A 96711-nucleotide genomic window follows, 5' to 3' on the forward strand; every position below is an offset into this window, starting at 1 on the left:
ATGAGCTGGGCAACACCGCGCCCCGCCACCATCAGGATCAGCGTGGCGATGATGGGCTGCATGCCCACCTTGGCCACGAGCACACCGTTCCACAGGCCACACAGCAGCGCCACGCCGAGGGCGGCGGCAATGGCTACAGGCATCGGGAAGCGGCTGGTGTGGGTGGCCACGCCGTCGGTCATCACCAGCGCGCCGCCGATCATCCAGGCCGCGATGGCCGCCGTGATGGCCACGGTGGCCCCCACCGAGATGTCGATGCCGCGGGTGGCGATCACGAGCGTCATGCCGAGCGACACCAGCACCAGCGGCGCTGCGCGGTTGAGGATGTCGATCAGGCTGCCGTAGAGGTGGCCGTCGCGCACCTCCAGGCGCAGGAAACTCGAATTGAAGCTGGCGTTGAGGATCAGCAGCAACAGCAGCGTGACGATGGGCCAGGCGAGGCGGTGTTTGAAGAGGGTGTTCATGCGTCTGCCGCAATCAGGTGATAGACCGCCTGCTCGCTGCTGCCAGCGGGCAACTCGCCCACCTTGCGGCGGTCGCGCAGCACGGCGATGCGGTGCGACACGCGCACCACTTCGCTCATCTCCGACGAAATGAAGAGCACTGACATGCCCCCCTCGGCCAGGCGCAAGATTTCGTCCATGATTTCCTGCTTGGCCCCCACGTCGATGCCGCGTGTGGGCTCGTCAAGTATCAACAGGCGCGGCTCGGTGGCCAGCCAGCGTGCGAGCATGGCCTTTTGCTGGTTGCCGCCCGAAAGCAGGCCGATGGGGGTGTCGATGCTGGCCGTCTTGATGCCCAGCGCCTTGACGAAACGCTCGGCCAGAGCGGCCTGCTGGTCGCGCGACAGGAAACGCGCCAACCCATGCCGTGCCTGCAGCGCCAGCGCAATGTTCTCGCGCACCGACAGCTCGGCCACGATGCCATCGGTCTTGCGCTCTTCGGGGCACAGGCCCAGGCCGTGGTGCACGGCATCGACCGGCGACTTCAGGGTGACGGTCTTGCCATCGATCTGCAGCTCGCCCTGGTCGGCACTCGCCAGGCCGAAGAGCAAGCGCGCCAGCTCGGTGCGGCCCGAGCCCAGCAAGCCGCCCAGGCCCACCACTTCGCCGGCATACAGGCTCAGGTCTAGTGGCTGCACCTGTCCACGCTGGCCCAGGCCCTTGGCCTGCAGCAGGGGCTGCACATCAGCAGCCCGGGCCGGCGCCGCAGCGGCGCTGCCCTGGCGCTCCAGCTCGCGGCCAATCATGGCGGCGATGAGCATCGCGGGGCTCAGTGACTTGGCCAGGTACTCGCCCACCAACTCGCCATTTCGCAGCACGGTGATGCGGTCAGAGATGGCGTACACCTGCTCCAGGAAGTGCGTGACGAAGAGAATGGCCATGCCCTCTTCTCGCAGCCGCCTGAGCACCTCGAACAAGCGTGCCACCTCGTCTTCATCAAGGCTGGAGGTGGGCTCGTCGAGGATCAGCACCTTGGCCTGCACGCTCAAGGCGCGTGCGATGGCCACCATCTGCTGCACCGCCACGGCGTAGCTGTCGAGGCGGCGTGTCACGTCGATGCGCAGGTTGAGTTTGGCCAACCACTCTTCGGTCTGCACATTCATTTGTGCCCAGTCGATGCGCCATGCACCCGCCGCGCCCTTGCGCGGGTAGCGGCCGGCAAAGATGTTCTCGGCCACCGTGAGGTTGGGGCAGAGGTTCACCTCCTGGTACACGGTGCTGATACCCAGGGCCTGCGCGTCTTGCGGCGAAGCGGGCGCGACGGCCTCGCCGGCAAGGCTCATTTCGCCGGCATCGGCCGGGTAGACACCGGTCAGCACCTTGATCAGGGTCGACTTTCCCGCGCCGTTCTGCCCCATCAGCGCATGCACTTCACCCGGGAAGAGACGCAGGCCCACATCGCTCAGTGCGGCCACGCCCGAGAAGCGCTTGGACACGCCCGAGAGCTGCAGCACAGGTCGTGGGGAGCCGGGGTGGGTGCACTGGCGGTAAATCATGGTGAGTCGCTCAGCTTTTGTTCTTGTTGTACACGTCGATGAACACCGCTGCCAACAGCACAAGTCCCTTGATGACCTGCTGGTAGTCGATGCCTATGCCCATGATGGACATGCCGTTGTTCATCACACCCATGATGAAAGCGCCGATTACCGCGCCCAGCACCTTGCCCACGCCGCCCGAAGCCGAGGCCCCGCCGATGAAGCAGGCGGCGATCACGTCGAGCTCGAAGCCCAGGCCGGCCTTGGGCGTGGCGGTGTTCAGCCTAGCCGCAAACACCAGGCCGGCCAGCGCGGCCAGCACGCCCATGTTGATGAAGGTGTAGAGCGTCAGGCGCTCGGTCTTGATGCCCGACAAGCGCGCCGCTTTTTCGTTGCCGCCCAGTGCGTAGATGCGCCGGCCGACCGTGCTGCGGTGGGTGATGAAGTCGTAGGCCAGCATCAGCGCGACCATCACGACCAGCACATTGGGCAGGCCCTTGTATGAGGCCAGCAAATAGCTGAAGACGATGATGACGGCCGAGAAGGCGAGGGTCTTGACCAAGAAGAACGGGTAGGGCTCGTCTTCCATGCCGTGCTTACTCTGCTGCATGCGCGAGCGCAGCTTGGCATAGAGCAGCGCCACCGCCACCAGCACGCCCACCAGCAGCGAGGTGAGGCGCAGGTCAACGCCACCGAACACGTCGGGGATGAAGCCCGAGCTCAGGCGCTGAAAGCTCACCGGAAATGGCCCCACCGACATGCCGCCCAGCAGCGCCAGCGTGAGGCCCTTGAACACCAGCATGCCCGCCAGGGTGACGATGAACGACGGGATGCGCGTGTAGGCCACGAAGTAGCCCTGCGCCGCACCAATCAGCCCGCCGGCCCCCAGGCAAACCAGCGCAGTGGGCACCGGGTGCCAACCGTGCTGCACCATCAGCACCGCTGCGAGCCCGCCGATGAAACCGCATACCGAACCCACTGACAAGTCGATGTGGCCGGCCACGATCACGAGCAGCATGCCCAGCGCCATGATGACGATGTAGCTGTTCTGCAGCACCAGATTGGTCAGGTTCAGCGGCTTGAGCAGCGTGCCGTCGGTGAGCACCTGGAACAACGCCATGATGGCCACGAGCGACAGCAGCATGCCGTACTCACGCATGTTGCTCTTGATGAAGCCGCTGTACTGCTTGGCAGCCGCGGCCGGCTTGCGGGTGACGACTTCACTCATGTACGGCTGCTTCCGGTTCGTGGATCGCGCTGCCCGCTTTCACGATGGCGCGCATGATCTTTTCTTGTGAGGCTTCGGCCGCCGAAAACTCGGCCACGAAGCTGCCTTCGTTCATGACGTAGATGCGATCACACATGCCCAGCAGCTCGGGCATCTCTGACGAGATCATCAAGATGCTCTTGCCCTGTGCTGCCAATGTGTTCATGAGGCTGTAGATCTCGAACTTGGCGCCCACGTCTATGCCGCGCGTGGGCTCGTCGAGTATCAGCAGCTCGGGTTGCGAGAACAACCACTTGCTCAGCACCACCTTCTGCTGGTTGCCGCCTGAGAGGTTGACCACCGGCTGAAACACGCCCGAGCAGCGAATGTTGAGCTGTCGCCGGTAGTCGGCTGCCACGGTGTACTCGCGCGCTTCGTCGATCACCATGCGCCGGGCCACCGCGTCTAGGTTGGCGAGCGAGATGTTGTGCTTGATGTCGTCGCCCAGCACCAGGCCCAAGGCCTTGCGATCTTCGGTCACGTAGGCGATGCCGTGCCGAATCGCCCGCTCGACGCTGCTCACGTCGATGGGTTGCCCGTGCTTGAGCACCTGGCCGCTGATGCGCTGCCCATAGGCGCGGCCGAAGAGGCTCATGGCCAGCTCGGTGCGCCCTGCCCCCATCAGCCCGGCGATGCCGACGATCTCGCCGCGCTTGACTTGCAGGCTCACGCCCTTGACCACCTGGCGCTCGGGGTGGATCGGGTGGTGCACCCGCCAGTCGCGCAGCTCGAACACGGTGTCGCCGATGTCTGGCGTGCGTTTGGGGTAGCGGTCGGCCATCTCGCGACCCACCATCAGGCGGATGACACGGTCTTCGCTCACGGGGGCACTGCGGCAGTCGATGGTCTCCACGGTGCTCCCGTCGCGCAGCACGGTGATCGAGTCGGCCACCTTGGCGATCTCGTTGAGCTTGTGGGAAATGAGAATGGAGGTAATGCCCTGCACCTTCAGCTCACGCAGCAGCTCCAGCAGTGCGTCGCTGTCGCTCTCATTCAGGCTGGCCGTGGGCTCATCGAGGATCAAGAGCTGCACTTCCTTCGACAAGGCCTTGGCAATCTCGATCATCTGCTGCTTGCCCACGCCCAGGTGGGTGACCAGCGTGGCAGGCGATTCGTTCAGGCCCACCTTCTTCAGGAGCGCGCGGGTCTTGGCATGGGCCGCGCTCCAGTCGATAACGCCGAAACGCGAGGGCTCGTTGCCGAGAAAGATGTTCTCGGCGATCGACAGCAAGGGCACCAGCGCCAGCTCCTGGTGAATGATGATGATGCCTATCTCTTCGCTGTCGGCAATGCCCTTGAAGCGGCGCAGCTCGCCCTGGTAGTGGATCTCGCCGCTGTACGAATCGCAGGGGTAGACGCCGCTCAACACCTTCATCAGCGTCGACTTGCCCGCGCCGTTTTCGCCCACGATGGCGTGGATCTCGCCGCGCTTGACGGCCAGGTTCACATTGCTCAGCGCGTTGACCCCGGGGAAGGTCTTGGTGATGCCGCGCATTTCGAGGATGGCGTTCATGTCGTGGCGTTCGATCCGTTCGTGCTTGTGCGTTGGTGCTTTTGCGTTCGTGCTTGTGCGTTCGGGCTGAGCCTGTCGAAGCCTGCGCCGTGCCATGCGCACCCTTCGACAGGCTCAGGGCGAATGGGAATCACCTGAAAAAAAGCCTGCGCTGGGGGACGCAGGCCATCCAAGCCGCTCGCTTGAAAAAAACCTATTTGATCTGCGCTTCGGTGTAGTACCCGCTGCCGATCAGCACTGGCTTCCAGTTGGAGGCATCCACGCTCACCGGCTTGAGCAGGAATGCAGGCACGACCTTCACGCCGTTGTTGTAGGTCTTGGTGTCGTTGATGACAGGCTGCTTGCCGGCCAGCACCGCATCGACGAGGTCGACCGTGACCTTGGCCAGCTCACGCGTGTCTTTGAACACGGTGGAGTACTGCTCGCCCGCCAGCATCGACTTGACCGATTGCACTTCGGCATCTTGCCCGCTCACCACCGGGATGGGCTGCTTGGGCGTGCCATAGCCCACGCCCTTCAGCGACGACAGGATGCCGATCGACAGACCGTCGTACGGGCTCAGCACCGCATCAACGCGATGGCCGCTGTAGTAAGCCGACAGCAGGTTGTCCATGCGCGCTTGGGCCACGGCGCCGTCCCAGCGCAGGGTGCCGACCTTGTCCATGCCCATCTGTTTGCTGCGCACCACGAGCTTGCCGCTCTTGATGTACGGGTCGAGTACCGACATGGCGCCGTTGTAGAAGAAGAAAGCGTTGTTGTCGTCCGGCGAGCCGCCGAAGAGCTCGATGTTGAACGGCCCCTTGCCGGCCTTCAAACCGAGTTTGTCGGTGATGGAGGTGGCCTGCAACACGCCGACCTGGAAGTTGTCGAAGGTGGTGTAGTAGTCAACATTCTTCGAGCCACGGATCAGGCGGTCGTAAGAGATGACCTTGATGCCCTTGTCAGCAGCTTTTTGCAGCGCATCAGACAGCGTGGTGCCGTCGATGGCGGCGATCACCAGCACCTTGGAGCCCTTGGTGATCATGTTTTCGATCTGGGCCAGCTGGTTGGGGATGTCGTCATCCGCATATTGCAGGTCGGTCTTGTAGCCCTTGGCCTGGAAGTACTTGACCATGCTGGCACCGTCGCCGATCCAGCGGGCCGACGATTTGGTGGGCATCGAAATGGCAATGGTGCCTTTGTCCTGGGCGTAAGCCAAAGGCAAGAGGCCGGTCGCGCCCACGATCAAGGCGGCCAACAGGGATTGAATCTTCTTCACGTGTTTCTCCATGGGGGGAAGGTGGCATCGCCAGAGTTTGCGGCTGGCATTTCCTGGCGATGCCGTGGCGGCCTTTTGGGCCAACATCAATACTTGCGATTGGGGAACTCTTTGGCGGCCACTTCGGCAGGGAACACGCCTTCGTCGGTCTTGATCCAGCGTGGCAGCGTCTTGCCTGCAGCAGCGTCTCGCGCCGCTGCCATCAGCTGCGGGCCCAACAAGGGGCTGCACTCCACCGTCACATTCATCTTGCCGGCGATCATGGCTTCAAAGGCGCCCTTCACGGCGTCGACGCCGATCACGAGGATGTCTTTGCCTGGCTTCAAGCCCGCTTCCTCGATGGCCTGGACCGCGCCGATGGCCATGTCGTCGTTGTGCGCGTAAAGCACATTGATCTTCTTGCCGTCGGCCTTCAAGAAGGCTTCCATCACCTCCTTGCCTTTGGCCCGGGTGAAGTCACCGGTTTGCGAGCGGATGATCTTGTAGCGCGCGTTGCCTTTGATGCCTTCTTCAAAGCCCTTCTTGCGGTCGTTGGCCGGGTCGGAGCCCACCGTGCCTTGCAGCTCGACGATGTTGACGTCGCCGGTGCCGCTCTTGGTGTTGTCCAGCAGCCACTTGGCCGCGCGTCGGCCTTCTTCGACGAAGTCAGAGCCGACGAACGTGGTCCAGGTGGAGGTGTCTTTGACCTCTACATTGCGGCTTTCCAGAATCACCGGGATCTTGGCCTTCTTGGCCTCCATCAGCACCGTGTCCCACCCAGTGGTGACCAGCGGCGCCAAGATGATCACGTCGACCTTTTGCGCGATGAACGAGCGAATGGCCTTGATTTGGTTCTCCTGCTTCTGCTGGGCGTCAGAGAACTTCAGGTTCACCCCCGCCTCTTTGGCCGCGGATTTCACCGACTCGGTGTTGGCGGTTCGCCACTCACTCTCGGCACCCGTCTGCGCAAAGCCGATGGTCAGTTTCTTGTCGACCGCCGAGGCCGTGAGCGACAAGGCCCCCAAACCCACCGCAACCATGGCGCTGAGCGCCGATCTTCTACTGATTTTCATAATGTCTCCTCAGGTGTGAAGGTTCAAAAAAACACTCTCTTCTCTCTTCTATCAACCGGGGTACCACACCACGCGCGGGTCATCTTCCGCTCGTTGATGGTCCCAAGCCGAATCCGCAATCTTCTTCATGTCGTACTGCGGGCGCCAGCCCAACAGGAACTTCGCTTTCGCGTTGTCCAGCCAGGTGGAGTGGTACGGCGTGCTCACGTCCACGCTGGGCAGGCCCCGGGTCTGGTGCAGATAGGCCGCCAGTTCACCGTAGTCGACAGGCTCGTCCATGCAAATGTTGAACAGCTGCTGGTGCGCCTTGGCGTGATCGAGGGCCAGCAGGACTGCGCTGACCAGGTCATCCACGTGCACAAAGTTGCGCTTCACCGGCAAACCCTGCGGGTCGCGCATCACTGGCACGGCGCCGGCCTTGGCGTACTCGCGCGCCAGCTCGGGGCCCACCAGATCGCACCAGCGGGGCCCGCCGAACACGTCGTCGCCAAAGGAGAGCTGGTGCTTGAAGTCGTCCTTTTCCATGATCCAGGGCGCGCGCAGGCAGCATCCATTGAACTCGTACTGAATGAAGTACTGCTGCAGCATCACCTCTTCCAGCACCTTGGACAGCGCATAGCAGCCGGGGTAAGCGCTGTGAGGCTGGGCCTCGGTCACCGGCACCGGGTGCGGGTAGACGAAGTGGCCCATGCCGGCGTCACCGCCAATCAACACGAACTGCTGGAAGCTGGGGCTCGAACGGCAGGCTTCGAGCAACCAGAACATGCCTTTGACGGCCACGTCCATCACGTCGTCGGGCGTTTCCTTCGAGGTGGCGAGGTGCAGCACGTGGCTCACGCCCTGCACCGCATCGTTGACCACGCTGCGGTGCTGAATCGACCCGCGCACCACCTCCAGCCGCGCATGCGGGGCCAGCTGCCGCTTGTTGCACAGCGCGCGCACGCGAAAGGCCGCGAAGCGAGGGTCTTGCAAGAAGCGCCGGATGAAAGCCTGACCCACCTTGCCGGTGGCGCCGGTGACGAGCAGAAGTTTGTCGTTCGTCATGCGGTTCAAGCCTGCGCGTTCATGCTTGGACATACGCGGTCTTGACCGTCGTGTAGAACTCGGCGGCGTAGCGGCCCTGCTCGCGCGACCCATGGCTGGAGGCTTTGCGCCCACCGAAGGGCACGTGGTAGTCCACCCCCGCGGTCGGCAGGTTGACCATGGCCATGCCCACCTGGATATGGCGCTTGAAGTGCGTGGCGCGTTTGAGCGAGGTGGTGCAGATGCCGGCGCACAGGCCGAAAGGCGTGTCGTTGGCGAGCGCGAGTGCATGCTCGTAGTCGTCGGCGCGCAGCACGCAGGCCACGGGGCCGAAGATTTCTTCGCGGGCGATGCGGTGCTGCGGTTGTGCGAGAAAGAGAGCGGGGCTCATGTAGTGGCCGCGCGTGTCGCGCTTGATGGCGTCGCCGCCCACGATGTGCTCGGCGCCTTCGGTGCGGCCGATCTCCACGTACGAGAGGTTTTGCTCCAGCTGCGCGGCGCTGACCACCGGGCCGATCTCGGTCTCGCGCTGCAAGGCATGGCCCACGCGCAGTGCCTTCACGCGGTCACGCAAGCGGCTGACGAAAGCGTCGTGCACGCCGGCTTCCACGATGATGCGGCTCGATGCGGTGCAACGCTGGCCGGTGGAGAAGTAGGCGCCTTGCACGGCGCACTCCACGGCTTGGTCCATGTCGGCGTCGCCCAGCACGATGAGCGGGTTCTTGCCGCCCATCTCCAGCTGCACCTTGGCGCGCCGTGCGGCGGTGGCTTTCAAGATCTGCTCACCCGTGCCCACCGAGCCGGTAAAGCTGATGGCATCGACCTGCGCGCTGTCCACCATGGCTTGGCCGACCTGGCGGCCGCTGCCCATCACCAGGTTGAACACGCCGGCCGGCAAGCCCGCGCGGCTGATGATTTCGGCCAGCGCCCAGGCACAGGCCGTCACCAGCTCGGCCGGCTTGAAGACCACGCTGTTGCCGTAAGCCAGGGCCGGCGCGATCTTCCAGGCGGGGATGGCCAGCGGGAAGTTCCAGGGCGCGATGATGCCCACCACGCCCACCGGCTCACGGCTCACTTCCACATCGACACCCGGGCGCACCGAAGCCATGCGCTCGCCACCGATGCGCAGTGACTCGCCAGCAAAGAACTTGAAGATGTTGCCGGCACGCACGGTCTCGCCAATGGCCTCGGGCAGGGTCTTGCCCTCTTCGCGCGCCAGCAGCTCGCCCAGCTCATTCTTGCGGGCGATGATCTCGCTGCCGATCTGGTCGAGCGCATCGGCGCGCCGCTGTGGCGTGCTGTGGCCCCAGGCGCTGCGCGCATCGGCCGCGGCACGAATGGCGTCTTGCGTCTGGTTGATGTCGGCGCGGCTGTACTCGCCCACCACGTCAGAGAGATCGGATGGGTTTTCGCTGACACCGGTGGTCACACCGTTTTCCCAGCGGCCGTTGATGTAGTTCTTGAACTTCTGCGCCATGGTCTGCTTAAAGAGCCTTCACACCGCCATAGGCGAAGCCGCGTTCGGCCAAGGCCAACGGGTTGATGAGCGGCGCGCCGAGCGCGGGCAGGTCGATCTCGAATAGGTCACCCGGCATCACTTTGACGTCGTCTGCAAAGCTCAGCGTGGCGGTGCCGAAGAAGTGCAGGTGCACATCACCCGGTTGGCGGTGGCCGTCGTACTTGAAGTGGTGGTACTCCAGGTTGGCAATCGTGTGGCTCATGTTGGCCTCGCCGGTCTGGAAAGGCTTTGCCCACACCACCTCGCGGCCACGGAGGATGCGGCTGGTGCCGGCCAGGTGCTCGGGCAGCGCGCCGGTGCGCAGCTCGGGGCCGACGGCGCAGACGCGCAGCTTGGAGTGGGCGAGGTAAAGGTAGTTTTGCCGCTCGGTCACGTGGTCGGAAAACTCGTTGCCTATGGCAAAGCCCAGGCGGTGCGGCGTGCCGTCGGGGCTGATCAGGTAGATGCCGACCAGTTCAGGCTCTTCGCCGCCGTCGAGCGCGAAGCTGGGCATGGTGAGAGGCGCGCCGGGCGCGGCGACGATGTGCCCGTTGCCCTTGTAGAACCACTCTGGCTGAACACCAGGTGCAGTGCCGCCGGCGGGCTTGCCGCCGTCAAGGCCCCACTTGAACATGCGCATCGAATCCGACAGCGTCTCTTCACCACCGGCCAGCTTGTGGTGCATGGCGTCGCGTGCGGCCGCGCTGCCCAGATGTGTGAGGCCGGTGCCGGTGACCACGCAGTGCGCGGGGTCGGGGTGGGTGATGGGCGACAACACGCGCTGCTCGCTTTGCAGCGCGGCATAGGGCAGCGCTGCACCAGGAGACGATGCGCCATCGGCCTGTGCCTGCAGGCTCACGCCATTGGCCACCGCGGCCTGGGCCAGCGCAAAGCTGCTGCGGTACTCGCCAATGCGGCGCACCGTGTTGCCGTCGTCGCTGACGCGGCCGGCGCGCAAGGAGCTGTCGTCGTCTATGAATTGAATGAGTCGCATGGAATTCGCACGAAAGGCCGTGAGGCCTGAAAACAAAGTGCCGCATAGTACGAAGCCGTGAGATAACTTCCTAATAGATATTTACCGCTAACCGATATACGATTTCGGATCAATGAAAACCCGAATACGCTGTTTTCGTGAAGAACTGACTCCATGACCAACTACACCCACTGGTTCATACGCGCCAGGCTCAAGACGCGCCAGCTGCTGTTGATCGTGGCGCTGGCCGAAGAGGGCAACATCCACCGCGCGGCCCAGGTGCTCAACATGACGCAGCCGGCGGCCAGCAAGCTGCTGAAGGACCTGGAAGACGTGCTCGAGGTGCCGCTCTTCGAGCGACTGCCCAGAGGCATGCGGCCCACCTGGTACGGCGAAACCATGATCCGCCACGCGCGGGTGGCACTGGCCAGCCTGAACCAGGCGCATGACGAGCTCGAAGCGTTGAAGGCCGGCCGCTTCGGGCAGGTCAGCGTGGGCGCCATCACCGCGCCAGGCCTGGTGCTGCTGCCCCCCGCCGCGGCGCTGGTGAAGCAAGAGCACCCCAGCCTGCACATCTCGTTGCAGATCGAGACCAGCGACGTGCTGATGGAGCGTCTGAGTCACGGCAAGCTCGACATGCTGGTGGCCCGCCTCTTCGCCCAGCACGACAAAACCGACCTGCGCTACGAGGTGCTGGCCGAGGAGCCCGTATGCGCCATCACGCGGCCCGGCCACCCCATGCTCAACGTGGCCCACCTGGGCCTGCGCGACGTGGTCAGCGCGGGCTGGATCGTGTCGCCCACCGGCAGCGTGCTGCGGCACCGTTTCGACCTGATGTTCCAAGAGGTGAACCTGGAGCCGCCCATCAACGTGATCGAGACCTCGGCGCTGCTGTTCACCACCAAGATGCTGCAGCAGAGCGACATGATCGCCGTGGTGGCGACCGATGTGGCGCGCTACTACGCGTCACATGGCATCGTCTCCATCTTGCCCATGGAGCTGCCCTGCCACATGGACGCTTTCGGCATCATCACCCGCACCGACAAACTGCTTTCGCCTGCGGCCAAGGTGATGCTGAAGGCGCTGAAGACGACGGCGGTGACGGTGTATGGCAGCCGGTTTGATCCGGTGGCTGATGACTGATCAGCTCCAGCCCGCATCCACGGTGAACTCTTGCGCCGTGCACATGGCCGCGTCGTCCGACGCCAGGAACAGCGCCATGCGCGCCACGTCTGACGGCTGCAGCTTGTCGGGCAGGCACTGGTTGCGCTTGATGTTCTCTTCGCCTTCGGCGTTGAGCCACAGCTTGATCTGCCGCTCGGTCATCACCCAGCCTGGCGTCACGGTGTTCACGCGAATGCGGTGCGGGCCCAGCCCCGCCGCGAAGCCGCGCGTAAGCCCGTCAACCGACGACTTGGCCACCGCGTAGCAGGGGTAGTCGCTGCTCTTGGTCTGCCAGCCGATGGAGCCGAAGTTGACGATCGAGCCGAAGCCCAGCCGCTTCATGCCCGGCACCACCGCCTGTATGGCGAACAGGGCCGGCCGCTGGTTGATGGCGATGCGCTCGTCGTAGTACTCGGGCGTGATCGATTCGAGCGTGTGGCGGTCGTCGCTGGCCACGTTGTTGACCAGCACGGCGAAGTCACCTTGGGCGGTTGCCGCGTCGGCGATGGCGGTTTGCAAGGCTGCGATGTCGCGCACATCGCAGGAGCGCCACCAAGGCGCGGCATGGCCGGCGGCCGAGAGCTGCAGCGCGAGCTCACGGCTGGCGCCCTCGTTGATGTCGACAAACGCCACGCGGGCACCCTGCTCGGCAAAGGCGCTGACCATCGCCGCACCAACACCACTGCCGCCCCCGGTGATGAACACAGAACGGCCTCGCAGGCTCGGATACGTCGCAAGAGAGGTCGCAGGAGAGGTCGCTGGTTGGGGGCTTGCAGACACGGTGATTCCTTTGGTATTGCAATTTAGATATGTCACGAATTCATTTCTTTATTTTTCTATTATCAATGTGCCTTGTTACGATGCGCCGCGTCAAGAGCTCTTCGCTTTTGACTCGGAGGACGACAACGCAATGGACTCGAAGAAGAAGCCCGACGACCCCAAGTCGCGGCGCAGCCAGGCCTGGTTTGGCAAGACCGACCGCGATGGCTTCATGCACCGCAGTTGGCTGAAGAACCAGGGTTACCCGCACGACGAGCTCGACGGCCGCCCGGTGATTGGCATCTGCAACACCTGGAGCGAGCTCACGCCTTGCAATGGGCACTTTCGCGAGCTGGCCGAGTTCGTCAAACGCGGCGTCTACGAGGCGGGTGGTTTTCCGCTTGAGTTCCCGGTGATGTCGCTGGGCGAAACACAGCTGCGCCCCACCGCCATGCTGTTTCGCAACCTCGTGAGCATGGACGTGGAAGAGTCGATACGCGGCAACCCCATCGACGGCGTGGTGCTGCTGATGGGCTGTGACAAGACCACGCCCTCGCTGATGATGGGCGCGGCCAGCTGCGACCTGCCGACCATCGGCCTGTCTGGCGGGCCCATGCTGAACGGCAAGTTTCGCGGGCAAGACATAGGCTCGGGCACCGGCGTGTGGCAGATGAGCGAGATGGTGCGCGCCGGCGAGATGACGATGGACGAGTTCACCGCCGCGGAGTCGTGCATGCACCGCTCCAAGGGCAACTGCATGACCATGGGCACGGCCTCAACCATGGCCAGCATGGTCGAAGCGCTGGGCATGTCGCTGCCCGAGAACGCCGCCATCCCTGCCGCCGACACCCGGCGCAACCGGCTCGCGCAGCTCACCGGGCGGCGCATCGTCGAGATGGTGAAAGAAGACCTGCGCATGTCGCAGATCCTCACCCGCAATGCGTTTGAGAACGCGATCCGCACCAACGCCGCCATCGGCGGCTCGACCAACGCAGTGGTGCACCTGCTGGCGATTGCCGGGCGCATAGGCGTGCCGCTCACGCTTGACGACTTCGACCGCCTGGGCGCCGAGGTGCCCTGCATCCTCAACCTGCAGCCCTCAGGCAAGTACCTGATGGAAGATTTCTATTACGCGGGCGGCCTGCCGGCGGTGATGCGCGAGATCACGCCCCTGCTGCACGGTGACTCGCTCACCGCCAACGGCAAGACGATCGCGCAGAACATCGCCGATGCACCTTGCTACAACCGCGACGTCATCAAGACACCGCAAGAGCCCTTCATGCCCGACGCGGGCATCGCGGTGTTGCGTGGCAACCTGGCACCCGATGGCGCGGTGATCAAACCCTCTGCCGCCTCCGCGCACTTGCTGCAGCACCGCGGCCGCGCCGTGGTGTTCGAGAACATCGAAGACTTCCACGCACGCATTGACGACCCGGCGCTCGACGTCGACGAGCACTGCGTGATGGTGCTCAAGAATTGCGGCCCGCGTGGCTACCCCGGCATGGCCGAAGTGGGCAACATGCCGCTGCCGCCCAAGGTGCTGCAAAAAGGCATCACCGACATGGTTCGCATCTCTGATGGCCGCATGAGCGGCACCGCCTACGGCACTGTGGTGCTGCACACCTCGCCAGAGGCTGCGGCCGGCGGCACGCTGGCCCTGGTGCAAAACGGCGACATGATCGAGCTCGACGTGGCGGGGCGCCGCCTGCACCTTGAAGTGTCTGAAGAAGAACTCGCGACACGCCGCGCCAAGTGGCAGGCCCTGCCCGTGCCCAAGCGCGGTTGGTACAAGCTCTATGTGGAACACGTGCAGCAGGCTCACCTGGGCGCTGACCTCGACTTCCTGGTGGGCGGCAGCGGCGCCGAGGTGCCGCGCGAGTCGCACTGATGAAGGCCAGCTCGCCCTTCCTCACCAGTGAGCTGCGTTGCCTGTGGCCAGCCGGCGCCACGCTGGGCGAAGGCACGCTCTGGTCGAGCAGGCACCAGGCGCTGTACTGGGTCGACATCCTGGGCCGGCAGCTGCACCGCTACCACCCCGCCACGCAGGCGCGCGAGAGCTGGCCCTTCGACGAAGAGATTTCGGCCGTGGCCGAGCGCGCCAACGAGCCTGGCTTGCTGGTCACCTTGCGCAGCGGTTTCGCGCTCTTCAACCCGGGCACCGGCTCGCTGCAACGCCTGCACAACCCCGAGCCACACGAGCGCGGCAACCGCTTCAACGACGGCAAGTGCGATGCGCACGGCCGCTTCTGGGGCGGCACCATGGACTTCGGCTGCAAGCGGCCTACCGGCGCGCTCTACCGCTTCGACGCCAAACACCGCTGCGTGAAAGCCTTTGATGCGCGCTATGCCGTCACCAACGGGCCCACCTGGTCGCTCGATGGGCGCACCCTTTACTTCAACGAGACCGCCGAGCAGCGCATTCACGCCTTCGATTTCGAGCCCGAGACGGGCGAGCTGTCGAACCAGCGCCTGTGGTTGCAACTGGGCGAAGGTGACGGCTACCCCGACGGCATGACCACCGACGCGGCCGGCCGCTTGTGGGTTGCGCATTGGGGCGCTGCACGCGTGACCTGCCACGACCCCATCAACGCTGCCGAGCTGGCCCGCATCGACCTGCCCACCAGCCACGTCAGCAACTGCGCCTTCGGCGGGCTGGCCTTGCGCACGCTCTTCATCAGCAGCGCGCGTTTCGAGTTGAGCGACGAACAACTGGCGGCACAACCGCTGGCGGGCGCGCTGTTCGCCATCGACATCGACGGCCCCGGCCGCCCCGCCAACCTTTACGCTGGCTGAGCACAGTGCACGACATCGTTTGGCTCGAACACGCGAAGCAACGCCTCGGTCTCGTGCCCACGCTGGGCGGCGGCGTGGCCGCTTGGCAGATCGATCGCCAGCAAGGCCGATTCGACCTGTGGCGGCCGTGGGATGGAGCAAATGAAGACCGCTACACGCTGGCCAACTTCGCGATGCTGCCGTGGTCCAACCGCATCAGCGGCGGCGGCTTCGAGCACGCCGGTCACTTCCACCCAATAGCACCCAACCGCGCTGGCGAGCCTTACCCCATACACGGTGACGGCTGGCTGCAGGCGTGGGCCATCGAGCAGACGGCTGCCGACACGGTGGTGATGACCCTCGAATCGCACCGCTTCGACGGCAACCCTTACGACTACCGCGCCGAGCAGACTTTCAAGCTGCTCGCCGGCGGACTGGACCAGAGCGTGAGCGTCACCCACCTCGGCCCTGAGCCTTTGCCGTATGGCCTGGGCATGCACCCGTGGTTCCCACGCAGCAGCGGCACGCGCATCACGGCCCCGGTGCGCGGCACCTGGTTGAGTGGCAATGACCCCTTGCCCACCGAACACACCGAGCGCTTCCCGCCCAGTTGGGACTTGAATCTCGGCGCGCCCGCGGCCGGCACGCTCATCGACAACGGCTACACCGGCTGGTCGGGCGACGCCACCATCGACTGGCCCGAGCACGCTCTGCGCGTGGCCATGCACGTATCCGACACACGGCCCGCCGATGGCTATTGCCTGGTCTACCGCCCACCGCAGGGGCCAGCCTTCTGTTTCGAGCCCATCAGCCACCCCATCGATGCCTTTCACCTGCCCAACCGCCCCGGCCTGCAGGTGCTGAAGACGGGAGAGGCGATGGCGCTGAACGTGCAATGGCGCGTGCAGGAGTTGGCGCGCTGAGCCGCCGCTGAACCCGGCCCCGTGCTCAGGGTCTTGGTGACAGGGCTAACATGACCAGCATGTTTGAGAAGATCCTTTCCGCTGCCATTCTGGCCCTCTGCCTCGTGTTCATGGCGCGGCTACTGGTCGGCGAGCGCAGGCGCTACCGCTTCGATGCCTTCATGAAGCGCACCTGGTTGCGCACCCGCCGCGGAGCCTTATCGGTTTACCACTGGCGCAGCTCACGCAAGACCGCCGCTCAGGCGGCCGAAGAAGCGATCAACCGCGCCCGAGACGGCGGCAGCTGGGAAGGCAACGTCTACAAACCCAAGTCGTTCAAGCGGCCGCCGCGCAACAAACTGCACTGAGCCGGCCGCTCGGGTGACTCAGAAGCCGCGGCCTAGTGCCAGGTAGCCGAGCGTCTCTTTCGGGTTGTCGAGGCCGCGCGCCACACCCAGGCGCAGGTCAAAGCCCAGCGCGTACAAAAACTTCAACTCGCCCAGCAGCTCAACGCCCACGCCACGGTGGTAGTGCGTGGGTCGGTGGCCTCTGTCCCAGGCGCCGCCCACGTCATAAAACACAGCCGCTGACAGACGGTTCACGCCCACCGCAGGCACCATGAAGTGCTGGTCGATGTCGGCCAAGGGAGCACGCCACTCGATGCTCGTGACGCGCGCACTGGCACCGCGCAGGCTGGCTTCGTCACCGCGATAGCCGCGCAGCGTGATGTCGCGGTTGTTGAGCACCGGGCCCAGCTGCAGCTGGGGGTCGATGGCGCCACCCAGCTGGAAGCGCTCGGTGAGCCCGGTAGCAGAGACCTCGGTGTGGCGCAGCGCCAGCACGCTGCGGCCCAGCGGCACGAAGGCTCGCCCGTCAAAGCGCAGCACGCCGCCGTCGTAGTCGTTGCGGCCATCTCGCGCAAACGGGCGGTAGCTTTCGTACAGCAGCGTCGCGTGCTGGCCGCTGTTGCGGCCCTCCGACCACCAGTTGCCACCGCTGGTGTCGTAGTCGACAAAGGCGGCCAGCATGCGCTCGGTGCGCGGCAAGCCGGCAGTGGCGAGCTCGGGGTGCACGCGCTGCACGTGGTCGAGGGCGGCACCCACGCCGAAGGTGACGCGCCGATCCAGCCGCAACCACGGGAAGGCGCTGATCCACTGCGCCTTGGTGTTGCGGTCGTAGCTGGTGACTTCATCACCGTTGCTGCCGGGCCGGGTGGCGCGTACCGTCAGATCGCGCCGCAGCGTGATCAGGTGCTGGCTCTCGAACAGGTACTGCAGACTGCCCAGCAGCTCGTGCTGCCTGGCCTCGTATTGAACAGAGGCGGCGTACTGGTTCCAACCCAACGCGTCGGAGCCAAAGGTGCCGGCGCCTACGGCCAGCAACCCGCTCTCGCCGGTGAGCAGGGGAAACCAGCTGCGCGGGTACATCGAGCTCAAGGCACTGTAGGGCCGAGGCTCGCCCAGGAGCATGGCAGAGGTGACTTCTGAAGGGCTTGCGGGGGGCGCACTGGCGGCTGCACTCGCGGGCGCACTGGCCGGCGCTGCGACCGCGAGCGCGCTCGGGGTGCGCAGCAAGGGCGTCGCCGCAACCATGCGGCGCAGCTCGTAGCCACCCTGCGCCACCACCGACATCACCAGCGAGCCGTCGGCCTGCGTGCCGCTCTGCGCCACCACACGCGTATGGCTGTGACTAAGCTTGACCCAGGCATCACCATCGAGCCGCCACACATTGAACACGCCGTCGCGTACGGCAATGAACTCGAGGCCGCTCGGGCCATGCGTAAGGCCGTGCAGCGGCGCATCGTGGGTGAACAGCAGGCGCGGCGCAGCATCGGGCTGCGCGAGATCGAATGCCTGCACACGCCAGTCGGCGCCGCGTTTGCTGATGACACTCACCTGCTTGCCATCGGGTGAGGCCGCCAGATCGATCAGCGTGACCTCGGCCGCGGGCTCCCACAGCACGCGTTGCTGCTGGCCTTCGGCGTTGAGCAACACCAGGCGCGTGCGGCCCTCGCTCTGCTGCAGGCCCACAACTGCCTCGCCGGCCTGCACCGCATGGCGCAGCCGCGCGCAATGCGTCAGCTGGCGCAGTTCGCCGTCGGCCTGCAGGCGATAAATGTCGAATGCGTAGTAGCGCCAGTTGCAGATGTCGGGCTGGGCGATGAGCACCTCGCCTCGGGGCGACACGTCGATCTCGGCCGATGAGTGCACGTCGGCCAACTCCGTCTGCTGCCCGCTGGCTGAAACCTTCACCAGCTTCGCGTGGTGCAGGCCATCGTCGACCACGGCCAGCGCGTTGCCGTCGGGCAGCGCCGCCACCGAGCCCACCGAAAACAGCGGGCCGGCCAGGCGCTCGCCAACAGCCTCGGGCACGCTGGTCAAGGCCAGTGCCCGCTGCTGCACTTGCAGCTTCAGGTCGGCCAGAAACTCGTCCCACAGCACATCCATGGTCTTGCCGGTGGCGACGACAGGGCTGGTGTGCAGGCGTGGCCACAGCGGCGGGTTGCCGCTGTAGCGGTCCACCATCTTGTAGATCGCTTCAGGGCCGTATTGGCGCTCAAGGTATTCGTAGAAATAGGCTCCGTAGAGGTATGACTTGGCCGCGGGCAAGGCACGGCCACCCGCGTTGATCTCGCGCAACGAGAGAAAACCGCTCTTCGACTCGGCACGCAACCAGGCTTCAAAGATCGGCCCTCGCAGGCGGCCGCGCCCCGTGGTGCTGTCGCTTTCGTTGAAGACGGCCAGCCCTTCGATCATCCAGTTGGGCTCGAAGAGGTTGGGAAAGAAAAACGGCTGGCGGCCGAAGATCTTCTGCAGCACACCCGGCGCGCCACGCACCTTGTCGAGGTGCACCGTGTGCGTGAACTCGTGCGTCAACAGCAGGTCAAGCCAAACGCCGTTGTCAAGCAGCTCGCCCTTGTCGGGGGGTGCCAGAAAGACGCCGATGATGTTGTACGGCAGCGGCTGGCTGAACCCATTCGGCAGGTCGTACTGGTCGATCAGCAAGATCTCGGTGCGGCCCCTTGGCTCCCAGCCCAGCGCCTGAGTGACTTTGGGGTAGGCCCGCTCGGCCGCCTGCGCCACACGCTGCGCCTGGGCGCGCCAGGCAGAGCGGTAGTTGACCCGAAAGTGTGCAGAGTCGGCGCTCTGCCAGTCTTTTGCAGGTTCGATGCTCTGTGCGGAAGCGCTGCCTGCAAACCAGCAGCAAATGAAAAGAATCAGGGTCCGAATCAACGGCATTAGGGTCTCCACGGGGTACAGCTCAAATTACGCCGGGCGCAAGGGTACAGGACGCGAGAGCCGATTCGGCAGCAGGCCAACTTCCGTGACCCAGGCCTCGCCTGCCGATGGGCCACGCGGCTAAAGATCGCGAGCCAGCGCCGCGGCCAGCGCCTTGGCCAGCTCTTTGGCATTGGCGCCGGTGATCATCTCGTCGTGATTGCCGGGGGTGATGTTCACCTCCAGCCCGCCCAACATCACCCGGTGCCACACCGGCATGGGGTCGCTGTCGCTCGCGACGGCGGCGCGCAAGAAGATGGCACGACCCGGGTAAGGCTCTGGCCTGTAGTTGCGGAATGCGAGCAGCATCGCGCCGCGCACACGCCGCAGCGCGGGTGGGAAGTTGGCTTCGCGCACCACGTCGCCCACCAGCTCGGGCCGCTTGGGCATTGCTCCGTAAGAGGCGCGCAAGCGATCGAGCAGCACAAATGATTTCTGTCGCAGGTAGGCCCACCGACTCGCGCTGGGCAGCGCCCTCAGGGTACGCAACGTGCCCAGCATGCGCCCCACGCGGTGGTGCAGCCACTGCTTGGGCGGCAGGTAGCGACCGTGCACATGGGTGTCGATCAGGCACAACAGGTCGACGGTTTCGCCTGCATGGCGAAGCTGCTGGGCAACTTCGAATGCAATCAACCCGCCAAAGGAAAAACCGCCTATCGCATACGGGCCGGTGGCTTGCACCCGCCGCATGTGGCCGATGTATTCGCGCGCCATGTCGGCAATGCGCAGGTGCGGCTCCTGCCCGGCGCCCAGGCCGCGCGCTTGCAAGCCATATACGGGGCACCGCGTGTGCAGCGCGCGCAGCACCGCCCACAATTCCAGGAAGTTACCGGCCAGGCTGTGCATCATGAAGAAAGGCCGACCGGTGCCGGGGCGCAGCTGCACCAACGGCACGGGCAGATCCCATGCCGCCGCATCGATCACACCCGCCAGCTGCCGCACGGTCGGGGCTTTGAGCAGCGCGTCAAGCGACAGGGCCTGACCAGTGGCAATTTCGATCTCTGTCAGCATGCGCGCCGCCAGAAGAGAGTGGCCGCCGAGCTGAAAGAAGTCATCGTTCAAGCCGATCGGCGACAAGCCGAGCAAGCGCTCCCACAGCGTCTTGAGGTAGAGCTCATGGTCATGACGCGAGCGCCAGCTTGGCGCAGGCGGCGGCGGCAGCCTGATCGCAGTGTCATCGGCCACGGCGGTCACGAGCGGCGACTCTGCACGCGCCCCCGAAGGCGCGAACACAGGGGTCAAGTTGAAAGATGAAGCTGCGTCCATGCACGACGATCCCGAGGGGCTGGGTGAAGCATCTTGCAGAGGGGCTTCATGAGCAAGCAGCGCAGCGGCCTACCTGCTGTAGGTCACAGCCTACAGGATCAGAAACGGGGGCAACGGGGGCAACGGTTGGTAGATTTGGATTGCCGTCACGCGCGAGGTCGGCTTGACTGCTGGCCAAGAAAAAAGCCCTGCAAGTCGATGACTTACAGGGCTTTGGTCTTGGTGGGCGGTGCAGGGTTCGAACCTGCGACCCCTGCCGTGTGAAGGCAGTGCTCTACCACTGAGCTAACCGCCCGATGTTTCGCGGAGCCGCGGATTATGCCATAGGCCTCAGGCGGCAAGGCCGCGCCAGCCGGTCTTGCCGCCAGAAGCCTTGTCGAGCTCGACCAACACCACCTCATGTGCAGCCAATTCGGCGTCGTTGGCGGCGATCACGGTCAGCTCAAACTGGCTGAAATCGACGGCGGCCATGACCACATCACCTCGCCCCGATTCATTGGCATCAATCACCAGCGAGTCTTGGCCGCGCGTCAAGCGGATGTAGACCTCGGCCAGCAGGCCGGCGTCTAGCAAGGCGCCATGCAGCGTGCGGCTGGTGTTGTCGACCTCCAGGCGCTTGCAGAGCGCGTCGAGCGAATTCGACTTGCCCGGGAACATCTCGCGTGCCATCACCAGCGTGTCGGTGATCTGCGCCACAAAACCCGGGAACTTAGGCTTCCCCAAGCGCTTGAGCTCTTCGTTGAAGAAGCCCACGTCGAAGCTCGCGTTGTGGGCGATGACCTCGGCACCGCCCAGATACTCAAGCAGCTCTTCAGCCACCGACGCAAAGAGGGGCTTGTCAGCGAGAAATTCGTCGGTCAGCCCGTGGATCTTCACCGCGTCTTCGTGGCTCGATCGCTCGGGGTTGACATAGAAATGCAGGTTGTTGCCGGTGAGCCGTCGATTGACCATCTCCACGCACCCGATCTCGATGATGCGGTCACCCGACTCGGGGCTGAGGCCAGTGGTTTCGGTGTCGAAAAAAATCTGCCTCATGCCATCACTTTCTTGCGGGCATTTTGTGCAGCCCAGGCCCACAGGGCCGCGCCACCCAGGATCATCGGCACGCAAAGCCATTGGCCCATGCTCAAACCCAACGCCAGGTTTTCGAGACCCTTGTCAGGCTGGCGGAAATACTCGACCACGAATCGGCACAGCCCGTAGCCGAAGATGAACACCCCGGTCACCTGACCCGGCGCGCGCTCCTTGCGTGCATAGAGCCACAACAACACAAACAACAGCAGGCCTTCGAGACCGAACTCGTACAGCTGCGAGGGGTGCCGCGGCTCGGGGCCACCCGATTGTGGAAACACCATGGCCCAGGGCAGGCTGGGGTCGGCCAGCCTGCCGTACAGCTCGCCGTTGATGAAGTTGCCGATGCGACCAGAGGCCAGGCCTGTGGGCACGCAGGGAGCGATCAGATCGAAGGTCTGCAGCACGCCTCGCTTGCGCGATCGAGCGAACAAAGCCATCGCCGCACCCACGCCAAGAAACCCGCCGTGGAAAGACATGCCGCCTTTCCACACGGCAAACACCTCCAGCGGGTGCTTCAGGTAGTGGTCGAAGTTGTAGAACAGCACGAAGCCCAGGCGCCCGCCCAGCACCACACCGAGCACGCCGTAGAACAGCAGGTCTTCCACGTCGCGGCGCGTCCAGCCGGAGTCGGCGAACCATGGCTTCTTGACGCGGATCGAGGCCAGCCACAAGAAGAGGCCAAAGGCCACCAGGTAGGTCAGCCCATACCAATGAATGGCGATGGGGCCCACCTGGAGCGCGATCGGGTCGAACTGAGGGTGAACGAGCATGTGCAGGCAAGAGGGCAAAAACAGCGCGAACGATACCGCACGCGGCTTGGTCGCTCCTTATGCCGGTTCGTCCAGCGAGCGCTTCACATAGTCAACAAAGCGCGCTACCACCTGCCCCGCCTGCGCGGGCCACACCAGGCTGGTCTCGGCACGCGGCGCGGCGGACACAAGCGCCGTCGGCAGGCGGCGGTAAACCACGCCGGGCCGCTGCAAGGTCGTGACCGATTCGGGCACCCAGGCAAGCCCGAGCCCGGCCGACACCAGGTTGACGATCGTCTGCATCTGGATCGCTTCTTGCGCAATGACCAGCGAGGCGCTGTGGCGGTGATAGAAGGCCAGCACCGCGTCGTATAACGAGGGCGCAATGCCGCGCGGAAAAATGATCAGCGGCTGCGCCAATATCTGCGCCAGCGTTAACCGCCGCGAGGTGTTCAAAGGCGAAGCCTCGGGCACGGCCAGCACCATGGGCTCAATGCTCACCGACAGGCGCGACAGCGGATGCGTGCCACCCCCCTCGGGCGCCATGTTGGGCGCGTGCAGCAAGAAGCCGGCATCGGCCTCGCCTTGCTCTAGCGCGCGCAGTTGAACGTCGGTCGTGGCTTCGCGCAAGACTACCGACACCCCCGGTTCGGCTTCGCGAAAACCACGCAGCCACCCCGGCAACGGCCCGAACCCGACGGTGGAGACGAAACCCAGGCGCAGCCGCCCCACAGCCCCGTGACCCACCGATTGCGCAATGCCTGGCAAAGAGGCCGATTGCTGCAGCAACTGCCGCACCGGCTCCACCAAGGCCTGGCCCGCGGCCGTGAGCGACACCTGGCGTCGGGTGCGCTCAAAGAGCGGCACGCCCAGGCGTGCTTCAAGCTGCTGAATGGCCAGCGTGAGGGGCGGTTGGGTGATGTGCAGCTTTTGCGCCGCACGGCTGAAGTGCAGCGTTTCGGCGAGCATCAGAAACTGCCGCCACACCCGAAGCTCGATCTGCAAAGACGGATCACTCATATGCAGCACGTATCAATGGAGCGCCAAGGATATATTGGACGGGACACATAGGCAACGGGATACTTGCACCCTTCCCCCGCCCTTCCCCAGCCATTCAGCCAGGACATCGCCATGAGCATCAACCGCCGCTCCAAGAACATCACCGAGGGCGTGGCCCGCGCGCCCAACCGCTCGATGTATTACGCCTTGGGCTATGAAGAGGGCGATTTCAAGAAGCCCATGATCGGCGTGGCCAACGGGCACTCCACCATCACGCCATGCAATTCGGGTCTGCAGAAACTGGCCGACGCCGCCGTGGCTGGCATCGAAGCCGCAGGCGGCAACGCGCAGCTTTTTGGCACGCCCACCATCAGCGACGGCATGGCCATGGGCACAGAAGGCATGAAGTACAGCCTGGTGTCGCGCGAGGTGATCTCCGACTGCATAGAGACCTGCGTAGGCGGCCAGTGGATGGACGGGGTGCTGGTGGTGGGTGGCTGTGACAAAAACATGCCGGGCGGGATGATGGGCATGCTGCGTGCCAACGTGCCGGCAATCTACGTCTACGGCGGCACCATTTTGCCGGGGCGCTACAAGGGGCAAGACCTCAACATCGTGAGCGTGTTCGAGGCGGTCGGTCAGTTCAGCGCGGGCAACATGAGCGAAGAAGACTTCTGCCAGATCGAGCGCCGCGCCATCCCTGGCAGCGGCTCATGCGGCGGCATGTACACCGCCAACACCATGAGCTCATCGTTCGAGGCACTGGGCATGAGCCTGCCGTATTCGAGCACCATGGCCAATGTGGAAGGTGAGATCGTCGCGTCTACCCAAGAGGCGGCGCGCGTGTTGGTCGAGGCGGTGAAGAACGACCTGAAGCCGCGTGACATCGTCACCCGCAAGTCGATAGAGAACGCTGTGGCGGTGATCATGGCCACCGGCGGCTCGACCAACGCGGTGCTGCACTTTCTCGCCATCGCACACGCCGCCGAGGTCGACTGGAGCATCGAAGACTTCGAGCGCGTGCGCAAGAACGTGCCAGTGCTGTGCGACCTCAAGCCTTCTGGCAAGTACCTTGCGATCGACCTGCATCGCGCCGGCGGCATTCCGCAGGTGATGAAGACGCTGCTGAAGGCCGGGCTGCTGCACGGCGACTGCATCACGATCACCGGCAAAACCGTGGCCGAAAATCTGGCTGACTTGCCCGATGCCCCGGGCACCGATCAAGACGTGATCCGCGCCATCACCAACCCGATGTACGCCGAAGGGCACCTCGCCATCCTGAAGGGCAACCTCTCGCCCGAGGGCTGCGTGGCCAAGATCACCGGCCTCAAGAACCCCGTGATCACCGGGCCGGCGCGCGTGTTCGACGACGAGCAATCGGCGCTCGCGGCCATCATGGCGCGCCAGATCGTGGCGGGTGACGTGATGGTGCTGCGCTACCTGGGCCCCAAGGGCGGCCCCGGCATGCCTGAGATGCTGGCCCCCACCGGCGCACTCATCGGCCAGGGGCTCGGTGAAACCGTTGGACTGATCACCGACGGGCGCTTTTCGGGCGGCACCTGGGGCATGGTGGTGGGCCATGTGGCGCCTGAAGCCTATGCCGGAGGCAACATCGCACTGGTCAAGGAAGGCGACTCCATCACCATCGACGCGCACACGCTGACCCTGCAACTCAACGTGAGCGATGCCGAGCTGGCGCAGCGTCGCGCGGTGTGGAAGGCGCCGGCGCCGCGCTACACACGCGGCGTGCTGGCCAAGTTCATGCGCAATGCATCCAGTGCAAGCGCAGGGGCGGTGCTCGACAAGTTCGAGTAAGCCCCTTCTCGTGCAACGAAAAAGCGGCCCGGAGGCCGCTTTTTTTCTGAGGGCACTGAAACTCAACGTTTGCGCTTGTGGCGGCGGCCCTTCAGGTCCATGCCCAGATTGGCCAGGTTCTCTTCGCGTCGCTTGGCCACACGGTTGTCCATCTTGTCCATTTCGCGTCGCTTGGTATAGCCCGTGGCATCTGCCCACCACCACCACAGCACGGCTGCCAGAAAGGGCCACAGCACGGCCCACCACGACCACAGCGCCACGGGGCCGTACTCGGCCGTTTTCATCAGCAACAGCAATACGCCAAGAATGACAAAGTACATGGTGAAAAGCCTCGAAACGGGTCTGTTTTGCCATCGGGAGGTCAACCCGCCGACCTTAGAATCCGTTGTATCCGGCAGTGCTGGAAATGTAATTCACCTTCAGTCTCTGGCACGAAAGGAAACCATGAAGTCATCGCTTTCACTTATTTTTGCCGCAACCGCGCTCGTCGCAGCGCCAGCCTTTGCCGACGCCGACCTGGCCAAGAAGAAGAACTGCATGGCCTGCCATGCCATCGACAAGAAGCTTGTAGGCCCCGCTTACAAAGATGTGGCAGCCAAGTATGCCGGCCAGAAAGATGCTGTCGACAAGCTCTCGCAGAAGGTCATAAAGGGTGGTGCTGGCGTATGGGGCCCGGTGCCCATGCCAGCCAACACAACGGTGAGCGATGCCGAAGCCAGGCAACTCGTTCAGTGGATCTTGACGCTCAAGTGAGCGTCTGATCTGAAAAGGACAAGGCCCCGCCCACGCGGGGCCTTCTTCTTTGGCCTACGCACCCAACATGCCCTCCATGCGTGTCTTCGCCGTCTCTGATCTTCACGTCGACTACGAGCCCAACGCGCTGTGGGTGCAGCAGCTCTCGCTCAGCGATTACCTGAACGACGTGCTGATCGTCGCGGGCGATGTGTCTGACGTGGCCGACCGGGTGCGCCTCTGCCTGGAGACGCTGGCCCGCCGCTTCTGGCGCGTGCTGTTCATCCCGGGCAACCACGACCTTTGGGTGCGGCGTGACGAGCCGGGCCTCGATTCGATCGGCAAGTTCGAGCGCATCACGGCGCTGGCAAAGTCGGTCGGTGCCAGCATGGAGGTGTTCCATCACCACGAGCTGAGCATCGTGCCGCTGCTCGGCTGGTATGACGACTCCTTCGGTGTGCCAGGCGACGACCTGCGCGCAGCCTGGGTCGACTACCGCGCCTGCCGCTGGCCCGAAGGCCACACCTCGCAACGCATCACCGCTGACTTTCTCGCGATGAACCGGTACCGTAGACAGTCAGAGTCGGAGGTCATCGTGTCCTACTCTCACTTCCTGCCTCGCATCGACGTCATGCCCGAGCGCATCCCGATGGCCATGCGTTACATCTACCCCATCCTCGGCAGCACGGCGCTGGGCGAGCAAGTGCAGGCCCTGAAACCGAAGGTTCACGTCTACGGCCACAGCCATGTGAACCGCCGTGTGCAGCTCGACGGCATCTTGTACGTCAACAACGCCTTTGGCTACCCGCACGAGACACGCATCGCCGCCAAGGAGCTGGTCTGCGTGTACGAAGCATGAGTCCGCACGATCACCCGCTGCCCTTGGACAGCACTCAGGTGCACCTGTGGTTGGCCTTCTGCGACGACGCGCAAGACCCTGCGCTGCACGAGCGCTACCGCGCCCTGATGACGCCCGAAGAGCGGGCACGCGCAGACCGCTTCCATTTCGAGCGCGACCGCCACCGCTACCGCGTCACACGGGCGCTGGTGCGCAGCGTGCTCTCGCGCTACGCGCCGGTGGCGCCGGCTGACTGGCGCTTCGAGGCCACGTCTTATGGACGCCCACTCATCGTCAACCCCCATGCCGAGGCGCAAAGCCTGTCGTTCAACCTTACCCACACCAGCGACCTGATCGTGCTCGCCGTGACCCGCGGCCGAGCCATCGGCGTGGACACCGAAAACATCTCGCGAGGCGCCATGCTTGACGTGGCCAATCGCTTCTTCGCACCCAGCGAATGCGAGGCGCTCACCGCCCTGCCCGCCGAGGCACAGGCTACAAGGTTCTTCGAGCTCTGGACGCTGAAAGAGAGCTACATCAAGGCGCGCGGCATGGGCTTGTCGATCGGGCTCGATCGCTTTGCGTTCGACCTGCGCAGCCCTGGCTCAGTCTCACTGTCGACTGAGCCCGAGCTGCAAGACCCACCCCAGCGCTGGGCGTTGCGCCAACTCTGGGCCACGCCTGAGCACCCGGTGGCCTTGTGCGTCGAGCAGCTCGCTAATGCACAGCCCTTCGAGGTGATGACACACCGCGTGGTGCCGCTGGTCGAGGCCTCGCCTTTCAGCCTGCAGCCCCACCGCAGCAACTGAATCAGTAGGCTTGGCCCAGCTGCTCCAGGATGGCCGGGTTCTCCAAGGTGCTCGTGTCTTGTGTGACCTTCTCGCCCTTGGCCACCGAGCGCAGCAAGCGCCGCATGATCTTGCCGCTGCGCGTCTTGGGCAGGTTGTCACCGAAGCGTATGTCTTTCGGCTTGGCGATGGGGCCGATCTCTTTACCCACCCAGTCGCGCAGCTGCTTGGCAATCGCTTTCGCTTCGTCGCCTGAAGGGCGCGGCCGCTTCAGCACCACGAAGGCGCAAATGGCCTCGCCAGTCGTGTCGTCAGGCCGCCCCACCACCGCGGCTTCGGCCACGAGATCGGTGCACGAGACGAGCGCCGATTCGATCTCCATCGTGCCCATGCGGTGGCCGCTCACGTTGAGCACGTCGTCTATGCGGCCGGTGATGGTGAAGTAACCGGTCTTCTCGTCGCGTATGGCGCCGTCGCCAGCCAGGTAGTACTTGCCCTTGAAGTCTTCGGGGTAGTAGCTCTTCTTGAAGCGCTCAGGGTCGCCGTAGATGGTGCGAATCATGGCAGGCCAGGGCTTCTTGATGACCAAGATGCCGCCCTGCCCGTTGGGCACGTCCTTGCCGGTCTCGTCGACCACCGCGGCCATGATGCCCGGGAAGGGCAGCGTGCACGACCCCGGCACCAGCGGCGTGGCCCCCGGCAGCGGGGTGATCACATGGCCACCCGTTTCGGTCTGCCAGAAGGTGTCGACGATGGGGCAGCGCCCCCCGCCAATGTGCAGGTGGTACCACTCCCAGGCCGCGGGGTTGATGGGCTCACCCACCGAGCCCAGGATGCGCAGGCTGCTCAGGTCGTACTGCTTGGGGTGCACGGCCTCGTTGCTTTCCGCCGCCTTGATCAGCGAGCGAATCGCCGTGGGCGCGGTGTAGAAAATGCTGACTTTGTGCGTCTGGATCACTTTCCAGAAGCGCCCGGCATCGGGGTAAGTCGGCACACCTTCGAACACGATCTCGGTGCCGCCCAAGGCGAGCGGGCCGTAGGCAATGTAGGTATGGCCGGTGACCCAGCCGATGTCGGCGGTGCACCAGAAGATGTCGTCGGGCTTGAGGTCAAACGTCCACTTGGTGCTCAGCGCTGCGTGCAACAGATAGCCACCAGTGGAGTGCTGCACGCCCTTGGGCTTGCCGGTGGAGCCCGAGGTGTACAGCAGGAACAGCGGGTGCTCGGCTCCCACCCATTCGGGCTCACAGGTCTCGGCTGCCTTGGCCGTCAGCTCGTGCATCCAGTGGTCGCGCGCGCTCCAGCCAATCTTGCCGCCGGTGCGTTTGTAGACGATCACGCTCTTGATGCTTTCGCAGCCCCCCAGCGCTATCGCCTCATCGACGATGGCCTTCAACGGCAGCTGCTTGCCGCCCCGCATCTGCTCATCGGCCGTGATCACCATCACCGCGCCGGCATCTTGGATGCGGTCGCGCAGGCTTTGCGCCGAGAAGCCGCCGAACACCACCGAGTGCGTGGCACCGATGCGCGCGCAAGCCTGCATGGCCACCACGCCTTCGACCGACATCGACATGTAGATCACGACGCGGTCACCCTTTTTCACGCCCTGCGCCTTCAGCGCATTGGCCATGCGGCAGGTCTTGGCGAGCAGCTCGCTGTAGGTGACGCGTGCCACCTGGCCGTCATCGGCCTCGAAGATGATGGCAACCTTGTTGCCCAGGCCAGCTTCGACCTGCTTGTCGAGGCAGTTGTACGACACGTTGGGCGTGCCGTCTTCGAACCACTTGAAGAACGGCGCCTCGCTGCTGTTGAGCACCTGGGTGAAGGGCTTATTCCAGCTCACGAACTCGCGCGCCAGGCGGGCCCAATAGCCTTCGTAATCAGACTCGGCTTCGGCGACCAGCTTTTCGTAGGCCGCCATGCCGGAAACATATGCATTCTTGGCAAGGGCGGCGGGCGGCGGGTACAGCTTTGTTTCGGACATGGCGGTCTCCTGGCGAGATTTTGTGCACTGGGTGGCACCATAAGCGGGCGCTCTTACGAACGCCTTACTCTGTATCGCCATGGTGTGCCATCTAGACCAAGCAACAACCGGGCTATCCCTGCCCTGACCGCCGGCTACGCCACCAACTACTGAGTCGTGTTCAGGTGCTGCTGTCGGCGGCGGGAAGGCCCGCGCCGCTCGGAGCGCAGCAAGACCAGCGTGCCCAGCACGCCCGCAATCAGCGAGCCGCCCAACACCCCCAGCTTCACCTGGGTGTCGTAGCCAGCGCCCTGCCCATCAAAAGCCAGCCCGCCGATGAAAAGGCTCATGGTGAACCCCACGCCGCAGAGCAGGCATACGCCAAAGAACTGCCAGCGGTTGGCGCCTTCGGGCAACTCGGCGCCCGCCACGGCCGTCAGCAGCCACGACGACCCGAACACGCCGATCGCCTTGCCCAGCACCAGGCCAGCGGCGATGCCCAGGGGAACCGCCTGCGTGAGCGTCTGCAGCGTCATGCCTTGAATTGCGACCCCTGCGTTGGCAAAGGCAAACATCGGCAGCACCACGAAGGCCACCCAGGGGTGCAAGGCATGCTCCAGGCTTTCAAGCGGTGAATGCTCGTCGTCGTCTTGGCCATGCAAGGGAATGGCGAAGGCGGTGGCCACGCCGGCCAGCGTGGCATGCACACCCGACTTGAGCACGCACACCCAGATGATGGCGCCCACGAACAGGTAAGGCAGCACGCTCTTCACGCGCAGGCGGTTGAGTGCGAACAATGCCGCACACCCCAGCGCCGCCGCACCCAGCATGGGCACGGAAAGATTGGCCGTGTAGAAGAACGCGATGACGACGATGGCGCCCAGGTCGTCGATGATAGCCACCGCCGTGAGAAAAAGCTTCAGCGAGGCCGGCACGCGAGAGCCCAGCAGCATCAAGATGCCCAGTGCAAACGCGATGTCGGTGGCCGCCGGGATGGCCCAGCCGCGCAAGGCCACGGGGTCGTGCATGTTGATCAACACATAGATGCCAGCCGGCACCGCCATGCCCCCGATGGCCGCACCCACGGGCAGCAAGGCCTGGCGCGGGCTGGCCAGCTCACCCGATACCAGCTCACGCTTGATCTCCAGGCCCACCAGCAGGAAAAACACCGCCATCCAGAGGTCGTTGACCCACAGGATCAAGGGCTTGGACAGCAGCAGCCACTCATGGCCGATGCGCACCTCACCCGGGATGTTGCGAAACGCCTCGTAGCCGGCACTGAGCGGCGAATTGCTGATGGCCAGCGCCGCGATCGTCGCCAGCGCCAGCACGATGCCGCCCGCCGACTCCGCCGCGAAGAAACGACGAAACGCTGCAGTGATCACCGATCTTCCCCTTGAGTAAAATTCAGGCCTCCCGCCGTCGAGAGCCACCCATGACCATCATTCGCCACGCTGACCTCGTCGAGAGCGTCGCCGCAGCCCTGCAGTACATCAGCTACTACCACCCCGCCGACTATATTGCCCATCTCGCGCGCGCCTATGCCAGCGAGGAGAGCCCGGCGGCCAAAGACGCGATCGCGCAGATCCTCACCAACTCGAAGATGTGCGCCGAAGGCAAGCGGCCGATCTGCCAAGACACCGGCATCGTCAACGTCTTCCTGAAGATCGGCATGGACGTACGCTTCGAGGGCTTCCCCGGCAGCATCGAAGACGCCGTGAACGAAGGCGTGCGACGCGGCTACCTCCACCCCGACAACGTGCTGCGTGCCTCCATCGTGGCCGACCCACAGTTCGAGCGCAAGAACACCGGCGACAACACGCCGGCGGTGATCCACATGACGGTGATCCCCGGCAACACGCTAGACGTGCAGGTGGCGGCCAAGGGCGGCGGCAGTGAAAACAAGAGCAAGTTCGCCATGCTCAACCCGAGCGACTCGGTGGTCGACTGGATCATGAAGACCGTGCCCACCATGGGTGCGGGCTGGTGCCCGCCCGGCATGCTGGGCATAGGCATTGGCGGCACGGCCGAGAAGGCCATGTTGATGGCCAAAGAAGTGTTGATGGAGCCCATCGACATGTACGACCTGAAGGCCCGCGGCCCGCAAGACAAGACCGAAGCCCTGCGCATCGAGCTGTGCGACAAGATCAACGCACTGGGCATAGGCGCGCAAGGCCTGGGTGGCCTGACCACCGTGCTCGACGTGAAGATCGCGATGTATCCCTCGCACGCCGCCGGCAAGGCCATTGCGATGATCCCCAACTGCGCCGCCACGCGGCACGGCCACTTCGTGCTCGACGGCTCGGGCCCGGCCTACATCGACCCGCCCAGCCTCGACCAGTGGCCCGACGTGAAATGGGCGCCTGACTACAACAAAAGCAAGCGCGTCAACCTCGACACGCTGACCAAGGAAGAGGTGGCCGGCTGGAAGCCCGGCGACACGCTGCTGCTCAGCGGCAAGATGCTCACCGGCCGCGACGCCGCGCACAAGCGCATACAAGACATGCTGGCCAAGGGCGAGAAGCTCCCCGTAGATTTCACCAACCGCGTCATCTACTACGTGGGCCCGGTCGACCCGGTGCGTGACGAAGTGGTCGGCCCTGCCGGCCCCACCACCGCCACGCGCATGGACAAGTTCACCGAGATGATGCTGGCCGAGACCGGCCTCATCGGCATGATCGGCAAGAGCGAGCGCGGCCCTACAGGCATAGCAGCCATCAAGAAGCACAAGAGCGCCTACTTGATGGCCGTGGGCGGCGCGGCCTACTTGGTGTCGAAGGCGATCAAGAAGGCTCAGGTGCTGGGCTTTGCTGACCTGGGCATGGAAGCCATCTACGAGTTCGAGGTGCTAGACATGCCGGTGACGGTGGCGGTCGACTCAAATGGTGTCTCGGTGCACGAGACCGGGCCGAAGCTGTGGCAGGCCAAGATTGGCAAGATTCCGGTGGCAGTGGTTTGAACAAATGGGAATGAGGCTGCGCACCGTCATTGCCACGAAAGCGCGCTGATGCACCACGGAAAGCGGCACGCCTTCGCAGGAACATCGGTGAACTACTCGCCCCTCACGCGGCCTTCACCCCGCGGGTCGGTGCCACCGACCCAGCCTTGCGGCGTGCGCTGAACGCCGTTCAGCCCGCTGCTAAGGCGCAAGGGCCACACCTCGTGGCCGAGCGCTTTGAGAGCCTCGGCCAGAGCCTCCGTTTCGGGCGTGAATTCAATTTCCGTCGGCCCGTTGCGTGAGCCGAAATTGGGCAGGGCCATCGCCCGCTGCAGCGGCAGCTTCCAATCGAGCACCCCCACCACCACCTTGCCAACGAAGGTGATGATGAAAGGCCCCCCCGGTGAGCCCACGCTCATGACCAGCTGGCCGCTGGCGCGGTCGAACACCAGCAAGGGTGTCATCGACGAGCGCGGCCGCTTGCCACCTTCCACCCGGTTGGCCACCAACGTTCCTTCAGCGCTGGGCACAAACGAGAAATCGGTCAGCTCGTTGTTGAGCATGAAGCCATGCACCATCAGCCGCGAACCGAAGAGGTTCTCGATGGTCATGGTCATGGCGAGCGCATTGCCATGGCCATCAACCACCGACACATGCGAGGTTGAGGGCAGCTCGGGGCTGCGGTCGTCGGCCAGGCTCGCGACCATGGGCAAGGGCACACCCGGTGCGGCCCTGCCCATGCTGCGCTCGCCGATCAGCGCGCCACGCTGGGCCAAGTACATGGGGTTCAGCAGTGCCTGGGCATTGCCACCCGGCAAGGCAACGAAATCAGGGTCAGCAACGTAGCGGTCGCGGTCGGCATAGGCGAGGCGGTAGGCTTCCGTGAGCAGGTGAACCGCGCGCGGGTCGAGCGAGGCGCCCACAGGCGGCAGAGCGGCTAGGTCATGGGTCGACAGCATGCCGAGCGCCTGCGCCAAAGCCAGCGTGCCCGATGACGGTGGGCCCATGCCGCAGATGCGCCAGGCCAGGTGATCGAAGCACAGCGGGTCGCGCGCCTTGGCGCGGTAGCCCGCCACGTCGGCCTCTGTCATGACGCCTGGGTTACCGGCATGCCCCCGTACTTTGGCCACCAGGTCGTGCGCCACAACACCTTCGTACAAGGCAACCGACCCACGCTCGGCCACGTCATGCAGCAAGGCGGCCAGCGCCGGGTTGCGCAGCACCGTGCCAGCCACGCGTGGGCTGCCATCGGCCTCGTAGAAATAGGCCTTGGCTTCTGCGTCGCGCCTCAATGACTGGGCAATGCCGGGGTCACTCAGGAAGTTGGCGAGCCTCGGGCTGATGGCAAAGCCCTCTTCGGCCAGGCGAATGGCCGGCTGAAACAAGGCCCGCCAGGGCAGCTTGCCGTGCTGGCGATGCGCCAACTCCAGCGCACGCAGGGTGCCGGGCACACCCACCGAACGCCCGCCCACCACGCCCTCCATGAAGCCCATGGGCTTGCCGTCTCTCATGAACACATCGGGCGTAGCGGCAGCAGGCGCCGTTTCGCGGCCGTCAATGGTCTGCACCTGCTTGCCGTCGTGGTGCACGAGGAACAGGCCGCCGCCTATGCCGGACGACTGGGGTTCGACCAAGGTCAACACCAGCTGCACTGCAATGCCGGCGTCGATGGCGCTGCCGCCGGCCTTGAGCATTTGCAGGCCGGCATCAGCCGCCAAGGGGTGGGCCGCAGCCACCATGTGGTGCTGCGCCGCGGCTTCCGGCGGAGCGCTGGCGCAACCGGCCAGCAGTACCGTTGCCAGCAGGCACGCAGCATGAAAGGGCCAACGGGTGCGCATCAGGCCACCTCTTTCACCGGCACCACTCGCGTGTGCATCACGCGCTGCGGGAACGGAATCTCTACGCCCTCCGCGTTGAGCACATCCAGCACTGCGAGGTTGACGTCGGACTTCACCTGTCCCTGGCCGTTCTCAGGGTCGCGGATCCAGAACAGCAGCGTGAGGTCCATGCCGTCGGATGCAAACGCCGACAGCTGCACGCTGGGCGCCGGGTCAGCCAGCACGCGCTGGACGTCAATGAGGGCCGTGACCAGCTTGGGCTGCAGCGCACGCACGTCGGTGCCATAGGCCACTTGCACGGTCGTGGTGAGGAGCACGCTCGGGTCAGACAGTGAAGAGTTTTCAACTCGCTGGGTGATCAGCAATTCGTTGGGCACGATGGACTCGCGGCCATTGAGCGCACGGATCACGGTGTAGCGGGTGCGGATGTCGCTGATGCGGCCTTCGAAGTTGTCAACCTTCACCATGTCGCCGATGCGCAGCGATCGCTCGGCCAAGATGACGAAGCCGCTCACATAGTTGGCAGCGATCTTCTGCAGACCGAAGCCCACGCCCACGCCGATCGCACCGCCTAGCACGCTGAGCGCCGTGAGATCAACACCGACAGCCGACATGGCAAACAGAATGCCGATGAAAAGCAGCACCGCACGCACGATGTTCGACACCATCTTGCGCATGGACAGGTCATCACCCGTGCCGCGAATGATCTTGCGCTCGACCGCGGCTGACACCCACAGCGCCAGCATCATCACTACACCGGCGGTGATCGTGCCTTCGATCATGTTGCGCAGCGAGACCTCGGCACTGCCGATCTTCCAGCGCACGCCGTCGAGCTGCTGCAGCACGGCCGGCATCACGCCCGTCACCCACAACACCACTGCGATCCAGGCCAACCACGACACCGTGCGTTCGATGGTGCGCACCCAGGCGTTGTCGGGGAAGGCCGCCGACAGCACGCGCACCGTCAGGCGTATCAGCACCAGCGAGGTGAGGATAGGGACGGCCACCTTGAGCACCGCCACCGTCACCATGCCCTTGAGAAACTCTCGCGCCACCACGGACAGCAGCAGCGCCAGCACCGGGAACAGCACGCCGTCGACCACGTTTCGCCCGAAGAGCACGGCACCGTGAATCTTGAGCACCTTGCGCAACAGTACGCAGGCGATCCATGAGACGCCCAGGCAGCCCAGCAAGACCGCCGCCTCGATGAGGGCGCTCTGGTTGGTCAGGTTGTGGAGCAGGTCTTGAAATTCGTGCAGGTCGACTTGGGAGTTCATTCTTTTCTTAACGGCAAGCAGCGCCAGCGGCGCCTAAAGATCGGCGAGCACGCGCAGATGGGCGGCCACGCTGCGGGCCAACGCACTCAAGGCGTAGCCCCCTTCCAGGCACGACACGATGCGGCCCTGGGCGTGGCGCTCGGCCACATCTTTCACGCGACGGGTGATCCACTCGTAGTCGGCTTCGACCAGGCCGAGCTGGCCGAGATCGTCTTCGCGGTGGGCGTCGAAGCCGGCCGAGATGAACACCATCTGCGGCTTGAATGCTTCCAGCCGCGGCATCCACATGGCCTCGATCATTTCGCGTATCTCGCCACCACGGGTGTAGGGCGGCACCGGCAGGTTGACCATGTTGTCCCCCTTGGGCACACCGCCGCTGTAGGGGTACAGCGGGTGCTGGAAGAAGCTCACCATCAAGATGCGCTCGTCGCCGGCCACGATGTCTTCAGTGCCGTTGCCGTGATGCACGTCGAAGTCGACGATGGCCACGCGCTTCAAGCCGCGCACGTCGAGCGCATGGCGTGCAGCGATGGCCACGTTGTTGAAGAAGCAAAAACCCATGGTCTCGTCGCGCGTGGCATGGTGGCCGGGTGGGCGGATGGCGCAAAACGCGTTGTCGATCTCGCCGTCGATCACCGCATCGGTGGCGGCCACCGCCGCGCCAGCAGCGCGCAGTGTGGCCAACCATGTGCCGGGGTTGGCGCTGGTGTCGGGGTCGAAGGCGCGCGACTCGCCGGTGGCAACCAGCTGCTCCAAGCGATCTTTGAGCTCTGCCACGTAGCCGGCGGTGTGGGCGAGCTTCACATCGCTCAGGTCGACCAGCGGAGCCTCGCGTTGATCGAGCGCCACATCGAGGCCCGTGGCGATCAGGTGATCGTGAATCGCATCCAGCCGCTGCGGGCATTCGGGGTGGCCCTGCCCCATGTCGTGGGCGTGGCAATCGGGGTGGCTGTAGAGAGCGGTGGGCATGGGTGGCGGCGCGGGGTTTCGGGTATCGTGCGCCGCATGAACCAAGCCCTTGCGTCGCAACTCACCCGACTGATTGATCAGATTAGCACGATCATCGTGGGCAAACGACCGCAAGTGAGTGACTGCCTGGCCTGCCTTTTGGCAGGTGGCCACCTGCTGATCGAAGACGTGCCGGGTGTGCGCAAGACCACCTTGGCACACGCGCTGGCGGTGTCGCTGGGGTTGCGGTTTTCACGCACGCAATTCACCGCCGACCTGATGCCTTCCGACCTCATCGGCGTGAGCGTCTACGAGCGCAGCAAAGAGGCCTTCGTCTTCCACCCCGGCCCGGTGTTTGCACAGGTGCTGCTGGCCGATGAAATCAACCGCGCCGGCCCCAAGACACAGAGTGCGTTGCTCGAAGCCATGGAAGAGCATCAGGTGACGGTAGAGGGCGAGACGCGCGCCCTGCCCCGCCCCTTCTTCGTGATCGCCACGCAAAACCCAACCGACCAGCTCGGCACCTACCCGCTGCCCGAGTCGCAGCTCGACCGCTTCCTGATGTGCCTGACCCTAGGCTACCCCGACAAGGCCAGCGAGCGCGCCCTGCTGGCGGGCAGCGACCGGCGTGACGCCATAGGCGCACTGAGCGCTGTGATGTCGCCCGAAGAGCTGGTGCTTGCCCAGCAAGAGGTGCTGAAGGTGCATGCCTCCGACGCGCTGCTCGACTATCTGCAGTTGCTGATCGCCGCCACGCGCAGCGGCGCGTGGTTCGTCGACGGCCTCAGCCCGCGCGCCGGCATTGCCGTGCTGCGTGCCGCCAAGGCACGTGCACTGCTCGACCAGCGCGACTACGTGGCGCCCGACGACGTGCAAGCCATTCTTGTGCAGACCGTTGCGCACCGGCTGGTGCCCGTGGCCGGTGCAGGGCGCGGCCCGCGCGAGCAGGTGCGGGCCATGGTGGAGACGGTGCCGCTGGTCTGACGGGCCCAGCGGCACGCCGATTGCCCTTGAAGGGCAGGCTGGGTGTCCAGTCGACTCAAAGGAGCCCCTATGAAGAAAATCGCAACTGCTTTGCTGGCAATTTGTACCGCCTGTGCCTCTATTGCCGCCACGAACGACGTTGAAACCAGTGGCGAAACCAAGAAGCCTACGCTCCTGACGCAGGAGGGCAAAGACGCCAAAGTGCACTCCGACGCCGAGTACAAGGCCCGCAAGAAGGTGGCCGACGCCAACAAGACGCTCAACAAGGCCGATTGCGAAACCGCACTGAACGGCCGTGCCGAGCACGACTGCAAGAAGGCGGCTCGCGCCAACGCAAAGGACGAAAAGGCCGATGCCAAGACCATTCACGAAATGGAAAAGACTGACAACAAGCAAATGAACAGCAAGTAACGCCAAGCAACCCGTGGCTAGGCGCCAACGCGGCGCCAAGACATGGGCCTTTGCGTAATGGCTGTATGAGATGGCCGACGGCATGCCGCCTGCGCTTACGATGCTGGCATGCCTCTCGCCGCGCCGACCCGGCCACCCCTTGCGCTAAACCCGGCTGCCTTGATTCGCCAGCGTTTTCGCGCATGGTGGCAAAAACGGCTGCCGCGCACGGACACGCTGTTGCTCACGCAGCGCAACGTCTACATCTTGCCCACCCGCGCGGGCCTGATGTTCGGCCTGACGCTGCTAGTGCTGCTGGTGGCCTCCATCAACTACTCGCTCAGCCTGGGCTATGTGCTGACCTTTCTACTGGCCGGCAGCGGCGTGGTGTCTATGCATGTCACGCACAACACCTTGCGTGGCCTGACCCTGCACTTGCGACCGCCTGGCGCCGTATTTGCCGACACCCCTGCGCTGCTCGACATCACGCTGACCAGCACCCATCGCGCTCGCTTCGGCATCGGCTTGCGCATGGAGTCCACCCCCGCGGCCAGCCTCAGCTGGACCGACGTGCCCGAGGGCGGCCAGGCTTCGGCACAGGTGAGCTTCGTGCCCCATCGGCGCGGCCGCTACGAGGTGCCGGCCATCAGTGCCGAGACACGGTTTCCGCTGGGCTTGTTCCGCGCCTGGTCTGTATGGCGGCCTGTCTCGCAGGTGCTCGTCTATCCCAGGCTTGAGCAGCCTGCTGCGCCATTGCCGGCGGCCCACGCTGTGCCGGGTGGCCCTACATCCAGGCGCAGCAACGACGGTGGTGAGGTTGAGGGCGTACGGGGCTACCGACGCGGCGACCCGTTGAAGATGGTGTTATGGAAGAAAGCCGCGCGCAGCCTGGAAACCGGTGGTGATCTGGTGAGCCGCGACACCAACGCGTCGGTGCAACAGCAGTTGTGGCTGGACTGGCATCAGTGCCCCGGGCTTGCACCTGAAGATCGTCTGTCGCGCCTGGCCACGTGGGTGATCGCGGCAGACCGGGGCGGCGCCCATCATGGCTTGCGCCTGCCCGGTGCCGAGATCGCGCCGGGGCATGGTGATGCGCAACGCAAGCGCTGCCTGGAGGCCTTGGCGCTGTGGCAGTAAGGGACGAGCGCCGGGCCGCTCCCAAGCCGGCCCTCAACCCGGCGGGCAGTCTCCCGATGTACGCATCGGGTAGGGGGGCTCCATGACTTGGCCGGGCTGGCGCCATTTGCCGCGCGAAGCGCGCGACACGCTGTTCTTGCTCGGCGTCATCGCCTGGACGGTGCTGCCACATGTGCCGAACGTGCCGGTCTGGTGTGGTGTGCTCACCGCCGCGGTGCTGCTGTGGCGCACCCGACTGGCACTGCGCAATGCACCGCTGCCCAGCCGCTGGTGGCTGGTAGGCGTGCTGGTGCTGGCCATGGGGCTCACGCTGTGGTCGTTCAAGACCTTGCTCGGCAAGGAGCCAGGCGTCACGCTCGCGGTCGTGCTGATGGCACTCAAGACCCTGGAGCTGCGCGCCAGGCGCGACGCCTTCGTGGTGTTCTTCCTCGGCTTCTTTCTGGTGCTGACGCACTTCCTGTTCTCGCAAACCTTGCCGGTAGCCGCAGCGATGCTGGTCTCGGTATGGGGCTTGCTGACGGCCCTGGTGCTGGCTCACATGCCGGTGGGTCAGCCCAGCCTGCGGCAGGCCGGCAGCCTTGCGCTGCGCACCGCGCTGCTGGGGGCGCCCATCATGGTGCTGCTCTTCATGCTGTTCCCACGCATCGGGCCGCTGTGGGGCGTACCGCAAGACGGCGGCGGCAAGACCGGTCTGTCGAGCAGCATGAGCATGGGCACCATGGCCCAGCTTGCGCTGGACGACAGCATTGCCATGCGCATTAAATTTTTCGGGCCTCCACCGTCGCCTGAAAGTTTGTATTTCCGCGGCCCGGTGCTGGCACGTTTCGACGGCAAGACATGGAGCGCGAGCTATTCGTCATCGGCGCCTCCCCGCACCGAGCTGAGGCCCAGCAGCCCCGCCTTGCGCTACGAGGTGACGATGGAGCCGCTGCGCCTGCCGCTGCTGCCGCTGCTTGAAGTCACCACCGAGGTAGAAGGCCTGGACGGCATGCGAGCGTTCCGCCGCGAAGACCTGGTGTGGAGCACCGACGTGCCCGTGGCGGAGCGCAAGCGATTCAACGCCGTTGGCCACACCGGTTTCGCCCACGGCCCGCTGCAGCGTGCGCCCAGCCTCAAGGAATACATCAACCTGCCTGTGGGCTACAACCCGCGCACGCTCGCCTGGGCAAAGCAGCTGGGTGATGACCCACGCTACGCGCATGCCGATGCGCCCGAGCTGGCACAGGCCGTGATGCAGCACATTCGCCGCGGCGGCTACACCTACACGCTCGACCCCGGTGTGTACGGCGAGGCCCAGCCTCAAGGCGCCATCGACGAGTTTTGGCTCGACCGCAAAGAGGGCTTCTGCGAGCACTTCGCCGCCAGCTTCGTTTTCATCATGCGTGCGCTCAGCGTGCCGGCTCGCGTGGTCACCGGCTACCAAGGCACCGACCCTTTGCCCGTCGACGGCTACTACATCGTGCGCCAGAGCTATGCCCACGCCTGGGCCGAGTATTGGCAAGAAGGCAAGGGCTGGGTACGCGCCGACCCCACCGCCGCCGTCTCACCCGACCGCATCGTGCGCAGCCGCAACCTGGCGCCCACGCCCGGCTTCATGGCGGGGGCCATTGGCAGCGTCAACCCCGCGCTGTTGGCGCAGATGCGCGAGGCCTGGGAGTCGCTCAACAACCGCTGGAACCAGTGGGTGCTCAACTATTCACGCGGTCAGCAGCTCGACCTGATGAAGAAGCTCGGCTTCCAGTCGCCGAGCTGGCAAGACGTGGCCTTGCTGCTGATCGGCATTCTGAGCGGCCTGGCCCTGTTGGGTGCCGCCTGGGCCTGGTGGGACCGCCATCGCCAAGACCCGTGGGAGCGCCAGGCGCAGGCGCTGCGCCGCGCACTGCGCCCACTCGGGTTGGCCGCGCGCCTGCACGAGCCGCCGCGCGCCCTCGCCGTGCAAGTGGCACAGCGCTTCGGCCCGCAAGGGCAGGCACTGTCAGGTTTGCTGATGACGCTGGAGCAGCAGCGCTACGGCCGCACGCCGATCAAGCGCCCTTCTGCCGAATGGCTGCGTTCGCTGCGGGGCGAAGCGCGCAGCTTGCGCCGTGGGTTGAAAGCAAGCGCTCGATAATGCGGCCCATGCCTCGTTTCACTTTTCTTCTTCCCGCCTTCGCCATTGCCGTGCTCATCACCACAGCACAAGCCAAGCCCCCCAAAGACGACAACGCCCCCGACAGCATCACCTATGGCCAGCGCGAAGACGTGATGCGCTTCGGCGCCGAGCTGGCCCAGCGGCGCGGCTTCGACCCGGCCTGGGTGCAGGCCCAGCTCGCCGAGTCACGGTACGTGCCCAACGTGGCGAAGTTCATCATGCCGCCGCCCACAGGCACGGCCAAAAACTGGGCGGCCTACCGCTCGCGTTTCGTCGAGCCCTTGCGCATCAAGACCGGCCTCGCCTTCTGGCGCGACAACGAGAAGTGGCTGCAGCGCGCCGAAGAAATGTACGGCGTGCCAGCCGAGATCATCGTCGGCGTGGTCGGGGTCGAGAGCATCTATGGCCGGCAGATGGGCAACTTTCGAGTGATCGACGCGCTGGCCACCTTGTCGTTTGATTTCCCCGTGGGCCGAAAAGACCGCAGCGCCTTTTTCCGCGACGAGCTGGAGCAATTGTTCGTGCTCTGCCACAGCCAAGGCACCGACCCGCTCATGCTCAAGGGCAGCTATGCCGGCGCCATGGGCATGGGGCAGTTCATGCCCAGCAGCTGGAACAAGTACGCCGTTGATTTCGATGGCGATGGCCGCGTTGACCTGCACGGCAGCCCAGCCGACGTGATCGGCAGCGTGGCGCACTACTTTGCCGAGTTTGGTTGGCAGCGCGGTGTGCCCACGCGCTTCGACGTGGCGGTGCCGGTAGAAGCCGCCGATCGTGCGGCCTTGCTAGAACCCGATATCTTGCCGACCTTCACGCCGCGGCAATTTGCAGAAAGAGGGGCAGGGTTGCCGGCTGCAGGGCGCGAGTTCGCCGGGCCACTGGCGCTGATCGAGCTGCAAAACGGTGATGACCCACCCAGCTACGTGGCGGGTACCGCCAACTTCTATGCCATCACACGCTACAACTGGTCGAGCTACTACGCCATGGCGGTGATCGATCTCGGCGAGACGATCGCCTTGGTGCGCAAGCACGTGGGGCCGTGAACTCAGACCAGGGCAGTGGGCGGTGTCAGCTCGACGCCTTGCGGCCAGGCATCGCTGGGCAGGTCTTCCACCACATCGAGCCCGTTGAGCAGCTCCCAGCTTGAATCGTTCCAGCCGCTGCCAGACCACTCGGCCTGAGCGGCGCGGCGGTGGTGCACTTCGAAACCATCTGTCGTCTTCATCTGAAAACTCATTGCAGCCATTGTTCGCTCCCTTGTTTGACTTGGCACTCAGTGTGCTCAAGCGGGTTGCGCGAAACCATCCCACCTAGGGGTTGAACAATGGCGACGGGGCACACCCAAAGGAATCCCGCAGCTCGAGGGCCTGCTTTCAGGGGGTGCCTCGACGTCTATGCGGGCATCACGCTCACAGACACGTCCATGTCCTGCGAGCCCCCACCCAGGATCACGCCACGCAGCGGCACCACGTCGGCGAAGTCAGCGCCCCAGGCGAGCGTGATGTAACGCCGGTCGGCGAGCTGGTCGTTGGTGGGGTCTAGTTCTACCCAACCGCAGCCCGGCGAATACGCCGCCACCCAGGCATGCGATGCATCCACACCCATCAAGCGAGCCTGCCCCTCGGGCGGGTCGGTGAGCAGGTAGCCCGACACGTAGCGCGCCGGCAGGCCATGGCCGCGCAGACAGGCCAGCATCAGATGAGCGAAGTCTTGGCAAACGCCGCGGCGCTGGTACAGCACTTCGTCGACCGAGGTGCTGACGGTGGTGGCATCGGGGTCGAACTCGAAGTCGGTGTGAATGCGCTGCATCAGGTCGGTCACAGCCTCCAGCCAATCGCGGCCGGGCGTGAGCGACTCCAGCGCATAGACGCGCGCGCCTTCGGACAAAGGCACAAGCAGGGTCGGCTCGCACATGCGCGACGGGGTCAGGTCATCGAGCTCGGGTTGCTGGCGCACGGTGTCGCGCACGCTTTCCCACGCCACCAAGGGCGTGCTCTCGGCCACAGGGCGGTCGGCCACCTCGACGCTGCACTGCATGCGCACGCGCAGCATGCGGTGTGCGCCGTGCAGGCCGAAATGGGTGATGCTGTTGCCAAAGCTGTCGGGCGCATCGTGCCGCTCGTCGGGTGGTGGGTCGATCTGGATCGCGCAGGACAGCAGTCGCTGCCATGGCAAGTTGCGCGGGGTCAGTCGTGCGAGCTGCCATGACTGAGACACCGGCGCCGTGTACACGTAGCGTGTTTCGTGCTCCACCGTGTAGCGTTGGCCACTCATCGCTTCAGGCCACAAGTGACAACACGCTGCGCGAATCCGCGTGCGAGAAAAACTTGAGCGTGAGCTCGTCAGACACAGCGTGCGCCGCACGCAGCAGCTGCTCCAGCAAATCGGCCAACACCTCGCTCTCAGGGTGCAGATCGCCCGACTGCAAAGACATCAGCGCCGCATGCACCGGCGCCAGCACGTCGCCCGCAAAGCGGCCATGCAAGCGCTCCAGCTTGTCGATGTACTCCACCAGGCCTTTTACCTGGAAGGCCACCGAGCGCGGGTTGGTGTCGTCGCGCATCAGAAGGTCAAGCACCGGCAACCACTCAGGCGCCACCAGGTAGCGCGAGCGGTAGGTGACGGTGGAGTCGGCCAGCTCCAGCAGCCACTCCAGGCCGCCCCCGCGCCCCTCTTGGGTGGCCACCTGCAAGGCGTTGCACAAGCTCGACAAACGCTCGATGCGCCGCCCGATGGAAAGAAAGCGCCAGCCGGTGCCCCGCGTCATGCCATCGAGCACGTAGCCCGAGAGCGTCATCATGGTCGTGACCGCGCGGTCCAGCCAACCCAGCGCCAGCGGCAGCGAGCTGCCGCGCTGGAACACCGGGTCGCCTATCAGGCGGTTGAGCGTGCGCCAGTTGTCGGCCGACATGCGGTCGCGCAGGTTGAAGGCCACGCGCGACAACTGGCGCAGCCGCAGGCTCAAGCCTTCTTCGGGGTGCGTGGCGGCGCGCAGCAGCTCGGTGCCGGGGTTGTCATTGGTGTCGATGAGCCCCATGCGTGTCGCCAGCGCCAGCACCGGCACCAGGCCTTCCGACATGTCATCGGCGTTGACGTCGCCATGCCCGAGCACAGTGGCAATGGCCACGCGCAGCAGGCGCGCAGAGGCATCGCAGCGCTCGCCATAGCGGCCGAACCAGAACAGGTTTTCGGCCGCGCGCGAGGGCACGTTGCCGCGAGAGGTGACCAGATCGTCGGCCGTGACCGTGCTCGACAACAGTGAGAACGACGCGTTCACCGGCCCATCAGACAGCACCCAGGTGTCTTTGGAGCTACCGCCGCGCTGCATCGCGATCACACGCGAGTCGCCATCACCGGCCACGCGCGTCAGGCCACCGGGCATCACGCGGTAGCCGTTGGGCGTGGCGACGGCGAACACACGCAGGCCCACGGTGCGTGCACTGAGGTGGTCGCCTTTCAGCGCCGGCCCGCGCTCCAGCACCGGTGCCTGCGACACATGCACCCACTCTTGTGCCACATAGCGCTGCGGCCGCGAGGCCACGCGCGCCTTGAGCAGCACGCGTTCGTCGGCCGACAGATCAGCGCCAAACACCGCCGGCTCACGCTCGGAGCGGTCTAGCGGCTTGATGATGATCTTGTCGAGCCGCTTCCAGGCGTCTTCGAATGCCGCCGGCTCACCCAGCCACCAAGTGGCGACCGACGGCAGCAACAGCTTCTCGCCCAGCAGCTGCTGGCTGAGCTTGGGCAGGTAGCCGAGCAAGGCACCCGACTCCAGCACGCCAGAGCCCAGCGCGTTGGCCAGCATCACGGTACCGCGGCGTGCGCAATCGGTGAGGCCGGCCACGCCCAAGGCCGAGTTGGAGCGCAGCTCGAGCGGGTCACAGTAGTCGTCGTCTTGCCGGCGCAGGATGGCGTGCACGCGCTTGAGGCCTTCGACCGTTTTCATCCACACCCGGCCGTCGCGCACCGTGAGGTCGCTGCCCTCGACCAGCGCAAAGCCCAGGTAGCGCGCCAGCAACGCGTGCTCGAAATAGGTCTCGTTGTACGGCCCCGGCGTGAGCAGCGCGATCAGCGGTGGGCCGTCGCCCTTGGGGGCCCAGCGCAGCAACGACTCGCGCAGGTGAGAGAAGAACGAGGCCAGGTGCTGCACGTGCAGCTCGCGAAACAGCTGCGGGAACACGCGCGACACCACCAGCCGGTTTTCCAGCGCGTAGCCTGCCCCCGAAGGTGCCTGCGTGCGGTCGTTCACCACCCACCAGCGCCCATCGGGCGAGCGGGCCAAGTCGGCGGCGTAGTTGAAGAGGTGCACGCCGCTGGGCGGGCGTATGCCTTGCACCTGGTGCAGAAAGCCGCTGTGGCCAAAGATCACCGACGGCGGGATGGCACCGCTCTTGAGCAGCGTCTGCGCGCCGTAGATGTCAGCCAGCACACGGTTGAGCAGCTCGGCACGCTGGGCGATGCCGGCTTCGATTTCTTCCCACTCACGCGCCGACAGCAAGAGCGGCAGCGGGTCGACTTCCCAGGGGCGGTCAGCTCCTTTGGGGTCGGCGTAGACGTTGTAGGTGATGCCGTTCTCGCGAATCTGCCGTTCCATCAGCGACAGGCTGTCGCCTACGCCGGGGCCTTCGCGCTCGGCCAGCGAGCGCAGGAAGGCGTCCCAGTGCGGCCGCGGCTCGCCTGGCGCTGCGAGCAGCTCGTCATAGCGGTCTTCAAGGGCGGCGTAGCCGGAGAGCAACTTTCTCAGCATGAACGGGGGCAAATGCACAGGTGACCGCCGATTCTCGTAGATTGGAGGCATGCACCTCGGTGGGCGAACCCCAAGCGTGTCGTGCAAAAACAATACCCGTCCCCCAGGGGCGCCCACTTGTCACAACGCCAGGGTCTGCCGCGTCTTGCTGCCATGAGCACCGATCTGTCGCAATTCCAGACCCACCGCCGCCGCATCTTTGCCGTCGCCTACCGCATGTTAGGCACCCGTGCCGAAGCCGAAGACGTGGTGCAAGACACCTGGCTGCGCTGGCGCGAGACCAACGCAAGCCAGCTGCAAAGCGCCGAGGCCTGGCTGGTCACCGTGGCCACGCGGCTGAGCATCGACCGACTGCGCAACGCCAAGGTAGAGCGCGAGGCTTACACGGGCATGTGGCTGCCCGAACCGCTGGTAGCACCCCTGGTCGACTCGCCCGAAGACGCAGCCGAGCGCGCGGGTGAGGTGTCGATGGCCTTGATGGTGGTGCTGGAGCGGCTGGCACCTGAAGAGCGCGCCGCCTTCTTGCTCAAGCAGGTGTTCGACTGCGACTACGACGAAATCGCCCAGGCCCTCGGCAAGAGCGAGGCCGCGTGCCGCCAACTGGTGCACCGTGCACGTGATCGCGTGCAACGCGAGCAGCCTCGCTTCAGTGTCAGTGAGGCGGCACACCGCAAGCATCTGGAAAATTTCATCCGGGCAGCGCAGAGCGGCGAGCACGCCCAGCTGATGGCCTTGATGGACGATGACGTGCAACTGATGAGTGACGGCGGCGGCAAGGCCAGCTCGGTGCTCACCACGCTACACGGTGCCGACCGCGTGGCCCGCCTCTTTCACGTGGTCGCGCGGCACGCAGCGGTATTGAGCTACCGACTGGCGATGGTCAACGGCGAGCTGGGTGTGTTGCGCTACGCCGCCGGCAGGCTCGACTCGGTGATGTCGATCGTGAGCAATGAGCGCGGCATCGTTGCGATCTACGCCGTGCGCAACCCCGACAAGCTGGGCCAGGTGAAAGAGCTGTCACAAGACGGCGAGTAGGCGCGTCTTGCTTCTGTGTTCTGCGTTTCATCAACCCACAGGAGAAAGCAATGACTGCTGCCCGACTTCCCTATGCCAACCTCGCCCCTCAAGCCGTTGCCTCACTGGCCGGCGTTCACCAGGCGGTGAACCAATCAACGCTGGAGCCCGTGCTCGTCGACCTGGTCTACCTGCGCGTCTCGCAGCTCAATGGCTGCGCCTTTTGCGTCGACATGCACTGGCGCGATCTGCTCAGGCTGGGCGACGACCCGCAGCGGCTGAACAACCTCTGCACTTGGCGCGAAGTCAGCTTCTTCAGCCCACGCGAGCAAGCGGCCATGGCCTGGGCCGAGTCTCTGACCCTCTTGCACAAGAGCCATGACAGCGACGCCGATTTCGACGCACTGCGCCCGCACTTCAACGACAGCGAGATCGCGCACCTGAACCTGGCGATTGCGTCGATCAACGCGTGGAACCGCATCGGCGTCGGCATGCGCATGCAAGTTGAGAAGAAGGCTATTTCGTTGTAGCCACCGACCCAGCCACCGCAAGCGCACGCGCGATGCGGTGGCGTTGCACCTTGGTCTTGGGCACGGGGAAGTCGAACCACTGGCGCACGTCTTCTTCGAGCCCTATGCCGTGCATGAAGTTGTAGAGCGCCTTCTTCAGCCCGATGCCCAAGGCATCGTGGTCGGTGCCCGTGGGGTCGACGAAGCCAATGTCGTTCTTGGCAAACGAGACCGGCGGCAGTGGCTGCAAGGTGACCCCGTACTCTTCTGGGTGCTTGCCGACCGGCGAATGCACCGTGCAGGCGAAGCGGTGAAAAAAGCCCGACTGGATGCAGCCCTGCTCAAACAACTGGCGCACGTACTCCAGCGCGTCTACGGTGTCTTGCACCGTTTGCGTCGGAAAACCGTACATCAGGTAGGCATGCACCAGGATGCCCGCGTCCGAGAAGGCTTTCGTCACCCTCGCCACCTGCTCGACCGACACACCCTTCTTCATCAAGTCGAGCAGGCGGTCTGAGGCCACTTCGAGCCCTCCCGAAATGGCAATGCAACCACTGTCGGCCATCTGCTGGCACAGCTCGGAGTTGAACGATTTCTCGAAGCGGATGTTGCCCCACCACGAAACTGACAGCTGGCGTTTGATCAGCTCGGCCGACAGCGTCTTCAGCGCCTTGGGCGGCGCCGCTTCGTCGACGAAGTGAAAGCCGGTCTGCCCGGTTTCTTTGACGATGGCCTCGATGCGGTCGACCAGTGTGGCGGCCGACGCGCCCTCGTAGCGCGAGATGTAGTCGAGGCTCACGTCGCAGAAGCTGCACTTCTTCCAGTAGCAGCCATGCGCCACGGTGAGCTTGTTCCAGCGCCCGTCGCTCCACAGGCGGTGCATGGGGTTGAGCATGTCCAGCAGTGAAAGGTAGCTGTTCAGCGGCAGGCCGTCCCACGTGGGCGTGCCCACCTCGGCGAAGGCCACGTCTTGCTCTATCCAGTTGATGTAGCGCACGGCGCCGCCCTCGCGCACAAAAGTGCGCACCAGGCGCTGCTGCGAGCGTTTGCCTTGCATGTGCTCCAGCAGCGCCAGCAGCGGCCGCTCGCCGGCATCCAGCGTGATGTGGTCGAAATAGTCGAACACGCGTGGCTCGGTGAGCTCGCGCAGCTCGGTATTGACGAAGCCACCGCCCAGGCAGGTGACGATGGCAGCGTCATGCGCCTTGATGGCCTGGGCGATGCGAAAGGCCGCGTAGACCGAGCCGGGGAATGGCACCGAGACCAGCACCACGCTGGGCTGGTGCCGTTTGATCGCGGCCAGCGTCAGCTCTACCAGCGTGCGGTCGACGAGGTTGAGCGGCTCCGCCAAGGCGTCAGCCAAGGGATCAAAGGTGGGCTGGCTTTGCGCAAGCGACTCGGCGTAGCGCACGAACTCGAAACGCGGGTCGACGGCGTCGCGCAGTACATCGGCCAGGTCGTTGAGGTACAGCGTGGCGAGGTGGCGCGCGCGGTCTTGCATGCCCAGTGCACCGAAGGCCCAGGCGAGCGGGTCGCCACCGTCTTCATCGATGTAGACATCGAGCGAGTCGAAGCGCGGGCCTTCGGGCAGGAAACCGCGGCCCGCGATGCGGTGGCCGAGCGTCGGGTCGCGCCCTTGCAAAAAGGCGATGGTCGGGTCGATGGTGGCCAGGTAGCGGTCGAACTGCTCTAGAAAATCACCGACCAGCGGCGTGCGCCCGGCCGCCGGCTGAGTCTCGATGTGCTTACGCACCTGCAAGAGCCCGTCTGCACACAGGAGCTGCAGCACCAGCGCCAGCGCAAGATCCTCTTGCACCGCGTCGACGCCACGTGAGCGCAGAAAGCCGGTCAGGTAAGCGGTGGACGGATAGGGCGTGTTGAGCTGCGTCATCGGCGGGATGACCGACAGCACGCGCAAGGGAGAACTGAGCATGCCGGGAGTCTGCCACGCCCCTACGCGAGCGATCGCCTGAGAAACCTCAGAAGGCAGTGACCGCTGCTCGCAATGCCCTCAACGATCCTGCTTGGGACGATGAATGGCGCAGAGCTTGTGGCCGTCGGGGTCCCGGACATAGGCCAAATAAATCGACCCCAGCGCACCCTCTCGAAGCCCAGGTGGGTCTTCAATGGAGACGCCGCCATGCGCAACGCCTGCGTCATGGAAAGCCCGCACCAGCTCAGGTGAGTTGCACTTGAAGCCAATGGTGCCGCCATTGGCAAACGTTGCCGTTTCGCCGTCGATGGGCTCGCTCACGCAAAAGACGTTGCCTTCGTGTCGGTAGAAGAGTCGGGTATGGCCTGTGGTCGCCGTATTGCGCACAGGCTCGCCCGCCCCGAGTGTGGCGAGCACTGCGTCATAAAAGCGCTTTGATCGTTCGATGTCGTTTGAACCGATCATGATGTGATTGAACATTGCTTCCTTTTCTGGCGTAAGCCTGGATCGACCTTGGGTGATCAATGCTACTTGCGAAAGAGCTGCCCGCCGACGCCCTCGATAGACGCCCACCAACTACCATCAAATCAGCAATCAAAGGCTTGGCATGAGCGATGACACCCACTACTACGAACCGCGTCTAGGCCACGGCCTGCCGCACGACCCGTTCAACGCCATCGTGGGGCCGCGGCCCATAGGCTGGATCTCATCTCGCTCGGCGCAAGGCGGGTTGAACCTTGCGCCCTACAGCTTCTTCAACGCCTTCAACTACACGCCGCCCATCGTGGGGTTTTCCAGCATCGGCCACAAAGACACCGTGCGCAACGTGCAAGAGACCGGCGAGTTCGTCTGGAACCTCGCCACACGGCCGCTGGCCGAAGCCATGAACGCCAGCTGCGCGAGCGTGCCGCCAGAGGTCAACGAGTTTGAGCTGGCAGGGCTCACGCCGCTGGCCTCGCGTGTGATCTCGGCGCCACGCGTGGCCGAGAGCCCGGTGTCGTTCGAGTGCCGCGTGACGCAGATCCTTCAGCTGCAAGGTGTTGACGGCATTGCGGTGCCGACCTGGCTCACGCTGGGCGAGGTGGTGGCGGTACACATCTCGAAGGCTCTGCTGAAAGGCGGTGTGTATGACACCGCCGCCGCACAGCCCATACTGCGCGGCGGCGGCCCGGCCGACTACTTCAGCATCGGGCCGGAGCAACTGTTTCGCATGCACCGCCCGCGTTGACCGCCTCCCGCGACACTCAGAGCTGAACGGCCCTGCGCAAATCGAGCGTGAACGGAAAATTCGGGTTGCGCTCTTCTGTCGGCACCCGCATGTCACCCGGCGTGTGGCCGACGCGGAAGAAGCGCGACAGGCGGCGCGCTTCGGCCTCGTAGGCGTTGACCGGCGCGCTGTCGTAGCTCAGCCCGCCCGGGTGGGCAACGTGGTACTGGCAGCCGCCCATCGAGCGGCTCATCCAGGTGTCGACCAGGTCGAAGGTGAGCGGTGCGTGCGACGGGATGCTAGGGTGCAGCGCCGAGGGCGGTGCCCAGGCCTTGTAGCGCACTGCCGCTACAAATTCGCCCACCTTGCCGGTGGATTGCAGCGGCACCACACGCCCATTGCAGGTGAGCACATGGCGGTCACTCACAAGCCCCGTGGCCTTGACCTGTATGCGCTCGACCGATGAATCGACAAAGCGCACCGCGCCGCCAGCACCTCCCTCTTCACCCATCACATGCCAGGGCTCCAACGCGAGCCGGAAGTCGAGCTCAACCCCCATGGTGGCGAAGTCGCCCAGCCGCGGGAAGCGGAAGTTGAGGTGCGGCGCGAACCACTCGGGCTTGATGGCGTATCCCACCTGGTTCAGCTCTTCGATCACGTCGCTGAGGTCTTGCCACACGAAGTGCGGCAGCATGAAGCGGTCGTGCAGCTCGGTGCCCCAGCGCTTGAGGCGCGGCGGCTGATAAGGCTTCTGCCAGAAGCGCGAGACCAGCGCACGCATCAAGAGCTGCTGGGTAAGGCTCATGCGCGCATGCGGCGGCATCTCGAAGGCGCGCATTTCCAGCAGGCCCAGGCGGCCGGTGGGGCCGTCGGGTGAGTACATCTTGTCGATGCAAAACTCGGCGCGGTGGGTGTTGCCCGTCACGTCGATCAGCAGGTTGCGCAGCAGCCGGTCGATCAGCCACGGCGGGCAGGCATTGGGGCCTTCGGCGGTCTTGCGCTGCAGTTCTGCGAAGGCGATCTCGATCTCGTAGACCGAGTCGTTGCGTGCTTCATCGACACGCGGTGCCTGGCTGGTGGGCCCGACAAACATGCCCGAAAACAGATAGCTCAGCGCCGGGTGGTTGTGCCAGTAGCCCACCATGCTGGTCAGCAGGTCGGGCCGTCGCAGGAAGGGGGAGTCGGCCACGGTGGCGCCGCCAAGCACGAAGTGGTTGCCGCCGCCGGTGCCGATGTGGCGGCCATCGACCATGAATTTCTCGGTCGACAGGCGCGTCTCGTGGGCGACCTGGTAAAGGTGGGTCGTTTGCTCCACCAGTTCTTTCCAGCTGTGCGCGGGGTGGATGTTGACCTCGATCACACCGGGGTCGGGCGTGACGCGCAGCGTCTGCAGGCGCGGGTCTTTCGGCGGCTCGTAACCTTCCAGGATCACCGGCAGCTTCATCTCGGCGGCCGTGTCTTCGACCGCGGCCACCAGCTCCAGGTAGTCCTCCAGCGCCGTCATCGGCGGCATGAAGACATAAAGTCTGCCGTTGCGTGGCTCCACGCTCATGGCGGTGCGCGTGACCCAGCCCGCCGACTCGAAAGGCGCGGGCGTCTTGGTCAGCACTGCCGACACGCTCGGTGCAGCCGCGGGGCCAGGGTTGAGTGCCGCGCGGGACCGATCGGCAAAGCTCGCCGTCGCATCCGCCTGCGGTGAGCCGCCGGCTTCCTGGCCGCCCTCGGCATAGCGCATGCGCCGGTACGGCGGCAAGGGTGCAAACGGTTGCGTCTGGTCGGGCGGGTGTACCCAAGGCAGGTCGCTCGCCTTGGCCCAGGGCTGCGAATCGAGCGGCAGGCGGTAGCCCAAGGCAGAGTCACCCGGGACCAGGTAGCAGCGCTCGCCGCGCAGGAACCATGGGCCGGTTTGCCAGCGCCGGGCCGGGCCGGCATTGCGCGGGTCGTAGCGCGCCACAGGCAACACATGGCCGACCACCTTCTCCAGCCCCTGCGTGAAGACCTTGCGCAGCCGATCGCGCTCCATCTCGTCAGACAGCTTGGCCTCGAAGGGGTCGACGTTGGTGGGCAGCTTGCGCTCGCGCCACAGGTAGTACCAGACGTCTTCATAAGCCGGGAACACGTACTTCGGGTCCAGGCTCAAGCGCTTCGCCACGCCGCTCAGGAACTTGTGGGCCTCAATGTCGGTGACCTTGTAGTCCTTGTGTTCGCTGGCAAACAGATCGGGGTTGCCCCATACGGGCTCCTTGTCTTTGCGCCAGAAGAGGTTGAGCGACCAGCGCGGCAACTGCTCGCCCGGGTACCACTTGCCCTGGCCGTAGTGCAGCAAGCCGCCATCGCCGTACTTGGCGCGCAGCTTGTCCATCAGGTCGGCGCTGAGCAGGCGCTTGGTGGGGCCCATGGCCTCGGTGTTCCATTCGTCGCCGTCGCGGTCGTCGACGGATACGAAGGTGGGCTCGCCGCCTTGCGTGAGGCGCACGTCGTTCTTGCGCAGGTCACCGTCCACCTGGTGGCCCAGGGCTTCGATGCTGCTCCATTGCTCGTCGGTGTAGGGCAGCGTGACGCGCGGGGATTCCCACACGCGCGTCACGCGCATGTGATGCTCGAACTCTGTCTCGCAGTCGTCGAGCGCGCCACTCACCGGCGCCGCCGAAGACGGCTCGGGCGAGCACGCCAGGGGAATGTGCCCTTCGCCCGCCAGCAGGCCCGACGTGGGGTCGAAGCCTATCCAGCCGGCCCCCGGCAGGTAGGCCTCGCACCAAGCGTGCAGGTCGGTGAAATCAACCTCGGTGCCACTCGGTCCGTCAAGTGATTTGACGTCGCTCTTGAGCTGGATCAGGTAGCCCGACACGAAGCGAGCGGCAAAGCCCAGGTGGCGCAGCAGCTGCACCAGCAGCCAACCTGTGTCGCGGCACGAGCCCGAGCCGCTCACCAGCGTTTCCTCGGGCGTTTGCACACCGGGCTCCATGCGGATCAGGTAGCTGATGTCCTTCTGCAATCGCTGGTTCAGCGCGACCAGAAAGTTCGTCGTCTGCATCGTCTCGCGCGAGATGCTGGCCAGGTATTTCTCGAAAGCCGGCGTCAGCGGTGCCTTGCGCCGATAAGCCTCCAGCTCGGTGGCCAGCGACTTGTCGTATTCGAAGGGAAAGTTGTCGGCCTCGGGCTCAAGAAAAAAATCGAAAGGGTTGAGAACCGACATCTCGGCCACGAGGTCGATCTCGATGCGAAACGAGGTGGTCTTGTCGGGGAACACCAGTCGCGCGAGGTAGTTGGCTTGCGGGTCTTGCTGCCAGTTGATGAAGTGAGTGGCAGGCGTAACCCGCATCGAGTAGCTGAGGATGCGGGTGCGCGAGTGCGGCGCGGGGCGCAGGCGAACCACTTGCGGCCCGAGGTTGATCGGCCGGTCGTACCGGTAGTGGGTCACGTGGTTGAGCGCAACGTGGATGGACATCTGGGAACTCCGAAGCTTAGGTTTCTAGACCGTTCGCCCTGAGCGTGTCGAAGGGCTTCGACAGGCCCAGCCCGAACGGAAAGGGATCAAGGTATTTGGGCTGTCCGTGCTTCTCTAATGTCAATGCGTACCCGCATGGATTCGTCTCCACCACCTTCGCGCACGCCGCGTATGGGCGAGCAGGCGCGGTAGTCGAGCCCGACGGCCAGGCGCACATGCCGCTCGTCCATCAGGCAGCCGTGGGTGATGTCGACGCTGAGCCAGCGGTAAGTACAGGGCTCCACGCAAACGTCAGCCCACGCATGGCTGGCGAGGTGCGGCGCATCGGGTGCATAGAAATAACCGCTCACATAGCGGGCGGGCACGCCGTTGGCGCGGCAGGCAGCGATGAACACGTGGGCGTGGTCCTGGCACACGCCGCCACCGAGTTCCCAGGCCTGCATGGCCGTGGTCAGCACGGTGGTGGCGCCGGTCTTGTAGCGCACACGCTTGAGCACGGCCAGAGCCAGCGCCAAGGCGCCGGCTTCGCTGACGCCGTCGGCGAAGTGCACGCGGCCCAAACCGCGCAGCCGGTCATCGGCCACGGTGAGCGGCGTGACGCGCAGGTAGAGCTGCGGTGGCACTGTGCCGTCCACCAGCCAAGGCGAGGCATGGGTCTCGACGGTGCCACTCGCCCGCACGGCGCTGCCAAAGGTGCGCTGCGAGAGGCTCCAGGTGTGGGCCATGTTGCCGAAGCCATCGCGTTGGGCAAACAGCGGGGCGGGTGCGCTCAGCGTCCAGTCGTGCACGGTCTGGTGAGCGCTGCCTTGCGGGGTCAGGCACAGCGACTGCAGGGCGTACTGCACCGGAGCGCTGTAGTCGTAGTGCGTCACGTGTTGGATGGTGAGTTTCATCCCATGACGCGCTCGTCTTATGCCGCAACAGGAACGAGGAAGTCACGGCTGATGCCCACGCCCAGCGTGCCCACGCGTTCAAGAAACTGCGTGAGAAAGGCATGCAGGCCGGTGGCCAAGATCTCGTCGATGCGGCCGAAGCGCAAATCGGCCTGCAGGCGCCCGGCGCGGCGCAGCGTGTCGTTCGACTGCTCGTTGGCCACGCGTTTCAGGTTGGAGACAACTTCATCCATGCAGGCGGCCAGCGAGCGCGGCATGTCGGCACGCAAGATCAGCAGCTCGGCCACTTTCTCGGGGCGAATCACGTTGCGATAGGCCTTGCGGTAGACCTCGAAGCCCGAGACCGAGCGCAGGATGGCCGACCAGTGATAGAAGTCGTACTCCTGGTCGCGCGCGGCACCGTTGCCGTTGCCTGCACCGTAAAACTCGCTTTCGACCGCATGGAATTTCACGTCGAGCATGCGCGCGGTGTTGTCCGCGCGCTCCAGGAAGCTGCCGATGCGCAAGAAGTGGAAGGCCTCGTCTTGCAGCATCGTGCCCACTGTCACGCCACGCGACAGGTGCGAGCGAAACTTCACCCACTCGAAGGCATCGCCCGGGTCTTTCTCGAAGGCATTGGCGCGCAGCATGCGCTGGAATTCGAGCCAGGTCTGGTTCTGCGTTTCCCACACCTCGGTGGTGAGGGTGCCGCGCACGGCGCGGGCGTTTTCACGCGCGGCCATCAGGCAGCTGTAGATGCTCGACGGGTTGCGCTCGTCGCTCACCATGTAGTCCATCACCCGGCGCGGCTCTACATCGCCGTAGCGCTCGGCGTAATCCTGCGTCAGCTCTGAGATGCTGAGCAAACCACGCCAACCGTTCTCGGCGGCATCAGCCGACTGCGGCAGCAGCGAGGTCTGGTAGTTGACGTCGAGCATGCGCGCGGTGTTTTCAGCCCGCTCCATGTAGCGGGCCATCCAGAAGAGGTGGTCGGCGGTTCTAGACAGCATCGCAAACTCCTTCAGGTTTCATTCCCGCGAAAGCGGGAATGATGAAGCTGTGTCGGGATCGATTCATCACGCCTCCAGCACCCAGGTGTCTTTTGTGCCGCCACCCTGGGACGAGTTGACGACCAGCGAGCCTTCCTTCAAGGCCACGCGGGTCAGCCCGCCCGGCACCATCTGAACATCCTTGCCCGACAGCACAAACGGCCGTAAATCGATGTGGCGCGGCGCAATGCCACTCTCGACGAACGTCGGGCACGTCGACAAGCTCAACGTGGGCTGCGCGATGTAGCCCGACGGGTTGGCCTCCAGCGCCTTGCGGAAGTCTGCGATCTCGGCCTTGGTAGACGCCGGGCCGACCAACATGCCGTAGCCACCGGCGCCATGCACCTCTTTCACCACCAGCTCGCCCAGGTGGTCGAGCACGTACTTGAAATCATCGGCCTCGCGGCACTGGTAAGTGGGCACGTTGTTGAGGATGGGCTTCTCGCCCAGGTAGAACTCGATCATCTTGGGCACGTAGGGGTAGACCGACTTGTCGTCGGCCACCCCGGTGCCGATGGCATTGGACAGCGTCACGTTGCCAGCGCGGTACACGCTCAAGAGGCCTGCGCAGCCGAGCGTCGAGTCGGGCCGGAAGGCAAGCGGGTCGAGGAAGTCGTCATCCACACGGCGGTAAATGACATCCACGCGCTTCGGGCCCTGCGTGGTGCGCATGTAGCAGAAGTTGTCTTTGACGAAGAGGTCTTGCCCCTCGACCAGCTCGACACCCATCTGCTGCGCGAGAAACGCATGCTCGAAGTAGGCGCTGTTGTGCATGCCGGGCGTGAGCACCACCACCGTCGGCTCGTTTACGGCAGCGGGGGCCACGCCGCGCAGGGTTTCGAGCAGCAAGTCGGGGTAGTGCGCGACGGGCGCCACGCGGTGCTGGTTGAAGAGCTCAGGGAAGAGCCGCATCATCATCTTGCGGTTCTCTAACATGTAGCTCACACCGCTGGGCACGCGCAGGTTGTCTTCGAGCACGTAGTAGCTGCCGCTGCCATCGGGGTTGCCGGCACGCACGATGTCGATGCCGCTGATGTGCGAATACACGCCGCCCGGCACGTCGACCCCCATCATCTCGGGTCGAAACTGCGCGTTCTTGAAAATCTGCTCAGCAGGCACGATGCCGGCGCGGATGATCTCTTGCTCGTGATAAACGTCGTGTATGAAGCGGTTGAGCGCTGTCACGCGCTGGATCAGGCCCTTTTCCATCTCGGCCCACTCGGCCGCCGGGATCACGCGCGGAATCAGGTCGAAGGGGATCAGGCGCTCGGTGCCCGAGCCGTCTTCATCCTTGGCGCCGTAGACGGCGAAGGTGATGCCCACGCGGCGGAAAATCATCTCCGCCTCTTCGCGGCGCGAATGCATGACGTCGCTGGGCTGTTGGGCTAGCCACCGGTCATATACGCGGTAGTGTTCGCGCACGCTGGTGCCGGTGGCCTGCATCTCGTCGAAGCTGTTCTTCATCGGCACCTCATCTGCAAGTCTCCTGCCGGTCAGGGTAGCAAATTCCAGGCCACTTGCGCACCAACGCGGGGCGAAGAACGCGCTATTCAACGATCAGGTGTTGCCAGTAGCGCCGCGCGATCTCGCGCTCGCACTGGCCCTGGTCGGCACGAGCGCCGGCAGGCCAGTGCCATGCCCCGCAGGCCGGGCTGGTGTGTATGGCGGCGCGCTCAGCCTGCAGCCGCCCCAGCACCTCGGGCACCGGGTGGCCGAAGCGATTTCTGTAGCCCGACTGGATGACGGCCACGCTCGGCTTCACCGCGTCGATGAATGCGGCTGTCGACGAGGTGCGGCTGCCGTGGTGGGGCACCAACAGCAAGTCGCTGTGCAGCGCCTCGCGCTGAGTGCCCAGCAGGTCAGCCTCCTGCTGGCGCTCGATGTCGCCCGTCAGCAAAGCCGTGCCTTGCGGGGCGGTCACCTTGACCACGCAAGACATGCCGTTGGGCTTGCGCGCCTCGTCGTAGGCTTCTGGTGGAGGGTGCAGCACGTCGAAGCGCACGCCGTCCCACTGCCATGACTGGCCGGCTTCGCAACGCCGAGGCGGCGTGCCCATGGCCCGCAGCGGGTGGCCATCTTCCAGCGAGCTCAGCAGCTCGGTGACCGGCAGGCTCTTGAGCAATACCGCTGCACCGCCCACGTGGTCGAGGTCGCGGTGGCTCAGCACCATGCGGTCGATGCGGGCTTCGCCTCGCGCGCGCAGCAGCGGCAGCAAGACACGCTGGCCGGCGTCGCTGTCGCGCGAATACTGTGGGCCGGTGTCGTAGACCAGCAGGTGCTCGCGGGTGCGCACGATCACCGCCGTGCCCTGCCCCACGTCCACCGCCAGCAAATCGAACTGGCCTTCGCCGGGCGCCGGGCGCACCGGCAGCAGCAAGGGCATGACGAGCGGGATGGCCAACAGGCGCATGCGCCACGGCAAGGGCATCACCATCAGCGCCGCAGCGCACAGGCCGGTAGCCTGCGCCCACAGCGGCGCCACCGGCACCACCCACACCGCACCAGGCATTTGGCCCAGCACGTTCAGGCCGGCCGACAGCAACTCTTGCACCCATGCCCCCAGGCGCCACAACGGCGAGAAGACCACGCCCAGCAGCGCCATGGGCGTAATGACCAGCGTGACCAAAGGGATCGCCACCATGTTGGCCAAGAAGCCCACCAGCGACACCTGCTGGAAGAACACCAGAGTCAAAGGCGTGAGCCCCAGCGTGGCTATGACCTGGGTGCGCAACCCGCCCTTCAAGCTCGCCGCCACGCGCCGCCATCGGCTTAGATCGACCACCGGCTCTCGATGGCCCAGCACCGGCTCGGACGACATCAGCAAGCCCACCGCCATGAACGACAGCCAGAACCCCGGTTGCAACAGCGCCCAGGGGTCGAGCGCGCTCACCACCACGCCGGCGGCCAGCAGCACCAGCGTCCAGGGCCAACGCCGCCCGAGCAGTTGCAGCAGCGTCACCGTGGCCAGCATCCAGACCGTGCGCTGCGCCGGCACGCCCCAGCCCGAGAAGAGCGCGTAGCCCATGGCTGCCAGCAGCCCGCCGTAGCGCCCGGCCAGCTGGGCAGGCATCAGACGCATAGCATGCGCGCTGCGACGCCACAGCGCCGTGATGGCCAGGCCGGCCAACCAGGCAAACATGGTGACGTGCAGGCCACTGATGCTCATCAGGTGCGCCACACCGGTGCTGCGAAAGAGCTGCCAGTCGTCGCGGTCGATGGCCGATTGATCGCCCACTGCCAGTGCGGCCAGCACGCCAGCAGAGCGCGGCTCACTCACCGTGGCGTAGATGGCGTCTCGCACATGCTGTCGCAAGCGGTCGATGGCGTGGCCGGCGTGCGGCTCCAGCAGCTCGGGGGCCGAACGGTCGTTGGCCCGCACCGCCCCGGTGGCGCGCAGGCCTTGTTCGAACAGGGTCAACTCATAGTCGAAACCATGGGGGTTCAGATTGCCGTGCGGTTGGCGCATGCGCACGGTGAAGCGCCAGCGCTGGCCAGCGCGCAAAGACAGCTGCGGCGCGCTGAGCTCGGCGTCTTCGTGCCAGCCGGCGTACCACCCCATCGCCACCAGGGGTGGCACCGCCACAGGCTGGCCTTGCAGGCGGGCCTCTTCAATCTCGAAGTGAAAGCGCAAGCCTGTGGGCGACTGCTGCGGCAGGCTGGCCACCACGCCTGTGACTTGCAGGTCTTGCCCTTCCAGCGCAAGCGGCAGCTGGTCGGCCAGACCCAGGCTGGCGCGCCAGCCCGAGGTGCCCAGCCCACATGCCAGCGCAGCCACCAGCAAAAGCGCCCACAGGCGAGGCCAACGGCAGGCCATGGCGGCGCAGGCCAAGCCGACGGCCAAGCAAACCAGGTAGGCCCACAGCGGCGCAAGCGAGCGCTCCTGCAAGTGCAGCGCGACGCCAATCAGCCAGGCGAGGCCCATGCCGGCCAGGCGCCAGCCGTGACTCTTCTCTCCCATGCGGGCAGTGTAGGAGGCGCGCCCGGATGGCCGATTTCTTCAAGCCCGGCGCACGCCCGATTCCTACGATTCAGCTCCTACCTCTTTCAACCCAGGAAAACTACCATGCCCTCACCCACTGCCAGCCTGGCCGGCCTCGTGCTCTATTCACCTGCACCCCAAGCTCTCGCGGCGTTCTATGCCCGCGCATTCAGCTTCACGCTGGACGCCGCGCACCACGGCCATGCCGGGCAGCACCACGAAGGTTTGCTCAACGGCATCCACATCGCGATCTGGGACCAGCAAAAGGGCCATGCCGCGGCGACGCTGGTGCCGACGTTCAAGGTGGCTCGTCTCAGCGAGGCCGAGCCCGCCCTGCTTGCCGCAGGTGCGAGCGTCGCGCACCGGCCCATCGAGCTCGGTGAAGGCAAACGGGTGGCGGGCTACCTCGATCCCGACCAGCGGCACTTCCGCCTGATCGAATTCGCATAACCTGCCGACGATGGACACGGGCTCGCCATTACTCCCCACCGGGGCGCTACCCAGCCGCGGCCCCCAGCTGGATCGCTGCCCGCCAGGCCTTGCGCTGCGCGAACACGTGGCGGCCTACTTCAGCCTGCGCGTGCAAGCAGGCGAGCCACCCGCCACGGTGCGGGCGGTGCCCGATGGCTGCTGCGACCTCATGTTCGACCTGCAACAGCCGGCGACCGCCCGGCTGCGAGGCCCGCGCCTCTCGGCCACGCGCTATGAGCATCACGCGGGCTGGCTGGTCGGGGCTCAGCTGTTGCCCGGTGCGGCCCACGCCCTCACGCGTCAGAGCACACACCTGCTGGTGGGGCGGGCTGAAGACCTGGCTCACCTGTTCCCCGGGGCCGTACCGCCACTGGCCGACGCATTGCGACAGGCTGGCTCGCTGCCGGCGCAGGCCCGCCTGCTCGACGGCTTTTTGCTCGAAGGCCTGGCGGGCCGCAAGATCGACCAGCGCATCTCACAGGCCTACGCCTTCATGAAATCGGGCTCGGATCGCATCGACAGGGTCGCATTGGCTTCGGCCTGCGCCACCAGCGAGCGCAACCTCTCCAGGCTGTTCAAGCAGTGGACCGGGCTCAGCCCCAAACACCTGCAGCGGGTGCTGCGATTCCAGCGCATCCTCGACGCGCTTGAACGTTGCGAGCGACCCGCCTGGGCCCTGCTGGCGCACGACCTGGGCTACAGCGACCAGTCGCATCTGGTACGCGAATTTGCAGCCTTCGCGGGCCTCCCGCCCGAGTCGATTTCGAAGCTCTCGCTGGTGTAGCGCCACGCCGCCATCGCGGGCAACCCTGCGTCACCAAAGGCACTGAAGCCACGTGTACGATGACCGTCCCCACTTCACACCACGCGTCGCCATGTCTGTCTACGACCGTTTGAAATCCCTCGGCATCGAGCTGCCGCCCGTCGCCATACCCGCCGCTGCTTACGTGCCTTTCGTGCGCACCGGCAAGCTGGTGTTCATTTCGGGCCACATCGCCAAGCGCGATGGCAAACCCTGGGTCGGCCAGTTGGGCCGCGACACCGACACCGCCACCGGCAAACAAGCGGCACGCGCCATCGCCATCGACCTGCTGGGCACGCTGCATGCCGCAGTGGGTGACCTGAACAAGGTCGAGCGCATCGTCAAGGTGATGAGCCTGGTCAACAGCACATCCGAGTTCACCGAGCAGCACCTGGTGACCAACGGCTGCTCTGAGTTGATTGGCGAAGTGTTCGGGCCCAAGGGAGCGCATGCGCGCAGTGCCTTCGGCGTGGCGCAGATCCCGATGGGGGCTTGCGTCGAGATCGAGCTGATCGCCGAAGTGCAATGACGGCGCTACTGAAGCGGCCGGCGCTGCTACTGTCCGGCGCCGCGGCGCTGAGCGTGGCCGCTGTGGGCGCGGCGCTGGTGTCGCAGCACGTGTACGGCATGGAGCCTTGCCCGTGGTGCATCTTGCAGCGGGTGATCTTCCTCGCGATAGCGTTGGCCTGTCTGCTCGGCCTGGCATCGCGGCGGCTGGCCGGCGCGATGATATTGCTGCTGTCGCTGTGCGGGGTGGCTGCCGCTCTGTGGCAGCACTTCAAGGCCGCGGCCTCGTCGTCATGCGTCATGACCGTGGCCGACAAGATCGTGAGCGCCATGAAGCTCGACAGCCTTTGGCCCGAGGTGTTTCTGGCGCGCGCAAGCTGCGCCGATGCTGCCGTTTCGCTCTGGGGCGTGCCATACGACTTCTGGAGCCTGTCGCTGTTTCTGGTGCTGGCCGTGATCGGTGTCTTGAATGCCCTTGATCGCCACTGAATCTCTGGTTTTTGCGCAGTCCACGCAGTAAGCTTCATCGCTCTGGCAGCAAGGAGCGATCATGATGTGGCACTGGAATTCGCTGTGGGCACCGGCACCTGGAGGCCCCCCTGCCGTAGACGCCCCGGTGCTGTGGCAGTCACCCTGGAGCGCAGAGCAGGCGATCGCCTTGCAGGCACGCAGCTGGGAAGCGATGCTCAGCTCGGCCCACTCCTGGTGGTCCATGATGCTGTCGACCTGGCCCACCCCCACCTGGCCGCTGCCGGGCTGGGTAGCGCCACAGCTTGACCCGGTGGCTGTTGCCGGCATCGAGCCTCTGGTGGCCAAGCCTTCAGAGCCACGCAAGCCAGCCAGCCCGCGCAAGCGCAGCACGGCCACACAAGGGCGCCACGCCATCCAAGCCCGAAAGCGCTAAGGCCTGTACACCCTGGGAATATCACCCCTCCTGGGCGCGTATACGCGCTGAGGTTGCCGAGCGGGTTCTGCGCATGCCTCGCCGCCCGAGCCGGTCGCTCGGCTCTACCCGGGAGACAGGCGATGGCCATCACACGCAGTGAGTTTTGTAGCGCTTTGGTGAGCGCAAGTGCACTGCTGATACTGCAAGGCTGCGGCGGTGGCAGCGACTACAGCAGCAGCCCAGCCCCGGCACCCGGCCCCGCGCCAGGGCCAGGCCCGGCACCTGCACCGCAATGCGGCGCGAGCGGTGCCGCCATTGCAGGCAACCACGGGCACGTGCTCGCCATCCCGCGCGCCGACCTCGACTCGGCCATGCCCATTGCGTACCACATCCAGGCGACCGCCGGGCACGACCACATCGTCGCACTGTCGAGCACTCAACTGCAGATGCTGAAGGCAGGCGACACCCTCACCGTCACCTCGTCATTCAATGGCCATGACCATGTGGTGACAGTCAACTGCCCCTGAGCAACATCAGTCCATCGGTTCGGCAATGCAGCGCGTAAGGCGCGGGGGCTCGATGCCGATGTGCAACTCGAGGCGGCGGTGGCGCAAGGCCACGTCGTAGGCCGTCACCCGGTCGAAGCGGCGCAGGTGGTCTAGCCAGGTTTCGTCGAGCATTGACTCGACATAGCGGCCCGGTACCGACGGGTCGCGAAACAGCTCGCACGATAACGCGCCTTGCCGCACACGGCTGCTGCGCGTTTCGCGCATCACGCGCAAAAAATCATCGGCGCGCGCAGGGTCGATCAGGTACTCGATGGTGGTGAGCACGGGGCCGTCGCGGGGGCTTACCGAGGCGGGCAACTCAGGCGCTTTCCAGGCCTGCGAGGGTGTGAGGTCTTCATGGTCGGCGGCTCCACGCGGGCTTCGCTTCAGCACCGCCGCCATCAGCACCGCACCGCCCAGCGAGGCCACGATCAGGCTGGTGCGAACATCGGTGAACGTGGCCACCTGGCCCCAGATCGCAGCACCAATGCCACCACCCCCCATCAGCGCCATCTGGTAGACCGACATGCCACGCGCGCGCACCCAATTGGGCAAGGCCATCTGTGCCGACACCGCCAGCGAATTGGCCACCGAGATCACGGCCATGCCATTGAGCACCAGCGCGGGCGCAGCCACCCAGATGTTGGGTGCAAAGGCCACCACCAGCATGGTGGCGGATTGCAGCAAGCCGCCGTTGCGCACCAGCCGGTCACCGTCCATCCATGCGCGGATGCGTGACATCGACAGCGCGGCCACCACGGCACCGCAGCCCATCGCCGCCAGAAGCAGAGTGAACGTGCCCGCCCCGCCCCCCGGCAGCTGCTTGGCGATCAGCGGCAGCAGCGAGGTGAGCGCGATGGCCTGCAAGAAGAACGCCGAGATGCGCAGCAAGATGGCGCGCATGGGCGCCGACTCGCGCACGTGGCGCAGCCCCACGCGTATGGCACCAAAGAAGCGCTCGGCCGGCAGCGCGCTGACCCGGGGCTCGGTGTGCCAGCGCATGACGACGAAGCCGCAGATCACCGACAGCACCGCGTTGAGTGCAAACACATAGGCGCTGCCCAGACTGGCGATCAAGGCGCCCGCCAGAATGGGGCCGAAGATGCGTGAGGTGTTCATCGCGATGCCATTGAGCGCGAGTGCGGCTGGCAACTGTGATTTGGGAATGAGCCCGGGAATCACGGCCGAAAACACCGGCCAGCGCATGGCCAGGCCAACGCCGTTGGCAAATGTGAGCAAGAGCAGCAGCGGCGCGACCATGTGGCCGCTTAGCGTGACGAGGCACATCAGCACGCCCACCGCGGCTACCCAGAACTGGGTGACGATGAAGTACTTGCGCCTGTCCAAGATGTCAGCCAGCGCACCACTGGGCACGCCGAGAAAGAACACCGGCAGCGTGGAGGCCGACTGCACCAGCGCCACCATCACCGGCGAGGTGGTCAGCGAGGTCATCATCCAAGCCGCCGCCACATCGTTCATCCACATGCAGATGTTTGCGGTGAGCCACACGCTCCAGAGCATGCGAAACACCGGCTGGCGCAGGGGTGCCCAGGGGGATTCGAGTGCCGTCTGAGTCACGCTTGGTCTCCTGCTTCGATGGTAGGCAACACACCCCCGCTCGCCTTGCGCCTGTCGAAGTGTGCGCCGTGCACAGCGCTGGCTTCGACAAGCTCAGCCCGAACGGACATCAAATGACTCTCAGCCTCGCGCCCTCTCAGCCTCTCAGCCCACGCTCAGCACGCGATGCGGCTTCATCCCGGCATCGAGTAGCTTGCCTTTGCGAGCGCGTTTGCCGGCGTACACGGCCAGCGATGCACCCTTGATGTCTTCTTCCTTCGCCTTGCCGCCACGCCCTGTGCCCAATGCCTTGATGGCGTTGGCGCAGGTTGCAACAGACACCAGCGGGTCCTTCGCATCCACGTCCATCAAGGTCAGCCCACGGCCGCCCTTGGGCTGCAACTTCAGCTCATCCAACTTGAACACCAGCAAGCGCCCGCTCATCGAAAGGCAGGCCACCTGGCTGTGGGTGGGCGCGATGGGCACCGGCGGCAACACTTTTTCGGAGTCTTCCAGGGTGAGAAAGCTCTTGCCGCCCTTTTGCCGGCTGATCAAGTCACCCACCTGCGCCAGCAGGCCGAAACCGCCGGTGTTGGCGAGCAGCAAGGGCGTGGCGGCCGCCGCAGCAAAGTAGTGCAGCGGCTGCGTACCCGTCTCCAGCTCGACGAGGGTGGTGATGGGCTGGCCGTCGCCACGCCCCCCCGGCAGCTGCGCCACAGCTGTGGAGTACACGCGCCCATTGCTGCCGAACACCAGCAAAGGGTCAACCGTGCGGCACGGGAACACGCCGTACAACTCGTCACCCGCCTTGAAGGCCAGCGTAGACGCGTCGATCTCATGGCCCTTGAGTGCACGCACCCAGCCCTTCAGGCTGACCACCACCGTGACGGGCTCGTCGATCACCTTGACTTCGGCCACCGACTTCTTCTCAGCCTGGATCAGGGTGCGACGATCGTCGCCGTGCTGCTTGGCATCGGCCTCGATCTCTTTGATCACCGTGCGCTTGAGCGATGTTGGGCTGTTCAAGATGTCTTCGAGCTTGGCCTGATCAACGCGCAACTCTTTCAGGTCTTGCTCAATCTTGATGCCTTCCAGCCGCGCCAATTGGCGCAGGCGGATTTCAAGAATGTCTTCGGCCTGGATTTGACTCAGCTTGAAGCGGTCGATCAGCGCCTGCTTGGGCTCATCCGAATGACGAATGATGCGGATCACCTCGTCGATGTTGAGCAGCACCAGCTGCCGCCCTTCGAGGATGTGGATGCGCGCCAGTATCTTGTCAAGCCGGAACTGCGAGCGCCGCTGCACCGTTTCGGCGCGGAAGGCCACCCACTCGGTGAGCATCTGGCGCAGGCTCTTTTGCGTGGGCCGGCCATCGCTGCCGATCATGGTCAGGTTGATCGGCGCTGAGCTTTCCAGGCTGGTGTGCGCCAGCAGCGTGGTGATCAGCTCCTGCTGTTCGATGCGGCTGGTCTTGGGCTCAAACACCAGGCGCACGGCGGCGTCTTTGCTCGACTCGTCTCGCACCGCGTCGAGCACCGACAACAGCGTGGTCTTGAGCTGCACTTGATCGGCGCTGAGTGCCTTCTTGCCAGCCTTGATCTTCGGGTTGGTCAGCTCCTCAATCTCTTCGAGCACACGCTGCGAGCTGGCGCCCGGCGGCAGCTCGTTCACCACCAGCTGCCATTGGCCGCGCGCCAGCTCTTCAATCTTCCAGCGGGCGCGCACCTTCAGGCTGCCGCGGCCGCTGGCGTAGGCCGCGCGTATGTCTTCGGTGCTGCTGATGATCTGGCCGCCGCCGGCGTAGTCGGGGCCGGGGATCAGCGTGGCGAGCTCGTCGTCGCTCAGCTTGTCGTTGCGGATCAGCGCCACTGCGGCGGCGGCCACTTCGCGCAAGTTGTGCGAAGGCACTTCGGTCGCCAGGCCGACCGCAATGCCACTTGCGCCATTGAGCAGCACAAAGGGCAGGCGCGCCGGCAAGAGCTTGGGCTCGTCGGTCGAGCCGTCGTAGTTGGCGGCGAAGTCGACCGTGCCTTCGTCTAGCTCGTCGAGCAGCAGCCGCGAGATGGGGGCCAGGCGCGCCTCGGTGTAGCGCATGGCGGCCGCGCCGTCGCCGTCGCGCGAGCCGAAGTTGCCCTGCCCGTCGATCAACGGGTAGCGCTGCGAGAAGTCTTGCGCCATGCGCACCAGCGCGTCGTACACCGACTGGTCGCCGTGCGGGTGGTACTTGCCGAGCACGTCGCCCACCATGCGGGCGCTCTTCATGGGCTTGGCGCCCGAGGTGCCGCTGAAGCTCAGGCCCAGCCGCTCCATCGCAAACAAGATGCGCCGCTGCACCGGCTTCTGGCCGTCGCACACGTCGGGCAAGGCGCGGCCTTTCACCACGCTCAGCGCGTATTCAAGGTAGGCACGCTCGGCGTAGTGGGCCAGCGTGATGGCGTCACCGCCGTCGGTCGTCTCAGGAGTCATCGTCATCGGAATGCATTCAATCAGTTGGGGGCCGATGCGATCACGGCCCCATGCAATTGCAGTTCTTTGGCACTGCGGGGCATGTTGTTCTGCAACAGGGCCCAATAGAGTTCAAGTACCAGGTGCACATGCGCCTGGGTCTCGGCGATCGGTGGCATGCCGCCGCCATATTTCATCACCGTGCCCACGCCTGCGTTCCATGCGGCCAGTGCCACGTCGGCACGGCCGAAGCGGCGTATCAGCTGCGACATCAGGCGCGCACCGGCGAGCACGTTGTAGCGCGGGTCGAGCAGGCGCTTGGCCTCAGCGGCACGGGCTTCACGCGTGGCGCCGGTGGGCATGATCTGCATCAGGCCCACGGCCCCGCGCGGCGACACCGCATCGGCGTTGAAGCCCGACTCGACAGCGATGATGGCCTTGAGCAACTCAATGTCCACCGCATGCGCCTTGGCCGCTTCACGCAAGATGGCCTGCAACGACTTCACTTCGGGCGCAAATTCCAGCCAGGTGAGCAGGCGGCCCGCCTTGTCCGCCTTGCCGGGCACGGTCGTGTCGCCACCCGCGGCATTTCCCAGCACCAAGTGGTAACGCTGGTCTACCTGTGTGATTGAGACATGGGCCACGCCTTCACCATCGACATAGCCCCACAGCTCGGCCTGGGCGCACAGCGGCGCAAGCAGCAGCAGGGGCAACCAAGCCTTCACGCCGCGCCTGCCTCGCGTTGGTCACACAGGGTTTCGTACTCGCTCTTGAGCATGGACATCACGATCAGCGAGTCGTAGCCGCCGTCGAAAGTTTTCACGCTCTCGCGCAAGCGCCCTTCTTCGACAAAGCCTTCACTGCGGTACAGCGCTTGCGCACGGGTGTTGAGCGATTTCACGTCTAGCCAGAAGCGGTGCGCGCCCAAGTCGCGGAAGGCCATCTGCACCAACAAGCGCACGCAAGCGCGGCCCAGGCCCTGGCCCTGGCCTTGGGTCTGCAACACGATGCGCTTCAGCTCCACCGAGTGATGCGGGTTGCGGCAGCCCTGCAAGATCACGAACCCCGCCGATTGATAGTCGACCCCGGCTTCGACGATGAAGTGGCGGAAGTCAGGAAAGCGCACCGCGCCTTCATGCTGAATGCGCTCCCAGGGTGTGATGAAGGGCAGGTTCTGCCCGTCGAGCTCGACCGAGCTGACGAAGTCGAGGTCGCTCAACATCGTGGGGCGCAGGCGCACGCCGGTGGCCAGAGCGTTCACCGTGTGAACCACCACAACGCCCCGGCAAACGCCACTTGCAACCCGGCAACGATCAAGAACCCTGACCAGCTCGGCTCAAACTGTTCACGCATCTGCTGCACAGCCCAGTCCTTCAGCACCGCTTCACGTACCTGCCCGTCAACCACAGCACCTGCCGGCAACATACCGTTGCCCGAAATGCGCGCATCAAACTTGCCCACGTAGTAGGTGCCCAGCCGGCGCAGAGGCCGCGGGATGACGGAGCCGTCGTTGCGCAGAAATTCCTTGAACGACGCGGTCACTTTGCCAGGCACCGCCAGCATGCCGGCCAAGGCACCGGGCTTGCGCGCTTCGCTCATCTGCACAAAGCGGCCCAAGGTCTGGTCGAACAGCAGGCCGCCATGCGAATGCGCCAGGTTGCTCAGCATGCGGAATATGCCGCGCTGGTGGCCCGCCAATCCATAAAGGACCGAGAAGAACACGAAGCCCATGAACGCGAGCGCAGCCGGGCCCGCGCGCGAAGGCAGCACGGCCATCAGCACCAGCAGCACGGTGCCGCTGAGAAACAAGCCGGCAAGGCTGCACTTGGCCACCTCTTTCACGTACTGCATGCCGTTGTTCAGCAGTGGCTTGATCGCATCCATGTTCATTCTTGTGGCCTCACTTGTGTCTTGTGGTCAAACGTCGACTTCAACGTCGTCGCCATGCAGCTCCATCAGGTCGCGCCGCGCCTGCGCCTCGCCTTTGCCCATCAGCTTGGTGAGCGACTCGGTGGTGGCAGTGAAATCGAGCGCACCAAAAGCGACTTGCAGCAGGCGGCGCGTGTCGGGGTTGAGCGTGGTGTCCCACAGCTGCTCAGCGTTCATCTCGCCCAGGCCCTTGAAGCGGCCGATGCTCCAACTGCCTTCACGTGCACCTTCCTTGCGCAGCTTGTCGAGCGTGGCCGTGAGCTCACCTTCGTCGAGCGCGTAGATCTTGGCGGCGGGCTTTTTGCCGCGCGCGGGTGCGTCGACCCGAAACAGCGGCGGCTTGGCGATGTAGATGTTGCCGCTCTCCACCAGCTTGGGAAAGTGGCGGAAGAAGAGCGTGAGCAGCAGCACCTGAATGTGCGAGCCGTCAACGTCAGCGTCGCTCAGGATGCAGATCTTTCCGTAGCGCAAGCCACTGAGATCGGGCGTGTCGGCGTGGCCGTGCGGGTCAACGCCTATGGCCACCGAGATGTCGTGAATCTCGTTGTTGGCGAACAGGCGGTCGCGCTCAACCTCCCACGCATTCAGCACCTTGCCGCGCAGCGGCAGAATCGCCTGCGTTTCCTTGTTGCGGCCCATCTTGGCGCTGCCGCCGGCCGAGTCGCCCTCCACCAGAAACAGCTCATTCAGTGTGAGGTCACGGCTCTCACAATCGGTGAGCTTGCCCGGCAGCACGGCCACACCCGAGCCCTTGCGCTTCTCGACCTTCTGGCTCGCGCGCTGGCGCGTTTGCGCTTGCTTGATGACGAGGTCGGCCAGCTTCTTGCCAAGATCTACATGCTGGTTGAGCCACAGCTCCAGCGCGGGCTTCACGTAGGTGGAGACCAGGCGCAGCGCATCGCGGCTGTTGAGCCGTTCCTTGATCTGGCCCTGAAACTGCGGGTCGAGCACCTTGGCTGAAAGTACAAAGCTGGCACGCGAAAACACGTCTTCGGGCATCAGCTTCACGCCCTTGGGCAGCAGGCTGTGCAGATCGATGAACCCCTTCACCGCGCCGAACAAGCCGTCTTTCAAGCCCGACTCGTGCGTGCCACCGTTGACGGTGGGGATCAGGTTGACGTAGCTCTCGCGCATGGGCGAGCCGTCTTCGGTGAAGGCCACGCACCAGGCGGCGCCCTCGCCTTCGGCGAAGTTCTCGGTCTCGCCTTTGTCGGCGTAATGCTCGCCTTCAAAAAGCGGAATCACCGGGTCGGCGTTGAGCGTCTGCATCAGGTAGTCGCGCAGGCCACCCTTGTAGACCCAGCTCAAGACCTCGCCGGTCTTCTCGGTGGTGAGCGTGACGTTTGCACCCGGCATCAGCACCGCCTTGCTGCGAAGCAAGTGCGTCAGGTCGCCCTTGGGGAAGTCGGCGCTCTCAAAATACTTGGCGTCGGGCCAGGCGCGCACCGAGGTGCCCGACTTGCGGTCGGCGTTGGTGATACGGCGCAGCTTCAGCGGCTCGATCACGTCACCGCCCGAAAACACGATGCTGGCCACCTGGCCTTCGCGCCACACGCTCACTTCAAGCCGCTTGGACAGGGCGTTGGTGACGCTCACGCCCACGCCGTGCAGGCCGCCCGAGAAGCTGTAGGCGCCGCCCGAGCCTTTGTCGAACTTGCCGCCGGCATGAAGCCGCGTGTACACGATCTCAAGGACCGAGACCTTTTCTTCAGGGTGCAGGCCGAAGGGAATGCCACGGCCATCGTCCAGTACGCTCACCGAGCCGTCGGTGTGCAGCGTCACGTCGATGCGCTTGCCATGACCAGCCAAAGCCTCATCGGCGGCGTTGTCGATCACTTCCTGGATGATGTGCAGCGGGTTGTCGGTTCGGGTATACATGCCCGGCCGCTGCTTCACGGGCTCAAGGCCCTTGAGCACGCGAATCGAAGACTCGCCGTAGGAGTTGCTGGGTTTGGTTGCCATGGGCGGGAATTCTAGGCACATCAACTCGGGTGACATCTGTCACACCTCACCGGAGACATAACACATGAGTGCACAAGTCAACCTGCGCCCCTTGGGCCGATCCACTCTGCAGGTCTCGCCGCTGACGCTGGGCGGCAATGTGTTCGGCTGGACGGCAGATGAGCGCACCTCGTTTCAGCTGCTCGACGCCTGGGTCGATGCCGGCATGAATTTCATCGACACGGCTGACGTGTATTCGCGCTGGATTCCCGGCCACACCGGCGGCGAGTCAGAAACCACCCTCGGCAAGTGGTTGAAGCACAGCGGCAAGCGCAGCAAGGTGCTGATCGCCACCAAGGTGGGCAAAGACATGGGCGACGGCAAGATCGGTTTGTCGCGCGCCTACATCCGCCAAGCGGTTGAAGCCTCGCTGCAGCGCCTGCAGACCGACCACATCGACCTCTACCAATCGCACGACGACGACGCCAACACGCCGCTGGAAGAAACGCTGCAAACCTATGGCGAGCTGATTCAGGAAGGCAAGGTGCGTTGCATCGGCGCCTCAAACTACAGCGCCGCACGGCTCGCGCTCGCACTCGACCTGAGCACCACCCACAGACTGCCGCGCTATGAGAGCCTGCAGCCGTTGTACAACCTGTACGACCGCGCTGCGTATGAAGACGAGCTGCAGGCGCTGTGCGTTGAGCAGCAGGTGGGTGTCATCAATTTCTACGGGCTGGCAAGCGGCTTTCTCACCGGCAAGTACCGCAGCGAGGCCGACAAATCCAAGAGCCTGCGCGGCGGTAGCGTGGTCAAGAAGTACCTGAACGAGCGCGGCCTGCGCATTCTGGCTGCGCTCGACCAAGTGGCCCAGCAAACCGGCCACACCGTGGCGCAGGTGGCGCTGGCCTGGCAGATGGCGCAGCCGGGTATCACGGCGCCGATTGCCAGCGCCACCTCGATCACGCAGCTTGATGAGATGTTGGGTGCAACTTCACTGCAGTTGAGCCTGGAGGCGCTGAATGCGCTCAGCGCGGCGAGCGCCTGATGAGCCCCGGCGACAGCGCGGGCAGCGTGAAACCGCTACATTGATTTCATGACCTCCGCCACAGCACCCGCCAAGCTCTCCATGAAACAGGTGCTGCTGTGCGGCGCCATGATCGTCACGCTCTCGATGGGCATACGCCATGGCTTCGGCCTGTGGCTGCAGCCCATCACCATGGACAGAGGCTGGACGCGCGAGACCTTCGCTTTCGCGCTTGCGATTCAAAACCTCTCATGGGGCATTGCCGGGCCTTTCGCCGGCATGCTGGCCGACCGCTATGGCGCGTTTCGCGTGCTCATCGTCGGCAGCCTCTTCTATGCCGCGGGCCTGGTGCTGATGGCGCTGGCCACCTCGGGCCTGGCCTTCACCGGCAGCGCAGGCCTGGCGCTCGGGCTGGCGCAATCGGGCACCACCTACGCAGTGATCTACGGCGTGATCGGCCGCAACGTGGCTGCAGACAAACGCAGCTGGGCGATGGGCGTGGCCGCCGCGGCGGGCTCGTTTGGCCAGTTCCTGATGGTGCCGGTGGAAAACTGGCTGATCGGCAGCTTTGGTTGGCAAAACGCGCTCTTCCTGCTGGGCTGTTTTGCGCTGGCCATCGTGCCGCTGGCCTTCGGCTTGAAAGAGCCGGCCGCCATCAAGCCCACCGGCGTGCAGCAAAGCATAGGCAGCGCGGTGCGCGAGGCCTTCAGCTACACGAGCTTCCAATTGTTGATGGCCGGCTATTTCGTCTGCGGCTTTCAGGTGGTGTTCATCGGCGTGCACATGCCGAGCTACCTGAGGGACCACGGGCTCACGCCCAACGTGGCCACCACCGCGCTCGCGCTGATCGGGCTGTTCAATGTGTTTGGCACCTACGCTGCCGGTTCACTGGGGCAGCGCATGCCCAAGAAGTACATCCTGTCCACCATCTACGCGCTGCGATCGGTGACCATCGTGGTCTTCTTGAGCGTGCCGCTCACGCCATGGAGCGTGTACATCTTCTCTGCGGTGATGGGTGTGCTGTGGCTGTCGACGGTGCCGCCCACCAACGCCGTGATCGCGCAGATCTTCGGTGTGCAGTACATGTCGATGCTGGGCGGCTTTGTGTTTCTGAGCCACCAGATGGGCTCCTTCCTCGGCGTATGGCTGGGCGGCAAGCTGTACGACGCCACAGGCAGCTACGACGTGGTGTGGTGGATTGCCGTGGGCCTGGGCGTGTTCGCCGCCCTCATCAACCTGCCGGTGCGAGAAGCGGCCATCACGCGCCCGGCCGCAGCAACGACATGACGCTGCGCCGCGCTGCAGCATGGTCCGCGGTGGTGGTGGCGCTGCTGTTGGTGTTTGCCGCCTATTTGCAGCCTGAGCTCGCTTTTACACTCGCCAACCAGCTCTGGAACTGCTTTTGACATGAACGTGATTCTGATCACCGGCGCCTCGGAGGGCATAGGCGCGGAGATGGCGCGCCAGTGGGCCCGACGCGGCAAGGCGGACACCGCGCTGGTGTTGGCAGCACGCAATCTGGCCAAGCTCGAAGCCGTCGCCCAGGAGTGCCGCCTCTTCGGCAGCCAGGTGCTGGTGCAACGCTGCGATGTCGGCGTGCAGGCCGAATGCGTGGCGCTGGTGCATGCCGCGGTACAAGCCTTCGGGCGCATTGACACGCTGGTCAACAACGCCGGCATGTCGGCTCAGGCCCTGTTCAGCGAGGTCACCGACCTGGGCTGGTACGAGACGCTGATGCGCATCAACCATTGGGGCAGCGTGTGGTGCACCCATGCGGCCCTGCCTCACCTCAAAGCAGCGCGCGGCCGCATCGTGGGCGTCTCAAGCCTGGCAGGGCTGGTGGGGGTGCCGGGGCGCACGGCCTACTGCGGTACCAAGTTCGCGATGACAGGCTTCTTTGAAGCGCTGCGCGTGGAGCTGGCCTCGGCCAGTGTCAGCGTCACGCTGGCCTACCCCGGTGTGGTGGCCACCGAGATACGCTACCGCGGCTTCAACGCCAAGGGCGAAGCTGCCGGCAAGAGCGGGCTCGACGAATCGGGTGCGATGAGCGTGGAGACCTGCGCACGGCTGATCGTCGACGGCACCGAAGCCCGCGAACGCGACATCGTCATGACCGCGCAAGGCAAGCTCGGCCGCTGGATGAAGCTGCTCGCGCCCAGCCTCGTCGACAAGCTCGCGCTGAAAACACTGAACCAGCACGCCCGCCCGCGATGAGCGCAGAGCCCTCGCCTTGGGTTTGCCGCTGGTCGCACCTGGTCGCCCGCGGAGCCAGCGTGCTCGACGTGGCCTGCGGCTCGGGCCGGCACGTGCGTTGGTTTGCCCAAGCCGGATGCCGCGTGACCGGCGTCGACCGTGATGCCGCGGCGGTCGAACCGCTGCGAGGCTTGGCCGAGGTGCTGGTGGTCGACCTTGAGGGCGGCCCGTGGCCGCTCACCGGCCGCCGCTTCGACGCCGTGATCGTGACAAACTACCTCTGGCGACCCCTCTTGCCCACGCTGGTCGACAGCGTGGCCGAAAGCGGCGTGCTGATCTACGAGACCTTTGCCGAAGGCAACCAGGCGGTGGGCAAACCCTCGAATCCCGATTTCCTGCTCAGCCCCGGGGAACTGCTGCAGGCCGCGCAGAGTCTTGAGATCGTGGCCTACGAAGCCGGGTTTCTCGACCACCCGGCCCGCTTCGTGCAGCGCCTGGTGGCCGCGAAACACCACCCCGGGGCAGCCTCACGATCTCGCCATGCGCTGGCCCCAAAGGCCGCAACCCCGGGGCAGCTAAAATCTTTGGATTCCGAGGAACCCGCATGAAACCCATTGTTGGCAGCATCGTCGCGCTGATCACGCCGATGCACGAAGACGGCAGCGTCGACTATGACGCGCTGCGCCGCCTGATCGATTGGCACATTGCCGAAGGCACCGATTGCATCGGCGTCGTGGGCACCACCGGTGAGTCGCCCACGGTGTCGGTCGAAGAGCATTGCGAAATCATCCGCGTGGCGGTGGAGCAAGCGCGTGGCCGTGTGCCGGTGATGGCGGGCACCGGCGGCAATTCCACCCGCGAAGCGATTGAGCTGTCTCGCTACGCGAAGAAGGTGGGCGCCGATTGCACGCTGTCGGTCGTGCCCTACTACAACAAGCCTTCGCAGGAAGGCATCTACGCGCACTTCAAAGCCATCGCTGAAGCGGTCGACGTGCCGATGGTGCTGTACAACGTGCCCGGTCGCACCGTGGCCGACATGCTGCCCGAGACCACGCTGCGCCTGGCGCAGGTGCCCGGGGTCATAGGCATCAAAGAAGCCACTGGCAACATCGAACGCGCTTGCACATTGATCAAGCAGGCACCCAAGGGTTTCTCGATCTACTCGGGTGACGACCCCACCGCCGTCGCACTGATGCTGCTGGGCGGTCATGGCAACGTGAGCGTGACCGCCAACGTGGCACCGCGCGCCATGCACCAGCTGTGCAAGGCGGCCATCGCTGGCCAGGCCAAGGAGGCGGCGCAAATCCACCTGCAACTGCTGCCCCTGCACAAGAACCTGTTCGTCGAGTCGAGCCCCACACCCACCAAGTGGGCGCTGTCTCGTCTGGGCTTGTGTGGCGTCACCGTGCGCCTGCCGATTCTTCCCCTCACCCCCGCCGGCCAGTCGGCGGTGGAACAAGCGCTGCGTGAGTCGGGTCTGCTCTGAGTTGATGCCGCTGCTTCTTCTGTAAGTGCGGTGCTTCCAACTTCCCTTCACCTGGCTCGCAAGGCAGCCCGTACCGGTCTGCTCCATTCGGAGATGTTCAACGTGATTCGCCTTCCCTTTCGATATCCTCTCGGTTGCATTTCCGCGGCCCTGGCGCTGGTCTGCTCTCTGACTGCTTGCTCATCCCTCGACAGCGTCGTGTCCGGCGACAAGATCGACTACCGCAGCAAGGCCGCGTCGAAGCCGACGCCGCTCGATGTACCACCCGACCTCACCCAGCTCGCCGTAGACCCGCGCTACGCACCGCAGGCCGGCGTGATCAGCGCGGCCGCCTTGCAAGCGCCCGGTGCAGCGGCATCGGCGCCCGTCACGAACCTGGTGGCCCCCGCGTCACTGGGCGAAGTGCGCCTGGAGCGCCAGGGCAACCTGCGTTACCTGAGCACGCCCATTCAGCCCGACCAACTGTGGCCACAGCTTGAGGCCTTCTGGAAAGAGCGTGGCCTCAACCTGGTGGTCGACCAGGCCGATGTAGGCGTGATGGAAACCGAATGGGCCGAGAACCGCGTCAAGCTGTCTGACGACATCGTCCGCCGCACACTGGGCAAGGTGTTCGACTCACTGTTTTCCACCGGCGAGCGCGACAAGTACCGCACGCGCGTCGAGCGCAGCCCCAGGGGCACCGACATCTACATCGCGCACCGTGGCCTGGAAGAGGTCTACGTCAACCAGCAGAAAGACACCACCACTTGGAAGCCGCGCCCGAGCGACCCCTTGCTCGAAGGCGAGATGCTGTCGCGCCTGATGATCAAGCTGGGCGCCAAGGATGAAGCCGCGAAAGCTGCCGTGGCGCAAAACGGTACGCCCGCAGCTGCCGCGCCGGCACGCGCTCGCGTGCTCGATGGCCGGCCGGCCTCTACGCTGCAAATGGACGAGACCTTCGACCGTGCCTGGCGCCGTGTGGGCCTGGCCCTGGACCGCAGCGGCTTCACCGTCGAAGACCGCGACCGGGCGCAAGGCCTGTACTTCGTGCGCTACGTCGACCCTGCCCAGGCCGGCAAAGAAGAGCCCGGCTTCTTCAGCAAGCTCTTCAAAGGCGACGCCGACAAGCTCAGCGGCCCAATCCGTTACCGCGTAAACGTCAAGGCCGAGGGTGATGTCAGCACCGTCTCGGTGTACGACGCAAAGGGCGGGCCGGAGAACGGCGACGCGGGCCAGCGCATCGTCAAGCTGCTGGTCGACGAACTGAAGTGAGTGGGCAGCGCATCGAACCATGATGCGCTTTTGCAGCCTGGGCAGCGGCAGCACCGGCAACGCCACGCTGGTCGAAGCCCGCAGCGGCGCCACGGTCAGCCGGGTGCTAATCGACTGCGGCTTTTCGCTGCGCGAGCTGGAGCGACGGCTGGCCCGCGCAGGCCTGGTGTCGACCGACATCGACGCGGTGTTCGTTACCCATGAGCATGGTGACCATGTCGGCTGCGCCCTGACCCTGGCGCGCCACCACAGCGTTCCCCTGTGGACCAGCCGCGGCACCTGGCGCGCCATCGGTGAGCCCGATCTGCCCGACGGGCTGCTGCATTTCGCCCGCGACCTGGAGCCGATCACGATCGGCGACCTGACGCTGGCGCCCTATACCGTGCCCCACGATGCAAACGAGCCCCTGCAGCTGTGCCTAGGCGATGGCGCCGCACGATTGGGCGTGCTCACCGATGCCGGGTCGATCACGCCACACCTGCTGGCGCGACTTCAAGGTTGCGACGCGCTGCTGCTGGAGTGCAATCACGATCGCGCAATGCTGGCGAACTCGGCCTACCCGCCCTCACTGAAAGCGCGCATCGGGGGCCGGCTCGGCCATCTAGCCAACGACACCGCTGCAGAAATCTTGGCCGGCTGTATGCATGCCGGCCTGAAGCGCCTGGTCGCCGCCCATCTGAGCGAGCGCAACAACCAACCCGCCCTCGCACAAGCCGCGCTGGCCGCCGTGTTCGGGGGGCAGCCTTCGGACGTGCTGGTTGCCCACCCGCTTCACGGTTTCGACTGGCTCGACGTGCGTTGAGCGTCGTCGCGCGCGCAAATGGCGCGCACAAAAAAGCCGCCCGGAGGCGGCTTTCTTGAATCGGTGGAAACCGATTACTTGCTGGCAGCCATCGAGGGAGCCATTGCCGACGAGGCAGCGTCAGCGGCGCTCGAAGCAGCAGCCATGGCCGACGAAGCGGCAGACATGGCGGAAGAAGCGGCGGCATCAGCCATCGGTGCCGGGGTAACGACGACGGGGGCAACAACGACAGGAGCTGCCTCTTCGGGCTTCTTGCCGCAAGCGGCCAGAGCAACAGCAGCAACCAGGGTAGCCAACAGAAGCGACTTTTTCATATTTATCCTCAGTGAAAGGTTCAGACAATTACCGGTAATTGTGGGAACCCTCCATCCTGGCAGATCCCCAACGAGTCAGGCGCAGAAAGCTCGAGCATCCCATGCACCTAGCCCATGATTATACCCAGCCCTAGGGACTTCCCTAGAGACCCAAAGTGGTCACAGGAAAAGCCTCCTCGGATCGTTGCAAAAGCGCATCAATCCCGTCGCGCGCCCGAATGGCGTCAGCCACATCGAGCGACAGGCTGGCGCGGTAGTGGTCTGCGTCGAGCACACGCAGGGTCAACAGGCCGGGTGCCAGGAACAAGCCGCTCAACTTGCCCGCGTCGTCTTCTGCCAGCGAACGACAGTCGACCACATGGGCCCACTGCCGGCGCCACTCGACCCAGCGCGTGTGGCGGCGCGCAAACGCGTCAAAGCTCTGCGCCAAGACGGTGAGCTTGCGGTGCGCATACGCCCAACGCGTGAGGCTTTCGATCACCGCGCGGTCACCCAGCGGCCAATCGGCAAAGCTAGCATCGGCGATAAAGACTTCGCGACAGCCCTGATCGGCCATCAGCGCAAACGACTCGCGCAAGGCATCGTGAAACTCGCCGCGCGAGGTGATGATCCGTAGTGGCGTTGGCGGCTCGTCGCTCATGTCGTTCCCCTATGCGTTGAAAGAGTGCAGCCAACCGGCCTGCGCCCACTGGGCGAGCAATTCTCGGGCGTCGCCGCTGAGCTTGGCAAGCTGTGGCGCGGCAAGGCTTCTGGTGTCAGCCAGGCTGCGCATCACGCGCGCGTCGCGGCCCGCGGCCTGGTACGACTCGCCATTGATGAACACATGCCGGTCGTCGTAGAGCATGCGGGTGCGCCGGTCGAGCTTCACACCCTGCCCCATCACCACCGGCAGACCCGCGTCGAACCATACCTGCGGTTTGGGCTCGCTCAACACCTCACCCAGCGCACAGGCCAACGCCTGCGGCTCGGCCAGCCAGCGCGCCACTTCCTTCGCCACGAACTCATTCAGTGCCGTCGGGATACGACCGGGTTCATCGCTCGCGGGCTGCCCCGGGTCGCGGTAAAGCGGGTCGGGGTCGGGTGCGTCGCTTGCATCCAGCATGCGCTGCAAGACTTCAGTGCGCAGCTCGGCCTTGCCTGCGGCACGAAAGCCGATCGACGCCGTCATGCACTCACCTTCGGCCACTCCGTCGTGAGCCCAACCCGGCGGCAGGTAGAGCATGTCGCCGGGCGCCAGCAGCCACTCTTGCTCGGGCTTGAAATGGCGCAGGATCTTCAGCGGCGCTTCGGGTTGCAGCTCGGCATTGCCGGGTGGTGCGATGCGCCAGCGGCGAGAGCCTTGCAGTTGCAGCAAAAACACGTCGTACGAATCCACGTGGGGGCCGACGCCGCCGCCATCGCTGGCCCACGACACCATGAGGTCGTCGAGCCGGGCATCGGGCACGAAGCGAAAGCGCGTGAGCAGCTCATGCGCCGCATCGAGATGCGTGTCCAGCCCTTGCACGAGCAGCGTCCATTCGCGCTGGGCGACTGGTGGCAGCGCCCGCCTTGGCATCGGCCCGGAGCGCAAGGTCCAGCCGCTTGCCTGGTGCACGATCAACCGCGACTCCACGTCGTCGCGCGATGCCAGCGCAAACAGCTCGGCCCGGCTCGCAAGCGGGGTCGCGTCGGGTATCGCTTGGCGAATCAGAAGAGGCCGCTTTTGCCAATGGCGGCGCATGAAAAGCTGGGGCGACAAACCGCCCAGCAAGGGCGTCGGCAAAGAGATCGTCATGAGGTGATTGTGCGATCATCTTGCGATGTTGATTTCATCCCCCTGCGTCGTCAGCCTAACCTGGCGACTTGAAGATGCCCAAGGCGTATTGATCGATGAGCTGGAAGCGCCCGTCGAGTTTTTCTACGGTGGAGATGACCTGCTCCCAAAGGTAGAAGAAGCGCTGAGCGGCCACGAAACTGGCTTCGAAACCAATCTGCATCTTGAGCCTGAGCATGCCTTCGGCGAGTACAACCCCGACCTGGTCTTTTTCGAAGCACGCTCGCTGTTCGCTGAGCAGGTGGAGCCGGGCATGCAGTTCGATGGCCCGCCCGATGGCGCCGCCACACCCGGCCTGCCCGCAGATGCCATCTACACCGTGACCGAGGTCTACCCCGAGCATGTGGTGCTCGACGGCAACCACCCGCTCGCCGGCATTGCGCTGCGGCTCGACCTCAAAGTGCTTGACGTGCGTGAGGCCACAGAGGCTGAGATAGAAGCCGGTAGCGTGGGCGACACCGGCATCAGCGTGATGAGCACCGCGCCAGGCAGCTCACAGCTTCACTGAGCCGCCTTCCCTTCGTCAACCGAGAGCGCAGCCTCAGGCGCCGTCACCGGCCCCTTGCCGCTGAAGCGGTCGAGATAGAGGTAGATCACCGGTGTGATGTAGAGCGTGATGGCCTGCGAGAAAACCAAGCCACCCACCACCGCCAGGCCCAACGGCTGGCGCAACTCGGCGCCCGTGCCCAGACCCAGCGCGATCGGCAAAGCACCCATCAGCGCAGCCAGCGTGGTCATCATGATCGGGCGAAAGCGCAGCACGCAGGCCTCGCGTATCGCGTCTGCAGGTGCGGCGTTGTGCGTGCGCTGCGCGTCGAGCGCGAAGTCGATCATGAGAATCGCGTTCTTCTTCACGATGCCGATCAAGAGCAGGATGCCGATGGTGGCGATCAACGTCAGGTCTTGATTGAAGAGCCTGAGCATCAGCAAGGCACCCACCGCGGCCGAGGGCAGGCCGGCCAAGATGGTGATCGGGTGGATGTAGCTCTCGTACAGCACCCCCAGCAGCACGTAGATCACGAGCAGCGCCCCGATGATCAGAATCGCCTGGCTGCCCTGCGAACTCTTGAACACCGCGGCGTCACCGCCATAGGTGGTGATGACCGAAGCCGGTAAGCGGATCTCCTCGCGTACCTGTTCGATGCGCGCCGTGGCGTCGCCCAGCGCAGCGCCCGGCGCGAGGTTGAACGACACCGTCACGGCTTGCAGCTGGCCCACGTGGTTGATCGCGGTCGGCCCCATGCTGCGCTCGACCGTGGCAAAGCTGCTCAAGGGCACCAGCGCGCCGGTGCTTGATCGCACGTAGACGCTGGCGAAGGCGCGCTCATCGCGCTTGGCCTCGGGCGCCACTTCCATGATCACCTGGTAGCTGTCGACCGGCGTGTAGATGGTCGACACCTGTCGCTCGCCGAATGCACTGAACAGCGCGCTGCGCACTGCTTCGATCGACACGCCGAGCGTGTTGGCGCGGTCGCGGTCGATCTTGAGGCTGGCTTGCAAGCCGCGCAGCTGTGAGTCGCTGGTGACGTCGCGGAACAGCGGGTCGTTGCGCAAGCGCTCTTGCATTTTGGCGGCCCAGTCGCTCAGCTCGTCGGCCTTTACGCTTTGCAGGATGTACTGGTACTGGCTCTTGCTAGACCGCCCACCGAGCTGCAGGTTCTGAATGGGCCGCAAGAAAACCGTGATGCCCGGCACTTCGCGCAGCTTCTTGCGCAGCCCCTCTACCACCTGCTTCATGGGCTCGCGCTGGCCGCGCGGCTTCAAGTTGATGAACATGCGGCCTGTATTTTGCGCGCCGTCACCGCCACTGAAAGACGCCACTGTGTCGACATTCGGGTCAGCCCGCACGATGGCAGCAACCCGATCCTGCAGCTCCACCATGGTGGGAAATGAAGTGTCTTCGGCCGCCTCTGTGGTCACCCTCAGCTGGCCTATGTCTTCTTCGGGAAAGAAGCCTTTGGGGATGGTCACAAACAGCACCGCCGTTGCCACGAAGGTGGCCAGCGCCACCATCAACACCCAGAAGCGATGGCGCAAGGCCACGTCGAGCGAGCGCGTGTAGCCTCGCAGCAGAGCGTTGAAGCCGCGCTCGAACGAGCGCACCAACGCGCCGGGGGGCTTCTTGTGCGCTTCGTCAGTGAGGAAGCGGCTGGCCAGCATGGGCACAAGCGTGAGCGACACGAAAGCCGACACCACGATGGCCAGCGACACGATCACCGCAAACTCATGGAACAAGAGCCCGATCACGCCCGGCATGAAGAAGATCGGAATGAACACCGCCACCAGCGAAGTGGAGATCGAGATGATGGTGAAGCCCACCTCGCGCGAGCCGCGCAGCGCGGCCTGGAAGGGTGGTACGCCGTCTTCCACGTGACGCATGATGTTTTCCAGCATCACGATCGCGTCGTCCACCACCAGCCCCACCGCCAGCGTGAGGCCCAGCAGCGACACGTTGTCGATGGTGTAGCCGAAGGCCCATAGCAGGGCCACAGCACCCACCAGAGAGACCGGCAGCGACAAGGTCGGGATGACGGTGGCGACAAAGCGGCGCAAGAACAGAAAGATCACCATCACCACCAACGTGATGGTGCCCAGGAGCGTGAGGTTGACGTCATGCAAGGCAGCGCGTATTGACGCCGAGCGGTCGTTGAGCAATGACACCCGCACCGACTGCGGCAGCTGTGACTGAAAGCCCGGCAAGGCGCGCCGCACCGCGTCGACCACCTTCACGGTGTTGGCGTCGGGCTGGCGCAGCACGGCCAGGGTGATCGAGCTTTCACCGTTGAAGGTGGCCCAGGTCTTGACGGTCTCGAAGCTGTCTTCCACTTGCGCCACATCGCGCAAGCGCACCGGGTTACCGCCTCTGTTGCTGACGATGATGTCGGCAAACTCGGCGGCGTTGCGCAACTGGCGATTGGCCTGCAGCGTGAGCGTCTGGCGCTCGCCTTCCAGCGTGCCCACGGGGGTGTTGGCATTGGCAGCGCGCAGTGCGCTGGTCAGCTCGTCGAGCGCGATGTTGCGGGCGGCCAGCGCATCGGGCAGCACGCGCACGCGCACGGCGTAGCGCTTCTGCCCATAGATGTTGACCTGTGCCACGCCCTCCAGCGTAGACAGGCTGGGCGAGATCAAATGCTCAGCGAAGTCGTTCAGGTCTGACAGGCCCAGCGATGGCGAGGTCAACGACAGCAGCAGCACGGGCGCATCGGCAGGGTTGACCTTGCGGTACGACGGCGGCGCGGTCATGTCTTGCGGCAGCGCACGTGCAGCACGCAGCAAGGCGGCTTGTACGTCCACCGCAGCCGCATCGATGTTGCGACCTTCATCGAACTCGAGCGTGAGCGAGGTGCCGCCCAGCGTGCTGCTGGAGCTGATGACGTTGAGCCCCGGAATGGTGGAGAACTGTTTCTCCAGCGGCAGCGCCACCGAAGTGGCCATGGTCTCGGGGCTGGCCCCCGGCAATGCCGCCGACACGTTGATGACCGGCGTGTTGTAGCTGGGCAGCGCCGCCACCGGTATGCGGCTGTAGGCAATCACCCCCGCCACCACGATGGCCGCATTGAGCAGCACGGTCATCACCGGGCGGCGGATGAAGAGCTCCGACAGGTTCATTGAGACGCCGCCTGAGAAGCTGCGCTGGCCACTGCACCGGCCGCCCCACCACGCTCACCACGCCGCGGTGCCGAAGCACCGTCGGCGCTGCGCTCAACCACGCGGCCCCCCGGGCGCACGTTTTGTCGACCATCGAGCACCACGCGCTCGCCGCCGCGCAAGCCCTTGACCACGGCGTCGTCGCCAACGGATTCCAAAACTTCCACCGGCCTCAGCGTGACCTTGCGGTCTTCGCCGACCACATACACGGCCTTGCCCCGCGCGCCCTGGATGATGACGGCCTGTGGCACCGTGATCGCTTCTTTCAGCGTGCTCACCACCAGCCGCACCGTCGCATAAGCACCGGGCCAGAGCTTTTCTTCGCGGTTGCCAAACACCGCTTTAACCTTCACCGTGCCCGAGCTGGCGTCGACCAGGTTGTCGACAAACTGCAGCTTGCCGGTGAGCGTGCCTTTCCCTTCGGGCAACACCGCCGTGACAGTGCCACCACCCGAGCGCAGCGTTTGCAGTGCGTCAGCCAGATTGCGTTGCGGCAGGCTGAAGCTCACGGCGATAGGGTCGATCTGGGTGATGGTGACCAGCGGCGCGCCGCCCGGCTGCACGTAGCTGCCGGCAAACACATTGATGGCGCCGGCGCGGCCCGCCGCTGTAGCGACGATGCGGCTGTAGCCCAGGCTCACCTGTGCAGCGTCGATGGCCGCGCGGTCTGACGCGACCACTGCACTGGCCGAGTCGACCATCGTCTGGGTAGTGTCGACGGCCACTTGCGACACGAAGTTTTGCGCAAGCAGCTCACGGCTGCGCACCAGCTGGCGTTGTGCATCGGCGAGAGCCGCCATATCCTTGGCCAGCTGTGCGCGCGCCTTGGTGACGTTGACCTCATCGACGCGCGCATCGAGCGTGAACAGCGGCGCGCCCGCCCTCACAAACTGGCCTTCGCGGATGTGCACTTTGGCGATGGTGCTGCTCACCTGCGGCCGCACCTCCACGCTGTTGAGCGCACTCACGGTGCCAGTGGCTTCGAGCGAGATGGCCACATCGCGCTGGGTGGCGCGCACGATGCTCACGCTGACGGGTGGGCCGCCTGCACCAGAAGCCGATGCGGCCGCGGCCCCATCACCTTGCGGCGCACCCTTTCCACACCCGCCTAGGGCGGCCACGGCCACGGCGGCAGCGGCAACCCAACACACTGACTTCATGTTCATCCAATTCTCATTCACGGCATAGCCCGAGAGCATGCCACTGGAGCACTGGTGAACACGTGCGGGAAGGCGCTGCACAGCCACCCTTCACGCTTCTTTACTCAGTGCTTTCCAGTCGAACCAAAGCCGCCAGCGCCGCGATCCGACGCGCCGAATTCATCGACCAGCCTGAACTGCGCCTGCACCACCGGCACGATCACGAGCTGCGCAATGCGCTCCATCGGCTGCACCGTGAAACTCGTATGCCCGCGGTTCCAGCAGCTCACCATCAGCTGGCCTTGGTAGTCGGAGTCGATCAACCCAACCAGGTTCCCGAGCACGATGCCGTGCTTGTGGCCCAGACCTGAGCGCGGCAGGATGATCGCGGCCAAGCCGGGGTCGGCCACGTGGATGGCCAGGCCGGTGGGGATGAGCTGGGTCTGGCCCGGCTCTAGCACCAGGGGCGCGTCGAGACAGGCGCGCAGGTCGAGGCCGGCACTGCCAGGCGTGGCGTAAGCGGGCAGCTGCTCGGCCATGCGGGCATCGAGCACTTTCAAATCAATGGGGGTCATGTTGGCAAAGAAGAGAGGCGTTGGGCAATATCGCTCACCAGCGCGCGTGCGAGGGTGAGCTTGTCGGCTTGAGCGATGTCGCGGTGGCCGTGGGCGTCGACCAGCACCAGCGCGTTGTCGTCACGGCCGAAGGTGGCCGGGCCCAGGTTGCCCACGATCAGCGGAACGTTCTTACGGGTGAGCTTTTCGCGTGCGTGTTTGAGCAGATCGTGGCTCTCAGCGGCGAAGCCTACGCAATACGGACGCTTGGGCAATTGAGCTACGGCGGCCAGGATGTCCGCGTTCTCAGCGAGCTCGAAGGTCGGCGCCACCTTGCTGCCGTCCTTCTTGATCTTCTGCTCCGACAGGCTGGCGGGCCGCCAGTCGGCCACGGCTGCGGTGGCGACGAAGATGGTGTGCTGCGCTGCGACAGGCAGCACCGCGTCAAACATCTGCTGAGCGGTCTGCACGTTGATGCGCTTCACACCGCGTGGCGTGGGCAGGTGCACAGGGCCGGCCACCAGGGTGACCTCGGCGCCGGCTTCGTGCGCCGCACGTGCGATGGCGAAGCCCATCTTGCCGCTGCTCAGGTTGGTGATGCCCCGCACCGGGTCTATGGGTTCGAAGGTCGGGCCCGCGGTGATCAGCAATCGTTGGCCCGCCAGCACCTTGGGCGACAGCGCCGCCACCAGCTCTTGCACCAGCTCATCCGCCTCCAGCATGCGGCCGTCGCCGATCTCACCGCAGGCCTGGTCGCCACTGCCCGGGCCGAGGATGGTGGTGCCGTCGGCACGCAGCTGTGCCGCATTGCGCTGCGTCGCCGGGTGAGCCCACATCTCGCGGTTCATGGCGGGGGCCAACAGCAGCGGGCAGCGCTCGATCGGGCGGGCCAGGCACATCAGGCTCAGCAAGTCGTCGGCGCGGCCCTGCGCCAGCTTGGCCATGAAGTCGGCACTGGCCGGCGCGACCAGCACGGCATCGGCTTCACGCGTGAGATTGATGTGGGCCATGGCGTTGGGCTCGCGCGCATCCCACTGGCTGGTGTAGACGCTGCGGTTAGACAGCGCCTGCATCGTCACCGCCGTGATGAACTGCTCGGCCGCTTCGCTCATCACCACCTGCACGGTGGCGCCGGCCTTGATGAGCCCGCGCGCCAGCTCGGCAGCTTTGTAGCAGGCGATGCCGCCGCTCAGCCCCAGCACGATGTGCTTGCCTTGCAAATCCATTCTTTCAGTCATAGAGGGCTCAAAGCGCAGACCAGCTGCGCGACAAATCAGAGAAGTTGATGAGCACGCGCACCGCCTTGCCGTAAACCTGCGCATGCGGCAGAAAGCCCCACACGCGCGAGTCTTCGGAGTTGTCGCGGTTGTCACCGAGCATCAGGTATTGGCCTGGTGGCACGGTGCATTGCCAAGTGGTCGGGTCTTCAGCTCGGCAGTGCTCAGCCAGGCCGGGTTGCTGCAGGTGGAGCGACGAGCGGCCTTGTACAAAGGGGTTGATCTTGACGACACGCTCGCGCTGTTGCACGGTCTCGCGCATCAGCCAATGGCCGCGGTCTTCGTTGCGTGGGCTGCCGTCGCTCACCATCTCGGCGGCAGGAGCCTCGCCGTTGACGCTGACCAAGCCGTTTTGCATGCGCACCACGTCGCCGGGCATTCCCACCAGGCGCTTCACGTAGAAGGTCGACACATCGAGCGGGTAGCGAAACACCACCACATCACCGCGCTGCGGCTGCCCGATTTCGATCGCGGTGTTGGTGAAGGGCAGGCGCGGACCATAGGCCAGGTGGTTCACCAGCAAATAGTCGCCGACGCGCAGCGTGGGCTCCATCGAGCTCGACGGCACACGGGGCCAGTCGGCCACGGCCACGCGGCAGGTGAACATCAGCGCGATCACCACGAAAAGCTCGGCGCCCAGGCTGACCCAGAACGGCTTGCGCTCGGGCGCAGGCTCACGCCGCTGGCGGCGCCGCCAGACCAGCCAACACGCGCCGCTGGCGAGGGTCAGCAAGCAAAGAATTTCGTTGACGGAAAAGCCGATCTGCATGGGGGTACTGCCCGGGAGCAAGCCAGGCCGCGATTATGGCGGGGTGGATGAGCCCCCCAGTCGCTTCTCTCCGGCCCCCACGGGGCGCGATCCGGCTTGGGGCGACCCGGCGCCGGATCACCTGCCCTCAGCAGGCGGTCTACAGATTTCCCGAGTTTTCAGTATTTACTGAAAATACGAGACAATGCCGCCATGACACCCCTCTCCCCCCTGGTCAAGAGTTTCGTCAGCCACTTCGGTGAAATGGGCAGCCGCTGGGGCATCAACCGCACGGTGGGCCAAATCTACGCGCTGATCTTCGTCTCGCGCGAAGCTCTGAATGCCGACGAGATCGCCGAAGCGCTGGAGTTTTCGCGCTCCAACGTGAGCATGGGGCTCAAGGAGCTGCAGGCCTGGCGCTTGGTGAGCTTGCGCCACCAGGCCGGCGACCGGCGCGAGTACTTCGACGCCCCCGCCGACGCCTGGGAGATCTTTCGCACCCTGGCCGAAGAGCGCCGCCGCCGAGAAATCGAGCCCACGCTGTCGATGCTGCGCAACGCTCTGCTCGAGCAGCCCACCACTGAGGAAGACCGCATCGCCCAAGAGCGCATGAAGGGCATGCACGACCTGATCGAGCTGATGACAACTTGGTTCGACGACGTGCAGCGCATGGACCAGAAGACACTTTCGCAGCTGATGAAAATGGGCTCGAAGGTGCAGCGCTTGCTGGAGTTCACCGGCAAGGTCAAAGTCATCAAAGGCGGAAAGGAATAACGATGGACGCGCTCATCCTCGCCCGCATGCAGTTTGCGGCCAACATCACCTTCCACATCCTCTTCCCCACCATCAGCATTTCGCTGGGCTGGGTGCTGCTGTTCTTCCGCTCGCGCTGGCTGGCCACGCATGACCCCGCCTGGCTCATCGCCTACCGCTTCTGGACCAAAGTGTTTGCGCTGACCTTTGCGCTGGGCGTGGTGAGCGGCATCACCATGAGCTTCCAGTTCGGCACCAACTGGCCGGGCTACATGGAGAAGGCCGGCAACATCGCCGGCCCACTGCTGGGCTATGAGGTGCTCACCGCCTTCTTTCTTGAAGCGAGCTTCCTCGGCATCATGCTGTTCGGCCACGGCCGGGTGAGCGAGAAGACGCACCTCACCGCCACCTTTCTGGTGGCCTTCGGTACCACGCTCAGCGCCTTCTGGATCTTGAGCCTCAACTCGTGGATGCAAACGCCCGCCGGCTACGAGATCGTCAACGGCGAGTTCTTCGTCAAGAGCTGGCTCGACGTGGTGTTCAACCCTTCGCTACCTTACCGGCTCACCCACAAGCTGCTGGCCTCGGGGTTGACGGTCTCATTTCTGCTGGCTGGCATCAGCGCGTGGCAGTTGATCAAGGGCAAGGCCAACGGCTCTACGCCCAAGGTGCTGCGCACAGGGCTCACGCTGGCAGCGGTGCTGATACCGCTGCAAATATTGGCGGGCGATGCACACGGCCTGAACACGCTCGAATACCAGCCCCAGAAGATCGCTGCGATTGAAGGGGTGTGGGACACCGAGAAAGGCGCCCCCTTGCTGCTGTTCGCCTGGCCGAATGAGAAGACGCGCAGCAACGCCTTTGCCATCGGCATACCCAAAGGCGCCAGCTTGATCTTGCGGCACGACCCTGAAGCCGAGATCAAGGGCTTGAACGACTTCAAGGGTGCACACCCTCCGGTGGCGCCGCTGTTCTTCGGCTTTCGCATCATGGTTGGCGTGGGCCTGCTGATGCTGGCCGTGAGCTGGGTAGGCCTGTGGCTTTACAAGCGCCGCGGCTGGGTTGCGCAAAAGCTGCCCCGCCCCTTGCTGTGGGCCCTGACGGCCATGACCTTCTCGGGCTGGGTGGCCACGGTAGCCGGCTGGTACGTGACCGAGATCGGCCGCCAGCCTTTCATCGTCTACGGCCTGCTGCGCACAGCCGATGTGGCCTCGAAGGTGCCACCGTCGATGATTGCGCTGACCCTCACGCTGTACGTCACGCTCTACATCGGCTTGATCATTGCCTACATCGCCGTGCTCAAGTACATGGCTGAGAAGCCTGAAGAAGTGCTGGCCAAGGAAGCCGAGGAACGTGCCCACACCCCCGTGGGCGCACAAACCGGGAGCCCGACATGAGCTTTGATGAAATGCTGCCCGTGATCTTCATGGCGCTGATGGGCATCGCCATGCTCACCTACGTGGTGCTCGACGGCTACGACCTGGGTGTGGGCATGCTGCTGCCGCGTGCCACCGATGAGCAGAAAGACACGATGGTCGCGTCCATCGGCCCTTTCTGGGACGCCAATGAAACCTGGCTGGTGCTGGGCGCCGGCATTTTGCTCATCGCCTTCCCCAAGGCGCATGGCGTGGTGCTGGGCGCGCTCTACCTGCCGGTGGCGGCAATGCTGATCGGCCTCACGCTGCGCGGTGTGGCCTTCGACTTTCGCGTGAAGGCGCGCGACCACCACAAGCCGCTGTGGAACAAGGCTTTCTTCGCAGGCTCGGGCCTGGCGTCGATGGCGCAAGGCTGGATGCTCGGCCACTACATCACGGGCTTGAACTCGGGCTGGCAGTACCAGGTGTTTGCAGCCACGATCGCCCTCGCCCTGCCCGCGGCTTACGTGCTCCTTGGAGCCGGCTGGCTCATCATGAAAACCGACGGCGATCTGCAGGCCCACGCCGTGAAGTGGGCCAAGATTGCCTGGCTGCCGGTGGTGATCGGCATGGGGCTCATCTCGATCGCCACGCCCTGGGTCAGCGCCACCGTGCGAGAGCGCTGGTTCAGCATGCCGGCCTTCATTGCGCTGCTGCCCATCCCGCTGATCTCGGTTGCCGCGCTGGGCTTGCTGCGCGTGTCGCTCAACTGGAAGCGCGTGCTGGGGCCCCAGTGCTGGCTGCCTTTCGTGCTGATGGTGATCGTGTTTTTGCTCGGCTTCTTCGGCCTGGCCTACAGCCTGTACCCGTTTGTGGTGATGGACAAGCTCACGCTGTGGCAGGCCGCCAGCGCGCCGGGTTCACTGAAGGTCATCTTGGTAGGCACGGTGATCACGGTGCCGGCCATCGCGGGCTACACCGTGTTTGCTTACCGCGTCTTCTGGGGTAAGGCCGGCGAGCTCAAGTACGCCTGAAGAAACTTCTGCATCCGCTCGCGCGAGCGGCTCCAGGCCTCGGCGTTGCCGCCCACGTGCACACCTTGCCCAGGGTTCACGCCGTTGGGCACGTCCTTGCGCAGGCGCACCGGAGCCGATGAGTCGAAGCCGTGGTACGCGCCAGGGTAGGTTTCGATCTCGGGCCGCGCGCCCAGCGCGGCCGCGGCCAATTGGCGGCAGGCTTCGGCCGGCGTCCAGTCATCGGCTTCACCGATCAGGATGAGCAGTGGTGCCGTGGGTGTGTAGCCGCGTTGCAGGTCGGTCTCGCAACCCGGGTAATAGGCCACCGCGAACGCCGGCGTGAGGCCGAAGGCGAGCACGTCTTGGTGGCGCGCGTTGGTGGCCGACAGCACCGTGCTGCCACCATTCGACCAGCCCATCACGCCGATGCGTTGCACGTCGACCTCGGGCCGCCGCGCCAGCCATTGCAAAGAGGCCAGCGCATCAAGGCGGCGATTGGCTTGCGTGATCTTGCGCTGGCCTACGCGCTGGGTGCAGATCTCGCGCTCGCCACGGGGCGTGAGCGAATCCACCGTCAACACATGAAAGCCCTGTTGGTTGAGCAGCGACGCGTACTCACGCATGCGCTCGCTGACCAGCCCTTGGCGGTCGTACATGCCGCCGCAGCCATGAAACAGGGCCACGGCGCCGGCTTTCGGCGCGGAGACGGGGTACCAATAAGCCTTAAGCTGAACCGCCTGGCCTTGCGGTGCATCGAGGCTTGAGAACTCGACCGTCGATTGGCCGAGCGCCGAGCCGGCGCACGATGCCAGCACTGCAATGAGCACGACGAAGCGCTTCATCGCGTTGGCAAACCATCGGGGGCGAATGCCGGCGCGGCCGGCATGGGCGCGGCATGCAGCGCCTGCGTGCCGGGGTTGTCAGACAAAGTGGTGATGGCGCCCAGGCCCAGATCGACGCTGGCGCCCGCAGCGCGGTAGCGCCACTGCATCTGGTTGCGCCACGCCCCGGCTCGCTCGAAGTTGCGGTCGACCTGCAGTTGCAGCTTGGCACCTTTGGCGGTGAGCGAGCCCATCGCTTCGGCTACCGCGCTGCGAAGCGCCAGGCCCGACATCTGGTCGGCCCACACCGTGCATTGGCGCCCCACGGCTGCCGCCAGCAGCACGCGGCCGCGCGTACCAGGCGCCGCCAACACGCTGCCGAGCTGGCCAGACAGCAAACCGTCGACGTTGCCGCGCAATGCGTCGGCCGGCTCGAAACCCTGAGACAAGGCCCAATCCACCGCAGCCGCTTCTTCACTGCCGGTCAGCACGCACGCCTGCTGAAAAGTGCGCGCCACACCTTGCGGCGTGGCCCACACCGACAGAGGCGGTTCTGCAGTCAATGGTGAGGGCGTGATTTGGGCCCACACGCTGCCGCAGGCCAAGAACGCCCCTATGCCTAGACTGAGCGTGATGCGTCTTGTCATGGTGTGCCAACAGCCTCTTCAGGGCGCCGCGACGCGCGGTGCGTTTGGCAAGCATAACGAGGAGTTCATCAGCCCAGCCCAATCCGGGCATTCGGCCGCCAGACTTCCTGGGCGGGGCACGACCTGAATCAGCAGGCGGCCGCTCAGCCCTTGGGTTTGCCGTCCTCGGGGCGGAAATAGTACGTGGTGCGCTTGCGCGGCGACAGGTAGTCGAAGATGTTGGACGGCAGGTCCTGCGGCTTGAGCGTCTTGCTCACGCTCACATCGGGCTCTTGCTCGAGGTCAACGACGATGGCTTCGCTCTTGGGCACGGCGGGGTCATAGACCAGCACCGTCGGCTTGAGCGGGCGGCTGATGTTGACCGACACCACCATGGCCAGCACGCCATTCGACAACGCCACGACGGTGCCGGGCGGATACACGCCCATGCAGCGCACGAAGGTTGCCATCGCCTGTGGGTCAAAGCGGGCGCGCTGCTGCGCATACATCGTCGACAGGGCTTCGTGCGGCGTGAGTGCCTTGCTGAGGTTCACTGGGTTGCACAGCTCGTCATACACATTGACGATGGCCACAATGCGCGAGAGCAGCGACATCTGCGCCCCCTGCAAGCCCTTGGGGTAGCCGGAGCCGTCGACATGCTCATGGTGCTGAAGCACTACAGACTGCGCCTCAGCGGGCAAGCCGAGTTTCTTGGCAATGTCGACACCGTAGACGCAATGCTGCTGAAGAAGCGCCGCTTCGGCACGAGTCAGTGGGTCGGTCTTGCGCACGATGCGCTCGGGGATCTCGACTTCACCCGCGTCATGAAACATCGCCGCCAACCCCAGCAGCTGAATCGCCTCGCGCGGCGCCTTCAACTCCTTGGCCAACATCATGGACAACAAGGTCACGTTGAGCGAGTGATAGTAGACGTCTTCATTGCCGATCTTGTCGGCCATCAGCTGGATGGCGATGTCCACGTCCATCATCATCGAATCGGCCATCGACCTCACCAGCTCGTCTGCTTGCTGGCGCACCTGGGCCGGCTGGGAAAACATGTTCTGGTTGATCGACTTGATGACCTTCGTGCTGGAGAGAAAAGCCTTTTCGCAGGCCGCTGACTTCTCGCGCTGCGCGTCAAGGCGCTCCAGACGTGCCCGCTTGGCCTGGTAGAGCGCGTCGGCTTCGGGGTTTGCATTTACCGACGGCACCGGCTGCGCCGCAGCGGCGCTGGGTTCGGCCAGCGGCTCGCCATCACTTTTGTTTGGCGAGTAGCGAATTCGTTGCAACTTGAGCGACTGGATGGTCGCTATCTGCTCCAAGGTCTTGATCTTGAAGCTTGAAAAAGTGAAGGGGTGATGGACCCACGACAGGTCGAGGTGCACGTGCAAGCCAATGCACAGCTGGCCGGGCATGACATAGAACTCGTCATTCTTCAGAGACTCAACCATGGTGCGGCGCCGGGAGATAGAACAACCTGATTGGCGACGAACCTCAGCCGCTCCATTTGGCTCCGTTCGCCCTGAGCAACCAAAGAGCAGCGCAGTGCACCGGCGCACCCTTCGATACCTCAGGGCGAACGGATCTTTGGCTGAGGCATTTCGCCAACCAGGTAGAACAAAGGAAACGAGGTCAATTTCGTTTCTTCACTATCGACCGCTTACCCAAAACCTTGAGCCGACTAGTTCACGCCAGAGCCCGGCGGCTTACACCCGCTCGCTCACCCAGCCCTGCACCGAGGCCAAAGCCGCAGCGAGGTTTGACGGGTCGGTGCCACCCGCCATCGCCATGTCGGGCTTGCCGCCGCCCTTGCCACCCACTTGCTGGGCCACGAAGTTGACCAGCTCGCCCGCCTTTACCTTGCCAACGCTGTCGCTGGTCACCCCAGCGGCGAGTTGCACCTTGCCACCCTCCACTGCCGCCAACACGATGGCGGCGGTCTTGAGCTTGTCTTTGAGCTTGTCTAGCGTTTCGCGCAGACCCTTGGCATCGGCGCCGTGGAGCACGGCGGCCAACACTTTCAAGCCCTTCACGTCGACGGCTTGCGCCAGCAGCTCGTCACCTTGCGACGAGGCCAGTTTGCCCTTCACAGCGGCGAGCTCTTTCTCCAGCGCCCTCACCTGCTCCAGCACCTGGCTCAGGCGCCCCGGCACTTCGGCAGGCGCAGCCTTCAGGGTGCTGGCGAGTTGCTGCATGGTGTGCTCGAGCGACTGCAGATAGCCGAGCGCGTTGTCGCCCGTCACTGCTTCGACACGGCGCACACCGGCCTGAATACCTGATTCCGCCACGATCTTGAAGAGGCCGATGTCACCCGTGCGCGACACGTGCGTGCCACCGCACAGCTCGCGGCTGCTGCCGATGTCGAGCACGCGCACTTCATCGCCGTACTTCTCACCGAACAGCATCACGGCGCCGGTCTTCTGCGCCTCTTCGATGGGCAGCACGCGTGCCTGCGTGGCGGCATTGGCCAGAATCTCGGCGTTGACCAGGGCTTCGACTTTGCCGATCTCGGCATCGGTCATCGGCAGGTTGTGCGCAAAGTCGAAGCGCGTGCGCTCGGCGTTCACCAGCGAGCCTTTTTGCTGCACATGTCCCCCCAGCACTTCACGCAAGGCCTTGTGCATCAGGTGCGTGGCGGAGTGGTTGCGGATGGTCTTGGCGCGGCGCTCGGCATCGACGCGGGCATTGAGCACATCGCCAACCCTGACCTCGCCTTCGACGACGCGACCGTGGTGGCCGAACACGGCAGCCTGCACTTTGATCGTGTCTTCCACCAAGAAGCGTGAGGTCGCGTTGCGCAGCTCGCCGGTGTCGCCGATCTGGCCGCCGCTCTCGGCGTAGAACGGCGTCTGGTCGAGCACGACCACCGCGTCATCGCCCGAGTTCGCGCTTTGCACGGGCGAGCCGTCGACATAGATCGCCGTGACCTTGGCGCCTTCGTGTACGAGGTGCTCGTAGCCGTGGAAGGTGGTGTTGGCGCCGATGTATTCCAGGCCTTGCGCCATCTTGAATTTGCCGGCGGCGCGGGCTTGATCGCGTTGACGGGTCATGGCGGCGTTGAAGGCCGCTTCGTCAACCGTCACGCCGCGCTCGCGGCACACGTCGGCCGTGAGGTCTAGGGGGAAGCCGTAGGTGTCGTGCAGCTTGAAGGCCAGGTCGCCGTCGATGGTGTTGGCGCCCGCTTTTTCCATGGAAGCCAGAGCCGACTCAAGAATTTCCATGCCGTTGGCGATGGTGCGGAAGAACCCTTCTTCTTCCTGCTTCAGCACCTCGGTGGCACGCTGCTGGCTCTTGCGCAGCTCGGGGTAGGCATCGCCCATCTCGGCGGCGAGCGCATCAACCAGCGTGTAGAAGAATGGCTTGCGTGCGCCCAGCTTGTAGCCGTGGCGAATGGCGCGGCGCGCAATGCGGCGCAGCACGTAGCCGCGGCCGGCGTTGCTCGGGATCACGCCATCGACGATGGTGAAAGTGCAGGCGCGAATGTGGTCGGCGATCACCTTGAGCGAAGGCGCCTCCGGGTCGACCTCTCCACCACCGGCCGCTTCGACAGCCTTCTTCGCGGCAGCCAGCAGGTTGACGAAGGTATCGATTTCATAGTTGCTGTGCACGTGTTGAAGCACGGCGCACAAACGCTCCAGGCCCATGCCGGTGTCCACGCTCGGCTTCGGCAGCTTGTGCATCACGCCCGCTTCGTCGCGGTTGAACTGCATGAACACGTTGTTCCAGATCTCGATGTAGCGGTCGCCGTCCTCGCCTGCCGAGCCCGGTAGGCCACCCGCAATGTCGGCGCCGTGGTCGTAGAAGATTTCGGTGCAAGGACCGCAAGGGCCGGTCTCTCCCATCATCCAGAAGTTGTCAGAGGCGTAGCGCGCACCCTTGTTGTCGCCGATGCGAATGACGCGGCTCGTCTCCAAGCCGATCACCTTCGTCCAGATGTCGAAAGCCTCGTCGTCTTCGGCGTAGACGGTCACGTACAGCTTGTCTTTCGGCAGCTTGTAGACCTCGGTCAGCAACTCCCATGCATAGCGAATCGCATCCTGCTTGAAGTAGTCGCCAAAGCTGAAGTTGCCCAACATCTCGAAGAACGTGTGATGGCGCGCGGTGTAGCCGACATTCTCCAGGTCGTTGTGCTTGCCACCGGCGCGCACGCAGCGCTGCGCGGTGACCGCGCGCTTGTAGGGCCGTTGCTCGGTTCCGAGGAAGACGTCCTTGAACTGCACCATGCCGGCATTGGTGAAGAGCAGCGTCGGGTCGTTGCCGGGGACGAGCGGGCTAGACGCCACGGGGGTGTGGTCCTTCGACGCGAAGTAGTCGAGGAATTTTTGGCGAATTTCTTTGGTATTCATGGTTTTGCGGTCTGCTTGATACGCCCGTCGCGGGCCGCGCGGGCAAACCGTAAGGATACCAAAGCCCGGCGCTCAGCCCTTCATGTATCGGGCCCATTCCGCGGCGGGGACGGTGTTCGCGAGGTAGTCGAACGTGCCCCTTTCCTGCACTTCCGCCGCCGCATCGCGCAGGCCGTTCATGGCGGCCTTGTACAGCGAGGTGGCCAGGCTGATGCGGCGCACGCCCGCATCCCGCAGCTGCGCAACGGTGAAGGATTTCCCCGGAATACCCACCATGAAATTAACCGGCCGGGAAAGCGCCGCGCACACCTCGCGCACGGCCTCGAGCGTGGGCAACCCTGGTGCGAAAAGCACATCCGCCCCGGCCGCCTCGAAGGCCTGCAGGCGGCCGATG

At 64.9% G+C, this 96711-nt stretch carries 85 protein-coding genes and 1 tRNA gene; 36 read left to right on the forward strand and 50 right to left on the reverse strand.

The features are described from left to right. The 9 genes from AC30QB_RS23315 to araD1 all read right to left on the reverse strand — a co-directional run. On the reverse strand, positions 1 to 464 hold a 464-nt coding region (locus AC30QB_RS23315), incomplete at its 3' end, for an ABC transporter permease (protein ID WP_489548674.1). Continuing rightward, entirely contained in the window at positions 461 to 1999 is a 1539-nt protein-coding gene (locus tag AC30QB_RS23320) for a sugar ABC transporter ATP-binding protein (RefSeq protein WP_489548675.1), read from the reverse strand. The genes AC30QB_RS23315 and AC30QB_RS23320, both read right to left, overlap by 4 nt. A 10-nt stretch (positions 2000 to 2009) precedes the next feature. Continuing rightward, positions 2010 to 3206, reverse strand: coding sequence for a multiple monosaccharide ABC transporter permease (mmsB, locus tag AC30QB_RS23325; protein ID WP_489548676.1), 1197 nt, complete (start codon positions 3204 to 3206; stop codon positions 2010 to 2012). Then, on the reverse strand, positions 3199 to 4758 hold the full coding sequence (mmsA, locus tag AC30QB_RS23330; RefSeq protein ID WP_489548677.1) for a multiple monosaccharide ABC transporter ATP-binding protein: 1560 nt from the start codon (positions 4756 to 4758) through the stop codon (positions 3199 to 3201). Before mmsA ends, mmsB begins: the two co-directional genes overlap by 8 nt. 193 nt (positions 4759 to 4951) lie before the next feature. Further along, positions 4952 to 6016, reverse strand: coding sequence for a multiple monosaccharide ABC transporter substrate-binding protein (gene chvE / locus AC30QB_RS23335; protein WP_489548678.1), 1065 nt, complete (start codon positions 6014 to 6016; stop codon positions 4952 to 4954). An 86-nt stretch (positions 6017 to 6102) separates the two neighbouring features. After that, entirely contained in the window at positions 6103 to 7068 is a 966-nt protein-coding gene (locus AC30QB_RS23340; RefSeq protein WP_489548679.1) for an ABC transporter substrate-binding protein, read from the reverse strand. Between the two features lie 51 nt (positions 7069 to 7119). Next, complete coding sequence (locus tag AC30QB_RS23345; protein WP_489548680.1) at positions 7120 to 8112, reverse strand: NAD-dependent epimerase/dehydratase family protein; 993 nt, start codon at positions 8110 to 8112, stop codon at positions 7120 to 7122. A 19-nt stretch (positions 8113 to 8131) separates the two neighbouring features. Continuing rightward, positions 8132 to 9568 carry an aldehyde dehydrogenase family protein gene (locus AC30QB_RS23350; RefSeq protein ID WP_489548681.1) on the reverse strand — a complete coding sequence of 479 codons (1437 nt, stop codon included), beginning with the start codon at positions 9566 to 9568 and terminating at the stop codon, positions 8132 to 8134. A gap of 7 nt (positions 9569 to 9575) precedes the next feature. Then, positions 9576 to 10583: an AraD1 family protein gene (araD1, locus tag AC30QB_RS23355; protein WP_489548682.1), complete on the reverse strand. Its 1008-nt coding sequence runs from the start codon at positions 10581 to 10583 to the stop codon at positions 9576 to 9578. A gap of 153 nt (positions 10584 to 10736) precedes the next feature. Between araD1 and AC30QB_RS23360 the strand changes: the two genes are divergently transcribed. Then, on the forward strand, positions 10737 to 11705 hold the full coding sequence (locus tag AC30QB_RS23360) for a LysR family transcriptional regulator (protein WP_489548683.1): 969 nt from the start codon (positions 10737 to 10739) through the stop codon (positions 11703 to 11705). On the opposite strand, the gene AC30QB_RS23365 is transcribed toward AC30QB_RS23360, so the two are convergent. Beyond that, complete coding sequence (locus tag AC30QB_RS23365; RefSeq protein WP_489548684.1) at positions 11706 to 12506, reverse strand: SDR family NAD(P)-dependent oxidoreductase; 801 nt, start codon at positions 12504 to 12506, stop codon at positions 11706 to 11708. A 130-nt stretch (positions 12507 to 12636) separates the two neighbouring features. Between AC30QB_RS23365 and AC30QB_RS23370 the strand changes: the two genes are divergently transcribed. From AC30QB_RS23370 to AC30QB_RS23385, 4 genes are read left to right on the forward strand one after another with little or no spacing between them, the layout of a single operon-like run. After that, complete coding sequence (locus AC30QB_RS23370; protein WP_489548685.1) at positions 12637 to 14373, forward strand: IlvD/Edd family dehydratase; 1737 nt, start codon at positions 12637 to 12639, stop codon at positions 14371 to 14373. Then, positions 14373 to 15278 carry an SMP-30/gluconolactonase/LRE family protein gene (locus tag AC30QB_RS23375; RefSeq protein WP_489548686.1) on the forward strand — a complete coding sequence of 302 codons (906 nt, stop codon included), beginning with the start codon at positions 14373 to 14375 and terminating at the stop codon, positions 15276 to 15278. The genes AC30QB_RS23370 and AC30QB_RS23375 overlap by 1 nt, the downstream gene beginning before the upstream one ends. Before the next feature lie 5 nt (positions 15279 to 15283). After that, a complete protein-coding gene (locus tag AC30QB_RS23380; RefSeq protein ID WP_489548687.1) occupies positions 15284 to 16180 on the forward strand; it encodes an aldose 1-epimerase in 897 nt (298 codons plus the stop codon). Positions 16181 to 16230: 50 nt separating this feature from the next. Continuing rightward, positions 16231 to 16527: a hypothetical protein gene (locus tag AC30QB_RS23385; protein WP_489548688.1), complete on the forward strand. Its 297-nt coding sequence runs from the start codon at positions 16231 to 16233 to the stop codon at positions 16525 to 16527. Positions 16528 to 16545: 18 nt separating this feature from the next. Here the strand turns inward: AC30QB_RS23385 and AC30QB_RS23390 are convergent, their stop codons facing one another. The 6 genes from AC30QB_RS23390 to AC30QB_RS23415 form a co-directional block, all read right to left on the reverse strand. Continuing rightward, on the reverse strand, positions 16546 to 19398 hold the full coding sequence (locus tag AC30QB_RS23390; protein ID WP_489548689.1) for a hypothetical protein: 2853 nt from the start codon (positions 19396 to 19398) through the stop codon (positions 16546 to 16548). A gap of 120 nt (positions 19399 to 19518) precedes the next feature. After that, complete coding sequence (locus AC30QB_RS23395) at positions 19519 to 20670, reverse strand: thioesterase domain-containing protein (RefSeq protein ID WP_489548690.1); 1152 nt, start codon at positions 20668 to 20670, stop codon at positions 19519 to 19521. A gap of 253 nt (positions 20671 to 20923) precedes the next feature. Then, positions 20924 to 20998 (reverse strand) — tRNA-Val (locus AC30QB_RS23400). 35 nt (positions 20999 to 21033) lie between these two features. Continuing rightward, positions 21034 to 21738 carry a DNA polymerase III subunit epsilon gene (gene dnaQ / locus AC30QB_RS23405; protein WP_489548691.1) on the reverse strand — a complete coding sequence of 235 codons (705 nt, stop codon included), beginning with the start codon at positions 21736 to 21738 and terminating at the stop codon, positions 21034 to 21036. Continuing rightward, positions 21735 to 22547: a prolipoprotein diacylglyceryl transferase gene (gene lgt / locus AC30QB_RS23410; protein ID WP_489548692.1), complete on the reverse strand. Its 813-nt coding sequence runs from the start codon at positions 22545 to 22547 to the stop codon at positions 21735 to 21737. Before lgt ends, dnaQ begins: the two co-directional genes overlap by 4 nt. Positions 22548 to 22604: 57 nt before the next feature. Continuing rightward, positions 22605 to 23546, reverse strand: coding sequence for a LysR family transcriptional regulator (locus AC30QB_RS23415; protein WP_489548693.1), 942 nt, complete (start codon positions 23544 to 23546; stop codon positions 22605 to 22607). Positions 23547 to 23657: 111 nt separating this feature from the next. Here AC30QB_RS23415 and ilvD point away from each other — a divergent pair, with 111 nt between their 5' ends. Further along, positions 23658 to 25340, forward strand: coding sequence for a dihydroxy-acid dehydratase (gene ilvD, locus AC30QB_RS23420; protein WP_489548694.1), 1683 nt, complete (start codon positions 23658 to 23660; stop codon positions 25338 to 25340). Between the two features lie 62 nt (positions 25341 to 25402). Here ilvD and AC30QB_RS23425 read toward each other — a convergent pair whose 3' ends face one another. Then, positions 25403 to 25660, reverse strand: a complete 258-nt coding sequence (locus AC30QB_RS23425; protein WP_489548695.1) for a TIGR04438 family Trp-rich protein — start codon at positions 25658 to 25660, stop codon at positions 25403 to 25405. A 124-nt stretch (positions 25661 to 25784) separates the two neighbouring features. Here AC30QB_RS23425 and AC30QB_RS23430 point away from each other — a divergent pair, with 124 nt between their 5' ends. The 3 genes from AC30QB_RS23430 (at position 25785) to AC30QB_RS23440 (ending at position 27719) form a co-directional block, all read left to right on the forward strand. Then, positions 25785 to 26093 carry a c-type cytochrome gene (locus tag AC30QB_RS23430; protein WP_489548757.1) on the forward strand — a complete coding sequence of 103 codons (309 nt, stop codon included), beginning with the start codon at positions 25785 to 25787 and terminating at the stop codon, positions 26091 to 26093. Positions 26094 to 26160: 67 nt separating this feature from the next. After that, positions 26161 to 26931: a metallophosphoesterase gene (locus tag AC30QB_RS23435; protein WP_489548696.1), complete on the forward strand. Its 771-nt coding sequence runs from the start codon at positions 26161 to 26163 to the stop codon at positions 26929 to 26931. A gap of 23 nt (positions 26932 to 26954) precedes the next feature. Then, on the forward strand, positions 26955 to 27719 hold the full coding sequence (locus AC30QB_RS23440; RefSeq protein WP_489548697.1) for a 4'-phosphopantetheinyl transferase family protein: 765 nt from the start codon (positions 26955 to 26957) through the stop codon (positions 27717 to 27719). Position 27720: 1 nt separating this feature from the next. Here AC30QB_RS23440 and acs read toward each other — a convergent pair whose 3' ends face one another. Both acs and nhaA read right to left on the reverse strand, forming a co-directional pair. After that, positions 27721 to 29682 (reverse strand): acetate--CoA ligase, encoded by a 1962-nt coding sequence (gene acs / locus AC30QB_RS23445; RefSeq protein WP_489548698.1) that lies wholly within the window; start codon positions 29680 to 29682, stop codon positions 27721 to 27723. Between the two features lie 146 nt (positions 29683 to 29828). Next, the gene (gene nhaA, locus AC30QB_RS23450) at positions 29829 to 31046 is read right to left on the reverse strand and encodes a Na+/H+ antiporter NhaA (RefSeq protein ID WP_489548699.1); all 1218 of its coding nucleotides are present in this window, start codon (positions 31044 to 31046) and stop codon (positions 29829 to 29831) included. A gap of 50 nt (positions 31047 to 31096) precedes the next feature. On the opposite strand from nhaA, the gene AC30QB_RS23455 reads away from it, so the two are divergent. After that, on the forward strand, positions 31097 to 32620 hold the full coding sequence (locus AC30QB_RS23455; protein WP_489548700.1) for a fumarate hydratase: 1524 nt from the start codon (positions 31097 to 31099) through the stop codon (positions 32618 to 32620). Between the two features lie 92 nt (positions 32621 to 32712). Here the strand turns inward: AC30QB_RS23455 and AC30QB_RS23460 are convergent, their stop codons facing one another. From AC30QB_RS23460 to AC30QB_RS23470, 3 genes are read right to left on the reverse strand one after another with little or no spacing between them, the layout of a single operon-like run. Then, positions 32713 to 34437: a gamma-glutamyltransferase family protein gene (locus AC30QB_RS23460; protein ID WP_489548701.1), complete on the reverse strand. Its 1725-nt coding sequence runs from the start codon at positions 34435 to 34437 to the stop codon at positions 32713 to 32715. Then, complete coding sequence (locus AC30QB_RS23465; protein ID WP_489548702.1) at positions 34437 to 35714, reverse strand: mechanosensitive ion channel family protein; 1278 nt, start codon at positions 35712 to 35714, stop codon at positions 34437 to 34439. The genes AC30QB_RS23460 and AC30QB_RS23465 overlap by 1 nt, the downstream gene beginning before the upstream one ends. A 33-nt stretch (positions 35715 to 35747) precedes the next feature. Then, positions 35748 to 36683 carry a histone deacetylase family protein gene (locus AC30QB_RS23470; RefSeq protein WP_489548703.1) on the reverse strand — a complete coding sequence of 312 codons (936 nt, stop codon included), beginning with the start codon at positions 36681 to 36683 and terminating at the stop codon, positions 35748 to 35750. 36 nt (positions 36684 to 36719) lie between these two features. Between AC30QB_RS23470 and AC30QB_RS23475 the strand changes: the two genes are divergently transcribed. The 5 genes from AC30QB_RS23475 (at position 36720) to mltB (ending at position 42347) form a co-directional block, all read left to right on the forward strand. Then, on the forward strand, positions 36720 to 37646 hold the full coding sequence (locus tag AC30QB_RS23475) for an AAA family ATPase (RefSeq protein WP_489548704.1): 927 nt from the start codon (positions 36720 to 36722) through the stop codon (positions 37644 to 37646). Between the two features lie 69 nt (positions 37647 to 37715). Beyond that, positions 37716 to 38057: a hypothetical protein gene (locus AC30QB_RS23480; protein ID WP_489548705.1), complete on the forward strand. Its 342-nt coding sequence runs from the start codon at positions 37716 to 37718 to the stop codon at positions 38055 to 38057. Positions 38058 to 38165: 108 nt separating this feature from the next. Continuing rightward, positions 38166 to 39173 (forward strand): DUF58 domain-containing protein, encoded by a 1008-nt coding sequence (locus AC30QB_RS23485; protein ID WP_489548706.1) that lies wholly within the window; start codon positions 38166 to 38168, stop codon positions 39171 to 39173. A gap of 82 nt (positions 39174 to 39255) precedes the next feature. After that, positions 39256 to 41283 carry a transglutaminase TgpA family protein gene (locus AC30QB_RS23490; protein ID WP_489548707.1) on the forward strand — a complete coding sequence of 676 codons (2028 nt, stop codon included), beginning with the start codon at positions 39256 to 39258 and terminating at the stop codon, positions 41281 to 41283. Then, positions 41283 to 42347 carry a lytic murein transglycosylase B gene (gene mltB / locus AC30QB_RS23495; protein WP_489548708.1) on the forward strand — a complete coding sequence of 355 codons (1065 nt, stop codon included), beginning with the start codon at positions 41283 to 41285 and terminating at the stop codon, positions 42345 to 42347. Before AC30QB_RS23490 ends, mltB begins: the two co-directional genes overlap by 1 nt. A gap of 2 nt (positions 42348 to 42349) precedes the next feature. Here the strand turns inward: mltB and AC30QB_RS23500 are convergent, their stop codons facing one another. From AC30QB_RS23500 to AC30QB_RS23510, 3 genes are all read right to left on the reverse strand, one after another. Beyond that, the gene (locus AC30QB_RS23500) at positions 42350 to 42529 is read right to left on the reverse strand and encodes a hypothetical protein (RefSeq protein ID WP_489548709.1); all 180 of its coding nucleotides are present in this window, start codon (positions 42527 to 42529) and stop codon (positions 42350 to 42352) included. A gap of 167 nt (positions 42530 to 42696) precedes the next feature. Next, positions 42697 to 43578: a transglutaminase family protein gene (locus AC30QB_RS23505; RefSeq protein ID WP_489548710.1), complete on the reverse strand. Its 882-nt coding sequence runs from the start codon at positions 43576 to 43578 to the stop codon at positions 42697 to 42699. Between the two features lie 4 nt (positions 43579 to 43582). Further along, positions 43583 to 46051 carry a circularly permuted type 2 ATP-grasp protein gene (locus AC30QB_RS23510; protein ID WP_489548711.1) on the reverse strand — a complete coding sequence of 823 codons (2469 nt, stop codon included), beginning with the start codon at positions 46049 to 46051 and terminating at the stop codon, positions 43583 to 43585. A 153-nt stretch (positions 46052 to 46204) separates the two neighbouring features. On the opposite strand from AC30QB_RS23510, the gene AC30QB_RS23515 reads away from it, so the two are divergent. After that, on the forward strand, positions 46205 to 47086 hold the full coding sequence (locus tag AC30QB_RS23515; RefSeq protein ID WP_489548712.1) for an RNA polymerase sigma-70 factor: 882 nt from the start codon (positions 46205 to 46207) through the stop codon (positions 47084 to 47086). A 50-nt stretch (positions 47087 to 47136) separates the two neighbouring features. Further along, a complete protein-coding gene (locus AC30QB_RS23520) occupies positions 47137 to 47595 on the forward strand; it encodes a carboxymuconolactone decarboxylase family protein (protein WP_489548713.1) in 459 nt (152 codons plus the stop codon). On the opposite strand, the gene AC30QB_RS23525 is transcribed toward AC30QB_RS23520, so the two are convergent. Together AC30QB_RS23525 and AC30QB_RS23530 are read right to left on the reverse strand one after the other, a co-directional pair. Next, positions 47582 to 49507 (reverse strand): B12-binding domain-containing radical SAM protein, encoded by a 1926-nt coding sequence (locus AC30QB_RS23525; protein ID WP_489548714.1) that lies wholly within the window; start codon positions 49505 to 49507, stop codon positions 47582 to 47584. The two genes, AC30QB_RS23520 and AC30QB_RS23525, sit on opposite strands and share 14 nt — an antisense overlap. Positions 49508 to 49585: 78 nt before the next feature. Further along, on the reverse strand, positions 49586 to 49987 hold the full coding sequence (locus AC30QB_RS23530; RefSeq protein ID WP_489548715.1) for a VOC family protein: 402 nt from the start codon (positions 49985 to 49987) through the stop codon (positions 49586 to 49588). A gap of 127 nt (positions 49988 to 50114) precedes the next feature. Between AC30QB_RS23530 and AC30QB_RS23535 the strand changes: the two genes are divergently transcribed. After that, complete coding sequence (locus AC30QB_RS23535; protein WP_489548716.1) at positions 50115 to 50735, forward strand: flavin reductase family protein; 621 nt, start codon at positions 50115 to 50117, stop codon at positions 50733 to 50735. A gap of 16 nt (positions 50736 to 50751) precedes the next feature. Here AC30QB_RS23535 and AC30QB_RS23540 read toward each other — a convergent pair whose 3' ends face one another. The 5 genes from AC30QB_RS23540 to AC30QB_RS23560 form a co-directional block, all read right to left on the reverse strand. Next, a complete protein-coding gene (locus tag AC30QB_RS23540) occupies positions 50752 to 54162 on the reverse strand; it encodes a transglutaminase family protein (RefSeq protein WP_489548717.1) in 3411 nt (1136 codons plus the stop codon). A gap of 86 nt (positions 54163 to 54248) precedes the next feature. Beyond that, positions 54249 to 55055, reverse strand: coding sequence for a transglutaminase family protein (locus AC30QB_RS23545; RefSeq protein ID WP_489548718.1), 807 nt, complete (start codon positions 55053 to 55055; stop codon positions 54249 to 54251). Positions 55056 to 55072: 17 nt separating this feature from the next. Then, positions 55073 to 56044 (reverse strand): alpha-E domain-containing protein, encoded by a 972-nt coding sequence (locus AC30QB_RS23550; RefSeq protein WP_489548719.1) that lies wholly within the window; start codon positions 56042 to 56044, stop codon positions 55073 to 55075. A 66-nt stretch (positions 56045 to 56110) separates the two neighbouring features. After that, the gene (locus tag AC30QB_RS23555) at positions 56111 to 57547 is read right to left on the reverse strand and encodes a circularly permuted type 2 ATP-grasp protein (protein ID WP_489548720.1); all 1437 of its coding nucleotides are present in this window, start codon (positions 57545 to 57547) and stop codon (positions 56111 to 56113) included. An 82-nt stretch (positions 57548 to 57629) separates the two neighbouring features. Next, positions 57630 to 60041, reverse strand: coding sequence for a DNA internalization-related competence protein ComEC/Rec2 (locus tag AC30QB_RS23560; RefSeq protein ID WP_489548721.1), 2412 nt, complete (start codon positions 60039 to 60041; stop codon positions 57630 to 57632). A 105-nt stretch (positions 60042 to 60146) separates the two neighbouring features. Here AC30QB_RS23560 and AC30QB_RS23565 point away from each other — a divergent pair, with 105 nt between their 5' ends. From AC30QB_RS23565 to AC30QB_RS23590, 6 genes are all read left to right on the forward strand, one after another. After that, positions 60147 to 60512, forward strand: a complete 366-nt coding sequence (locus AC30QB_RS23565; protein ID WP_489548722.1) for a VOC family protein — start codon at positions 60147 to 60149, stop codon at positions 60510 to 60512. Positions 60513 to 60522: 10 nt separating this feature from the next. Next, entirely contained in the window at positions 60523 to 61317 is a 795-nt protein-coding gene (locus tag AC30QB_RS23570; RefSeq protein WP_489548723.1) for a helix-turn-helix domain-containing protein, read from the forward strand. A 91-nt stretch (positions 61318 to 61408) separates the two neighbouring features. Further along, positions 61409 to 61864, forward strand: coding sequence for a RidA family protein (locus AC30QB_RS23575; RefSeq protein WP_489548724.1), 456 nt, complete (start codon positions 61409 to 61411; stop codon positions 61862 to 61864). Beyond that, positions 61861 to 62331 carry a disulfide bond formation protein B gene (locus AC30QB_RS23580; protein WP_489548725.1) on the forward strand — a complete coding sequence of 157 codons (471 nt, stop codon included), beginning with the start codon at positions 61861 to 61863 and terminating at the stop codon, positions 62329 to 62331. Before AC30QB_RS23575 ends, AC30QB_RS23580 begins: the two co-directional genes overlap by 4 nt. Before the next feature lie 61 nt (positions 62332 to 62392). Further along, entirely contained in the window at positions 62393 to 62746 is a 354-nt protein-coding gene (locus AC30QB_RS23585; protein ID WP_489548726.1) for a hypothetical protein, read from the forward strand. Positions 62747 to 62868: 122 nt separating this feature from the next. After that, positions 62869 to 63255 carry a hypothetical protein gene (locus AC30QB_RS23590; RefSeq protein WP_489548727.1) on the forward strand — a complete coding sequence of 129 codons (387 nt, stop codon included), beginning with the start codon at positions 62869 to 62871 and terminating at the stop codon, positions 63253 to 63255. Positions 63256 to 63261: 6 nt separating this feature from the next. On the opposite strand, the gene AC30QB_RS23595 is transcribed toward AC30QB_RS23590, so the two are convergent. The 6 genes from AC30QB_RS23595 to AC30QB_RS23620 all read right to left on the reverse strand — a co-directional run bounded on the left by AC30QB_RS23595 (position 63262) and on the right by AC30QB_RS23620 (position 71169). Continuing rightward, positions 63262 to 64854, reverse strand: coding sequence for an MFS transporter (locus tag AC30QB_RS23595; RefSeq protein ID WP_489548728.1), 1593 nt, complete (start codon positions 64852 to 64854; stop codon positions 63262 to 63264). A 144-nt stretch (positions 64855 to 64998) separates the two neighbouring features. After that, the gene (parC, locus tag AC30QB_RS23600) at positions 64999 to 67305 is read right to left on the reverse strand and encodes a DNA topoisomerase IV subunit A (RefSeq protein ID WP_489548729.1); all 2307 of its coding nucleotides are present in this window, start codon (positions 67303 to 67305) and stop codon (positions 64999 to 65001) included. A gap of 14 nt (positions 67306 to 67319) precedes the next feature. After that, positions 67320 to 68003, reverse strand: a complete 684-nt coding sequence (locus AC30QB_RS23605; protein ID WP_489548730.1) for a lytic transglycosylase domain-containing protein — start codon at positions 68001 to 68003, stop codon at positions 67320 to 67322. Continuing rightward, the gene (locus tag AC30QB_RS23610) at positions 68000 to 68539 is read right to left on the reverse strand and encodes a GNAT family N-acetyltransferase (protein ID WP_489548731.1); all 540 of its coding nucleotides are present in this window, start codon (positions 68537 to 68539) and stop codon (positions 68000 to 68002) included. Before AC30QB_RS23610 ends, AC30QB_RS23605 begins: the two co-directional genes overlap by 4 nt. After that, positions 68536 to 69162: a hypothetical protein gene (locus AC30QB_RS23615; RefSeq protein WP_489548732.1), complete on the reverse strand. Its 627-nt coding sequence runs from the start codon at positions 69160 to 69162 to the stop codon at positions 68536 to 68538. The genes AC30QB_RS23610 and AC30QB_RS23615 overlap by 4 nt, the downstream gene beginning before the upstream one ends. A 33-nt stretch (positions 69163 to 69195) precedes the next feature. Beyond that, on the reverse strand, positions 69196 to 71169 hold the full coding sequence (locus AC30QB_RS23620; RefSeq protein ID WP_489548733.1) for a DNA topoisomerase IV subunit B: 1974 nt from the start codon (positions 71167 to 71169) through the stop codon (positions 69196 to 69198). Between the two features lie 64 nt (positions 71170 to 71233). On the opposite strand from AC30QB_RS23620, the gene AC30QB_RS23625 reads away from it, so the two are divergent. The 8 genes from AC30QB_RS23625 to AC30QB_RS23660 all read left to right on the forward strand — a co-directional run bounded on the left by AC30QB_RS23625 (position 71234) and on the right by AC30QB_RS23660 (position 77907). After that, on the forward strand, positions 71234 to 72196 hold the full coding sequence (locus AC30QB_RS23625; RefSeq protein ID WP_489548734.1) for an aldo/keto reductase: 963 nt from the start codon (positions 71234 to 71236) through the stop codon (positions 72194 to 72196). A 48-nt stretch (positions 72197 to 72244) separates the two neighbouring features. Continuing rightward, the gene (locus tag AC30QB_RS23630) at positions 72245 to 73462 is read left to right on the forward strand and encodes an MFS transporter (protein ID WP_489548735.1); all 1218 of its coding nucleotides are present in this window, start codon (positions 72245 to 72247) and stop codon (positions 73460 to 73462) included. Beyond that, positions 73459 to 73581, forward strand: coding sequence for a hypothetical protein (locus AC30QB_RS23635; protein WP_489548736.1), 123 nt, complete (start codon positions 73459 to 73461; stop codon positions 73579 to 73581). Before AC30QB_RS23630 ends, AC30QB_RS23635 begins: the two co-directional genes overlap by 4 nt. A gap of 1 nt (position 73582) precedes the next feature. Then, positions 73583 to 74389 carry an SDR family oxidoreductase gene (locus AC30QB_RS23640; protein ID WP_489548737.1) on the forward strand — a complete coding sequence of 269 codons (807 nt, stop codon included), beginning with the start codon at positions 73583 to 73585 and terminating at the stop codon, positions 74387 to 74389. Further along, the gene (locus AC30QB_RS23645) at positions 74386 to 74976 is read left to right on the forward strand and encodes a class I SAM-dependent methyltransferase (RefSeq protein ID WP_489548738.1); all 591 of its coding nucleotides are present in this window, start codon (positions 74386 to 74388) and stop codon (positions 74974 to 74976) included. The genes AC30QB_RS23640 and AC30QB_RS23645 overlap by 4 nt, the downstream gene beginning before the upstream one ends. Then, positions 74973 to 75854 carry a 4-hydroxy-tetrahydrodipicolinate synthase gene (gene dapA, locus AC30QB_RS23650; protein ID WP_489548739.1) on the forward strand — a complete coding sequence of 294 codons (882 nt, stop codon included), beginning with the start codon at positions 74973 to 74975 and terminating at the stop codon, positions 75852 to 75854. The genes AC30QB_RS23645 and dapA overlap by 4 nt, the downstream gene beginning before the upstream one ends. Positions 75855 to 75947: 93 nt before the next feature. Beyond that, entirely contained in the window at positions 75948 to 77105 is a 1158-nt protein-coding gene (gene bamC / locus AC30QB_RS23655; RefSeq protein WP_489548740.1) for an NlpB/DapX family lipoprotein, read from the forward strand. Positions 77106 to 77127: 22 nt separating this feature from the next. After that, a complete protein-coding gene (locus AC30QB_RS23660; protein WP_489548758.1) occupies positions 77128 to 77907 on the forward strand; it encodes an MBL fold metallo-hydrolase in 780 nt (259 codons plus the stop codon). Positions 77908 to 78363: 456 nt separating this feature from the next. Here the strand turns inward: AC30QB_RS23660 and AC30QB_RS23665 are convergent, their stop codons facing one another. Together AC30QB_RS23665 and AC30QB_RS23670 are read right to left on the reverse strand one after the other, a co-directional pair. Beyond that, entirely contained in the window at positions 78364 to 78861 is a 498-nt protein-coding gene (locus AC30QB_RS23665; protein WP_489548741.1) for a hypothetical protein, read from the reverse strand. Positions 78862 to 78870: 9 nt separating this feature from the next. Beyond that, positions 78871 to 79995, reverse strand: coding sequence for a JmjC domain-containing protein (locus AC30QB_RS23670; RefSeq protein ID WP_489548742.1), 1125 nt, complete (start codon positions 79993 to 79995; stop codon positions 78871 to 78873). Between the two features lie 25 nt (positions 79996 to 80020). Between AC30QB_RS23670 and AC30QB_RS23675 the strand changes: the two genes are divergently transcribed. Further along, complete coding sequence (locus AC30QB_RS23675; RefSeq protein WP_489548743.1) at positions 80021 to 80542, forward strand: FKBP-type peptidyl-prolyl cis-trans isomerase; 522 nt, start codon at positions 80021 to 80023, stop codon at positions 80540 to 80542. Here AC30QB_RS23675 and AC30QB_RS23680 read toward each other — a convergent pair. The 5 genes from AC30QB_RS23680 to lepB all read right to left on the reverse strand — a co-directional run bounded on the left by AC30QB_RS23680 (position 80536) and on the right by lepB (position 87421). Continuing rightward, positions 80536 to 83643: an efflux RND transporter permease subunit gene (locus AC30QB_RS23680; protein ID WP_489548744.1), complete on the reverse strand. Its 3108-nt coding sequence runs from the start codon at positions 83641 to 83643 to the stop codon at positions 80536 to 80538. The two genes, AC30QB_RS23675 and AC30QB_RS23680, sit on opposite strands and share 7 nt — an antisense overlap. Further along, positions 83640 to 84848, reverse strand: coding sequence for an efflux RND transporter periplasmic adaptor subunit (locus tag AC30QB_RS23685; RefSeq protein WP_489548745.1), 1209 nt, complete (start codon positions 84846 to 84848; stop codon positions 83640 to 83642). The genes AC30QB_RS23680 and AC30QB_RS23685 overlap by 4 nt, the downstream gene beginning before the upstream one ends. Positions 84849 to 84946: 98 nt before the next feature. Next, complete coding sequence (gene dut / locus AC30QB_RS23690) at positions 84947 to 85396, reverse strand: dUTP diphosphatase (protein ID WP_489548746.1); 450 nt, start codon at positions 85394 to 85396, stop codon at positions 84947 to 84949. Continuing rightward, positions 85393 to 86613: a bifunctional phosphopantothenoylcysteine decarboxylase/phosphopantothenate--cysteine ligase CoaBC gene (gene coaBC / locus AC30QB_RS23695; RefSeq protein ID WP_489548747.1), complete on the reverse strand. Its 1221-nt coding sequence runs from the start codon at positions 86611 to 86613 to the stop codon at positions 85393 to 85395. The genes dut and coaBC overlap by 4 nt, the downstream gene beginning before the upstream one ends. A 7-nt stretch (positions 86614 to 86620) precedes the next feature. Next, positions 86621 to 87421, reverse strand: a complete 801-nt coding sequence (lepB, locus tag AC30QB_RS23700) for a signal peptidase I (RefSeq protein ID WP_489548748.1) — start codon at positions 87419 to 87421, stop codon at positions 86621 to 86623. A 192-nt stretch (positions 87422 to 87613) separates the two neighbouring features. On the opposite strand from lepB, the gene AC30QB_RS23705 reads away from it, so the two are divergent. The 3 genes from AC30QB_RS23705 to AC30QB_RS23715 are packed head-to-tail and all read left to right on the forward strand — an operon-like array spanning position 87614 to position 90542. Next, positions 87614 to 88174, forward strand: a complete 561-nt coding sequence (locus tag AC30QB_RS23705; protein WP_489548749.1) for a GbsR/MarR family transcriptional regulator — start codon at positions 87614 to 87616, stop codon at positions 88172 to 88174. A 2-nt stretch (positions 88175 to 88176) separates the two neighbouring features. Beyond that, positions 88177 to 89550 (forward strand): cytochrome ubiquinol oxidase subunit I, encoded by a 1374-nt coding sequence (locus AC30QB_RS23710; RefSeq protein ID WP_489548750.1) that lies wholly within the window; start codon positions 88177 to 88179, stop codon positions 89548 to 89550. Beyond that, positions 89547 to 90542 carry a cytochrome d ubiquinol oxidase subunit II gene (locus AC30QB_RS23715; RefSeq protein ID WP_489548751.1) on the forward strand — a complete coding sequence of 332 codons (996 nt, stop codon included), beginning with the start codon at positions 89547 to 89549 and terminating at the stop codon, positions 90540 to 90542. The genes AC30QB_RS23710 and AC30QB_RS23715 overlap by 4 nt, the downstream gene beginning before the upstream one ends. Here AC30QB_RS23715 and AC30QB_RS23720 read toward each other — a convergent pair. The 5 genes from AC30QB_RS23720 to AC30QB_RS23740 form a co-directional block, all read right to left on the reverse strand. Continuing rightward, positions 90497 to 91366 carry a dienelactone hydrolase family protein gene (locus tag AC30QB_RS23720; RefSeq protein WP_489548752.1) on the reverse strand — a complete coding sequence of 290 codons (870 nt, stop codon included), beginning with the start codon at positions 91364 to 91366 and terminating at the stop codon, positions 90497 to 90499. The genes AC30QB_RS23715 and AC30QB_RS23720 overlap by 46 nt on opposite strands. Continuing rightward, on the reverse strand, positions 91363 to 91992 hold the full coding sequence (locus AC30QB_RS23725; protein ID WP_489548753.1) for an NMCC_0638 family (lipo)protein: 630 nt from the start codon (positions 91990 to 91992) through the stop codon (positions 91363 to 91365). The genes AC30QB_RS23720 and AC30QB_RS23725 overlap by 4 nt, the downstream gene beginning before the upstream one ends. A gap of 143 nt (positions 91993 to 92135) precedes the next feature. After that, entirely contained in the window at positions 92136 to 93422 is a 1287-nt protein-coding gene (locus tag AC30QB_RS23730) for an HD-GYP domain-containing protein (protein ID WP_489548754.1), read from the reverse strand. Positions 93423 to 93677: 255 nt separating this feature from the next. Beyond that, positions 93678 to 96317 (reverse strand): alanine--tRNA ligase, encoded by a 2640-nt coding sequence (gene alaS, locus AC30QB_RS23735; protein WP_489548755.1) that lies wholly within the window; start codon positions 96315 to 96317, stop codon positions 93678 to 93680. A gap of 72 nt (positions 96318 to 96389) precedes the next feature. Then, positions 96390 to 96711: isocitrate lyase/phosphoenolpyruvate mutase family protein (locus AC30QB_RS23740; protein WP_489548756.1), on the reverse strand; the 322-nt coding region annotated here is incomplete at its 5' end.

The organism is Rhizobacter sp., from assembly GCF_046595475.1.
Taxonomy (GTDB): Bacteria; Pseudomonadota; Gammaproteobacteria; order Burkholderiales; family Burkholderiaceae_C; genus Rhizobacter.

Excerpts from the sequence above, each read along its gene's own strand:
- AC30QB_RS23320 (WP_489548675.1), bottom strand. The coding sequence starts at position 1,999 with ATGATTTACCGCCAGTGCACCCACCCCGGCTCCCCACGACCTGTGCTG.
- mmsB (WP_489548676.1), bottom strand. The coding sequence starts at position 3,206 with ATGAGTGAAGTCGTCACCCGCAAGCCGGCCGCGGCTGCCAAGCAGTAC.
- mmsA (WP_489548677.1), bottom strand. The coding sequence starts at position 4,758 with ATGAACGCCATCCTCGAAATGCGCGGCATCACCAAGACCTTCCCCGGG.
- AC30QB_RS23340 (WP_489548679.1), bottom strand. The coding sequence starts at position 7,068 with ATGAAAATCAGTAGAAGATCGGCGCTCAGCGCCATGGTTGCGGTGGGT.
- AC30QB_RS23345 (WP_489548680.1), bottom strand. The coding sequence starts at position 8,112 with ATGACGAACGACAAACTTCTGCTCGTCACCGGCGCCACCGGCAAGGTG.
- AC30QB_RS23350 (WP_489548681.1), bottom strand. The coding sequence starts at position 9,568 with ATGGCGCAGAAGTTCAAGAACTACATCAACGGCCGCTGGGAAAACGGT.
- araD1 (WP_489548682.1), bottom strand. The coding sequence starts at position 10,583 with ATGCGACTCATTCAATTCATAGACGACGACAGCTCCTTGCGCGCCGGC.
- AC30QB_RS23360 (WP_489548683.1), top strand. The coding sequence starts at position 10,737 with ATGACCAACTACACCCACTGGTTCATACGCGCCAGGCTCAAGACGCGC.
- AC30QB_RS23370 (WP_489548685.1), top strand. The coding sequence starts at position 12,637 with ATGGACTCGAAGAAGAAGCCCGACGACCCCAAGTCGCGGCGCAGCCAG.
- AC30QB_RS23375 (WP_489548686.1), top strand. The coding sequence starts at position 14,373 with ATGAAGGCCAGCTCGCCCTTCCTCACCAGTGAGCTGCGTTGCCTGTGG.
- AC30QB_RS23385 (WP_489548688.1), top strand. The coding sequence starts at position 16,231 with ATGACCAGCATGTTTGAGAAGATCCTTTCCGCTGCCATTCTGGCCCTC.
- AC30QB_RS23390 (WP_489548689.1), bottom strand. The coding sequence starts at position 19,398 with ATGCCGTTGATTCGGACCCTGATTCTTTTCATTTGCTGCTGGTTTGCA.
- dnaQ (WP_489548691.1), bottom strand. The coding sequence starts at position 21,738 with ATGAGGCAGATTTTTTTCGACACCGAAACCACTGGCCTCAGCCCCGAG.
- lgt (WP_489548692.1), bottom strand. The coding sequence starts at position 22,547 with ATGCTCGTTCACCCTCAGTTCGACCCGATCGCGCTCCAGGTGGGCCCC.
- AC30QB_RS23415 (WP_489548693.1), bottom strand. The coding sequence starts at position 23,546 with ATGAGTGATCCGTCTTTGCAGATCGAGCTTCGGGTGTGGCGGCAGTTT.
- ilvD (WP_489548694.1), top strand. The coding sequence starts at position 23,658 with ATGAGCATCAACCGCCGCTCCAAGAACATCACCGAGGGCGTGGCCCGC.
- AC30QB_RS23425 (WP_489548695.1), bottom strand. The coding sequence starts at position 25,660 with ATGTACTTTGTCATTCTTGGCGTATTGCTGTTGCTGATGAAAACGGCC.
- AC30QB_RS23430 (WP_489548757.1), top strand. The coding sequence starts at position 25,785 with ATGAAGTCATCGCTTTCACTTATTTTTGCCGCAACCGCGCTCGTCGCA.
- AC30QB_RS23435 (WP_489548696.1), top strand. The coding sequence starts at position 26,161 with ATGCCCTCCATGCGTGTCTTCGCCGTCTCTGATCTTCACGTCGACTAC.
- acs (WP_489548698.1), bottom strand. The coding sequence starts at position 29,682 with ATGTCCGAAACAAAGCTGTACCCGCCGCCCGCCGCCCTTGCCAAGAAT.
- AC30QB_RS23455 (WP_489548700.1), top strand. The coding sequence starts at position 31,097 with ATGACCATCATTCGCCACGCTGACCTCGTCGAGAGCGTCGCCGCAGCC.
- AC30QB_RS23460 (WP_489548701.1), bottom strand. The coding sequence starts at position 34,437 with ATGCGCACCCGTTGGCCCTTTCATGCTGCGTGCCTGCTGGCAACGGTA.
- AC30QB_RS23465 (WP_489548702.1), bottom strand. The coding sequence starts at position 35,714 with ATGAACTCCCAAGTCGACCTGCACGAATTTCAAGACCTGCTCCACAAC.
- AC30QB_RS23470 (WP_489548703.1), bottom strand. The coding sequence starts at position 36,683 with ATGCCCACCGCTCTCTACAGCCACCCCGATTGCCACGCCCACGACATG.
- AC30QB_RS23475 (WP_489548704.1), top strand. The coding sequence starts at position 36,720 with ATGAACCAAGCCCTTGCGTCGCAACTCACCCGACTGATTGATCAGATT.
- AC30QB_RS23480 (WP_489548705.1), top strand. The coding sequence starts at position 37,716 with ATGAAGAAAATCGCAACTGCTTTGCTGGCAATTTGTACCGCCTGTGCC.
- AC30QB_RS23485 (WP_489548706.1), top strand. The coding sequence starts at position 38,166 with ATGCCTCTCGCCGCGCCGACCCGGCCACCCCTTGCGCTAAACCCGGCT.
- AC30QB_RS23490 (WP_489548707.1), top strand. The coding sequence starts at position 39,256 with ATGACTTGGCCGGGCTGGCGCCATTTGCCGCGCGAAGCGCGCGACACG.
- mltB (WP_489548708.1), top strand. The coding sequence starts at position 41,283 with ATGCGGCCCATGCCTCGTTTCACTTTTCTTCTTCCCGCCTTCGCCATT.
- AC30QB_RS23500 (WP_489548709.1), bottom strand. The coding sequence starts at position 42,529 with ATGAAGACGACAGATGGTTTCGAAGTGCACCACCGCCGCGCCGCTCAG.
- AC30QB_RS23505 (WP_489548710.1), bottom strand. The coding sequence starts at position 43,578 with ATGAGTGGCCAACGCTACACGGTGGAGCACGAAACACGCTACGTGTAC.
- AC30QB_RS23510 (WP_489548711.1), bottom strand. The coding sequence starts at position 46,051 with ATGCTGAGAAAGTTGCTCTCCGGCTACGCCGCCCTTGAAGACCGCTAT.
- AC30QB_RS23515 (WP_489548712.1), top strand. The coding sequence starts at position 46,205 with ATGAGCACCGATCTGTCGCAATTCCAGACCCACCGCCGCCGCATCTTT.
- AC30QB_RS23520 (WP_489548713.1), top strand. The coding sequence starts at position 47,137 with ATGACTGCTGCCCGACTTCCCTATGCCAACCTCGCCCCTCAAGCCGTT.
- AC30QB_RS23525 (WP_489548714.1), bottom strand. The coding sequence starts at position 49,507 with ATGCTCAGTTCTCCCTTGCGCGTGCTGTCGGTCATCCCGCCGATGACG.
- AC30QB_RS23530 (WP_489548715.1), bottom strand. The coding sequence starts at position 49,987 with ATGTTCAATCACATCATGATCGGTTCAAACGACATCGAACGATCAAAG.
- AC30QB_RS23535 (WP_489548716.1), top strand. The coding sequence starts at position 50,115 with ATGAGCGATGACACCCACTACTACGAACCGCGTCTAGGCCACGGCCTG.
- AC30QB_RS23540 (WP_489548717.1), bottom strand. The coding sequence starts at position 54,162 with ATGTCCATCCACGTTGCGCTCAACCACGTGACCCACTACCGGTACGAC.
- AC30QB_RS23545 (WP_489548718.1), bottom strand. The coding sequence starts at position 55,055 with ATGAAACTCACCATCCAACACGTGACGCACTACGACTACAGCGCTCCG.
- AC30QB_RS23550 (WP_489548719.1), bottom strand. The coding sequence starts at position 56,044 with ATGCTGTCTAGAACCGCCGACCACCTCTTCTGGATGGCCCGCTACATG.
- AC30QB_RS23555 (WP_489548720.1), bottom strand. The coding sequence starts at position 57,547 with ATGAAGAACAGCTTCGACGAGATGCAGGCCACCGGCACCAGCGTGCGC.
- AC30QB_RS23560 (WP_489548721.1), bottom strand. The coding sequence starts at position 60,041 with ATGGGAGAGAAGAGTCACGGCTGGCGCCTGGCCGGCATGGGCCTCGCC.
- AC30QB_RS23565 (WP_489548722.1), top strand. The coding sequence starts at position 60,147 with ATGCCCTCACCCACTGCCAGCCTGGCCGGCCTCGTGCTCTATTCACCT.
- AC30QB_RS23570 (WP_489548723.1), top strand. The coding sequence starts at position 60,523 with ATGGACACGGGCTCGCCATTACTCCCCACCGGGGCGCTACCCAGCCGC.
- AC30QB_RS23575 (WP_489548724.1), top strand. The coding sequence starts at position 61,409 with ATGTCTGTCTACGACCGTTTGAAATCCCTCGGCATCGAGCTGCCGCCC.
- AC30QB_RS23580 (WP_489548725.1), top strand. The coding sequence starts at position 61,861 with ATGACGGCGCTACTGAAGCGGCCGGCGCTGCTACTGTCCGGCGCCGCG.
- AC30QB_RS23585 (WP_489548726.1), top strand. The coding sequence starts at position 62,393 with ATGATGTGGCACTGGAATTCGCTGTGGGCACCGGCACCTGGAGGCCCC.
- AC30QB_RS23590 (WP_489548727.1), top strand. The coding sequence starts at position 62,869 with ATGGCCATCACACGCAGTGAGTTTTGTAGCGCTTTGGTGAGCGCAAGT.
- parC (WP_489548729.1), bottom strand. The coding sequence starts at position 67,305 with ATGACGATGACTCCTGAGACGACCGACGGCGGTGACGCCATCACGCTG.
- AC30QB_RS23615 (WP_489548732.1), bottom strand. The coding sequence starts at position 69,162 with ATGGATGCGATCAAGCCACTGCTGAACAACGGCATGCAGTACGTGAAA.
- AC30QB_RS23620 (WP_489548733.1), bottom strand. The coding sequence starts at position 71,169 with ATGGCAACCAAACCCAGCAACTCCTACGGCGAGTCTTCGATTCGCGTG.
- AC30QB_RS23625 (WP_489548734.1), top strand. The coding sequence starts at position 71,234 with ATGAGTGCACAAGTCAACCTGCGCCCCTTGGGCCGATCCACTCTGCAG.
- AC30QB_RS23630 (WP_489548735.1), top strand. The coding sequence starts at position 72,245 with ATGACCTCCGCCACAGCACCCGCCAAGCTCTCCATGAAACAGGTGCTG.
- AC30QB_RS23635 (WP_489548736.1), top strand. The coding sequence starts at position 73,459 with ATGACGCTGCGCCGCGCTGCAGCATGGTCCGCGGTGGTGGTGGCGCTG.
- AC30QB_RS23640 (WP_489548737.1), top strand. The coding sequence starts at position 73,583 with ATGAACGTGATTCTGATCACCGGCGCCTCGGAGGGCATAGGCGCGGAG.
- AC30QB_RS23645 (WP_489548738.1), top strand. The coding sequence starts at position 74,386 with ATGAGCGCAGAGCCCTCGCCTTGGGTTTGCCGCTGGTCGCACCTGGTC.
- dapA (WP_489548739.1), top strand. The coding sequence starts at position 74,973 with ATGAAACCCATTGTTGGCAGCATCGTCGCGCTGATCACGCCGATGCAC.
- bamC (WP_489548740.1), top strand. The coding sequence starts at position 75,948 with ATGTTCAACGTGATTCGCCTTCCCTTTCGATATCCTCTCGGTTGCATT.
- AC30QB_RS23660 (WP_489548758.1), top strand. The coding sequence starts at position 77,128 with ATGCGCTTTTGCAGCCTGGGCAGCGGCAGCACCGGCAACGCCACGCTG.
- AC30QB_RS23665 (WP_489548741.1), bottom strand. The coding sequence starts at position 78,861 with ATGAGCGACGAGCCGCCAACGCCACTACGGATCATCACCTCGCGCGGC.
- AC30QB_RS23670 (WP_489548742.1), bottom strand. The coding sequence starts at position 79,995 with ATGACGATCTCTTTGCCGACGCCCTTGCTGGGCGGTTTGTCGCCCCAG.
- AC30QB_RS23675 (WP_489548743.1), top strand. The coding sequence starts at position 80,021 with ATGTTGATTTCATCCCCCTGCGTCGTCAGCCTAACCTGGCGACTTGAA.
- AC30QB_RS23680 (WP_489548744.1), bottom strand. The coding sequence starts at position 83,643 with ATGAACCTGTCGGAGCTCTTCATCCGCCGCCCGGTGATGACCGTGCTG.
- AC30QB_RS23685 (WP_489548745.1), bottom strand. The coding sequence starts at position 84,848 with ATGAACATGAAGTCAGTGTGTTGGGTTGCCGCTGCCGCCGTGGCCGTG.
- dut (WP_489548746.1), bottom strand. The coding sequence starts at position 85,396 with ATGACCCCCATTGATTTGAAAGTGCTCGATGCCCGCATGGCCGAGCAG.
- coaBC (WP_489548747.1), bottom strand. The coding sequence starts at position 86,613 with ATGACTGAAAGAATGGATTTGCAAGGCAAGCACATCGTGCTGGGGCTG.
- lepB (WP_489548748.1), bottom strand. The coding sequence starts at position 87,421 with ATGCAGATCGGCTTTTCCGTCAACGAAATTCTTTGCTTGCTGACCCTC.
- AC30QB_RS23705 (WP_489548749.1), top strand. The coding sequence starts at position 87,614 with ATGACACCCCTCTCCCCCCTGGTCAAGAGTTTCGTCAGCCACTTCGGT.
- AC30QB_RS23710 (WP_489548750.1), top strand. The coding sequence starts at position 88,177 with ATGGACGCGCTCATCCTCGCCCGCATGCAGTTTGCGGCCAACATCACC.
- AC30QB_RS23715 (WP_489548751.1), top strand. The coding sequence starts at position 89,547 with ATGAGCTTTGATGAAATGCTGCCCGTGATCTTCATGGCGCTGATGGGC.
- AC30QB_RS23720 (WP_489548752.1), bottom strand. The coding sequence starts at position 91,366 with ATGAAGCGCTTCGTCGTGCTCATTGCAGTGCTGGCATCGTGCGCCGGC.
- AC30QB_RS23725 (WP_489548753.1), bottom strand. The coding sequence starts at position 91,992 with ATGACAAGACGCATCACGCTCAGTCTAGGCATAGGGGCGTTCTTGGCC.
- AC30QB_RS23730 (WP_489548754.1), bottom strand. The coding sequence starts at position 93,422 with ATGGTTGAGTCTCTGAAGAATGACGAGTTCTATGTCATGCCCGGCCAG.
- alaS (WP_489548755.1), bottom strand. The coding sequence starts at position 96,317 with ATGAATACCAAAGAAATTCGCCAAAAATTCCTCGACTACTTCGCGTCG.